General features: G+C 40.7%; 99 protein-coding genes, 1 tRNA gene and 1 pseudogene (1 of these 101 running past the window's edge). 53 read left to right on the top strand and 48 right to left on the bottom strand.

Annotated features, from left to right (window positions below; translation table 11 throughout):
* Positions 1 to 760, top strand: the 3' portion of a protein-coding gene (locus H5180_RS10455) for a DUF2339 domain-containing protein (protein ID WP_182758185.1). Its footprint begins 1892 nt before the window's first position; 760 of the gene's 2652 nt are visible here — the last part of the coding sequence; its start codon lies off the left edge, out of view; it ends in the stop codon at positions 758 to 760.
* A gap of 104 nt (positions 761 to 864) precedes the next feature.
* Here H5180_RS10455 and H5180_RS10450 read toward each other — a convergent pair whose 3' ends face one another.
* The gene (locus H5180_RS10450) at positions 865 to 4305 is read right to left on the bottom strand and encodes a PAS-domain containing protein (protein WP_182758184.1); all 3441 of its coding nucleotides are present in this window, start codon (positions 4303 to 4305) and stop codon (positions 865 to 867) included.
* Between the two features lie 388 nt (positions 4306 to 4693).
* Between H5180_RS10450 and H5180_RS10445 the strand changes: the two genes are divergently transcribed.
* From H5180_RS10445 to H5180_RS10425, 5 genes are all read left to right on the top strand, one after another.
* Positions 4694 to 4957: a DUF4212 domain-containing protein gene (locus H5180_RS10445; RefSeq protein WP_145235321.1), complete on the top strand. Its 264-nt coding sequence runs from the start codon at positions 4694 to 4696 to the stop codon at positions 4955 to 4957.
* Positions 4958 to 4967: 10 nt separating this feature from the next.
* Positions 4968 to 6692 (top strand): sodium:solute symporter family protein, encoded by a 1725-nt coding sequence (locus H5180_RS10440; protein WP_145235323.1) that lies wholly within the window; start codon positions 4968 to 4970, stop codon positions 6690 to 6692.
* 119 nt (positions 6693 to 6811) lie between these two features.
* Complete coding sequence (locus tag H5180_RS10435; protein WP_182731516.1) at positions 6812 to 8650, top strand: DUF294 nucleotidyltransferase-like domain-containing protein; 1839 nt, start codon at positions 6812 to 6814, stop codon at positions 8648 to 8650.
* A 35-nt stretch (positions 8651 to 8685) separates the two neighbouring features.
* On the top strand, positions 8686 to 9309 hold the full coding sequence (locus H5180_RS10430; RefSeq protein WP_145235327.1) for a 3'-5' exonuclease: 624 nt from the start codon (positions 8686 to 8688) through the stop codon (positions 9307 to 9309).
* A 202-nt stretch (positions 9310 to 9511) separates the two neighbouring features.
* On the top strand, positions 9512 to 9772 hold the full coding sequence (locus tag H5180_RS10425) for a hypothetical protein (protein WP_145235329.1): 261 nt from the start codon (positions 9512 to 9514) through the stop codon (positions 9770 to 9772).
* Between the two features lie 48 nt (positions 9773 to 9820).
* On the opposite strand, the gene H5180_RS10420 is transcribed toward H5180_RS10425, so the two are convergent.
* The 9 genes from H5180_RS10420 to H5180_RS10380 all read right to left on the bottom strand — a co-directional run bounded on the left by H5180_RS10420 (position 9821) and on the right by H5180_RS10380 (position 19859).
* Positions 9821 to 10312 (bottom strand): PaaI family thioesterase, encoded by a 492-nt coding sequence (locus H5180_RS10420; protein ID WP_182758183.1) that lies wholly within the window; start codon positions 10310 to 10312, stop codon positions 9821 to 9823.
* Between the two features lie 23 nt (positions 10313 to 10335).
* A complete protein-coding gene (locus H5180_RS10415; protein ID WP_145235333.1) occupies positions 10336 to 11583 on the bottom strand; it encodes a phenylacetate--CoA ligase family protein in 1248 nt (415 codons plus the stop codon).
* 45 nt (positions 11584 to 11628) lie between these two features.
* Complete coding sequence (locus H5180_RS10410; RefSeq protein ID WP_145235336.1) at positions 11629 to 12450, bottom strand: ABC transporter ATP-binding protein; 822 nt, start codon at positions 12448 to 12450, stop codon at positions 11629 to 11631.
* A gap of 82 nt (positions 12451 to 12532) precedes the next feature.
* Complete coding sequence (locus tag H5180_RS10405) at positions 12533 to 13783, bottom strand: ABC transporter substrate-binding protein (RefSeq protein WP_145235338.1); 1251 nt, start codon at positions 13781 to 13783, stop codon at positions 12533 to 12535.
* A 95-nt stretch (positions 13784 to 13878) separates the two neighbouring features.
* A complete protein-coding gene (locus tag H5180_RS10400) occupies positions 13879 to 14952 on the bottom strand; it encodes a branched-chain amino acid ABC transporter permease (protein WP_145235340.1) in 1074 nt (357 codons plus the stop codon).
* Positions 14953 to 15020: 68 nt separating this feature from the next.
* Positions 15021 to 15914, bottom strand: a complete 894-nt coding sequence (locus H5180_RS10395; RefSeq protein WP_145235342.1) for a branched-chain amino acid ABC transporter permease — start codon at positions 15912 to 15914, stop codon at positions 15021 to 15023.
* Positions 15911 to 17872: a long-chain fatty acid--CoA ligase gene (locus H5180_RS10390; protein ID WP_145235344.1), complete on the bottom strand. Its 1962-nt coding sequence runs from the start codon at positions 17870 to 17872 to the stop codon at positions 15911 to 15913. Before H5180_RS10390 ends, H5180_RS10395 begins: the two co-directional genes overlap by 4 nt.
* Positions 17872 to 18678 carry an ABC transporter ATP-binding protein gene (locus H5180_RS10385; protein ID WP_182717177.1) on the bottom strand — a complete coding sequence of 269 codons (807 nt, stop codon included), beginning with the start codon at positions 18676 to 18678 and terminating at the stop codon, positions 17872 to 17874. The genes H5180_RS10390 and H5180_RS10385 overlap by 1 nt, the downstream gene beginning before the upstream one ends.
* Positions 18679 to 18818: 140 nt before the next feature.
* Positions 18819 to 19859: a DcaP family trimeric outer membrane transporter gene (locus H5180_RS10380; RefSeq protein ID WP_145235348.1), complete on the bottom strand. Its 1041-nt coding sequence runs from the start codon at positions 19857 to 19859 to the stop codon at positions 18819 to 18821.
* Positions 19860 to 20040: 181 nt separating this feature from the next.
* Between H5180_RS10380 and H5180_RS10375 the strand changes: the two genes are divergently transcribed.
* Positions 20041 to 23580, top strand: coding sequence for a PAS-domain containing protein (locus tag H5180_RS10375; protein ID WP_182758182.1), 3540 nt, complete (start codon positions 20041 to 20043; stop codon positions 23578 to 23580).
* On the opposite strand, the gene H5180_RS10370 is transcribed toward H5180_RS10375, so the two are convergent.
* Positions 23577 to 24239, bottom strand: coding sequence for a response regulator transcription factor (locus tag H5180_RS10370; protein ID WP_145235355.1), 663 nt, complete (start codon positions 24237 to 24239; stop codon positions 23577 to 23579). The genes H5180_RS10375 and H5180_RS10370 overlap by 4 nt on opposite strands.
* Before the next feature lie 646 nt (positions 24240 to 24885).
* Here H5180_RS10370 and epd point away from each other — a divergent pair.
* The 6 genes from epd to H5180_RS10340 all read left to right on the top strand — a co-directional run bounded on the left by epd (position 24886) and on the right by H5180_RS10340 (position 32217).
* A complete protein-coding gene (gene epd, locus H5180_RS10365; RefSeq protein WP_145235357.1) occupies positions 24886 to 25902 on the top strand; it encodes an erythrose-4-phosphate dehydrogenase in 1017 nt (338 codons plus the stop codon).
* Between the two features lie 69 nt (positions 25903 to 25971).
* Positions 25972 to 27147 (top strand): phosphoglycerate kinase, encoded by a 1176-nt coding sequence (locus H5180_RS10360; RefSeq protein ID WP_145235359.1) that lies wholly within the window; start codon positions 25972 to 25974, stop codon positions 27145 to 27147.
* A 230-nt stretch (positions 27148 to 27377) separates the two neighbouring features.
* Entirely contained in the window at positions 27378 to 28442 is a 1065-nt protein-coding gene (gene fba / locus H5180_RS10355) for a class II fructose-bisphosphate aldolase (RefSeq protein WP_145235361.1), read from the top strand.
* 625 nt (positions 28443 to 29067) lie between these two features.
* Complete coding sequence (phoB, locus tag H5180_RS10350; RefSeq protein ID WP_145235364.1) at positions 29068 to 29757, top strand: phosphate regulon transcriptional regulator PhoB; 690 nt, start codon at positions 29068 to 29070, stop codon at positions 29755 to 29757.
* 71 nt (positions 29758 to 29828) lie between these two features.
* Entirely contained in the window at positions 29829 to 31136 is a 1308-nt protein-coding gene (gene phoR / locus H5180_RS10345) for a phosphate regulon sensor histidine kinase PhoR (protein WP_145235366.1), read from the top strand.
* A gap of 112 nt (positions 31137 to 31248) precedes the next feature.
* Positions 31249 to 32217: a PstS family phosphate ABC transporter substrate-binding protein gene (locus H5180_RS10340; RefSeq protein WP_145235368.1), complete on the top strand. Its 969-nt coding sequence runs from the start codon at positions 31249 to 31251 to the stop codon at positions 32215 to 32217.
* Positions 32218 to 32294: 77 nt separating this feature from the next.
* Here the strand turns inward: H5180_RS10340 and mdoH are convergent, their stop codons facing one another.
* The 10 genes from mdoH to sfsA all read right to left on the bottom strand — a co-directional run bounded on the left by mdoH (position 32295) and on the right by sfsA (position 42745).
* Positions 32295 to 34256 (bottom strand): glucans biosynthesis glucosyltransferase MdoH, encoded by a 1962-nt coding sequence (gene mdoH, locus H5180_RS10335; protein ID WP_145235370.1) that lies wholly within the window; start codon positions 34254 to 34256, stop codon positions 32295 to 32297.
* Entirely contained in the window at positions 34228 to 35892 is a 1665-nt protein-coding gene (locus H5180_RS10330) for a glucan biosynthesis protein (RefSeq protein ID WP_259399563.1), read from the bottom strand. Before H5180_RS10330 ends, mdoH begins: the two co-directional genes overlap by 29 nt.
* A 336-nt stretch (positions 35893 to 36228) precedes the next feature.
* Positions 36229 to 36468 carry a hypothetical protein gene (locus tag H5180_RS10325; protein ID WP_145235371.1) on the bottom strand — a complete coding sequence of 80 codons (240 nt, stop codon included), beginning with the start codon at positions 36466 to 36468 and terminating at the stop codon, positions 36229 to 36231.
* A 17-nt stretch (positions 36469 to 36485) separates the two neighbouring features.
* A complete protein-coding gene (gene panC, locus H5180_RS10320; RefSeq protein ID WP_182739831.1) occupies positions 36486 to 37337 on the bottom strand; it encodes a pantoate--beta-alanine ligase in 852 nt (283 codons plus the stop codon).
* The gene (panB, locus tag H5180_RS10315; RefSeq protein WP_145235375.1) at positions 37337 to 38131 is read right to left on the bottom strand and encodes a 3-methyl-2-oxobutanoate hydroxymethyltransferase; all 795 of its coding nucleotides are present in this window, start codon (positions 38129 to 38131) and stop codon (positions 37337 to 37339) included. Before panB ends, panC begins: the two co-directional genes overlap by 1 nt.
* Positions 38132 to 38162: 31 nt before the next feature.
* On the bottom strand, positions 38163 to 38648 hold the full coding sequence (gene folK / locus H5180_RS10310) for a 2-amino-4-hydroxy-6-hydroxymethyldihydropteridine diphosphokinase (RefSeq protein WP_145235378.1): 486 nt from the start codon (positions 38646 to 38648) through the stop codon (positions 38163 to 38165).
* Between the two features lie 2 nt (positions 38649 to 38650).
* Positions 38651 to 40090 carry a polynucleotide adenylyltransferase PcnB gene (gene pcnB, locus H5180_RS10305; RefSeq protein ID WP_404936340.1) on the bottom strand — a complete coding sequence of 480 codons (1440 nt, stop codon included), beginning with the start codon at positions 40088 to 40090 and terminating at the stop codon, positions 38651 to 38653.
* 307 nt (positions 40091 to 40397) lie between these two features.
* Positions 40398 to 41342 carry a tRNA glutamyl-Q(34) synthetase GluQRS gene (gene gluQRS / locus H5180_RS10300; RefSeq protein ID WP_182758181.1) on the bottom strand — a complete coding sequence of 315 codons (945 nt, stop codon included), beginning with the start codon at positions 41340 to 41342 and terminating at the stop codon, positions 40398 to 40400.
* Between the two features lie 17 nt (positions 41343 to 41359).
* Positions 41360 to 41803, bottom strand: a complete 444-nt coding sequence (gene dksA / locus H5180_RS10295; protein ID WP_145235383.1) for an RNA polymerase-binding protein DksA — start codon at positions 41801 to 41803, stop codon at positions 41360 to 41362.
* 225 nt (positions 41804 to 42028) lie between these two features.
* Entirely contained in the window at positions 42029 to 42745 is a 717-nt protein-coding gene (gene sfsA / locus H5180_RS10290; protein ID WP_182758180.1) for a DNA/RNA nuclease SfsA, read from the bottom strand.
* Positions 42746 to 42835: 90 nt separating this feature from the next.
* Here sfsA and pepB point away from each other — a divergent pair, with 90 nt between their 5' ends.
* Both pepB and H5180_RS10280 read left to right on the top strand, forming a co-directional pair.
* Positions 42836 to 44131 (top strand): aminopeptidase PepB, encoded by a 1296-nt coding sequence (gene pepB / locus H5180_RS10285; protein WP_145235388.1) that lies wholly within the window; start codon positions 42836 to 42838, stop codon positions 44129 to 44131.
* A 234-nt stretch (positions 44132 to 44365) separates the two neighbouring features.
* On the top strand, positions 44366 to 44932 hold the full coding sequence (locus H5180_RS10280; RefSeq protein ID WP_145235390.1) for a phosphoribosyltransferase: 567 nt from the start codon (positions 44366 to 44368) through the stop codon (positions 44930 to 44932).
* 263 nt (positions 44933 to 45195) lie between these two features.
* Here H5180_RS10280 and H5180_RS10275 read toward each other — a convergent pair whose 3' ends face one another.
* Positions 45196 to 45852, bottom strand: a complete 657-nt coding sequence (locus H5180_RS10275; protein WP_145235393.1) for a Crp/Fnr family transcriptional regulator — start codon at positions 45850 to 45852, stop codon at positions 45196 to 45198.
* Positions 45853 to 46120: 268 nt separating this feature from the next.
* Between H5180_RS10275 and H5180_RS10270 the strand changes: the two genes are divergently transcribed.
* Entirely contained in the window at positions 46121 to 46348 is a 228-nt protein-coding gene (locus H5180_RS10270) for a YgjV family protein (protein WP_145235395.1), read from the top strand.
* A gap of 9 nt (positions 46349 to 46357) precedes the next feature.
* On the opposite strand, the gene H5180_RS10265 is transcribed toward H5180_RS10270, so the two are convergent.
* The 5 genes from H5180_RS10265 to H5180_RS10245 form a co-directional block, all read right to left on the bottom strand.
* Positions 46358 to 48022, bottom strand: a complete 1665-nt coding sequence (locus tag H5180_RS10265) for an amidohydrolase (RefSeq protein ID WP_182731800.1) — start codon at positions 48020 to 48022, stop codon at positions 46358 to 46360.
* A 120-nt stretch (positions 48023 to 48142) separates the two neighbouring features.
* Positions 48143 to 48379 carry an EF-hand domain-containing protein gene (locus tag H5180_RS10260; RefSeq protein WP_145235400.1) on the bottom strand — a complete coding sequence of 79 codons (237 nt, stop codon included), beginning with the start codon at positions 48377 to 48379 and terminating at the stop codon, positions 48143 to 48145.
* Between the two features lie 12 nt (positions 48380 to 48391).
* Entirely contained in the window at positions 48392 to 48628 is a 237-nt protein-coding gene (locus tag H5180_RS10255; protein ID WP_145235402.1) for an EF-hand domain-containing protein, read from the bottom strand.
* Positions 48629 to 48738: 110 nt separating this feature from the next.
* Entirely contained in the window at positions 48739 to 48966 is a 228-nt protein-coding gene (locus H5180_RS10250) for a hypothetical protein (protein ID WP_145235404.1), read from the bottom strand.
* 22 nt (positions 48967 to 48988) lie between these two features.
* The gene (locus H5180_RS10245; protein ID WP_182758179.1) at positions 48989 to 49216 is read right to left on the bottom strand and encodes an EF-hand domain-containing protein; all 228 of its coding nucleotides are present in this window, start codon (positions 49214 to 49216) and stop codon (positions 48989 to 48991) included.
* A gap of 315 nt (positions 49217 to 49531) precedes the next feature.
* Here H5180_RS10245 and H5180_RS10240 point away from each other — a divergent pair, with 315 nt between their 5' ends.
* Genes H5180_RS10240 through H5180_RS10225 form a run of 4 tightly spaced genes read left to right on the top strand, consistent with a single transcriptional unit; the run spans position 49532 to position 53406 of the window.
* Entirely contained in the window at positions 49532 to 51001 is a 1470-nt protein-coding gene (locus H5180_RS10240) for a HAMP domain-containing sensor histidine kinase (protein ID WP_182731803.1), read from the top strand.
* A 1-nt stretch (position 51002) separates the two neighbouring features.
* Positions 51003 to 51545 (top strand): hypothetical protein, encoded by a 543-nt coding sequence (locus H5180_RS10235; RefSeq protein ID WP_145235408.1) that lies wholly within the window; start codon positions 51003 to 51005, stop codon positions 51543 to 51545.
* A 2-nt stretch (positions 51546 to 51547) separates the two neighbouring features.
* Positions 51548 to 52897, top strand: coding sequence for a sigma 54-interacting transcriptional regulator (locus H5180_RS10230; protein WP_182758178.1), 1350 nt, complete (start codon positions 51548 to 51550; stop codon positions 52895 to 52897).
* Positions 52898 to 52905: 8 nt separating this feature from the next.
* Positions 52906 to 53406 (top strand): DUF1543 domain-containing protein, encoded by a 501-nt coding sequence (locus H5180_RS10225; protein ID WP_145235413.1) that lies wholly within the window; start codon positions 52906 to 52908, stop codon positions 53404 to 53406.
* A gap of 28 nt (positions 53407 to 53434) precedes the next feature.
* Here the strand turns inward: H5180_RS10225 and H5180_RS10220 are convergent, their stop codons facing one another.
* From H5180_RS10220 to pdsR, 4 genes are all read right to left on the bottom strand, one after another.
* Positions 53435 to 53668 (bottom strand): hypothetical protein, encoded by a 234-nt coding sequence (locus H5180_RS10220; RefSeq protein WP_145235415.1) that lies wholly within the window; start codon positions 53666 to 53668, stop codon positions 53435 to 53437.
* 50 nt (positions 53669 to 53718) lie between these two features.
* Positions 53719 to 53877 (bottom strand): hypothetical protein, encoded by a 159-nt coding sequence (locus H5180_RS10215; protein ID WP_179959192.1) that lies wholly within the window; start codon positions 53875 to 53877, stop codon positions 53719 to 53721.
* A gap of 102 nt (positions 53878 to 53979) precedes the next feature.
* Positions 53980 to 56112 carry a proteobacterial dedicated sortase system histidine kinase gene (pdsS, locus tag H5180_RS10210; protein ID WP_182758177.1) on the bottom strand — a complete coding sequence of 711 codons (2133 nt, stop codon included), beginning with the start codon at positions 56110 to 56112 and terminating at the stop codon, positions 53980 to 53982.
* Complete coding sequence (pdsR, locus tag H5180_RS10205; protein ID WP_145235419.1) at positions 56112 to 56801, bottom strand: proteobacterial dedicated sortase system response regulator; 690 nt, start codon at positions 56799 to 56801, stop codon at positions 56112 to 56114. Before pdsR ends, pdsS begins: the two co-directional genes overlap by 1 nt.
* 224 nt (positions 56802 to 57025) lie before the next feature.
* Between pdsR and pdsO the strand changes: the two genes are divergently transcribed.
* From pdsO to H5180_RS10190, 3 genes are read left to right on the top strand one after another with little or no spacing between them, the layout of a single operon-like run.
* On the top strand, positions 57026 to 57763 hold the full coding sequence (gene pdsO / locus H5180_RS10200) for a sortase-associated OmpA-like protein PdsO (RefSeq protein WP_145235421.1): 738 nt from the start codon (positions 57026 to 57028) through the stop codon (positions 57761 to 57763).
* A 39-nt stretch (positions 57764 to 57802) separates the two neighbouring features.
* Positions 57803 to 59824, top strand: a complete 2022-nt coding sequence (locus tag H5180_RS10195; protein ID WP_145235424.1) for a marine proteobacterial sortase target protein — start codon at positions 57803 to 57805, stop codon at positions 59822 to 59824.
* Entirely contained in the window at positions 59821 to 60417 is a 597-nt protein-coding gene (locus tag H5180_RS10190; protein ID WP_145235426.1) for a class GN sortase, read from the top strand. Before H5180_RS10195 ends, H5180_RS10190 begins: the two co-directional genes overlap by 4 nt.
* On the opposite strand, the gene H5180_RS10185 is transcribed toward H5180_RS10190, so the two are convergent.
* Positions 60309 to 61271, bottom strand: a complete 963-nt coding sequence (locus H5180_RS10185; protein ID WP_145235428.1) for a DMT family transporter — start codon at positions 61269 to 61271, stop codon at positions 60309 to 60311. The genes H5180_RS10190 and H5180_RS10185 overlap by 109 nt on opposite strands.
* Before the next feature lie 129 nt (positions 61272 to 61400).
* On the opposite strand from H5180_RS10185, the gene proB reads away from it, so the two are divergent.
* From proB to gltX, 3 genes are all read left to right on the top strand, one after another.
* The gene (proB, locus tag H5180_RS10180) at positions 61401 to 62504 is read left to right on the top strand and encodes a glutamate 5-kinase (protein ID WP_145235430.1); all 1104 of its coding nucleotides are present in this window, start codon (positions 61401 to 61403) and stop codon (positions 62502 to 62504) included.
* A 261-nt stretch (positions 62505 to 62765) separates the two neighbouring features.
* Positions 62766 to 63125: a glutathione S-transferase N-terminal domain-containing protein gene (locus H5180_RS10175; protein ID WP_145235432.1), complete on the top strand. Its 360-nt coding sequence runs from the start codon at positions 62766 to 62768 to the stop codon at positions 63123 to 63125.
* A 75-nt stretch (positions 63126 to 63200) separates the two neighbouring features.
* Entirely contained in the window at positions 63201 to 64685 is a 1485-nt protein-coding gene (gene gltX, locus H5180_RS10170) for a glutamate--tRNA ligase (protein WP_145235434.1), read from the top strand.
* Between the two features lie 255 nt (positions 64686 to 64940).
* Here gltX and H5180_RS10165 read toward each other — a convergent pair whose 3' ends face one another.
* The 7 genes from H5180_RS10165 to lptD all read right to left on the bottom strand — a co-directional run bounded on the left by H5180_RS10165 (position 64941) and on the right by lptD (position 73862).
* Complete coding sequence (locus tag H5180_RS10165; protein ID WP_182731791.1) at positions 64941 to 66956, bottom strand: methyl-accepting chemotaxis protein; 2016 nt, start codon at positions 66954 to 66956, stop codon at positions 64941 to 64943.
* Between the two features lie 133 nt (positions 66957 to 67089).
* A complete protein-coding gene (locus H5180_RS10160; protein ID WP_145235439.1) occupies positions 67090 to 67905 on the bottom strand; it encodes a symmetrical bis(5'-nucleosyl)-tetraphosphatase in 816 nt (271 codons plus the stop codon).
* A gap of 203 nt (positions 67906 to 68108) precedes the next feature.
* Positions 68109 to 68498 (bottom strand): Co2+/Mg2+ efflux protein ApaG, encoded by a 390-nt coding sequence (gene apaG / locus H5180_RS10155; RefSeq protein ID WP_145235442.1) that lies wholly within the window; start codon positions 68496 to 68498, stop codon positions 68109 to 68111.
* Positions 68482 to 69291 carry a 16S rRNA (adenine(1518)-N(6)/adenine(1519)-N(6))-dimethyltransferase RsmA gene (gene rsmA / locus H5180_RS10150; protein WP_145235444.1) on the bottom strand — a complete coding sequence of 270 codons (810 nt, stop codon included), beginning with the start codon at positions 69289 to 69291 and terminating at the stop codon, positions 68482 to 68484. The genes apaG and rsmA overlap by 17 nt, the downstream gene beginning before the upstream one ends.
* Positions 69288 to 70280 carry a 4-hydroxythreonine-4-phosphate dehydrogenase PdxA gene (pdxA, locus tag H5180_RS10145; protein WP_145235446.1) on the bottom strand — a complete coding sequence of 331 codons (993 nt, stop codon included), beginning with the start codon at positions 70278 to 70280 and terminating at the stop codon, positions 69288 to 69290. The genes rsmA and pdxA overlap by 4 nt, the downstream gene beginning before the upstream one ends.
* A 3-nt stretch (positions 70281 to 70283) precedes the next feature.
* Positions 70284 to 71579: a peptidylprolyl isomerase SurA gene (surA, locus tag H5180_RS10140; RefSeq protein WP_145235448.1), complete on the bottom strand. Its 1296-nt coding sequence runs from the start codon at positions 71577 to 71579 to the stop codon at positions 70284 to 70286.
* A 36-nt stretch (positions 71580 to 71615) separates the two neighbouring features.
* Positions 71616 to 73862, bottom strand: a complete 2247-nt coding sequence (gene lptD, locus H5180_RS10135; protein ID WP_145235450.1) for an LPS assembly protein LptD — start codon at positions 73860 to 73862, stop codon at positions 71616 to 71618.
* Between the two features lie 103 nt (positions 73863 to 73965).
* On the opposite strand from lptD, the gene H5180_RS10130 reads away from it, so the two are divergent.
* From H5180_RS10130 to djlA, 3 genes are read left to right on the top strand one after another with little or no spacing between them, the layout of a single operon-like run.
* Entirely contained in the window at positions 73966 to 74970 is a 1005-nt protein-coding gene (locus H5180_RS10130) for an aminoglycoside phosphotransferase family protein (protein ID WP_182758176.1), read from the top strand.
* Positions 74970 to 75641, top strand: a complete 672-nt coding sequence (murU, locus tag H5180_RS10125) for an N-acetylmuramate alpha-1-phosphate uridylyltransferase MurU (RefSeq protein WP_182758175.1) — start codon at positions 74970 to 74972, stop codon at positions 75639 to 75641. The genes H5180_RS10130 and murU overlap by 1 nt, the downstream gene beginning before the upstream one ends.
* Positions 75642 to 75664: 23 nt before the next feature.
* Complete coding sequence (djlA, locus tag H5180_RS10120; RefSeq protein WP_149982088.1) at positions 75665 to 76537, top strand: co-chaperone DjlA; 873 nt, start codon at positions 75665 to 75667, stop codon at positions 76535 to 76537.
* On the opposite strand, the gene H5180_RS10115 is transcribed toward djlA, so the two are convergent.
* Both H5180_RS10115 and rluA read right to left on the bottom strand, forming a co-directional pair.
* The gene (locus H5180_RS10115) at positions 76520 to 77449 is read right to left on the bottom strand and encodes a DUF3530 family protein (protein WP_145235458.1); all 930 of its coding nucleotides are present in this window, start codon (positions 77447 to 77449) and stop codon (positions 76520 to 76522) included. The two genes, djlA and H5180_RS10115, sit on opposite strands and share 18 nt — an antisense overlap.
* Before the next feature lie 76 nt (positions 77450 to 77525).
* Entirely contained in the window at positions 77526 to 78179 is a 654-nt protein-coding gene (gene rluA / locus H5180_RS10110) for a bifunctional tRNA pseudouridine(32) synthase/23S rRNA pseudouridine(746) synthase RluA (RefSeq protein ID WP_149982086.1), read from the bottom strand.
* A 925-nt stretch (positions 78180 to 79104) separates the two neighbouring features.
* Between rluA and H5180_RS10105 the strand changes: the two genes are divergently transcribed.
* The 4 genes from H5180_RS10105 to H5180_RS10090 all read left to right on the top strand — a co-directional run bounded on the left by H5180_RS10105 (position 79105) and on the right by H5180_RS10090 (position 83753).
* Positions 79105 to 80109 (top strand): Fe(3+) ABC transporter substrate-binding protein, encoded by a 1005-nt coding sequence (locus H5180_RS10105; protein WP_182758174.1) that lies wholly within the window; start codon positions 79105 to 79107, stop codon positions 80107 to 80109.
* Positions 80109 to 81740, top strand: coding sequence for an iron ABC transporter permease (locus tag H5180_RS10100; protein WP_145235464.1), 1632 nt, complete (start codon positions 80109 to 80111; stop codon positions 81738 to 81740). The genes H5180_RS10105 and H5180_RS10100 overlap by 1 nt, the downstream gene beginning before the upstream one ends.
* Entirely contained in the window at positions 81740 to 82789 is a 1050-nt protein-coding gene (locus tag H5180_RS10095; RefSeq protein WP_182758173.1) for an ABC transporter ATP-binding protein, read from the top strand. Before H5180_RS10100 ends, H5180_RS10095 begins: the two co-directional genes overlap by 1 nt.
* A gap of 64 nt (positions 82790 to 82853) precedes the next feature.
* Entirely contained in the window at positions 82854 to 83753 is a 900-nt protein-coding gene (locus H5180_RS10090; protein ID WP_145235468.1) for a Dyp-type peroxidase, read from the top strand.
* A 19-nt stretch (positions 83754 to 83772) separates the two neighbouring features.
* Here the strand turns inward: H5180_RS10090 and argR are convergent, their stop codons facing one another.
* Positions 83773 to 84240 (bottom strand): transcriptional regulator ArgR, encoded by a 468-nt coding sequence (gene argR, locus H5180_RS10085; protein ID WP_145235470.1) that lies wholly within the window; start codon positions 84238 to 84240, stop codon positions 83773 to 83775.
* 224 nt (positions 84241 to 84464) lie between these two features.
* On the opposite strand from argR, the gene mdh reads away from it, so the two are divergent.
* On the top strand, positions 84465 to 85400 hold the full coding sequence (gene mdh, locus H5180_RS10080) for a malate dehydrogenase (RefSeq protein WP_145235472.1): 936 nt from the start codon (positions 84465 to 84467) through the stop codon (positions 85398 to 85400).
* A gap of 80 nt (positions 85401 to 85480) precedes the next feature.
* Here mdh and ispB read toward each other — a convergent pair whose 3' ends face one another.
* The gene (gene ispB, locus H5180_RS10075; protein ID WP_145235474.1) at positions 85481 to 86452 is read right to left on the bottom strand and encodes an octaprenyl diphosphate synthase; all 972 of its coding nucleotides are present in this window, start codon (positions 86450 to 86452) and stop codon (positions 85481 to 85483) included.
* Positions 86453 to 86874: 422 nt separating this feature from the next.
* On the opposite strand from ispB, the gene rplU reads away from it, so the two are divergent.
* The 8 genes from rplU (at position 86875) to H5180_RS10035 (ending at position 94623) form a co-directional block, all read left to right on the top strand.
* Positions 86875 to 87186, top strand: coding sequence for a 50S ribosomal protein L21 (rplU, locus tag H5180_RS10070; RefSeq protein ID WP_006794538.1), 312 nt, complete (start codon positions 86875 to 86877; stop codon positions 87184 to 87186).
* Positions 87187 to 87202: 16 nt separating this feature from the next.
* Complete coding sequence (gene rpmA / locus H5180_RS10065; protein ID WP_064665557.1) at positions 87203 to 87460, top strand: 50S ribosomal protein L27; 258 nt, start codon at positions 87203 to 87205, stop codon at positions 87458 to 87460.
* A 141-nt stretch (positions 87461 to 87601) separates the two neighbouring features.
* Positions 87602 to 88756 carry an Obg family GTPase CgtA gene (gene cgtA / locus H5180_RS10060; RefSeq protein WP_145235477.1) on the top strand — a complete coding sequence of 385 codons (1155 nt, stop codon included), beginning with the start codon at positions 87602 to 87604 and terminating at the stop codon, positions 88754 to 88756.
* A 73-nt stretch (positions 88757 to 88829) separates the two neighbouring features.
* Positions 88830 to 89321 carry a type 3 dihydrofolate reductase gene (folA, locus tag H5180_RS10055; RefSeq protein WP_182758172.1) on the top strand — a complete coding sequence of 164 codons (492 nt, stop codon included), beginning with the start codon at positions 88830 to 88832 and terminating at the stop codon, positions 89319 to 89321.
* 79 nt (positions 89322 to 89400) lie between these two features.
* On the top strand, positions 89401 to 89778 hold the full coding sequence (locus H5180_RS10050; RefSeq protein ID WP_145235479.1) for a DUF3718 domain-containing protein: 378 nt from the start codon (positions 89401 to 89403) through the stop codon (positions 89776 to 89778).
* A 137-nt stretch (positions 89779 to 89915) separates the two neighbouring features.
* Positions 89916 to 90617, top strand: coding sequence for a DUF3581 family protein (locus tag H5180_RS10045; protein WP_182758171.1), 702 nt, complete (start codon positions 89916 to 89918; stop codon positions 90615 to 90617).
* A gap of 97 nt (positions 90618 to 90714) precedes the next feature.
* On the top strand, positions 90715 to 91962 hold the full coding sequence (locus H5180_RS10040; RefSeq protein ID WP_182758170.1) for a DEAD/DEAH box helicase: 1248 nt from the start codon (positions 90715 to 90717) through the stop codon (positions 91960 to 91962).
* A gap of 168 nt (positions 91963 to 92130) precedes the next feature.
* Positions 92131 to 94623, top strand: coding sequence for a type I restriction enzyme HsdR N-terminal domain-containing protein (locus H5180_RS10035; RefSeq protein WP_182758169.1), 2493 nt, complete (start codon positions 92131 to 92133; stop codon positions 94621 to 94623).
* A gap of 345 nt (positions 94624 to 94968) precedes the next feature.
* Here H5180_RS10035 and H5180_RS10030 read toward each other — a convergent pair whose 3' ends face one another.
* Entirely contained in the window at positions 94969 to 95925 is a 957-nt protein-coding gene (locus tag H5180_RS10030; protein WP_145235486.1) for a methylenetetrahydrofolate reductase, read from the bottom strand.
* 247 nt (positions 95926 to 96172) lie between these two features.
* On the opposite strand from H5180_RS10030, the gene H5180_RS10025 reads away from it, so the two are divergent.
* Positions 96173 to 99058, top strand: a complete 2886-nt coding sequence (locus H5180_RS10025; protein WP_182758168.1) for a pitrilysin family protein — start codon at positions 96173 to 96175, stop codon at positions 99056 to 99058.
* Between the two features lie 164 nt (positions 99059 to 99222).
* Here H5180_RS10025 and H5180_RS10020 read toward each other — a convergent pair whose 3' ends face one another.
* Together H5180_RS10020 and H5180_RS10015 are read right to left on the bottom strand one after the other, a co-directional pair.
* Entirely contained in the window at positions 99223 to 99543 is a 321-nt protein-coding gene (locus tag H5180_RS10020) for a helix-turn-helix domain-containing protein (protein ID WP_182758167.1), read from the bottom strand.
* 2 nt (positions 99544 to 99545) lie between these two features.
* Complete coding sequence (locus tag H5180_RS10015; RefSeq protein WP_182717228.1) at positions 99546 to 99938, bottom strand: hypothetical protein; 393 nt, start codon at positions 99936 to 99938, stop codon at positions 99546 to 99548.
* Positions 99939 to 100276: 338 nt separating this feature from the next.
* On the opposite strand from H5180_RS10015, the gene cysE reads away from it, so the two are divergent.
* Together cysE and H5180_RS10005 are read left to right on the top strand one after the other, a co-directional pair.
* Positions 100277 to 101095 (top strand): serine O-acetyltransferase, encoded by an 819-nt coding sequence (cysE, locus tag H5180_RS10010; protein WP_145235490.1) that lies wholly within the window; start codon positions 100277 to 100279, stop codon positions 101093 to 101095.
* Between the two features lie 25 nt (positions 101096 to 101120).
* Complete coding sequence (locus H5180_RS10005) at positions 101121 to 101792, top strand: hypothetical protein (RefSeq protein WP_182734706.1); 672 nt, start codon at positions 101121 to 101123, stop codon at positions 101790 to 101792.
* A gap of 6 nt (positions 101793 to 101798) precedes the next feature.
* Here H5180_RS10005 and xseA read toward each other — a convergent pair whose 3' ends face one another.
* A complete protein-coding gene (gene xseA / locus H5180_RS10000; RefSeq protein WP_145235494.1) occupies positions 101799 to 103133 on the bottom strand; it encodes an exodeoxyribonuclease VII large subunit in 1335 nt (444 codons plus the stop codon).
* A 135-nt stretch (positions 103134 to 103268) separates the two neighbouring features.
* Here xseA and guaB point away from each other — a divergent pair, with 135 nt between their 5' ends.
* From guaB to rimI, 6 genes and pseudogenes are all read left to right on the top strand, one after another.
* Positions 103269 to 104738 carry an IMP dehydrogenase gene (guaB, locus tag H5180_RS09995; RefSeq protein ID WP_149982073.1) on the top strand — a complete coding sequence of 490 codons (1470 nt, stop codon included), beginning with the start codon at positions 103269 to 103271 and terminating at the stop codon, positions 104736 to 104738.
* A 103-nt stretch (positions 104739 to 104841) separates the two neighbouring features.
* The gene (gene guaA, locus H5180_RS09990) at positions 104842 to 106419 is read left to right on the top strand and encodes a glutamine-hydrolyzing GMP synthase (protein WP_145235498.1); all 1578 of its coding nucleotides are present in this window, start codon (positions 104842 to 104844) and stop codon (positions 106417 to 106419) included.
* 420 nt (positions 106420 to 106839) lie between these two features.
* A pseudogene (locus H5180_RS23820) lies at positions 106840 to 107456 on the top strand (MATE family efflux transporter).
* Between the two features lie 479 nt (positions 107457 to 107935).
* A tRNA-Trp gene (locus tag H5180_RS09980) sits at positions 107936 to 108012 on the top strand.
* A 65-nt stretch (positions 108013 to 108077) separates the two neighbouring features.
* Complete coding sequence (locus H5180_RS09975) at positions 108078 to 108386, top strand: hypothetical protein (protein WP_145235500.1); 309 nt, start codon at positions 108078 to 108080, stop codon at positions 108384 to 108386.
* Entirely contained in the window at positions 108373 to 108834 is a 462-nt protein-coding gene (rimI, locus tag H5180_RS09970; protein WP_182717138.1) for a ribosomal protein S18-alanine N-acetyltransferase, read from the top strand. The genes H5180_RS09975 and rimI overlap by 14 nt, the downstream gene beginning before the upstream one ends.
* On the opposite strand, the gene H5180_RS09965 is transcribed toward rimI, so the two are convergent.
* Positions 108820 to 111501, bottom strand: a complete 2682-nt coding sequence (locus H5180_RS09965; RefSeq protein ID WP_182739807.1) for a hybrid sensor histidine kinase/response regulator — start codon at positions 111499 to 111501, stop codon at positions 108820 to 108822. The genes rimI and H5180_RS09965 overlap by 15 nt on opposite strands.
* A 262-nt stretch (positions 111502 to 111763) precedes the next feature.
* Between H5180_RS09965 and prfC the strand changes: the two genes are divergently transcribed.
* Together prfC and argS are read left to right on the top strand one after the other, a co-directional pair.
* Positions 111764 to 113347, top strand: coding sequence for a peptide chain release factor 3 (gene prfC / locus H5180_RS09960; RefSeq protein WP_145235504.1), 1584 nt, complete (start codon positions 111764 to 111766; stop codon positions 113345 to 113347).
* Positions 113348 to 113402: 55 nt separating this feature from the next.
* Positions 113403 to 115145, top strand: coding sequence for an arginine--tRNA ligase (gene argS / locus H5180_RS09955; RefSeq protein ID WP_182758166.1), 1743 nt, complete (start codon positions 113403 to 113405; stop codon positions 115143 to 115145).
* Positions 115146 to 115343 lie beyond the last annotated feature (198 nt).

The following is a 115343-nucleotide window of genomic DNA, read 5'->3' as shown; positions in this document are numbered from 1 at the left end:
TTGGCTCGAAGGGGCTGCATTACATTGCTTAGCATTATTTATCACCACCGAGACCAGCTATCAACTAGTCGGGCATTATCCACAGCTTACTTCTTTAAGCTTTTATGAGCAGGTATTACTCAGTTGTAATTGGTTAGCACTTGGCTGCGTTTATTTGCATCGGTCACGCAGCGCAGGGCAACTGGGTAAACTTTATCGCATTGCAGGGCTTGCACTTGCGGGACTCGCTGGCTTGTTGTTGATAAGTACAGCATTATATGAAAATCCACTATTTATACGCCTTTACGTTGGTGAAATGCCATTATTTAATTGGCTGTTATTAACCTGGCTCGTACCAAGTATTCTTACACTGTGGTTGGCTAAATTAGTTAAACCACTTAATGCTAAGTTTAGTCAAATAGTACTGGGTGCATCAGGCTTATTAGCAGTGTTAGCTATCAACACATTGATCCGTCAATATTGGCAAGGCGGGTTCATTTATCTTGATAAAGCGACCAGTGACGCCGAGCTATACAGCTATTCGATCATTTGGTTACTACTTGGCGCGTTGGTGGTCATTACCGGGCATTTAAAACAACAGTTGCTACTACAAAAAGTCGGCTTAGGCATTCTCGGCGCGGTTATCGTGAAGGTATTCTTAATTGATATGGCAAGCCTGACCGGCTTGCTCAAAGCTGTATCATTTATTGGTTTAGGCCTGTCGCTCGTTGGCCTAAGCTGGCTGTTTCAAAAGCTCAGGAGTAAAGCACCAGCGGGGTAATTTAACTCAAGCAGTACACCCAATAAGATTGTTGGGTGTACTTAGTTATGTTGTTTAACGCCAATCTGTTCTAACCTTTTGCCTAGCACCTAGCACCTTTCCCTTCACGTACTATGGTTTAGCAGTGCTTTTAGTTTCCCTGGCTTGATTGGTTTAGACAAGTAATGAATATCAGCGGCTTTAGTCGCTTGTTTTAGCTCTACGTCGCGTACTGCGGTGATTAAAATTGCCGGTACGTTGGTTTGCCAAATTTCCCGCAGGGCTTTAATTAATGTAATACCATCGTGTTCATGGCCTAACTGATAATCCATTAATATCACATCCGGTGCGCTGTGTTCATTTGCGTATGCGAGTACGCCTTCAACTTGATCAAACAACTGATAATTAGCTTGCCACTTTTGTAATAAACTGGCCATGGCGTTTAGGTTTTCAGGGTCGTCATCAACGGCAACGATATTCATTGCAGAGCGCTCTTCAAACAAGCTATTGGTAACGTGTTTTTGCTGAACAAATTGGCTTTCGCCATAAGGGACTTCAATACTAAAGCAGCTACCTCTTTGCGGAGTTGAGCGCACATCTAAGCGAATCGACAGTAAATCTACCATACGCTTTACTACGCTAAGGCCAAGGCCAACGCCTTTATTGTCAGAGGCCTCTACGCGGTAGAAGTCGTTAAATATTTTTGCTTGCTCTACCTCGCTAATGCCAGGGCCGGTGTCCCACACTTCAATGCGCAGGTGATGTTTGCGTTTACGACACGCTACTAATACTTTGCCCGTATTGGTGTATTTAACTGCATTTGATACTAAGTTCTGCACAATTCGCCGTAGATAGGTGATATCACTGTGGACAATATGCTGTCCGCTGCGCACTGTGAGCTTGAGGCCTTTTTCGCTTGTTAAAATGGCGTATTCATTACGCAGTGGTGCGAGGATATCATCAATACTAAAGTGGCGAGGGGTGGGGGTCATCGCACCTTGTTCAAGTTTGGCAATTTCTAATAGGGCTGACATTAAATGCACTGTTGAATCGAGGCTGGCACCGAGCTTTTCGAAGTTATTGATATTATTATCAGCGAGGGATTTTTCATCTATCGCAGCAAGGTATAAACGGGCGGCGTTGAGCGGTTGCAAAATATCGTGACTTGCTAAAGCTAAAAAGCGGGTTTTACTGTCATTGGCTTGCTCTGCTTCTCGTTTTGCTAAAGTGAGTGCTTGCTCTGTTTGTACGCGGCTTTCTATTTGTGCTTCGAGATCTTTATTGATAGTTCGAATTTCTTGGGTACGCGCTTCAATACGATTTTCCAAATCCATATTCACTTCTTCAAGTGCATTTTGTGTGGCAATGTGAGTGGTAATATCTGAAAAGCTAGTAACAAAGCCGCCATCAGGCAGTGGGTTACCGGTCATTTCGTACACTAGGCCGTTACGACGGTGACGGATAAAGTGATGCGAACTACCATTTTTTAAATGTTGTACGCGCTTTTCTACTTGGCGTTCTATTTCACCAGGGCCACATTCGCCGCGCTCCGCATTGTAACGAATAATTTGCTCAATCGGTTGACCTACTTCTAAAAATCCTTCGGGGTAATTAAACATCTCTGCGTAGCGCTTATTCCACGCAACAAGATTAAGCTCTTTATCAACAACTGAAATACCATGACTGAGATTCTCTAAAGAGGTGAACAACAGGTTTTGGTTAAACTGTAGTGCTTGCGTTGTTTCATCAAAAAAGTTAACCACTTCTTCAAATGCCATTCGCTTGCCCGACGCTACAGTGTGGATCAAAGCTTGCGCTGAAGAGGCGCCTAATACACCGGTCAAGGCGCGTTCGCAGTAAGCTATAAACTCAGGATCGGGGTGAGTGTTATTTTCTCCTAGTTGGTGAGTCAGTGAAAAATGCGTCAATACTTGTTGGCTACGCTGGACTCCTAAAAAGGTTTGTAACAGTACTTTAAAATCGTATACCGTGGCTTTCACGTTTTTGTTTAAACGTCTTGCAAGTACTGCTTGCTCCTTGGGATTAACGAATGCTGCTGCTTGAATTTTATCAATTAACCGCTCATCAGCTCCCAGTGAAAAACTAATATAACAGCCAATATTGGCAAATAAAGCGATCAGTGTGCCGCGGGTAATAAGGGTTTGTTGTAGTTCGGTGTCAAGTGTATTACCTGCATCTAAAATAGGTAACATTAGAAATAATATCCAACAAATTAACCCCGCTAATAAACCAGCATAAACACCGTAGGCATGGCCTTTGCGCCAGTATAGGCCGCCCACAATGGCGGGTAATAATTGCGTTACCAAAGAAAATGCAACTAACCCCATGCTGGCTAGTGCTTTGCCATGACCAAACCATTGCTGATAAAAATACGATAAGATCAAAATACCGGCGATGGTAAAACGCCTTACCAGTAATATTTGTGGCTTATAACTGCTGGTGATCAGGTTGCGTTTGAATTTACGTCGCAGCATTAGCGGTAATACCACATCGTTTGAGATCATGGTACTCAGGGTTAAAGTGGCAACCACAATCATCGCAGTCGCTGCGGATATTCCGCCAATAAATACAAAGGTGGTAAGTAATACATTGTCATTCATTAATGGCAGCGCCAATACAAAACTATCAGGGGAGAAGCTATTGCCGATCTGTGGATGAATAGCTGCGGTGGCTATTGGTAAAATCATTGCTGCCGTCAGTAGTAAATAAAGTGGAAATGCCCAACGAGCGGTAAATAGGTGACGTTTGTCTTGGTTATCAACCACTGTAACGTGAAATTGTCTTGGCAAACAGATGATTGCAGCAGCGGCCATCAGTGATTGACCAATAAAGTTAAAGCTTAAAAAGTTAAAGTTATTCCAATGTTGCCATAAAGATTCTTTTATTTGTTCTTCATTAGCACTGGGTAAATTATACAAGGTGTACACTGCCAAAGCCGCTACTGCTACTAATGCCAGTAGTTTGATCATTGATTCAAATGCGACTGCCAACATTAATCCTGAACGGTATTCGGTTACATCAACTTTACGGGTGCCAAAAAATATTGCGAACATAGCCATGATCAGGGTGGCAGAAAGCGCGACCATTGATCCCGATATTTTATTGTCACTTTGCAGTAGTAAGAAGCTATTGCTCAGTGCTTTTAATTGCAAGGCGATATAAGGAATGGTTGCTAGTAGCGCAATCATAGTCACCATAATGGCAGTGGTTTGACGTTTGCCATAACGGGCAGAGATAAAATCGGCAATGGTGGTGATATTTTGTTTTTTACTCACCAGTACCAGTTTGCGCAAAAATCCTTGTCCGAAAAAAAACAATAGTGCAGGGCCAAGTAGAATGGGTAAATAGCTCCAACTACTGGTAGCCGCAGTACCAACAGAGCCGTAATAAGTCCACGAAGTACAGTAAATACCCAGCGAAAAGGAGTAAACAAAAGGGTGATGGCTAATTCGTTTTGCCAGCGGTGTGGTTTTATCGCCCCAGTTTGCTAGCCAAAACAATATGCCAATGTACGCTAAAGCGACAAAAATTAGTGCAGCAGTCATGTTTTTATTCAATTTTTATTATGTTATTGCACACCATACCAGAAGTTTTCACTATTTTGAGCTGTCAATTTTTGTGAGTATTCTTAAAATAAACATATTTATTTGATATATATAAGGAATTTAATGTTTTGTTGATATATTAGACTAATGTCGCAAGTGTGCAATATAGCTTAGGTGAATAGTTAAAATCACCGAGTGGAAATACTTAACATTATGATAAAAAACGCTTTTTACTTTTTTGTAACAAGCGCCGCATTGCAGTTTACGTAAACGTTAATCTGTTGTTACGACTATGGTCTCAATTCAATATTGTTCAGGCATTGCTAAGTTTATAACCGAGAATAAATCGAACACATCACTTTTTACAGATGTTAAAGAGGAAATAAAAATGGCTTTTAAAGATGAAGAACAAGCAAAAGCTTATTGGGCGGAAAACATTTCACTGCTGTTTAAATTATTAGCAGTTTGGTTTGTCGTGTCGTTTGGCTTTGGCATAATACTGGTTGATGTACTTAATGAAGTGCGTTTTTTTGGGTTTAAACTTGGCTTCTGGTTCTCCCAGCAAGGCGCGATTTACACCTTTGTTGCTTTGATTTTTGTGTACGTTTTCAAAATGAATACGTTAGATAAAAAATACGGCGTAGACGAATAGGAGCTAAGCAATGGATGTTCAAACACTCACGTTTATAATTGTCGGGTTGAGCTTCGCGCTTTATATCGGCATTGCAATTTGGGCCCGAGCTGGTTCAACAAAAGAGTTTTATGTAGCAGGTGGTGGGGTTCCGCCTCTGGCTAATGGTATGGCAACAGCCGCAGACTGGATGAGTGCAGCGTCATTTATTTCAATGGCGGGTATCATCTCTTTTGCAGGGTATGATGGCGGCGTTTACTTAATGGGGTGGACAGGTGGCTATGTACTACTTGCTATGTGTTTAGCACCTTACTTACGTAAATTCGGCAAGTTTACTGTGCCAGACTTTATCGGCGACCGTTACTATTCACGCACCGCGCGTTTAGTGGCAATCTTATGTGCCATCTTCATTTGTTTTACATACATTGCAGGGCAAATGCGCGGTGTAGGGGTTGTATTCTCACGTTTCTTAGAAGTTGAAATTGAAACTGGCGTTTACATTGGTATGGTTATCGTATTCTTTTATGCGGTACTCGGTGGTATGAAGGGTATTACTTATACCCAAGTAGCGCAGTATTGTGTATTGGTGTTTGCTTACCTTGTTCCTGCCATCTTTATCTCTATGATGATGACGGGTCACTTCTTCCCACAAACAGGCTTTGGCGCTACATTAATTGGCAGCGATGGTGTATACGTACTTGATAAACTGGACGGTTTAAGTGCCGAACTTGGTTTTGCACAATACACTGAAGGCTCTAAGAGCATGATTGATGTGTTTGCTATTACTGGTGCCTTAATGGTGGGTACTGCGGGTCTTCCGCATGTAATTGTACGCTTTTTCACTGTACCTCGCGTTAAAGATACGCGTATTTCAGCAGCATGGACTTTAGTATTCATTGCGATAGTTTACACAACCGCGCCAGCCGTTGCGGCATTTGCCCGCGTAAACATGATTGATACCATAAATGGTAAAGACGGAAGTGGTACTGAATACGCTGAAGCACCAGTATGGGTAAAAAATTGGGAAAGAACGGGCTTAATCACTTTTAATGATAAAAATGGTGATGGCAAAATGTTCTACACAGCAGGTAAGATCAGTGATCCAAATAGCGCTAACGAAGTTAACGTTGACCGCGACATCATGGTACTTGCTAACCCTGAAATTGCTAACTTACCAGCATGGGTCGTGGCACTTGTGGCCGCCGGTGGTATTGCTGCTGCATTATCAACAACCGCAGGCTTATTATTAGTTATTTCGACTTCGGTATCGCATGATTTGCTTAAGCGGACCTTAAAACCAGACATTAGCGATAAACAAGAGTTACTCGCAGCGAGGTTGGCAGCCATGGTTGCGATTGTTATCTCCGCTTACTTTGGTATTAATCCGCCTGGATTCGTGGCGTCGGTAGTGGCATTTGCATTCGGCTTGGCCGCAGCAAGTTTCTTCCCGGCGATCATTATGGGTATTTTCTCTAAGAAGATGAATAAAGAAGGTGCGGTTCTAGGTATGGTTACAGGTATTACCTTTACTGCAGCATATATCATCTTCTTCAAGTTTATCAGCCCAGAACTAAATAGCCCTGAGCATTGGTTCTTAGGTATTTCACCGGAAGGTATTGGTTTAGTAGGTATGATTATCAATTTCTCAGTTGCAGCAATCGTACTTAAATTTACTGCCGATACACCGCTTGAAATTCAAGAAATGGTTGAAAGCATTCGTAATCCTAAAGGTTCTAGTGAAGCTCACGCTCACTAATAACGCTGATACTCTATTAATTAATATTGATAGATCCAAAAGCCCGACTTAAGTCGGGCTTTTTATTTACCGTTGATAGCAGTACAGTGATTGTACGATTGTTTTTTGCGAGTAGACAAATGAATAATGAGCAACAGGAAGTAGCCCAGTTTGTGCTAGCACAAACTCCTTTTAGTCACCTTAATAGCAGTGCTACGGATTATTTTGTAAAGCACCTAGATGTTATTTATCTGACTCGTGAAAACCAAACACAATGGCTGCAATCAGAATCACCTAAACTGTTTTTAATTCGTTCTGGTTTGTATGACTTAGTGGATGCTAAAGGTGATGTGATCACACGGTTAGCGCAAGGAGAGTATTTTGGTTTTCCTTCGTTATTAACCGGAGAAGCAATTCAAAATCATTTAGCAGTGCAAAAAGAGGGCATTGTTTATATGCTCAACCAAGATGCTTTCGACTACTTGCGCCGTGAATATAAAACGTTTGAGCAGTATTTTGTGCGCGCGCATGCAAATCGGCTGCTTTCTTCACATTATAAAAGCCAAAACGATAGTTGGTCTGAACGTAAAATATCTGAACTGATGTCACGTAAAGCGGTCACATTATCGCCCGATGCAAGTATTCGTCAAGCAGCTAAAAAAATGAAAGAGCACGGCGTGTCTTCGATTATGGTGACAGAATTTGAACGCTTAGTTGGTGTGGTTACAGATCGCGATTTACGTAACCGAGTATTGGCAGATGAAATCGATCCCAAACAAGCGGTTAGCATTATCATGAGTGTCAAACCCAAGTTTATTTTTGAAAATAACCGTGTTTTTTCAGCTCTGCATTTAATGCTCAAACATAACATTCATCATTTACCAGTGTTGGATGAACACCATAAAGCGTTGGGTATGATCACCAGCACAGACTTATTACGTCAGCAAAAGAGCGACCCCGTACAATTGATTGGCCGTATTTATAAAGCTCGCAGTGTCGCCGATTTAAAGCGTTATGCGGCAGAAGTACCAGAATTACTGCGTAGTTTTTCTCATAATATTGATGATATATCTTTAATAGGTAAATTACTCAGTGGCTTAACTGATGCGTTAACCTCACGACTAATATATTTATTCCAAGAAGATAACGGTGCCGCTCCTACTAGCTTTAGTTTTATTTGTTTTGGCTCTCAAGCGCGTGAAGAGCAAACCTTACATTCTGATCAAGATAACGGCTTATTACTACCTGATGACTTAAGCGAGCAACATCAAGATTACTATCGCCGCATGGGGGAGTTTGTTTGCGAACAGTTGGTTGAGTGCGGTATTAAACGCTGCCCAGGTAATATTATGGCAAGCAGCGAATTATGCAGAATGAGTATATCGGATTGGTGTGAGCGCTTTTTTAACTGGATCAAAAGCCCGACACCTGAAGCAATGCTCAACTGTAAAATATTTTTTGATTTACGTTTTATTGAAGGCTCAACGGCACTTTACACTGCATTTTGTGAGCAACTAACCCGAATTTCTCGCAACGAATTATTTTACGCCGCAATGGCAACGGATATTAAATCGAATTCTGTGCCGATAGGGTTATTTAATCAATTCAAGTTAGAAAAAGATGCTAAGCAACATAGATACATTGATTTGAAAAAGCGTGGTGTGGTTATCATCAATGACATTGTGCGCTTGTATGCGTTAAAAGCAGGGATCCGCAGAGCAAACACCCAAGAGCGCTTAGATGCATTGCTGAAACACTCATTGTTAAGTAATCACGATGTATATAATTTGAAAGACTGCTGGCGATTTTTAACTCAATTACGTTTACGTACACAAATAAATGAAGAAGGACTACCGAGTAACTGTATTAATCCAGATAGGTTAAACTCGCTAGAGCGCCATCAATTAAAAGAAGCGTTTTATTTACTCAAGCTCGCACAACAAGCTGCGGCATTTAAGTTTGCTCGTGGAAGTTTATAAATATGTGTTTTGCTATGAATAAGGTGACAAGCTAAGTGGTTAAACGTTGGTTGAGTCGTTATTTAGCACGTAAGCGATTACTTGCTCAAAACGCACTAGTACAGCGCTATATAGTGATTGATTTAGAGTTGACTGGACTGGATCCAAAACTGCATGAAATCGTCTCGATTGCGTGGGTGTTGATAGAAAAGCAATGCATTAAATTGAGCCAAGCTCAGCACGCCATAAATAAAGAAGTGCTGCGCCTTGAGCAAAGTCCTGTTTATCATGGAATTGCCCAGCAAGATGTCGCTAATGGAAAAAGCTTAGCGGCTATTTTAGCTAAGCTAAGCGCTCATTTTTCGGATGCTATTTTGGTGTTTCATAATGCTACTTTAGATTGGGGATTTTTAAAGCAGGCATTTCAAGCACATAATATTGATGTGCAGCCTTTATTGATTATTGATACTTTTCAGATTGAAAAAAAGCGCCTGCACCAACAAGGCCATGAAATAGGCTTAGACGATTTAACTCTCAGTGCCTGCAGGGCGCGGTATGAGCTACCTCATTATGGTTGCCATCATGCACTTACCGATGCCATGGCTACCGCAGAATTACTGTTAGCACAATGCCATCAAATTAGCCGTGGCAATGAACTAAAGTTGGCTGAGTTGGTTTAAACCTAACGCTGATTAATTACACTCTACCGTTCTCATTATTATTAATATATATCCTAGCTGAACAACTGTTTTAATTGTTAACTATATCGCGCCGTAAGTATTAATTTTTATTCTTAAAAACAGGCTTTTATCGTAATCTTTTTAGGTACTTTATTTGCTATTGTAGAGCACTAACATTTACTTTCTCGTTTGGTTTTTATCTATGAAAAATAATTTACTGCCATCTTTAGCTGGCGTTTTAGTGAGCTTGTTCGCCGTATGGTGGTTACATGGGTTTTTATTGGTTGACCGCTGTTTAGATAGTGGTGGGGCTATTAATCATAAAACAAACTTATGCGTGGGCGCAAACGAGCAAATAATAGAACTTGCTACACCGTCAGGTATGTTAGTTATTTATGGTGTGGTGATTATGGCTTTGTCGCTATCAGTCAGTGTACTGCTGAAAAAGCTAGGTAAGCGCTAAGTTTTGAATTGAAGAGCGAACACGGCAGTTCGCTCTTAACTTTGAATGCTAACTGATAAAGCTCGCTGGCATTTTCACAGCAATTACGCTGCCTTTAACACAGATCACGTTGTTCGCTGATAGCGTGATGTCGACAATCACTTTGTTGGGTTTTACTTCAATGAAGCTACCTATTAGCTGCAGCTCTACCCCCATTGGAGTCGGCGCTAAAAAGTTAACATTTAAAGCCCCTGTAACAAAACGAAATGCAGGTTGAGTCCCCATATCTCGCTCTGCATATCGATAAGCTATAGCAGCGGCACTGCCTGTACCATGGCAGTCAATCAGGGACGCAAGCAGCCCACCATAAACAAAGCCAGGGATTGCTGTATGGCAAGGTTGCGGCGTAAAGTGGGCGATAGTTTTATCGATATTGCCTTGATTTTGCTCATCCTGATACCAATAACTTTTTAATTGGTGACCCTGCTCATTGTTTTTGCCACAGCCATAACAATGGCTGAGCTCATCGGGGTAATAATCTTGAAAGGCTATATTGTTCATTAAAACTCCTAGTTCTAATTGGGTTATCCGATGACTCGTTGATCATCAATCACTTTGCCATCATCAGCTAAGCTGCCTAGCTCGACCAACTCAACACTGCCATTTAATTTTGTGTATTGTTTTAAGTTATCTAGCAATAATCCGGTGAGTTCCAGTTTAGTTAGCTCTGATTGGTCTTGATCGTATTCACACAATAGCTGCATTTTGTCTTGATGATCTTGTAGCTTGACCACTAAGCGCATTTTCTTTATCCCCTTAACACTGAGCCTAATTCGCTCTATTTGTTGAGGATGAACAAACATACCTTTTATTTTCGTGGTTTGATCGGCTCTACCTAACCAACCTTGAATGCGCATGTTAGTCCGACCACACGCACTTTGCCCTGGCTTGATAGCCGATAAGTCACCGGTTGCAAAACGGATTAACGGATAATCAGTATTGAAACTTGTAATAACCACTTCACCAATCTCACCATCTGCGACTGGAGTGAGGCTGCCTGGGCGCACAATTTCGACAATTAAATCTTCAGCGATAATTAACCCATCGTCAGCAATGGTTTCATAGCCAATTAAGCCTACATCGGCACTTGCGTAAGCCTGTAAGGTGTTGATACCTTGTTGTTTAAATAACTCGCGCAGTTCATGAGATAATGCTTCTCCAGTCACCAGTGCTTTTTTGAGGCTGCTAACGTCACGTTTAGTTGCCTGCGCTTTATCCAGTAATATTTTTAAAAAAGAGGGAGTGCCACAATAACCTTGCGGGTGTAAATCTTCTATTACGTCAAGTTGTTGATCTGTTTGCCCTGGGCCTGCGGGTATAACCACACAGCCACACGCACGCGCCCCTGAATCAAGAATAAAACCGCCAGGAGTCAAATGGTATGACAAACAATTTTGTACTAACTCACCTGCTCTAAACCCCGCAGCATAAAAGGCTTGGCCCATTCGCCACCAATCTTGCTGGCAATTTTCAGGGTCATAAATAGGCCCCGGTGATTGAAAAATTCGATTTATATGGCCACTTTTAGATGCGAGACCGCCAAGCGGAGGCTGTTGCTTTTGTATGTCTAAAAGGTCAGATTTTCTGGTGATCGGCAAAGTCGCTAGTTGTGAGCGAGTAGTGATATTCGTGGCATCAATGTTCGCTAATATAGCCTGATAATAGGGGCTGTTATTTTTTGCATAGGTAATAAAGTCAGCTAAACGGGACAATAAATTTTGTTCTCTGGTTTCAGAGTGTTGATGTTCATTGGCATGATAAAAATGGCTCATAATAGCTCCAGTAACATAGAAAAAGTAGAGAGATAGATAGGTTGATTACAACCAGCGTTTGCGACGTTTATATGACTTAAGATCTTTAAAGCTTTTACGTTCTTCGTTACCTCCACCGAGGTAAAACTCTTTTACATCTTCGTTGTTTAAAAGCTGCTCTTGTGTGCCATCTAATACAACTTTCCCTGATTCAATGATGTAACCATAATTAGCCGCTCTCAGTGCATAGTTGGCATTTTGTTCTACCAACAGCATAGTAATACCTTGATCTTGGTTAATCTTTTTTATGATTCCGAACACTTCTTTAACCAATAATGGCGATAACCCCATCGATGGCTCATCGAGGCAAATCATCTTTGGACGTGCCATTAATGCACGGCCAATTGCCAGCATTTGTTGTTCGCCACCTGATAAATACCCAGCTAAGCCTGTGCGTTCTTTTAAGCGAGGGAAATAGTGGTACACCATTTCAATGTCTTGATTTATTTGTGCGTCTTTGCGGGTAAAGGCGCCGAGTTTTAAGTTTTCTAGAGAGGTCATATCTTCGATGATACGACGCCCTTCCATAACCTGAAACAATCCACTGCGCACCACATCTTCGGCATTTTTATTGTCTATTCGTTCGCCCATAAAGGTAATGTCGCCTTTAGTGACTTCGCCATTTTCAGTTTTTAATAAGCCAGAAATGGCTTTTAAGGTGGTTGATTTTCCTGCGCCATTTGGCCCAAGTAGGGTGACTATTTCACCCTCTGGCACATCTAAACTAACACCACGTAAAACTTGGATGACTTCATCGTAAACAACTTCAATATTGTTAACGCTTAGAATTGGTGATGCAGGTTGTATTTTTATAGCTGCTTGTGACATAGCTAACTCCTTGAAAAATTAATAATTTATCAGCGGATGAAAATAACGAGATGCTTCATCCGCTGCTATGTTTAACGAGCTATTAAAAACCTAACCACGCATCACGGCGCTCAATGGTTACCAGTGATAACTCTTCAACGACGACATTGCCTTCGTTATAGTTGCCTTTGTAAATGTAAACTTGGTTAGTGCCACGGTGATCTTGTTCACTCCAGTTGCCCGCAAGGCATACGCCTTCAAGTCCTGCTGGTACCCAATCTTTACGGGCATACATGGCTTTTTTAATATTTTCACCGGTTATTCCGCCGTTATCTTTTGCCCATTCCATAGCCTCTTTCATAAAGAATGTTGAGCACACGCCACGAATGTAATGATGAACACGCTCTTCTTGGCCTGAAGGGTCTGATTGTTTTGAAATCTCCCTAACGAGTTTCATGCCAGGTACTTGATCAGTCCAAAACGGCGTCATAGCTGGAAATACATAATCTTTAATGCCTTCGCCCGCAGCTTGGAATATTTTTTTATCGCCCCCCCATATATTCGACATAAACTGAATATCGGTACCAACGGTGTTACATGATTTAACTAAAGACAATACTGAACCACCTAGATTGCCTATATATCCGTAATTTGAGCCTGAGCTTTTTAAGCTTAAACATTGCGCTTTAAAATCACCTGGTTTCATCGAAATAACAACCGCAGGTTGTACATCAAAGCCTAATTCGGTGGCGTACTCTGCACAGGCTTCTTTCGGTGCATTAGGGAAGGGGTGATTTGCACCAATATGAGTAAACTTAGGTTTGCCTTTGCCCCCCTTTTTTTGCCAGTCCTCAGCTGCCCACTGGACTAAACCGCGGCACGCATCTGAATAGGATGCGCCGTAAAAAAAGTTATAAGGAGCTGGTTTCTTTGTATGTGGGTTTTTACCCATAGGATCCGTTAAGTGGCCAGAGTAAGACGCTGAAAATACTGGTAGTTTATCTTTGGCTACAAATGAGATCAGTGCTTCGGTATCAGCGGTGCCCCAGCCTTGCATGGCAACCATGTTTTTACGCGAATGCCACTTTTTATAAGCGGCAATCGCTTGCGGCACTTTGTAAGCGTAATCAATTGTTTCATATTCGAGTTTAGTGCCATTGATGCCACCATTTTCGTTAATGTAAGCTAGGGAATCACGCACGCCGTCAGCGTAATTTTTACCAACAAAAGCTGTCGGGCCACTCATATCAGCTAGATGACCAACAAAGACTGAGTCTTCAGCGAATGTTTGTTGACTGGTGCACAGCGCGCTTACTATTAATAGAGACGTTAATTTTGCCTTATGATTGTGCATAACTATTTCCTTTTTTTTTTATGGCTAGATTGCCAATTATTTACGCATTAATGATGCTCATGTGTGTTGTATATGCTTAAGTTAGTGTCTATTGATTAGTAAGAGAACGGGTAAAACTTCCAATAGTTTTTAATTTGTGCCCAGCGGTGTGCCATGCCTTGCGGCTCAAAAATAAGGAATAAGATAATCACTAAGCCAATGGCCATTTCTTTGATATAGGCCAGGCCATCAACCACCATAGGAATATTGCCCCAGTCGGTCATCTTCATTAAACCAACGCCGCTTTCGAGCACTTCAGGTAAAAACACCATAAATACCACACCCATTAAGGTGCCTTTAATTGAACCCAAGCCGCCGATGATGATCATGGCTAAAAATTGAATCGACATAAATAAGGTGAAGCCTTCGGCAGAAACATAGCCTAAGTAATGGGCATATAAGGCACCGCCAATACCGGCATAAAAAGACGATATACCAAAAGAGAGTAAGCGATATTTATTGAGCTTGATGCCCATGATCTCAGCTGATAGATAATGGTCACGTACTGCAACAAAGGCGCGACCATCACGACTGCGCATCAGATTACAGCCCCAAATATACATAATAATTAAGGCTGCTAAGGCGATATAAAAGAAGCTTTCATCGCTATTAAAAACAAAGCCAAATATACTAATTGGGTCGGCAGATGAGCCGGCAGAACCACCAGAAAACCAGTCAGCACGGGCAAAGAAGTCTTCTAAAATAAACTGCGCAGCCAGTGTGGCTATAGCTAAGTACAAGCCTTTAATTCTTGAGGCCGGTAAACCAAACATCATGCCTACAGCCATTGTTAAAAAACCAGCCAGTGGAATACACAGCAATACAGGAATACCAAAGGAGATATTGAGCCATGCTGATGCAAAAGCACCAAAGCCAAAAAATGCGCCATGACCTAATGAAATTTGTCCGGTGTAACCGACCAAAATATTGAGCCCTAGTGCGGCTATCCCTAAATATGAAATTTGAATAAATAGGGTTAGGTAATATGCATCGACTAAGTATGGCGCTGCACATAATAGGGCAATTGCGAAAATTGCCACATTTTTGATGGTTGTTGTTTCAAAAATTGTATTATCTTGTTTATAACTGGTGCGGAAATCGCCGCAGGGTCTCATGGTTAAACTCGACATAATAAACTCCTAAAATTTACCTTTATCTGCACTTGTTAGGCGCTATTGATGCACCTAAATCGGCTTGTTTAAATACGTTCAATATCTTTTGTGCCGAACAAACCGTATGGTTTGAACCAAAGGATGACGAGCAACACGTAAAATGGTGCGATGTCATACATATTGCCAACATGGAGATATTGGCTGTCGAAAAACTCAGCGACATTCTCTAATACACCAATGATCAAACCACCGACAATAGCGCCGATGATAGAATCTAAACCGCCAAGAATAACTGCAGGGAAAACTTTGATGCCAATTAATGACAGTGAATTTGAAACCCCGTTTACCATGCCAATAACAATTCCAGCTGTGGCTGAAACCGTAGCAGCAATACCCCAGCTCATAGCAAAAACTTGTTTTACCGAAATACCTAAGCTTTGTGCAATCTGTTGATCAAAGGCTGTGGCTCGCATTGCTAAACCGTATTTTGAATGTTTAAAGAATAGATAGAAGGCAACCATAATTATTAAGGCGATTACGGTGCTCATTAAGTAAGCGGCTTCAATGTTCAAGCCAAATATTTGGATGCTATTAGTGGTAAATACTTGCGGGTAACTTTGCGCTGAAACACCAAAAATCCATTTCATCAAGGCTTGAAAAAAGATTGATAAGCCAATGGTGATCATGATCACTGAGATAATAGGTTCACCTATCATCGGGCGTAAAACAATCATTTGCAGCAGCACACCAAAGATTGCCATAAAGGCCATTGTCAGTAAAAAGCCCACTACAAAAGGCAGCTCTAAATAAATCAGTACTGCCCAGCATACCCAGGCACCCACTAATAAAAACTCACCTTGGGCAAAGTTTACAATTTGCGTTGATTTGTACACTAATACAAAGCACATCCCAACGACGCCATAGAGTAAGCCGACAATTAAACCATTGACGATTAGTTGAATTAGCAATTCAAAATTCATGAGACTCTCCGTGTTATGTTGATAGTGTTATCAGCAGCCGTGCAGGCTGTTTCGATCAGCGAAGTGACTTTAAGCTGGGTTTGAATACGGGTTTTAGTACCATCTTGAAATACCACCATGGTATCAATATCAACATTTTCCTTGTTGTCATAAATGGATGAAATAATGTCGCCATATTTATCCGCAATAACACTACGGCGAACTTTACGGGTTCGTGTTAATTCGCCATCATCGGCATCAAGTTCTTTGTAAAGTAATAAAAATTTATGGATTTTTTGTGATTCAGGAAGTGACTCATTGACGCGCATTATTTCTTCGCCAATTTTTTCGTACACTTCAGGCAGGGTTGATAAGTTGGTGTAGTTGGTAAACGACAGCCCTTGTTGCTCAGCCCATTTCGCAACAATACTAAAACGAATACAAATGATGGCTGATAGATAAGGCTTTGCTTTACCTAAAATAACGGCTTCGCCAATAAATGAAGAAAACTTAAGTTTGTTTTCTATATATTGAGGAGAATATTGTGCGCCGTCGCTGGTGCAAGCGAGATCTTTGATCCGATCAATCACCACTAAATGGCCAGACGGTTTAAAGTAACCGGCATCACCTGTTTGCATCCAGCCGTCAATCACGTCTTCATCATAGGCTTGTTGATTATTAAGGTAGCCACTAAACATTCCGACTGTTTTAGCAATAACTTCGCCAATACCGGCTTTATCGGGATTAATGACTTTAATTTGTGCATTATCAAACGCGACGCCAACACTGTCGTAGTCAACATCGGCTTCATGATGGATGGTGTAAGCTCCGCACATTTCTGTTTGGCCGTAGAGTTGGCGTAAAGGCACACCAATGGTTTGGAAAAACTTAAAGGTGTCAGGCCCCATCGCAGCTCCGCCGGTGGCAGCCGATTTTAAGAATGAAAAACCGAGTCGATCACGAAGTGCTTTTAGCAGTAGAATTTCAGCTAGCCATGATTTTTTGCCTGTTACTTGGCTTTGCTCAGCCAGCTTCATGGCAAAATTAAATAGCTTTCTTTTAAAAGGTGTTGAATCCATCATACGGGTTTGTACGTCAGCTAAAATGCCTTCCCATACCCGTGGTGCTAATAGTACAAAGCTGGGGCCAATTTCTCGTAGGTCAGCCATGAGTGTTTCTTGTTCTTCAACAAAATTTACAATTTGACGGGCGATCAGTGCTTGGCCAATTGCATAGACTTGCTCCATGATCCAAGGTAAGGGCAATACAGATACATAGTTGTCGCCAGCTTGACGCGGGTCAGCACGTAAATATGAACTACAGTGCTTAATAAAATTGCCACCATTGAGTAGGGCAATTTTGGGTTTTGATGTGGTACCTGAAGTGGTGCAGTAAATAGCAATGTCGTCAGGGGCTGAGGCATCTATCATGGCTTGATAACGATCAGGGTATGCTTGTTCGAGTTCTTGGCCCAGTGTGTATAGGGTATTGATATCTATAAGTCGCGAGTCGTTGTATTTGCGCATACCTCTTGGGTCGCAATAAACAATGAATTTTACTTGCTCTATGCCATCACCTAAATCAAGTAATTTATCGCATTGCTCTTCGTTTTCAGCAATCACAACGGTTGCGCCACTGCTAGCGAGTAAATAGATTACTTCGTCATGCATTGAATCTTGATAAATACCTAATGAATGGCAACGTAAAGCGTGAGCAGCAATTTCGCCCCATATCCATTCTGGGCGGTTATCACCAAGTAAGGCAATGGTATCATCTGTATTCACGCCTTTGTTACTCAACGCGAGCGACAACCACTTTACTTTATTGTTATATTCGGCCCAGCTGAACTCGTTCCAAATACCAAACTCTTTTTCTCGCATCGCCACCATATCAGGCCAATGCGTGGCATTGTGTTGTAGAATTTTGGGGAAGGTATTCAGTTCACCCATCTCAAAATCTTGATTGATTTGGCTAGTCATTAACTTACCTCCTCTAAGGTGGCTGGCTCTGCGTCGTCTTCAAGACCAAGGTAGGCACGTTTAACATAGGGGTCAGCCATGACTTCGTGTGGTAAACCAGAAATTAATTTTTTACCAAAATCCAGCACCATAACTTCATGAGAAATATCCATTACAACTCCCATATCATGTTCAATCATAACGACCGTAATACCGAATTCTTCATTTAAATCGAGGATGTATCTGGCCATGTCTTCTTTTTCTTCCAGATTCATTCCAGCCATTGGTTCGTCAAGTAAAATCAGTTTTGGGTTTAGAGCCATTGCACGAGCTAATTCAACGCGTTTACGAAGCCCGTAAGACAAGGTGCCAGCGATGGATTTTCTGATATGAGAGATCTCAAGGAAGTCGATCACTTCTTCTACTTTTCTTCGGTGAGCGAGTTCTTCTTTTTGCGCCCCAGAAGCCCAATATAACGGCCCTGTTAACCAATTGTTTTTTAATAAGTGATGGCGACCAACCATAATATTATCGAGCACTGACATATGGCCAAATAAGGCTAAGTTTTGAAAAGTACGGCCCATACCTAAGTCTGCGCGGTCATTGGGTTTTAAGTGGGTAACATCTTGATCTGCAAAGGTGATTTTTCCACTGTTAGGTTGATAGCGGCCAGAAATGCAATTGAGCATTGATGTTTTACCAGCCCCATTTGGGCCAATAATTGAAAATACAGAGCCTTTAGTCACCGAAAAACTAACATCTGTTAAGGCTTTAACACCACCAAAGGCTAGCGATATTTGCTCTATATTGAGTATCGATGTTGTCATACTCATACTCCTAAATTTAACTGAGAATAAAAATGAATAACGAATGCGTTGAAAAATAAGAGGGGGTGAACCCTCTTTAAAATGTATTAACGGTTGGGGTCGTTATTACACACAACAAACATTAGAAAGTGTTCTGTCAGCTAGAGGATGTATCTCATTGTGGCTTGTAGGTAATTTGAATCTTTATCTAACTCATCAATTGAAAAGTTACCGACTTCAATACCCACTTCGAGTTCTTTAGTTAAGTTTTGAAAGAGGTTTATACCCCATTGCGTACGCTCACGATTGGATACATCACCATCAACTTTGCCGTACAGCACGCTTGAACGCAGTGAATCATTCCAAAAATGACGATAGGCAACTAATACAGAGGTAATATCTTCAACTTCTTCACCATAGAGATCTTTAACAGCCGCAGCCCCTACATAGCGGCCTAAATCACCTTTATGAATTTGTAGGCGTAAGTCATCTTTTCCTGTTGTTTTAATTCGTGCCGCAACAGATGCGCCAAAGGCGCTTTCAGTGTTACCTGATAAGGTATGTAATTGCCGTGCTAAGCCAGAAATAGAGACATTGCCCCAATCACCTTTGATGTTATAGCGTGCGATTAAATCAGGAATATTATCGTTTGCGGTATCGCCCCCCCAGCTCTCAGGATTTTCAATGGATACTTGGAAGTTGCCCATGTTATAACGTACTTGTCCTTGACGAATAAATACTAGACCTGTTGTTGCGCCAGCAAAATCGGCAGTTTCAGGAATTGCGCTAGTATTCATAAAGGTTGACCAAGTTTGGCCAACAGTGAGATCTTTGTAGTTTATAAAAGCATGTCGGATGCGCGGGTTAGCTGAGTTAGAGACAATTTCATTACCGCCGCCGCCCCAAAAATCCATTTCGATGAAGCCTGTTATCTCGCCGTGTTGGTATTTAGTATTGAAACGGGTTTCGTTAGCAAAGATACGAAACTGGGATGCGTCTTCTTCTAAAGCAATGCCATCACCAATCCAGTAATCACGATAGGCAATGTCACCGTCAACGTATCGTGCATCAATTTTAATGTAGCCACCGAAGGTTAATTTATCGTTTTCAGTTATGTTGATCTCGTAGCCTGCCAGTGCGGATGTACTGGCAGTAAGAAAAGCAGATGTAAGCAGTAATTTTTTATATTGTGTGTTGAACATCGACCAAATTCCTTTGTTATTATGTGTGATTCATACTAGGTGAGTCGAAAAAATCAACAATTGTAAATAAGGGCTAGTACCTTGCGCTTAGTCCTTTAGTCCAATGTTATATGCTGTGTTTTACGGGCAAAGTAAGCATTGAAAATAATAATAAATACAATTTGATACAAAGAAGAGCGCGATGTTTTCTAATTGGTTGTTGGTTAGTGTAAGTATTGGTTACATTAGTTTGTTATTTCTAATTGCCCACCTTGGGGGCAAGTATCGACATAAGCTAGTTGCCAAACAGCATGCTATTATTTATGCCTTATCATTAGGGGTTTACTGTACGTCTTGGGGGTTTCTAGGTACTTCAGCGCAGGCGGCAAATAGCTCTTTTTCTTATATTTCGGTTTATTTAGCCCCTATTTTATTATTTATATTTGCTTGGCCTTTTATTCAGCGGATCATAAAAACCTGCCTCAAACTCAAAAGTACTTCCATTGCTGATTTACTTTCGGCTCGGTTTGGTAAATCACAAAGCTTAGCCTTGTTGGTAACGTTAGTGGCCATGATTGGCACCTTGCCTTATATTGCTTTGCAGCTTAAAGCGATTGTTTACTCTTATAAAATTTTACAGCAAAGCCAAGATTTTCCGATTTGGCAATTAGGTTTAATCGTTAGCCTGATTTTAGCTGGATTCACCATTATCTTTGGCATTCGAACTATCGATGTAACAGAGCGTCATCCCGGCGTCATGATAGCGATTGCCTTTGAATCGTTAGTTAAACTGATCGCTTTTTTACTTGTTGGCTTATTTGTATCATTTGTTATTTATGATTCCCCCGCTGATATTTGGCAAAAGTCACAAGATTACGTGTCCTTATCGCAGCAGTTTGAAAGCTATAACCTAGTAGGTATGGTGGGTTTATTGATCATCGTTATGTCGGCTTTTTTATGTTTACCAAGGCAATTTCAAGTTATGTTTGTTGAGATTAAAGAACAAAAAACCAGTAATTTAGCGCGCTGGTTATTACCTCTTTATATTTTGGTATTCGCTTTTTTTGCAGGTCCCATAGGCCTTGCTGGCACATTAAATTATGGCCAGTCTTTAGACCCTGATGCTTATGTTTTATTTTTGCCCGCCTACAACGGCCAACAGTGGCTGTCGTTATTTGCGTTTTTAGGGGCGGTTTCTGCGGCAAGTTCAATGGTGATTGTATCGACCATTGCATTGAGTACTATGCTCAGTAACGAAATTGTTTTTCCGTTAATTTTTAAATTAGCGCCTCGTAAGCACCATGACTTTTTACACTTTCAATCCCGATTATTATTGATCCGTAAAATCTTAGTCGTTGTAGTTATTGCGCTTAGTTATTGTATGTTATTAGTTTCTCCACCTGATACGCTGGCATCACTTGGTGAGGTTGCGTTTGGCGCGATTGCGCAAATAGGGCCTGCATTGGTTGCTGCTTTTTTTTGGCGAAGAGCGACTCAAAAGGGCGTTTTTTGGGGCATGTTTTGTGGTTTCTCTATTTGGGCACTGTTTAATTTATTACCACAGCTTGGGTTTTATGCACACCCGTTAAGCAATACAAATTGGCCTGCTACAACGGTGGCTACCTTGTTTGGCTTGGCTATTAACCTTATTGTGCTGTTTATTGTTTCACAGCTTACTCGGCAAAATATTCGCGAAGAAATGCAGAGTAAATATTTCTATGAAACCGATAATAAACAAGATTCACATCTGCCTAAACAACCAAAAATAGATCGTCAGGAACTCGAGCTGTTAATTGCTCGCTTTATTGGTCAAGACAAAGCAGCCGAGTGCTTTGCTGAATTTAATCAATCACATAAAATTAAAAAGCATAAAACCTATAATGAGGCTTTATTACTGCATGCAGAGCAGACATTAGCGAGTGTAATGGGCTCGGCATCAGCCAAATTGGTGATTTCTTTTGCTTTGGCTGGGCGTGATATCGCATTTGATCAAGTTGCTAAAATTGTTGAGGATAACTCTACTCAACAACTTGAATTTAGTCGTTCAGTATTGCAAGGAGCGATTGAAAATACCAGTGAAGGGATCTCTGTGATAGATGCTAATTTGAATTTAGTAGCATGGAATAAGCAGTATCTAGATATTTTTAATTACCCTAAAAATTTAATCTATATTGGTTGCCCAATTAGCCAGTTGATCCGCTTCAACCTTAGCAATCAAAATCGCTATATACATAATATTGAGGGGCAGGTTAATAAACGTCTTGAGTACTTAAAAGCCGGTAGTAAGCATAAATCAGAGCGAAAGTTAGCCAATGGTAAGGTGCTGTTAATTGAAGGGAACCCAATACCTGGTGGAGGATTTGTGATGATTTTCTCAGATATTACGGAGTTTCGCCGAGCAGAAAATTATTTAAAAGAAGAAAACACCGATCTTGAAAGTCGTGTTCTTGCGCGCACGACAGAATTAGAACTAGCAAACTTAGAGCTTGAAAAAGCCAATCGAGAACTCGCTGATGCAAGGTTAAAAGCAGAGCAGGCTCATTTGAAAAAGAGTCAATATTTAAGAGCCTGTAGTCATGATCTTTTGCAACCATTGTCGGCTGCTCGGTTGTTTTCTTCTGCGGTATGTTTGAGCCCTAGAGTGTCAATACAAGAGCGTGAGCAAATTAAGAAAATTGATAATTCGTTAGAGATAGCAAATAACCTATTACTTGATTTAAATGAAATTGCGCGGATTGAAAGTGGCAATATCATCCCTGTTTTCAATGACATTGCACTGGAGCGGGTATTTAGTATGTTGCATTCGGAGTTTTCTGCCTTGAGTAAAGATTATCAAATTGATTTTCGCTGTCACTCAAGTCAATTATTTATCCGCACAGATCTAACTTTGCTAACGCGGATTGTGCAAAACTTTTTAAGTAATGCATTTCGCTATGCAAATAAAGGTAAAGTATTGCTGGGTTGTCGTCGTAAGGGCAATTACTTAAGTATTCAAGTGATTGATAACGGACCTGGCATCCCCGAAGATAAGCAGCAAGAAGTATTTGAACAATTTACACAATTATCGACGCAATTGATTGGCCCTAAAGGCTTGGGGTTGGGTTTAAATATTGCACAAAGCCTGGCTAATATTCTTGAGCATAAGGTTGGCTTGGTATCAGAGCCTGAGCATGGCTGCTTGTTTAGCGTTGAAGTACCGATTGTAAACCGTGTACAGCAAACAAAGCCGACACTTGCCCCTAAGAATATGACTTTGCAAGGAGTTGGGGTGCTATGTATTGATAACGAAAAAGATGTTATTGCAGGTATGACCGAGCTTTTAACAGCCTGGAAATGTCGTGTATTTACCGCGACAACCGCAGCCGAGGCGTCTGCACTTTATAAAACACATGAAGATGAAATTGATATTCTCTTAGTTGATTATCAACTTAGTGCTGAACCAATGTTCCCCGCTAACCCTTTGCATATTGTAACAGTAGACTACTCTGAGCGACAGGAGCAAAAGCCTCACTCGGAGCATCTTGATGGCTGTAATGGCATTGAATTAATCAAGCGTATTCGAGCAATCAGCCAGTATCCATTACCTGCGATTTTAATCACCGCAACAACTGATGAGTTAGTGCAAGTACAGGCAAAGCAAGCCGATATTGGCTATTTGCGGAAAATCATCAAGCCCGTCGCATTACGGGCGTTGATGAGTGCTTTATTAACTAAACAGCTAGAAAAAAATTATAATAGTTAATGGCGATGAAAAGGTGAAAGTGATGCTTGTGCCAGTTGCTGCTCGTTTAATAAAATCACGGCTTGAGTTCGACTTTTTACCCCAAGTTTTAAGTATATTGTGCTGGCATGGCTTTTGATTGTAGATTCAGACAAGCTAAGTTCGTAGGCGATTTGTTTATTTAACAAACCATCGGCAAACATGTGTAATATTTTATGCTGTTGGGGCGTTAATGTTGCTAACTTTTCTGCTTGCTGTTGCTCTGGCGTATTTTTATTGTGATCATCGGTGGGTGTCCATAGTTTGCCTTGTAGCACATCTTCTATTGCTTTTATCATCTCAGGGACGGGAGTTGATTTAGGTATAAAGCCTGCTGCACCCAGGCTCATCGCTTTGCGTATGGTATCAGGCTCTTCAAAACCTGATACTACAATCACCCCTATTTCAGGATACAGCTCACGTATATTACTCAGCGTATTAAAACCCTGTGCACCCGGAATATCAAGATCGAGTAAGATCAGATCAACATCTGTGGTGTTTGCTAATTTGTGCTCTAATTCGGGAATTGTTTCGGCTTCAAGTAGGCAAGCATTATTAAAGCTTGATTCCAGCATAAGTAATAGTGCTTGTCGAAACAGCGGGTGATCATCTGCAATTAAGATTTTTGTGTGTGTTGTCATTTTATTTCTAACCTAATGTTTAGATTAATGATCTTTTAGTTTCATCAATTGTTTTTTGATTGAATAGTGTTCGTTGTCTTGAATAAAGTAACGCTATTATAAAATAATTCAATAATAATAAACCTAAATAGCATAAATTGACTAAAATTCACTCGTGAAAATGAACCTATAAGCGCTGTTTTATTCTATGTTATGAGTAGATATCAGGAAGAAAGGAGAGGGAGTAAACATTTATTTAATCTTGCCTTTTATATTCAGATTAAAGGTCGATTACCAAAATTGCAGCATCAAAAGCGGGCTTAACACATTTATTTAACTTTCCCTCTTATAATCAAGACAAAGGTCGATTACCAAAATTGCAGCATCAAAAGCGGGCTTAACACATTTATTTAACTTTCCCTCTTATAATCAAGACAAAGGTCGATTACCAAAATTGCAGCATCAAAAGCAGGCTTATAACATTTATTTAACTTTCCCTCTTATAATCAAGACAAAGGTCGATTACCAAAATTGCAGCATCAAAAGCAGGCTTAAAACATTTATTTAACTTTCCCTCTTATAATCAAGACAAAGGTCGATTACAATACGCGCATCTAAAAGGCAGGTTGCCTTTATCTGCAAGCAACTAGAGTGGATTTTCTTCTTCATGGCAATCAAACTTGCAATCAATGGTTTTGGTCGAATTGGTCGAAATATTGTTCGCGCTCTTTATGAATCGGGCTTAAGCGACGAGATCAAAATTGTTGCGATTAATGAACTTGCTGATCCTCAAGGGATCGCTCATCTTCTTAAATATGATACGTCTCATGGCCGTTTTGCGTTTCCAGTTACTTTAGGTGAAGACACCTTATCGGTAGCGGGCGATACAATTGCTTTATTTGCAGAACAAAACCCGCGTGAATTACCTTGGCAGTTACTTGATGTTGATGTGGTTTTAGAATGTACTGGTGTGTATCACTCTCGTGAACATGCGCAATTACATCTTGATGCTGGCGCAAAGAAAGTCTTATTTTCTCAGCCCGCAGATGCGGATGTTGATGCCACTATTGTTTATGGTATCAATGATGATGAACTACTCGCTGAGCATACGATTGTCTCTAATGGATCATGTACCACAAACTGTATAGTACCGGTGATTAAAGTACTTGATGATGCCTTTGGTATAGAATCAGGGGCGATTACGACTATTCATGCGTCGATGAATGATCAGCAAGTAATTGATGCTTATCATCATGATTTACGTCGTACCCGCGCTGCGAGTCAGTCGATTATTCCCGTTGATACTAAATTAGCTCGCGGTATTGAGCGTATTTTACCTAAGTTCCATGGCCGCTTTGAAGCTATTTCGGTGCGAGTACCTACTATCAATGTTACTGCGATGGATTTGAGTGTGACTGTCAACGCCGATGTTGATTTAAAAGCGGTAAATAAGGTATTAAAAGCAGCAGCGAGAGACCGCCTAGAAGGTATTTTAAGTTATACCGAAGAGCCATTGGTCTCGGTTGATTTTAATCATGACCCACATTCTTGTATTATAGATGGCACACAGACACGAGTCAGTCATAAACGACTGATAAAGTTGTTAGTGTGGTGTGATAATGAGTGGGGGTTTGCTAATAGAATGCTCGATACAGCACGAGTGATGATGGCAGCAAGTAATTAATATAAAAGTTCAAACCTAAAAATAAAACCTATATATTTCAAGTCAGTATCGTTAACTAAGGAGAAGTCCATGTCGGTCATAAATATGGCGGATTTAGATTTAAACGGCAAACGCGTGTTAATTCGTGAAGATTTAAATGTACCAGTAAAAGCAGGTAAAGTGACCTCAGATGCACGTATTCGTGCTGCATTACCGAGTATTAAATTAGCCCTTGAAAAAGGCGCTAAAGTAATGGTTATGTCACACCTAGGCCGCCCTACGGAAGGGGAATATGATGAAGCGTTTTCTTTAGCGCCAGTTGTTGATTACCTTAATGAAGCACTTGAACAAAATGTACGTCTTGAAAAAGATTACTTAAATGGCGTTGAAATTGCTGATAATGAAGTGGTCGTTTTTGAAAACGTACGCTTTAATGTTGGCGAAAGCAAAGATGACGAAGCGTTATCTAAAAAGCTTGCTGCATTATGTGATGTGTATGTAATGGATGCATTTGGTACCGCCCATCGTGCTCAAGCGTCTACCCATGGCGTTGGTTTATTTGCAGATGTTGCTTGTGCAGGCCCACTATTGGCGGCTGAATTAGAGGCATTAGGTAAAGCACTTGATAACCCCGCTCGTCCATTAGTGGCGATTGTGGGCGGCTCTAAAGTATCAACTAAACTAACAGTACTTGATTCACTTTCAACGATTGTTGATCAATTAGTCACTGGTGGCGGTATTGCAAATACCTTTATTGCTGCGGCAGGCTACCCGGTTGGTAAGTCATTATACGAAGCTGACCTAATTGATGAAGCAAATAAGCTAAGTGCGGCTGCTAAAAGTAATAATGGTGAAATACCAGTACCTACTGATGTGGTTGTTGGCAATGAGTTTTCAGAATCAGCCGTTGCAACATTAAAAGATGTTAGCGAAGTAACAGACACAGATATGATTTTTGATATTGGCCCAGATACAGCGAGCAAACTTGCAAAAATTATTGCTAATGCAGGTACTGTTGTATGGAATGGTCCAGTAGGTGTATTTGAATTTGACCAGTTTGGTAATGGCACCCGTGCTATTGCTCAAGCAATCGCTAATTCAAATGCGTTCTCAATAGCTGGTGGCGGTGATACGTTAGCAGCGATTGATAAATACGGCATTGCCGATAAAATTTCGTATATTTCAACTGGCGGTGGTGCTTTCCTTGAGTTTTTAGAAGGGAAAAAATTACCAGCAGTTGCTATGCTTGAACAACGCGCTAAGTAATTAGCGTTTACTCAATGTAGTTAGCAATTGTTAGTTTAGGCTGCTAACTACACTGAGTATGATCAGATATTAAATACCTCTCACCCTTATTTAATAGCTGGTTTTGTATGACGGTAAATTTGGCAAGAGCCAATACTATCGAGGTGCAGTGATTGCACCGAACTCAACTATTCCGTTCGAACTAGGTAGTTTTGCGCGTGCGCAGCTATCGACAATTTGGAGAATACCAAATGGCTTTAATCAGTATGCGACAACTTCTTGATCATGCAGCTGAACATGGTTATGGCGTACCAGCATTTAACGTTAATAACCAAGAGCAGATCCGCGCTATTATGATGGCGGCTGACAAAACTAACAGCCCAGTAATTGTACAAGGTTCAGCTGGCGCTCGTGCCTATGCTGGTGCCCCATTTATACGTCATATGATTTTAGCTGCGATTGAAGAGTGGCCACATATTCCAGTGGTAATGCATCAAGATCACGGTACCTCACCTGGCGTTTGCCAACGTTCAATTCAATTAGGTTTTTCATCAGTGATGATGGATGGCTCGTTAATGAGCGATGGTAAAACACCATCATCATATGAGTATAACGTTGATGTAACGCGTAAAACTGTTGAACTTGCACACTCTTGTGGTGTGTCTGTTGAAGGCGAGTTAGGTGTGCTAGGCTCACTTGAAACTGGCGAAGCTGGCGAAGAAGATGGCGTTGGTGCTGAAGGTAAACTAACCACAGACCAAATGCTAACCGATCCAGAAGAAGCGGCCGATTTTGTAAGTAAAACCCATGTTGATGCCTTAGCGATTGCGTGTGGTACTTCACACGGCGCGTATAAATTTACACGTCCGCCAACGGATGATATTTTGGCGATTGATCGTATTAAAGCGATCCACGCACGTATTCCTAACACTCACTTAGTTATGCACGGTTCGTCATCAGTGCCGCAAGAATGGCTTGAGATCATCAACCAATATGGTGGTGAGATCCCAGAAACCTATGGTGTGCCAGTTGAGCAGATCGTTGAGGGAATTAAGTTTGGTGTGCGTAAAGTAAATATCGATACAGACTTACGATTAGCATCTACAGGGGCTATTCGTCGCCATCTTGCGCTTAATCCAGCAAACTTTGATCCACGTAAGTATTTAGCTGAAGCGACAAAAGCAATGACTGAGATCTGTGTTGCACGTTATGAGTCATTTGGTACAGCGGGTCAAGCAGGTAAGATCAAACCAATCTCACTTGATGAGATGCACCTTAAATATTTAACGGGTGAATTAGATCCGAAAATTAAATAATTTAATTTATTAAGTTATAAAACAGCCAGTAGTGTTAAAGCTACTGGCTTTTTTATACCTGATCGTAAAAGATCATTATTTTACCAAGCAGGGGCTTTGGGATCATTGCTTTACTAACTGTGCTTTGTTGGGATCAGATTTTTACTAAGGATCAGCTTGATTGGCAGAGGTTTTGTTATAAAAATAGCCATTTCAAAGCTTTGTTGTATAAATGATCAACAACTTATGGCTTTGGCTAGGTAAAACACTGATCCCAGATCTAACTCGGTTGGTAAACGAATGATCCCTGAAATGAAACTTGGTAGGATTTTGATCTCTGTTAATGATCGCCGATGTTAATAGGCGTTTTAATTGAGTTAGAGTGTGAAGATGCTTTCGTGGCTTACATCGTGATACTGTATAGTTGATTATTGAAAGGGGAATTTAATACAAAGTAGTAATGTAGCAATTATAAAGTATGATTTTTAAATGTGAAATTTGATAATGTATGCTAATTTTGTACCTTAAACGGGTTTATTTTGCATTTTTTACCCCGCATTTCGATTTACACGTTACACTTTCATAAAAATGTCATACTTAGTCATAATAATGAAAACTAGTTCGATAACGAAAGAGATAAATTGGAATGTCACGTAAAGTACTTGTCGTCGATGACGAAGCACCGATCAGAGAGATGCTGGTTTTTGTATTAGAGCAAAATGGTTTTCAAGCAATTGAAGCGGAAGATTACGATTCAGCCATTGCAGCGATGGTAGAGCCTTATCCAGATATGGTGTTATTAGATTGGATGCTACCAGGTGGTAGTGGAATTCAAATTGCTAAAAAGTTTAAGCAAAGTGAATATACTCGCCAAATTCCTATTATTATGCTGACTGCTCGCGGCGAAGAAGAAGATAAAGTTCGCGGTCTTGAAGTCGGTGCTGATGATTATGTTACTAAACCATTTTCACCAAAAGAATTAATGGCGCGTATTAAAGCCGTTATTCGTCGTGTGTCGCCTACTTCATTGGAAGAAGCGATTGATGTACATGGTTTACGTCTTGATCCTATTTCACACCGTGTTACCTCTGAAGGTAGCGAGTTGGATATGGGACCGACAGAATTTCGCTTATTGCATTTCTTTATGACTCATCCTGAACGTGTTTATAGCCGTGAACAGCTACTAGATAACGTATGGGGGACTAATGTCTATGTTGAAGATAGAACCGTAGACGTGCATATTCGTCGCTTACGCAAAGCGATTGCACCGCTTGGTCATGACCGTTTAGTACAAACTGTACGTGGTGCAGGCTATCGTTTTTCCAGTAAATTATAAGAGTCATGGAGATGACCAAGCCAATAACTAATTTTGGCTTAAATTTACTTACTCTAAGGTAAAGTGAGTGTATGTATCGAGTTGTTAATAAGCAGGCGTTAGCAAAGCGTCTGTTTATCTATTTCCTACCTTTATTATTAATTGGCGTGCTTATTGGTGCGCCATTTTTGCTTTTATTTTTAGGATCTTTTTCACTGCTTGTTTGGCATTATCATCAACTCTATCGGCTCAGTGATTGGCTATTGAATCAACGTAGTTTTAATCCACCTGAAGGCGAGGGGGCATGGGAGCAAGTATTTGAAGGGATCTACCATTTACAACATCGCAACCGTAAAAAACGTAATGAATTAGCTGATTTGATCCGTCGTTTTCGCGATGGCGCAGAAGCAGTGCCTGATGCGGTTATTGTTCTACAACGTGATTTAAGTATTGTTTGGTGTAATCAACTAGCTTTAAAAGTGCTTGGATTACAGTGGCCAGCGGATCATGGTCAACGGCTTGACAACCTTATTCGCGATCCTAAATTTGCGAAATATATGCAAACGGAATTGTTTGATGAAGCATTAGAACTTGAAAATGGTCACAGTGTTGAGCAAGTTTTAGAGTTTCGGGTAATGCCATATGCCAGCTCACAATTAATGGTTGTTGTGCGTGATGTCACGCGACTGAAGCAACTTGAGCAAATGCGCAAAGACTTTGTGGCCAATGTATCTCATGAGCTACGTACGCCATTAACCGTTGTTACAGGTTACTTAGAAATGTTTGATGGCGATATGGTGCCACCACCGGCAATGTGGAATAAAGCACAAGGTACTATGCTTGAACAGTGTAAACGCATGGATAGCTTGGTAAATCAGCTATTGTCGTTATCACGTATTGAAGGCGCTCGACGTCAAGATAATGATAAAGCCATCAATGTACCGCAGTTACTTAGCTATATTAGGACTGAAGCACAATCATTGAATCAAGACAAAGGGCATGAGTTGATATTTGATATTGATGCTAACGTCGATATAAAAGGCGCTGAAGAGGAGCTGCGCAGTGCCTTCTCTAATTTAGTGTTTAATGCCATTCATTACACCAAGGCGGGCGGTAAAATAACCGTAAGCTGGCAGCTAAAAGATAATCAAGCGTACTTTTCAGTGGTTGATAATGGCGATGGTATTGCACCAGAGCATATTAATCGTTTAACTGAGCGTTTTTATCGGGTTGATAAAGCGCGTAGTCGTACCACCGGTGGCTCAGGGCTGGGTTTAGCCATCACCAAACATGTATTAACTCGTCACGATAGCCAATTGATAATTAAAAGTAAATTAGGCGAAGGATCATGTTTTTCGTTTGCTTTTAGTCGTGAAAAAACAGTGCTATTAAATAATTGAGCCAAAAAGCCCAAAGTCATAAAAGTGTCATTTTAGAGTAATCTAACTGTCATCTATTCTCTTTAGAGTAGACGACAGTTAAGAAATAGACGAACAAAATCGGAGCAACCTAATGAGATTTAAAAACCTAGTAGCCGCAATGGGTGTGGCAGTAACAACATTTGTATCTGCACAAGCAATGGCAGTAGATACAGTTATTCCTGAGTATCAAAAAACCAGTGGTATTTCAGGTAATTTTTCATCTGTGGGCTCTGATACTTTAGCCAACATGATGACCTTTTGGGCTGAAGAATATAAACGTATTTACCCAAATGTGAACATCCAAATTCAAGCGGCTGGTTCATCTACTGCGCCACCGGCATTGACAGAAGGCACAGCAAACTTTGGCCCGATGAGCCGCAGAATGAAATCAAAAGAAATCGAAGCGTTTGAAAAACGTTACGGTTATAAACCTACTGAAGTACGTGTAGCGATTGATGCATTGGCAGTATTTGTTCATAAAGACAATCCAATTGAAGGTTTACGTATCGACCAAATCGATGCGATTTTCTCTTCAACTCGTAAATGTGGTGCTGATGCAGATGTGACTCGTTGGAGTGATGTAGGTTTAACGGGGAATTGGGCTGCAAAAGACATTCAGCTTTATGGCCGTAATTCTGTATCTGGTACTTACGGATACTTTAAAAACAAAGCGCTATGTAAAGGAGACTTCCGTAACAACGTGAACGAGCAACCAGGTTCAGCATCGGTAGTGCAATCAATTTCTTCATCAGTGAATGCAATTGGTTACTCAGGTATCGGTTATAAAACATCAGGCGTACGTACTGTACCACTGGCGAAAAAAGGCGATAACTTTGTTGATGCAACACTTGAAAATGTAGCAACAGGTAAATACCCACTGTCGCGCTTTTTATATGTTTATGTGAATAAACACCCGAATAAACCGCTTGCACCTATTGAAGCAGAGTTCTTAAAAATGGTGTTATCACAAGATGGCCAAAAAATTGTAGAGAAAGATGGTTATGTACCACTTTCTGGCAAGATGGCAATGGGCGAACTTAAGAAGCTAGGTCTTCTTTAAACTTAACGCCAACTATGAATTAATAAAAAACCGCGCAATGTAAATTGCGCGGTTTTTTTATATCAACTAAGTTCAGGTTAGTTAAATAGTTTCTTTTTGAGCTGTTGATGGGCATTTAAAACGCGTTTACGTTTACTTAAACCTTGGCGCTTAAAGCTCTGAATTGGCATTACGCTAGGTTGCTCTTGCCCCAATGTAGGGATTGTAAAGTTAGCAACATCATCATTCGGTAATGCTATTTCTTGCTCATGTACACGTAAGGCTGCAAGGGTGTCGTTATTATCAACTTCACTCGGGCAAATAAATATGCCCATTTTACGTAATTTAACGCCTAAGCCTATGCTACTTGAATATCGTACAATTGGGGCTGCTAAGATCAATCCAACTAAAATCGGCGATAACCACCAAAAGAATACAGGCGTAAAGTAATAAGCAATACCGCCCCAAGCTAAGGCGATTAAGGTTGATAGTAATGTGTAACCTATCGCTTCTTGCCACGGAACCATGCGGCCTGATCGAGGCTGGGCGTCCCACGTTACTTTTTTACCTAAAAATACACACACCACAAAGTAGCTATGAAAAACCATCATCAGCGGGGCGATAATAATGGCAAACACGGTTTCAATGATTGAGCCTAAAATTAATTTAAATGAGCCGCCAAATTGTTTATTACGATGGATCAGTGTGACAATAATCCCCATTAATTTCGGTAATAATAACAACACAATTGTGACAAAAAGCAACGAGTTAATTAATTCTGTTTTTGCTATTTGCCAAGTCGGAAATAATTGATACGCCTGATTAAAATAGACATTACTGTTTAGTGCACGGGTGACCGCATCTATGGTACTTAGCACTAACATTGATAACCAAATTAATGATGAAATATATGCCGTTGCACCTAATAAAAAGTGCAGCTTGCTGATTATTTTTAAACCCGACGCAGGTAACAAACCTAAATGTTGAATGTTGCCTTGCACCCAACGCCTGTCGCGAATAGCGTAATCTAAAATATTACTCGGTACTTCTTCGTAGCTACCTTGTATATCACTGAGTAATAATACATCCCAGCCAGAACGATGCAGTAATGATGCTTCGACAAAGTCATGACTTAAAATTTCGCCGCCGAAAGGGGCATTTCCTTTGAGCACCGGTAAACCGCAGCAATCAATAAACGCTTTAACCCGAATGACGGCATTGTGGCCCCAGTAATTAGCGTGATTAGTCTGCCAAAAAGCTGAACCGGTTGCTAGCATTGGACTATAAAGTACTGACGCAAACTGTAGAAAGCGACCAAAGAAGGTATCTTGCCTAACAGGGATCGGAATCGTTTGAATAAGCCCAGCTTGTGGATTGTTGATCATGCTGCTGGTGAGCTCAAGCATACACTGGCCCGTCATGATGCTATCTGCATCAAGTACAATCATGTGCTCGTATTTACTGCCCCAACGCTCGCAAAAGTCAGTTAAGTTACCTACTTTACGGTGTTTGTTATCTTCACGGCGGCGGTAAAAAGTTTGTTTGGCAAAATCACCTAGGCGTTCGGTCAAGGCATGCCACGCTTTTAGCTCATTGTTAGCTATTTCTTTATCTTGTGTATCACTTAATAAGTAGAAATCAAAATGCGCAAATTGGCCTGTTTTTATCAGTGAACGTAAGCTCACTTCAAAACCTGCGATAACTCGCTGCGTATCTTCATTGTAGATAGGCATAACGACAGCAGTTCTGGTTTTACTCAATGCTTGCTGATCAATTTCGATTGCTTTTTGGCGCGTCAGTGTCAGCGGGTCAATTCTAAATAATTGTAAAATAAATCCCATACAGCCACTGCAAAATGCGGTCACAATCCAAGTGAAGGTAATTGAAAACAGCGCAAGTAATGCATACTCAAGCGGGGTCATGCCATTTGAATTTAAAATATCAAACATGATCCACATACCATAAGCTGAGATGGCTAACACTAACAGTGAAAAAAGCCATACACGAGTCTTTTTAAAAGGCATTGTACTGTTACTCGACGTCATTTGGATACCAGACATAACTCCATACCTCACTAACTTCTTTGTCACGTAGTGTTAATGATAAGCGCATGTCTACAGGCTTACCGCCCTCTGGCGCGACTTTAAAAGCAACACGCCATCCTTCATTATTTGGTAATTGTTGAACTGTTTTATCGCTTATTTCACCTGAATTTAGGGTCAAATTAGCAAGCAATTTTAGTTTGGCTGACAAGTTGTTAATATTGTCACCAGTGAAGTCAACCGTAAATTGGCGATGACTTTTTGGTGGTGGATTTTCTTCACCGGGTAATGCAGCACTGCCAATGCGAGTGCGTAAAACTCGGGCTTTATCTTGGCTTGCAAGCGCCGCGTTAAATGTTGACAATTTATAACTAAAACTAAGTGTTTCACCTGCTTTAAGTGGTTGCTCTGGTACCCAATAGCTAACGATATTGTCATTGGTCTCGGTATCAGTCGGTATTTCTACTAACTCAACTCGACCATTTCCCCATTGTCCTTGTGGTTCAATCCACAGGCTTGGGCGGGCATGATAATGTGCCTCAGTATCGAGATAGTTATTAAACTCACGGTCGCGCTGTGCTAGTCCAAAACCTTTTGGATTGTCATAACCAAATGATGTTACACTAAGCTGTTTAGGGTTATTTAGCGGACGCCACACCCATTTATTGTCTTGTGATTGCATTAGTAAACCATCAGAGTCATGTACTTCTGGTCGGTAATCATCAAAGAATTTAGTGCTATTTTCGCCGTGGTAAAACATGCTTGTAAGCGGTGCTATACCTAGTTTTTTGATATCTTTGCGGGCGAATATTTGCATTTTAGTTGTTACTTCAGTTGCTGTTGATGGACTGATCTCAAAACGATATGCGCCAGTAACAGAAGGGCTATCAAGTAATGCATATAGCACAATATGTGTGTCTTCAGGTTTTGGCTTAACTAACCAAAACTCTTTAAATACTGGAAACTCTTCACCAGAGCTGAGTGCTGTATCAATCGCTAGGCCACGTGCTGAAATACCATACACTTGATCAGGGCCCACTATGCGAAAATATGAAGCGCCTTGAAATACAGCAACTTCATCTTTGTAGTCGTTATTGTTTAGAGGAAAGTGTAATCTAAAACCGGCATGCCCCAACTGAGTGGTGCCTAAAGCCGCGGTAATTTCCTGCTCAAGTGGTGCTGCGGTGCCATCATAGCAGTAGTAATCAGTTTTAAATGGTAGATTTTTTACCTTCGCATCAGCATCAACTGTGTTAATCGCGATAGGGTTTTTATAGAGAAAACCTGGATGGAATAACTGTACCTCATATAAACTTTCATCTTTCCAGATCGCATGATCTTGACGAAAACGAATCGCTCGATAGTCCTGATAATTAATATTATTTAACGCATCAACAGCAATTACGGGAGCTGCTACGTAGTCTTTGGCAGCCAGTTGTTTGGCTCTAGCTGTTACCACCGCAAATAATTTTTCGGAAGGGATTGTAAGCAAAGTTGGCTGTGTAGTTGGTACAGCATCAGCAGTATCCGCATCAGATTTTGTTATTGGTTGTTCTGCCGCACTGACATTACATGCACACAAGGCTAATAATGCACCTAATAATACCCTCGTTTTAAATGATGGATACAGAGCTGCCCGCGTTATCGTTTCCATGAGGTTTTTTCCTTTAGCCGTTATCTGGTTAATTTTAAAATGCTTTAGTTAGTTGAATTCAAGTTTGCAAAAAACGAACCTAAAATAAACTTATATATTTCAATGACTTTATATTTACTAGTATCGTAGAGGGTGTACTTTCTTTGTATAAACTGAAAATAATTACACGCAATGTATGACTACTTATTACTAATGTCAGTAGATATTACTAGAGTAAACCTTGCTATAAGGTGAATGGCAGAAAAATCACGATGGTTGGATGTAGAAAGTTTGCCTAAAGTAGGCGCTGGGAGGGAGGAAACTTGCCAATCATGATAATTGGCAAGTTAACATTAGTTATTGCACATTACCTAATGCTTGGGCATTTGCTTTGCATTGGTTATAGGCTTCAATACATTTAGTATTACATACTTTATATACCATGCCTTCGCCGGTGCTTTGCTGTTCGCAGTTCACTTCACATTGATAATTCTGTTGTGCGCATTGCTGCATTTCTGGATTTTCTATTTGGTTTTGACACCCAGCTAATATGCCTATACACAGCGAAATGCTTGATAATTTTAATAATGAATTCATGCTTATCCCAATTATTTTTATGTAATATCAACGAGCAGATTGTCTATTAGCCTTACTGGCCCTAAGAAGGCTGCCGCCAAAATCACTAGTTGACTATCATTGAGTGTAGCTTTTTTTAAGGTATCGCGCTGAGCTATTTCAAAGTAGTCAATTTTGAGCCCTGCTTGCTCTAGTTGCTGCTTTGCTTGTCGGCATATGTCGTCAAAATCACGCTGCCCCGAGTTTAACTGTTCTGCGCTCCAATTAAGGGTTTTAAATAGCACTGTCGCTGTTTCTTTTTGAGCTTCTGATAAGTAGCCATTGCGAGAGCTCATAGCTAACCCAGACACTTCACGGCTGGTTGCAACGCCAATAATTTCTACTGGAATTGACAGGTCATGAGCCATGGTTTTAATCACTTGCAACTGTTGATAGTCTTTTTCACCAAAGCAAGCATAGTCAGGTTGTACTAAGTTAAATAATTTAGTAACCACCGTTGCTACACCGCGAAAATGACCTGGACGTGATCCGCCGCAATAACCCATTGATATATTTGGCACATCGACAAAGCTTTGCGCATCTAAACCGTTAGGGTAAATGGCTTCCACACTTGGGGTAAATACAATATCAGTACCAAGCTCTGCCAGTCCTTGTTTATCCGCAATGAGGGTGCGCGGGTAGTTATCAAGATCTTCGTTGACACCAAATTGCATTGGGTTTACAAAAATACTAACCACGACTTTATCAGCCATGTTTTTGGCTTTCTCAACGAGTGAAAAATGCCCTTGATGTAGATTACCCATAGTTGGCACTAGTGCTACACTAAGCCCTGCTTGGCGCCATGCTTTAATTTGACTACGTAATGATTTTATTTCAGTGATCGACTGCATTATTTAAACTCATGTTCCGTGCTTGGAAAAGCACCACTTTTAACGTCGCTACAATATTTTTTAACCGCATCCGGCATATTGCCTGTTTCGAGTAAAAAGTTTTTAGAAAATTTAGGGATGTAACCTGCTGAAATGCCAACTAAGTCATGCATGACTAGAATTTGGCCATCAGTTTGATTACCTGCACCAATACCAATGGTAGGAATATTAACCGCGTCAGTAATTAATTTGGCAAGTTCAGATGGAATACATTCAAGAACCAGCATTTGTGCGCCTGCCGCGGCAAGCGCCTGAGCATCGCTAATCATTTTTTGTGCTTGTTGTTCACTACGGCCTTGGATTTTAAAACCACCAAACACATGTACTGATTGCGGTGTTAAGCCTAAATGTCCACATACCGGTATACCTTGTTGAGTCAGCGCAACAACTGAGTCATACAGCCATTCGCCCCCCTCAAGTTTGACCATGTTAGCGCCAGCTCGCATTAATTCTGCTGCATTTTTACAGCTCTCGGCTGGGTTTGAGTAGGTCATAAATGGCATATCTGCAATGACGAATAAATCACGGCTCCCGGCGCGTACGCTGCGAGTATGATATGCAATATCTTGATTGGTGACAGCCAGTGTATCGTCGCCACCTTGTAACACCATGCCTAACGAATCACCGACTAAAATAACGTCTACGCCGTTATCATGAAATAACTTTGCAAAGCTGGCATCGTAGGCCGTTAATGCCGTGATTTTTTGTTGGTCTGCTTTCATTTTATTAAGCGTAGAAACGGTTATTTTAGACATAGTATCCTCGTAGGCAACGGCCTGAAATTAATTACAGAGGTAATTGTTGTAATTCGTTTAGTGCCAAATTAGTGCTAATACTGTGAAGTAATATACCATTTGGCAGCGTAATATTTGGGGCTATTTCAAGTAGCGGGTAAACCACAAACTCGCGTTCAGTTAGACCATAATGTGGCACAATTAAACGCTCGCTATTAATGACTTGATCACCAAATAATAAAATATCAATATCTAAGGTGCGCGGCCCCCAGCGCTGTGCTTTTCGTACTCGACCGTGTTCAAGTTCTATCTGTTGTGTTAAATCAAGCAACTGCTCAGGTAATAGCGTGGTTTTTAGCGCCGCAACAGCGTTAACGTAGTCAGGTTGATCTTGCGGGCCCATCGGTTTACTCGCGTAATAATGCGATACACCAATAAACTCGCAATCAGCCAATGCACGCAGTGCTGCAACAGCATGATCTAGCTGAGTACGAGGGGCGTTTAAATTAGCCCCTAAACCAAGGTAGACGGTTTCCATGATCATTCAGCCGCTGGTTTTGGGCTGCGGCGGCGAGTACGACGACGGCCTTTTGTTGCGCCTTGCGTACCTAACGCTTTAACTAGCTCTTTTTGACCATTGATGTCTTGTTTTAAATAGTCAGTCCACCAGTTAACTAATTGCTGATGCTGTTTTTCACCGGCCTGTACGCGCAAAAGTAAAAAGTCATACGCAGCTTTAAAGCGTGGTTGCTGTGTCAGGCGATATGCACGTTGTCCTGAGCGTTTATCTAAGCGGTGTTGAATATGCCAGATATCACGAGCGCCAAGGGTAAAGCGTTTTGGTACGGCGATATGTTGGGCATTATCACTGAGTACTTTGTTCATACCTTGAGCGAAAGCATCGTATTCAGATAGTTGCTCTTGTTCTTGCAGTGCTTTAGTGATCTGCAATAATGGGAACCATAACAATGCAGCAAAAATAAATGCTGGAGTTACTTTTTTCTCCGCATTAATACGCTCATCTGTATTACGGAACATCTGTTGAATTAAAGCGAATTCTAAGCCATCAGGATTACTATCTAAAATACTATCAAGGGCTGGGAATAATGATTTGAAAAGGCCATATTTACGTAGCATTAAAAAGTTTGCTTCGGCCTTGCCATTTAAAAACAGTTTCAGTGTTTCTTCAAATAACCGCGCTGCAGGGATATTATCTAACAGGCTTGCTAATTCATTTAATGGTTGCTCGGTTGCCGGTGCAATCGACATATCGAGTTTGGTTGCAAAGCGAACTGCGCGCAGCATACGTACAGGATCTTCGCGGTAACGGGTTGCTGGATCACCAATCATCTCGATTTGTCGAGCGTTAATAGCTGCTAAGCCATTAGCATAATCATGGATTGAAAAATCATTAATTGAATAATATAACGCATTGATTGAAAAATCGCGGCGTTCAGCATCTTCTTCAATACTACCAAAAACGTTATCGCGCAGCAGTTGTCCTTGGTCACTAGATTGGCTAATTTGGTTTTTATCTTCAGGCGCTTCGTGATGACCTCGCATGGTGGCCACTTCGATTATTTCACGACCAAAAACAATGTGTGCTAAACGAAAGCGACGGCCAATTAAGCGGCAATTACGAAATAGCTTTTTAACCTGATCAGGAGTGGCATTGGTGACCACATCAAAATCTTTTGGTTGTTGACCTAACAAAATATCACGAATGCAACCACCAACAAGGTAGGCATCAAAGCCTCCGTCTTTCAGGCGATATAATACCTTGATTGCATTTGGGCTAAATTGTTTGCGAGAAATACCATGCTCATTGCGTCCAACTATTAAAGGCTGCGCAGAGACTTGGGTATGTTCGGCTGTTACAGAGGCGGTTGGGCCAATAATTTGCCGACAAAATTGAAAAAGCTTGGAAATAATAATCTGTCTCCTACAGAATTCGGTTATTTGATGGACGCCATCAAAAATCAAACCAAGTATAGCCTCACTTTACTATTAACTGCACATGTGTTGCGTTTACTTGGTAATACCTATGGTATTAGAGTCTTGTTTATTCTAGTCAGTTAAACAGTCATTGCTAGGGTTAAAATTTTCTAGCATAACGATGCTGGAAATTATTATCCTGTTATTGGGCTACTTGACTGCTGAATCGTGTACAACCTTAACGCAATTGGTATTAATTAAATGAATTGCACATTTAAGGTGGGCTATCATATACCAGCACAGCTTAAAAATTAAGTTGAAGGCCTTAAAATTAGCCTTTTTTAGTGAATTTTTATTTGTTTAAATGCGTAAAGGCGGTTGTATGACTGTGTGGGTTTTGCGAAATTTGAATTTGTGTCATTTTAGGGACGTTTTGCAAGCTGTAATTGTCGACTGCCCAAGCTAGCATTTGCTCGATATTTAGTTCAAGTAATTCATCTTTGGGCGCCAACCCTAAAAATTCGAATGCACTCAGCAAAGCCGGTTTGGGGTTACTTTTGCTAATAGCTGGGGCATAGTTTTGTTTTGATAATTTAAAATCTGGTTTAGCAACGGCTAATGGTAAATGTGCGTAATGGGGCGCGGTGGCAGCTAATTGTTTAAATAAACTCAATTGGCGTGCGGTTGGTTCAAGCAAGTCTGCGCCGCGTACGACATGAGTGATACCTTGGGCAATATCGTCTGCGACCACCACTAGTTGATAAGCAAATAGCCCATCACTGCGCTTTATTAAGTAATCTTCGTGGGCGAGATCATGAGCTACATTTACCTTACCTTGAATGAGATCATGGTATTGGCATGTAGCATGTTGCTGAATTAACCGCAGTGCGCTGCTGTTCTGACTATACTTTAAATGACGACATTGGCCTTGATAAATACCGCCAAGCGCTTTAATTTCTTTGCGCGAGCAGTGGCAAGCATAAATTAGCTGCTGGTTATTTAGGTTATTAATGGTATGCGCATACAAGTCATGGCGTTGAGTTTGATAGACTACGTCTTCATCCCAGTACAAACCATAGGCTTCTAAGGTATTGAGAATATCCTTAGCGGCGCCGTCTATAACACGTGTGGTGTCGATATCTTCAATACGGACTAACCAAGTACCTTGGTTGCTTTTCGCGTCAAGGTAGCTGCCCACAGCCGCCACAAGAGAACCAAAATGAAGTGGTCCAGAAGGTGACGGCGCAAAGCGACCGCGATAGTTGCGCATAGGCGCAGTAACGGCTGTGGTAGACATTGATTAATTACTAGTAATTAACCACGTCCAGATTGTTTTTCTTTGATTTCCGCAAGCGTTTTACAGTCTACGCATAAGTCAGCTGTAGGACGTGCTTCTAAACGGCGGATACCAATTTCAATCCCGCACGAGTCACAAAAACCAAAATCATCTTCTTTGATTAATTGGATCGTTTTTTCAATTTTTTTGATCAGTTTACGTTCACGGTCACGAGTACGAAGTTCTAAAGAGAACTCTTCTTCTTGTGCTGCGCGGTCAACTGGATCAGGGAAGTTAGCTGCTTCGTCTTGCATATGCGATTTAGTACGGTCAACTTCATTGCGTAAATCGTTGCGCCATGCTTCCAAAATAGTTTTGAAATGAGTGCGTTGTGCATCATTCATATACTCTTCGCCCGGCTTTTCCTGGTATGGTTCTAATCCGGCCTGAGCCAATAACCCTAATTTTTTTTGGTCTGGCATAACTTTCTCCTAAATCCTTAATATAATGCCCAGCATGAGCCGGCGGCTATAAATAACAGAATCCTATGGCCTAGGCAAATTTATTTTTCATTAATTAGTCTTACTTAAACCGCATCAATAAAATTAAAAAAGGTACGATAAGTGGTTTTTACACCGATTACTTTTAAATAAGTGCTTAAAAACTTGCCTTGTTATATGGGCGAAAACCTTAAAAACAAGTCGCTTTTAATTAAAAGTAAGCTTTTCTGTTAGTGTAATTTCAGCGCTCGAAATATCGGCTTTATAAGCAACTACTTCGACACCTTTAGTTATTGCTAAATCAACTAGTTGGGCGTACTTTTCGTCAATGTGGCGTGCCGCACTAACTTGCTTAATCCCTTGATGTAATACAGCAAACAGCAGCACTGCACGGTGGCCTTGTGCAACCATTTCAATTAATTCACGAATATGTTTTTGACCGCGAAGAGTTTCGGCATCAGGGAAGTAACCTTGGCCACTTTGTGGATCATTTTGACTGAGTAAAGTGACAGATTTTACTTCTACATAGCAGTCTGGGCGTTGGGGAGCTGTCAGTAAAAAATCGATACGGCTATTTTCATCACCATATTTAACCTCTGGCTGTATTTTAGTGTAGCCGCTAAGCTCGTTGATTACCGCTGCATGAAGTGCTTCTGCAACGATTTTATTCGCGATTGCCGTATTGACACAGATCAGATGGCCAAACTGGTTTTGTGTCAATTCTAATGAATGAGGATATTTTCTTTTTTGATTGCTACTGGTGGAATAAAAGGCTGCAAAGTCAGGCTCCGCGCAACCAGTCATTTTACCTGTGTTGGCACAATGGGCGGTAAACTCTGAGCCATCGCTAAGGCGTAAATCGGCTAAAAAACGTTTGTAGCGTTTGATTAAAGTAGCGTGTTGGAGTGGCGTTGTATATTTCATTATTTTAGTTATTTGGTCTCAAGCAGTTGGGAAGTTGTTGTGGCTATAGTAAACTCATTGTCACTATTTTAGCGCAAAGAGTATTCTAACATGTCTGAAAAATTTGTTGTTCAATTAAGCGAGCAGGGTGCTGCATCGCATTGGGGCGAAACCGCCACGTTATCTTTTAATGAGCACGGTGCAACGGTTCATTTATCTGAACAAGAAACATTAGTAAATGTACAAAAAGCCGCGCGCAGTATTGCCAATCAAGGCGTTAAAAATGTCGTGCTAGCTGGTGATTGCTGGTGTACAGAAACACAGTGGGCTTTTTATCAAGGGTTTGTATCGCCTAAGTCATTACACGGTGTTGAATTTGCTGAAAATGCTAAAACAGATAGCCAAGAGCTTGCTTCATTACTTCGTTCTGCTACTTGGGCGCGTGAAATGATCAATGGCACGGCGGATGATATCTTCCCTGAAAGTTTAGCTGGTAAAGCTGCTGAATTTATTCAATCACTAGCTCCTGAACACGTGAGCTATCAAATCATCAAAGGTGATGCGCTACTTGAGCAGCAGTGGATTGGTATCCATGCTGTTGGTCGCGGTAGTGAGCGCCCGCCTGTATTACTTGCTCTTGATTACAATCCAACTGGCGATGAAAATGCGCCTGTAGATGCAGCGCTTGTTGGTAAGGGGATTACTTTTGACTCTGGCGGTTATTCAATTAAAGCCAGCGAAGGTATGTTAGGTATGAAGTGCGACATGGGCGGTGCTGCAACGGTTACCGCAGGTTTGGCATTGGCTATTAGTCGCGGTATTAATAAACGAATTAAACTGTTTTTATGCTGTGCTGAGAACCTTATTTCAGGCCATGCATATAAGCTGGGTGATATCCTTACCTATAAAAACGGCACGACAGTTGAGATTGTTAACACTGACGCTGAAGGACGCTTAGTACTTGCTGATGGCTTAATGGCTGCAGCTGAAACCGGTGCACCTTTAATTATTGATGCGGCGACACTAACAGGCGCTGCGCTAGTTGCTGTTGGTCAAGAGTACAATGCCTTATTTGGACTTGATAAAGAGTTTGTACGTGAAGTTGAAGGCTTTGCTGGGCAAGAAATGGAAGGCGCGTGGCCACTTCCACTTGAAAAGTGGCATCAACAAAACTGTCCTTCACCATACGCTGATACAGCTAACAGCCGTGCCCAAAAAGGCGGTGGTTATGGTGGCGCATCAAATGCTGCTGGTTTCTTGTCACGTTTTGTACCAAACGACGGCAAAGGCTGGGTGCATATGGATTTAGCGGCAGCGTTTAATATGGGTAGCACGAGTCAATGGGCTGCGGGCGCGACAACAGTCGGGATGCGCACGGTTGCACGTACTTTACTAGAAAAAGCGTAATCTTAAATATGTTTAAAAAAGCGCCGTTTTAGGCGCTTTTTTGTTGGCTATAAAAATGTAATTACAAACAGAAACAAGCTTTTTTAGTTTATTTGCGCTAAAATCTCGCTCCACTTTTGCATTTCAAGTGATTAAGGTTTGAAGTTATATTTCTTATATTAAAAGCGCTGCTTTTATTTAAGTCGTATTCATAAACTATACTTGAATGATCAACTCACACTGGGAATTCTAATTATGTCAGATAAGTGCTACATCACAGCGCAACAATTGCTTGAAGATTCATTTCGCGTTGCGGCGCAAGTATACCAAGATGGTTTTCGTCCTGATTTTATTATTGGTATTTGGCGTGGGGGTGCCCCAATTGGGATTGCAGTGCAAGAGTATTATGATTATAAGGGCATAGAGACAGATCATATCGCGGTGCGAACTTCATCGTATTACGGTATTAATAAGCAATCTAAAGAAATTAAAGTACATGGCCTACACTACATTATTGAAAATGCTAACGCAGGTGACTCGTTATTGATTGTTGATGATGTATTTGACTCAGGGCGTAGTATTTTTGCACTGAAAGAAAAGCTTTCGGAATTGATGCGTTTAAACTTACCTAAAGATATCCGCATTGCATGCCCGTATTACAAACCAAAAAATTCTAAAGTTGATATGAAACCTGACTACTACATTCATGAATCAGAAGAGTGGTTAGTATTCCCGCATGAACTATCGGGTTTAACACCTGATGAGATCATCGCTGGTAAGACAGATTTAGTAAAAATACACGATATTTTATTAGCAAAATAAATCTATCGAGTAAAAATAAAAAAGGCCTTAATTAGGGTCTGTTGACCTTTGTGGATTGAAATTTGTTCAATCTAGGGGCGATTTAATCGCGGCGCGAGATTTGTAACCTAGTGGGCTAAGTAAAAATCGAGCAAAGCTTCCGCGTCCTGCTCACGCCCCTTACTTACATCCATGTAAGTAACAAAGAGTTAATCGCCCCTAGGCCTTTTTATCTTTTATAATCAGAAGATATTGCAGTAATGCTAAATTACTTAAATTAGCAACTATAGCTGCGAAAAACTATCCACGTAATCGCTAAGTTTATCTAAATCAACCGCTTTGAGTCCATCATTTGAGCGTGCAACTAAACCTCTTTCTACCAGTTCCGATACTACGCGGCGATAGGCTCGCTCTGTGGTGGCAAAACGCTCAGCTTCAGCATTTACCGTTGGGTATGCGCGCAGCAGGGTTGGGTTATTATTTTCGGCACGTAATAAACAGTCTTTGGCGATATTGTAACCCAATGGCAACAATAGTTTATCTAAATTAATTTTTTGGTTTTCTTGAAACTTAGCGGCAATAGTTTGTGCTGTGTATAAACTCAGCTCTGGCTTTTCAAGTAACAGGGCACGCCAGTGCTTTAGTTCTATTAGGTTGTAGCTAACGTCACTGAAGCAGGTAACTGTATAAATGCAGGGGTTATTGTTTAGCGCTTCAATTTCACCAATTAAGGTGTTGTTGCAATCAAGTTGGCCCAGCAGTAAGCGGCGGCCATTACCGACATCATAACTAAACGATACGGTGCCGCTTCTGACTAACACTAATTTTGTAAGAGGTTGATCTTGGTGGATCAGTACTTCTTTTTTAGATTGTTGATAACGGCTGCCAGCAAAGGTTAGTAGCTGGTCGACGAGATAACTAGAAAAATGATATTGAAACATCAACAATGCCCTTCGGACAATTGTCCTATTTATTACATCTTAATGACGTTAGCATTAAGATTCTAAGAATTTACGCTAACTTACTAGCTTAGTTAACTCGGTTAATTAAGCTTAATACCTGATATCCCGTGTAATGATTATTAAAGTGTGCTTTTAGCAGCTTTGGGTTTTTAGTAAGTTAGCTTTTTTATACTATTGCTATATTGTGGAATAACTTTGCCTAAACTACAACATTTGCAATGCTAACCTAAAGTACCGGAGAGAACAAATGAGTTGGGAATATTTGGGGTATTTTGCCTCAGCTTTACTTATTGCCTCTTTAACTATGAGTGATGTGAGCAAACTTCGTTGGTTTAACCTTGCCGGTTGTATTGCTTTCACAGCCTACGGTATTGCGATTGCTGCATGGCCTGTGGCTATCACTAATGGTTTGCTAACCTTCGTAAATATTTATCATTTAATTAAGCTCAAACGTCAACAACAAAAACCGCAATAATAGCGTGGTTTATTGCGCCTTACTCTGGTTATCAATTTGCGCTTTTTGGTAGCGTAATTCACCGCCAATCCATGTTTGATTTACGACAATGGTAAAAATTTCTTGTACTGGCACTTTAAAATAGTCTTTGTCGATTAAAATAAAGTCAGCCCACTTTCCTTGCTCTAAACTACCTAATTTAAATTCTTGATGTGCGGCATACGCAGCACCTAACGTGAATGCTCTGAGTGCATCTTCTCTGCTCAGTGCTTCAGTGACTCGCCAGCCATTAGCGGGTAATTGATTGTGATCTTGGCGAGTAATTGCTGAATACAAACCGTCAAAGGGGTTGGCCAGTTCAACTGGATAATCTGAGCCTGCAGCTACTACTGAGCCTTGCTTTAAAAACGTTTGCCATGCATATGCACCTTGTAATTGTGTATCGCTAAGGCGCTGCTCTGCCATATGCATATCAGAAGTTGCATGCACCGGTTGCATTGATGGAATGATTTTAAGTGCTTTGAAGCGAGGAATATCTGCTGGATCAACTATCTGTGCGTGCTCTATACGGTTACGTAGTAAAATCCCGCCGGTTTTTTTAAATACATTTTGATAGGCATCTAACACAATATGATTTGCTTTATCACCGATGGCATGGGTATTGGCGCTAAAACCATGGTTAAAGCTCAATGTGTACAGCTGTTCTAATTTTTGTTGAGTTTCGAGCATTAAACCTTGGTGATTCTTTCTATCTGCATAATCGGCCAGTAGTGCGGCGCCACGGCTTCCTAACGCACCATCAGCATATATTTTTACACTACGAATAGACATGAAATCGTTAAGATCTTTATAGCGACCGGCTCTGAGCATATCTTCAAGGGACGGATCTGTTGCACTTAGCATTGCAACAATGCGCAGCGGTAAGGTGCCTTGTTCAGCTCTTTGCTTGTAAACTTGCCATGTTTGTTTATCAATCCCAGCATCGTGGGTTGAGGTTATACCTAAGCTGAGCAGATGTTGACCAGCTTGATTTAAGGCATTATTTACGTCTTGATCAGATGGCGTAGGAATATGTGCAGTAATTAAACTTTCGGCCTTATCGACAAAAATACCGCTAGGTTGACCTGCTTGGTTGCGAATAATTTCACCACCTGCTGGTGACTGTACTGTGGGTGTTAATTTGGCTAACTCCATCGCTTTGCTATTAACCCAAATCGCGTGGCTATCGACACGAGAAAGCACCACCGGAACATCTTTGACAACTTTATCTAAGTCAGCAGCAGTAGGAAATTGCTTATTAGGCCACAGTTCTTGATTCCAACCGCGGCCAATAATCCAGCCCCGGTTATTTTTAGCAAATACAGCAAGCTTTTTTTGTATTTCTGCAATCGACGTACTGCCACGTAAATCGAGTTGCGCTAAATTATTACCAAGTCCAATCACATGACCGTGGGCGTCAATTAAACCAGGTAATAAGGTTTGTTGCTCGGCATCAAATACTGCAGCATTAGGGAAACTCGCTTTTAGTTTATCGTCTCCTACTTTTACTACTTTGCCATCTTTAATAACCAGTGTAGAAAATTGCTGTAATTGGCCACTGTAAGTTGGAGTGTAACCATTAGCATTGTAGATCACCGTGGTATCAGCTAGCACAGGTAAAGATAAAGTGATTAAACAGGCGAGTAAGCATTTCATTGTTAGAATTCTTTTTCTGCTTTTGTTAGTTAAACAGTAACAGAGAATACTGAGTCTGCAAATTAAATATAATAAATTATTTATCGTTGTGCATTTCAACTATGCTGATGAATTAGCTATTCATTTATTTGCATATAGAGTAAATTCAGACAGTGATAATCTACCATCTTTATCGCGGTCATAGTTTTTAAAACGAGACCACAGGGCAGGATCTTTTGCTGACTCTGAACGCGTGATAAGACCGTCGTTATCGCGGTCTAAGTTTTTGAATTGTTCTGCTATATTATCAGTTGTTGCAAAACTGCAACAGCTACTGACAAATAACAAACTTAGTCCCAGTTGTGTACAAAATTTCATTGGGGAAACTCGTTAATCTAGATTATTAGTTAAAAAACGCTTAAATTCAGATAGGGAAATTTTATTGTCTTGGTTTTTGTCCCAACGTTTAAAGTTACTCAACAATTGTGGTTGTGGTTCAAGCTCATTATGCGTTAAATAGCCATCTTTATTGCTATCTAAATGATCAAAACGTTGTTTTACATCCAGTGCCATTGCGCTAAAACTAGTGGCTAGCGACACACTTAATATTATTAATATGATTTTCATTATTTACATCCTACCAACAAAAAGAATAAAGCATTTGCCATAATTTAAATCCCAACATTAAATCCGTTTACACATTCCCTCCGGGATTATGGCAAATACTTTAAAGCCTTTTAAAATTTAAACTTTGCGAACTCTTGCTCAGATAATTGCTCGTCGTTATTATCATCAAGATCAGTAAACTGCTTTAATAGCGTGTTGTTTTGCTTGGCTTCAAGTAATGAAATTTGTCCGTCAGAGTCGGTATCTAATTGCGCAAACTTAACATTTAATTGTGATGCTAAAACAGTGGCGCTAATGACTAAAAACATCAGTGAAAAAGCGGCGATAAGTTGTTTCATAGCAGTGTTTCCTTTGGGAAATTTATTGCAAAAATTGTTTAAACTCAGCAAATGAAATTTGACCATTTTGATCTTTGTCAATTTGCTCAAAACTTTCGTGTAATACCGCATCTTCAGATGCTTCTGCTTCACTCAATGTGCCATTACTGTCTTTATCAAGTTCTGCGAAGGTGGCCTCGACATCAATGGCAAAGCTGTTAAAGCTAAGCAGTAGGCTGGTGCATAAGCACAGCGGTGTTAATATTTTCATATTATTTCCTTATAAACAGTCGTTGATACGGATATTACAAGAACGATGCCAATTTTTTTATTGTATAAATATCAGTGGTTTAATTTTTTGGCATGATAATAAGTGGGAAAAAATGACCGAGCAGTGTGTCTTTTTTGCAACAACTTTTAACGGGTATTCATTAAGTTTTTAAAAAACAGTTGGTTAAGTTGTTTCAATTTAGCGTCAGTCGCTTTATATAGCGCTACACAGTTCGCCTTATTCATTATTCTTATTGATTCAGCTAGTGTATAAGTAACACCTTCCATAATCAGACTTTTAACTAAAGGAGTGGCGATAGTGGCCTCATTCGCTAAAAAGTACAGTGCATTACTTAGTTGGCGACCCAATTTAATAGGCCAGTTTTTGTTTAGTACTTTGTTATCGCTGCTGCCATTATCACTGGTAGTGATTGTATTTTTAAATGCGCTGAATAAACAGCTAGCAGTAACTCAGCAAATCGTCAGTGAAAATTATCAAATTACCAAGTCATTTAATAACCTTAAGCAAGACCTCAATAGCTTAGAGCGCGCAACGCGACAAAACTGGGTGCTGAAAAGCGAATCACTCGATGAATTGATTGTTGATAAGTGGCAATCATCACTACAAAGCATTGATGAACTAACTTTTATAAGTTCTACGGGGGAGTATATTAAGCAATGGCAGCAACTCGCACAGGTATTGCAATTAGCGCATACTCAACTCGTTACTGAAGGACAACAAGATGCGCAATTGTTTATTCCTGTGAGTGAATTAATTGCGCGTCAAACGGTGTGGCTAAGAGATCAAAATGAGCTGCAAATAACTAAAAATCAGCAACAGTTAAAAGCTTTGCAAAGCTCATTTATCAATTGGTTAATAGCACTTATCCCATTAACTTTACTAGTAGGTGGTGGTTTTTTATGGCGTATAAGTGGTCGCTTAAAAGGATTAACGTCGGTTATTGATAAGCTTGGGCAAGGTCATTGGCAACAAAAAATAGCTGTACAAGGCTCTGCTGAGTTGGTTGAACTAGGAAATAAATTACAATGGGTGCAAGAGCAGTTGCATCAATTAGAGCAACAAAAAGATACTTTTTTACGCCATGTTACCCATGAATTGAAAACTCCATTAGCGTCAATGGTTGAGGGTACTGACTTACTCGCCGATGAAATCGTTGGGCCAATTAACAAAGAGCAGCAAGCGGTGTTGGCGTTAATTACCCAGAGCATGGTGCGTTTGCGCGCTATGATCGATAGTTTACTTAGTTACAATGCGATTCGCAGCAGCAAAGAAGACTTAAGTGAGCTGGAATTCTCGCAATTAATAACCAAGATAAACAGCCATTTTGAACATCGTTTAGTGGCGCGTAAGCAAAGCTTATGTTGGCATTGTGAGTTACCCGAGCAACCACTGGAAATTGCTGCAGAGCTTGTTGAAATGATCTTAATTCAGTTGATCTCTAATGGCTTAAAGTTTTCACCAGCAGGACAGGCGGTCAATATTGCTCTGTCATTAGCTGGTCGTACTTTGACTATGAGCGTTAGCGATCAAGGCACCGGTATTAAAGAGCAAGAGAAATCACATATATTCAGTGCCTTTTATCAAGGTAAGAATGCTAAAGATATAACCGCTCAAGGTAGTGGCTTAGGGCTTACCATTGTAAAAGAGTCTGTTGAGCAATTGATGGGTACTTTACACGTTGAGCATAATGAGCCACAAGGCTGTCGTTTTATAATTCAAATCCCAATCATCCCTCCAACCAATAAAAACCAAGGAGTTAATTAGCATGGGCGTGCGTTTAAATGCCATTTTAGTGGTTTGCATTACAACCTTAGGGCTCGCAGGGTGTGAGTTAACTGAGCAGCCAGTAAATAAAAGCAACCCTGAAGCTGAACAAGCGGGTAAGGTGACTACACCACAAGGGGATAGTTTACCAAATCCGAAACCTAGGCCGAAAACCGATCCTATGTATGCACCTGCCGAAACGGTCATTGGTTGGCATGCAAAGTCGTGCGGTGGTTTTCAAGTGGCAGCGAGTAAAACGGTTTATATTGGTGCTAAAGAGCTTCAGAATTATTTTGATTTTAGTTGCAAAAATAATGTATTAGCACCGGAAAAAGTATTAACGCAGCTGCTAAAACTGGATCAAGCTTATTATTGGCCAGATGATATAAAACAGTATTTATGGCTGCAAAAACAACAAATAAAACAGCAGATCAACGCTAAAAAACAGCAGCAAGCGCTGAATAATAAAATGCAAGAAACCCTGTCATCACTGGCAGCCATCGAGCAGCAACTATTACTACGCGAAGAAACTAAGGAGCAGTAATTATGTCAACAGAGCAAAACCAAGGCGCGCGAATTTTACTGGTCGATGATGATGCAAGTTTATTAAAACTATTGGCTATTCGCATAGAATCTAAAGGCTATAAAGTGACTACCTGCGAAAGCGGTATCGCTGCGCTACAGTTATTAAAAAATAATGTGTTTGATGCTGTGGTTACAGACTTACGCATGGATGAAATGGATGGTATGGCATTACACCGTCAGTTACAAAATCGCTACCCAGCGCTGCCAGTGTTGATGATGACAGCTCATGGGTCTATTCCTGATGCTGTTGAAGCGACGAAGCAAGGTATTTTTGCCTTTATTACTAAACCGGTAGATAAAGATGAGTTATTTGATAGTTTAGCAAAAGCGATTGAAATTCATGGTCTCAGTGCCGATGAAAGCGCATCAAACAGCAATATAGTGACCCGCAGTGGTGCTATGCTGCATTTACTTGAGCAAGTTAAATTACTAGGTCCGACTCAGGTCAATGTGCTGATCTCGGGGGCCAGTGGTACAGGTAAAGAGTTACTAGCTAATGCTATTCATCAACATAGCCATGTTAGTGAAGGTCCGTTTGTCGCAATAAACTGTGGTGCGGTACCGGGTGAATTACTCGAATCAGAACTATTCGGTCACAAAAAAGGGGCTTTTACGGGCGCGATTAAAGACCACCAAGGGCTATTTCAGCAAGCGCAAGGCGGTACTTTATTTTTAGATGAAATCGGTGATATGCCACTTAATTTACAAGTTAAGTTACTGCGCGTATTACAAGAAAAAACTATTCGCCCTGTGGGCTTTGAAGAAGAAATTCCAATTGATGTGCGGATTGTATCAGCAACTCATAAAAACTTGCCTGATGCGATTGCTAATCAGCAATTTCGCGAAGATTTATACTATCGCTTAAATGTTGTGAATCTTAAATTGCCACCACTGTGTGAGCGCAGAGAAGACGTTAGTTTATTAGCACAGTATTTTAGCGCTACCATTGCTAAACGTATGGATCAAAAAGAAAAGCGTTTCGCCAATGATGCGATGCATGCATTAGTACGTCACGATTGGCCGGGTAATATTCGCCAGTTACAAAATGTAGTAGAGCAGGTTGTCGCACTTACCCCAGGTGAAGTAATATCAGCACAGCTGGTTGAAAGTGCGCTTAATAGTAATACCAACAATGTTGAGCCGCTTTCACTTAACGATGCTAAAAAAGAATTTGAGCGTGATTATGTGATTAATGCTTTAAAGATGGCTGGCGGTAACGTGGCTGAAGGGGCAAAACTAGCTAAGCGTAATCGCTCAGATTTTTATAAGTTGATCAAAAAACACAACATTGACGTTGATACTATTTGTTAGGAGAGAAAATGCAGTTATTTATGGTGTATTTAGGTGGGCGTATTCAGGGCTGCCATATTGAAATGCATGATGTTCGTTTTGTTGTTGGGGAATCGATTGAACAAACTTACTCAAAATTAAAAGCGCAGTGGGTCGGTGATAAAAGTAGCGTGCACATGGACAGCTATATGGCGGTAAATCACATTGATGGCTTTGCAGTAACCGTGGTTGATGAACCCGTGGCCCAATCGCAGCAGTTATACTTTGTAAATTTAGGAGCGTATCGTGCTGATAGCTTAGCTGAGCAGCATGACTTTGCGTTATATGTAGCAAGTAGTAGCGACGAAGCTAAACAAAGAGCAAAAGAGGATTTACTAGCTGGTTTAAGTCATATTCATAAAGATGACTTACATGATGTAGATGATTGCTTTGCAATTGACTTGCTCGACAGTCAATTACATATCAAGCTAACCCCGAGCGAGCAATCTCAAGCGATTAAGCCCGATTGGTTTGGTTACCATATATTATAAATAATCAAGAGAGTGTGTAGTGCAAGCGTTAGCCGTTATCACTTTGTTCTGCACGCTCTTTGTCTTCACTGTTACTGGCAATTTTAAAAGCGATAATCACTAAGCCAAACATAGCAAAAGGTAACGCAGCAAGCATATACTCGGTAACATTGCTATCTTGGAAGCTGGCTTGTAGTAAAAAATGCCCAGCAATACACAGTAAAATAACAATTAGTAAGATCGGTAATAAAATAAGTTCTTTTTTAGCAGAATGAGTTTTCATTATTAGGCAGTACTTTTACAAGGTGCGCCATTGTAATGAGCAAACCGCTTTTAGGTCAAACAACTAGGCTGATAAATTACTTTTGATTGTGTTATGTCATGTTTTTCAGTATCAGAGTTAGGTTCGCTACTGTTTAACTCATCACTATCTTCATAGCTGTATAAATCAAAAATAAAATCAATTTCTTCACGTTTCAGTATCGCTTGCATATTGCCTCCTATCTTATCAACTTAGTTAAGTAGTAAGCATATGTCTGCGCGACTGAATTGTAAGTGAACATTAACCGTACAAAATGTGTATAAATGTAATCCTTAATTATTATTAATAGGCAGTCGAACGGTAAAAGTCACACCATCAGCTTGTTGATTATTAGCCGCGCTAACTGTGCCTTTATGGTATTCACATACCAAACGTACTATATAAAGCCCTAAACCCAAGTGTGGTTGCTGCTGCAGTTGTTGACTACGTACCGACACCATTGAATCAAAAATATGCTCTGTTAATCCCTCGGGTAAAAGTGGACCTAGATTACTGACACATAACAGGGCTTCATTATCATGTTGATCAAGGCTGACACTTATAGCGCTATCTTCAACACTAAACTCTAAGGCATTATTGATTAGTTTATCTAGCAACTGAGCAATAAACTCAGGCGCGCCGCTAAGTAGTAATGGTTGCGGACAAATATTAAGGCTAAATTGTTGCTTTGCATAGGTTAGCTGGTAGCCTTGCATACAACCATTGATCACATTTCGCAAATCAAATGGTTCAGCTTCAGCGCTTTGAATACTTTGCTCAAGGCGAGTTGCTTCGCTCATGGTGGTGATTATTTTACCTAAACGCTCGACCCCTTCACTGGCACGATCAAGGTATTTTTGGCTCAGCTCACTTTGTGGCTGCATTTGTAAGTTTTCAAGGGAACTACGTACGACCGCAACGGGTGTTCTGAGTTCGTGAGATAATCGTGACGACATGGTTTCTAAATAGTTAGTGTAACCACCTAAGCGACTTACAATATTTGCAAAACTGCGAGATAAATCGCCAATTTCATCGTTTGAATCGCTGTAATTAATAGTGCCAGTTACTCGCCCTTGAGCATCAATGGCTTGCTCTGCGGTATCTCTTAAGCGACGAATACGACTGGATATCCTTGATGCAAAAAAGAATAACGTTACTGTGCCTATTAGCATCACTGCTAAAATCACATTAAATAGTTTCTCTAACGATTTGTTGCGTAATGTGCGAACACCATTGGTAGTCTCTTCGGCCACTACAGCACCAATGACCTTATCTTGGATCCAAATAGGATATGCGGCTGATAAAATAACCGCTTTGTTATCTGGAGTGAGTCGCCAAGACGATGCTGGTGTGCCACTGAGTGCTTTACCTATATGTGTGCCTTGCATTGCTGCGACATCGTGCAATGTATCTAAAAATTCATTTTCAGGGCGGGTAAGTACTTTATAGTAAAGTGGATGTAAGTAGTTTTTCTCAAATCGTTGCCACCAGGTTTTTGCTGGCTGGTCGTTAAGCCCATCAGCCCAAACGCCGTCGGCATGATGAATTGATCCCGACTGTGCTAACACGCGGTGATGATTATCAACCACCCAAATTCGGCTGCCGCTGTGACCCATACCTTTTAATATACGATTTATTTCAGGGGAGGGCACCAGCACTGAGCCAATATCATTGGGGTTTTGTAAGTTTGAAGTCGACATAGTCTGTGGCTCAGGCTTGCCTTGATCCCAATCTTCAATCGCAAAGCCGAGCTTATTGCCAAGCATAGTTAGCGGAAACCGCAACTCTATGTTGTAGCCAGTCTCTGTACTGACAAAATAGCCTTGAATTTTTGTTATTGGGGTTTTGCTTTGTGCGTCAAATGCGTTGATCCAGCCATCTTGGCGAGCGGCAACAATATAGTGCTTAAATTCCCCTTGTGGGTTTTTTAACATGATCTGTAAGTGATCATTACGGGTTAAACTTAGGGTGTTTTTAGCGCGATAAACCACCGAGTCATCGGTAACTTTAAATACTGCATATAAAAAGTTTTCATATTTACCAACCATATGCTCAAACGATAAGTCCTCAAGCTGATGGTCTGGTTTATTAGTTTGTAAATAGCGCTCGTCGTAATGCCAAAAAAGACTTTGATAAGGCTGCCAGTCCGACAGTTTGCCATCAAGTTGAATGGGGTTACTAAGGTTATAGGCGTAGAGATCACGGCCTTTTATAACCTGATCTAAAAAATTGGTTTGCGAGTCAAATAATGCTGGGCGCTCATGCAGGGCCGTGGCGAGTGCTCGAGTAGTGCCGACTAAGGTTTTTTCTTGACCTTGGCGCAGAAATTTTTCCATTTCCCACACGTATTCATAGCCAAGCCAAGGCAGTAAAAATAAAAAACACGACAGCAATATAAATTTACTGCGCAAACCAAAACGCAGCATTACACTTGCTCCCAGCGATAACCCATACCGTACACGGTATCTATACAATCAAAGTCAGTATCTAAAGCGATAAATTTTTTGCGAATACGTTTAACATGAGAAGTGATAGTGCTGTCATCAACGTAAATCTTTGCATCACTCATTAGTTCGTTACGGCTTTTTACATGCCCAGGGCGCTGTGCCAGTGAATGCAGCATCCAAAATTCAGTTACGGTTAAATCGACTATTTGCTGCTGCCAAAATACTTGCATGCGTTTAGTATCAAGCGTGAGCGGGCCGCGATTGAGTAAAGCATTTTGATCAGCGGGTTGCTCGAGTGCTTCCATACGTCGAAACAGTGCACCGATACGAGCCGCCAAATGCGCCATGCTGATATCTTTAGTGAGATAGTCATCAGCGCCCATGCGTAGGCCACACACAGTATCTATTTCGCTGTCGCGGGCGGTTAAAAAAATAATCGGCAAGGTTTTAGAAAGCGAACGCAGAGTTTGGCATAGTAAGAAACCGCCATCAATTTCATGACCTAAACCAATATCGACAATCGCTAAGTCTGGTAGTGCGTCATTAAAAGCATGCTCTGCACTTTGACGGTTGCTATAGCCGCTGACCAGATAACCCTGCGCGCTGAGCATTTCCATGTAATTTTCGCGGATCGCGGGTTCGTCTTCAATAATTGCAATCTTCTTCATTTACAGCACCTTCTTATATTCTAGTTGCACTATACCTAATTTTTTTGCTTTCGCACTGGCGAAAAAGCAATTGCCTTTTTTTTGCCACAATTGCTCAGCAGTTTGCCTTTTTTGCTCCCCTTTGTTGCCACTTGAGCTTGCTTTAATGGCGTTATACCAAATCGGGCAGCTACCAACCCATGAGTTGCCAACTATTAAGTAATTAAGCAAAAAAGGATTACACCATGAAAAAAATGATTATCGCCTGCACTGTCGCTACTATTTTTGCAGCACCTAACTTAGCCCACGCTGACACAGTTGCAGTTAAAGCAAAAGAAACTCATAAAGAAACGGTGATAGGTTTAAGTACGGGGGCAATTGTTGGCGGTATTGTTGGCGGCCCAATTGGTGCCTTTGTTGGTGCATTTGCCGGAGGCTTGATTGGCGAGCAAGAAGTGGCAGAAGATAAAATTGCCGAGCAACAACGAGCTTTAGTTGTGCTGCAAGATAAAACCGATGATTACCAGCATGTACTTGCTCAAAATACGCAAATGAGTGAGCAGCTCGATAAGCTTGAGAGTAATAACGAACGCCTTGCATTAGCCAAAATGCACAACCTAATGGCAATGACCATTCAATTTAAAACCGGTTCAAGTGAGATTGCCCCGCACTTTGCCAGCCAACTTGATCAACTAGTGAATTTACTTCAAAGCCAGCCAGACTTGCAGCTGGATTTAAATGGCTTTGCCGATCAACGTGGTGATGAGCTCGCTAACTTAGCGCTTTCAAAACAGCGAGTCGCAAATGTACAAAGCTACTTAATAAAGCAAGGTATTAGCCATACCCGCTTAACGACTACCGCATTTGGTGAGCAACAAACTGTGGCAGATAGCGATAATTATGAAGAAAACATGTTTGACCGCCGTGTAACGTTAACAACTCGTCCAAGCACGCAGCCGTATAACCAAACCGCGAGTAACTAATCGCCATTTTGCCAAGTAGCCGCCAAGGGAGTGATTTTTATGTTGAGTAAACCAAGCAAAGTGCTGACCCGTAGCCATTTATGGTTACGGGGAAGCCTTTTTACCTTCATCGCGTTTGTTAGCTGTGCGAGTAACGCCAGCACATCGCCAGAACTAACTATGTTCGACAGCAATGGTGCAAAGGCAGCGCCTGGCGTTATCTTAAAAAGTGATGCCACCATGACAGTCACCGGATTGATAAACCATGTCTTGGTAACTCAACATTATCGCAATGAAAACCCGTTTGCTGTTAATGCACGCTATGTCTTTCCGCTGCCAGAGGAAAGTGCGGTGCATGCTATGACTATGCACATTGGTGAGCGAGTGATCAAAGGTGAAATTGATAAAAAAGCACAAGCCGAGCTGCGCTTTCAACAGGCGCAACAAGCGGGTAAACAAGCCGCTTTAGTGCGCCAGCAGCGTGCAAACATGTTTGTCACTAATGTGGCAAACATCGGCCCCGGCGAAGAAGTGCAAATAGAGCTGCAATATCAAGAAGTGATTGATTATCGCAGTGGTACATTTGCACTACGATTTCCAACCACGATAACGCCGCGTTACCATCCGATTAATGGGGTATTAAATGAAACAGCAGAGGATATGATTGACTCGCAGAGTAATGAGTTATCATCAGCGAGTATTGCTGCCACCGGTTGGATAGCACCGATTTACATGGCCACTAAAAATGCAGGCGCGGTTCAAGGCGAGTTTAAGCTAACGGTTAATATTGATGTTGGCCTAGAGCTGGTGGATATTCAGTCTAAATATCATCGTATTAATACCGAAAATCTGGCATTTGGTCAGTATCAAGTTACTTTAAATGAACAACGTGCCGTGAAGCGTGATTTTTTACTGGAGTTTAAACCGCTGCAAAAAGAGCAAGCGCAAGCCGCATTTTTTACTGAGCAGCTCAGTAATGGTGAACGTTATGGATTATTAATGTTGCTGCCGCCGGATGATCATTTTACGCAGACTCAGCGTCTAGCAAGAGAAATAATTTTTGTAGTCGACACTTCCGGCTCTATGCACGGACAGTCAATGGAGCAAGCCAAAAGTGCACTTCATTATGCGTTATCGTTACTTGATAGTAACGACAGCTTTAATATTGTCGGCTTTGACGATCAAATTATGCCTATGAGCGATAAACCTGTGCCGGCTAATGATTTTAATTTACGCCGTGCTGAGCGCTTTGTATATAATTTACAAGCTGATGGCGGCACTGATATTAAAGGGGCATTAGATGGTGTACTAGATGCTCGTGAGCATCTAGGGTATGTGCGTCAAGTGGTATTTTTAACCGATGGCAGTGTCAGTAATGAAGATGCATTGTTTAAACATATTAGTGCGCAACTAGGTGATAGTCGTTTGTTTACGATTGGTATCGGTAGTGCGCCTAATAGTTACTTTATGCGTCGAGCTGCAGATGTTGGACGCGGAACGTTTACTTATATTGGCAGCAGTAGTGACGTGCAACCAAAAATGCAGCAACTATTTGATAAGTTAGCTCATCCTGCAATTACTCAACTTGCGCTTAGCAGTGATTTGGCAAATCAAGCTCTTGAATATTGGCCATCGCCGTTACCCGACCTGTATTTTTCAGAGCCGGTGATGGTTGCTATAAAGCTTGATAATAATGCCGGCGTTACTTTAGCGGGGCAAACGGCGCAAGGGCCGTTGTCGATAAAGTTAAATACACAACAAGGGCGACCGGCCCATGGAATTGCAAGGTTGTGGGCACGGCAAAAAATTAAATCATTATTACTTTATAACGAGCAAGAGCAGGTTAAAGCACAGGTTGAGAGTCTAGCGCTTGAACATCAATTACTTAGTCCGTTTACCGCCTTTGTAGCGATTGAACAGACACCATCGAGCACTGTTGCTGAGCAGAATGTGCAAGTGGCTAATCAACGACCTCAGGGTCTAGCAATGAGTTTGCCACAAACTGATGGGCAAAGCAGACTACATATTTTACTCGGTTGCATGCTGTTGGCTGGATTTGCAGTGTTGAGACTGAAAAAATGAAAGCAGTGATTGGCGCTATATTGTTGATTGTTGGCTTGGCGTTGCTTGGTCATGGTAGTTATATGCAAGCTAAAGCGTGGCTGGCACAACACCTTATAGAGCAGGCTTGGCAAGTGGCACTGACAACGCCAGAGCAACAAGTTAAACCCTGGTTCTATGCTGATAGTTATGTAACTGCACAACTGAATTGGCCAAGCCAAAAGCAAACCTTAACAATATTAGCAGGAGCCAGTGGCCGTAACTTAGCGTTTGCCCCGAGTCACTTTTTAGCTAGTGCAGAGCTAGGCTCTGAGCAAGCAGGCGTGTTAATTGCTGGACATAATGACACTCACTTTGCTTTCTTACAAAAAGTGAATGTAGGTGAGCAATTTAGCTTACAAACGCAAAATGGCCAAATTGATCGCTATCGAGTGCGTGGGATTGCGGTTATTCATCAGTCCCAGTACGATTTTTTAGCGCATAAAGGCTTGTATTTATTAACCTGTTATCCGTTTGACTCTTTAGCCTCCGGGACTGAATTACGATTATTAGTCTCTGCCGATAAATTGCCATCACCTGCATCGGTATTATCTATGTCTACTACCAATTCTTGATGACGCTGACTTATCATTACACCTACAAATACCACGCCAATGCTGAGCCATTGGCTAAGAGAAAGCACTTCTCCCAAGATAATTGCTGATAATATTAGGGTGAAAATCGGTATTAAATTTGAATAGGCTGCGGCAGTGAGCACCGACACCTTACTAATTGCGTAATTATACAAACCATAGCCGCCTAAGGTGACGCAAGAGCCTAAATATAAAATACTTAATAATGCGCCAAGGTCGTGTTGATTTTCACTGGGTAAATCAATAAACAGTAAAAATGGCGCAAAGAACAGACTACCGCTAAAACCTTGCAGTGCAATTAAGGTTAATGGTGAGTAGCGAGCAACTAAATGTTTAACTGAAATAGTATAAAATGCAGCGCAGACCATTGCCATTAACTCCAAAAAGTTACCCAGCAATGGATTGGGAGCCTGCTCTGAGCTTGGCGACATTAAAGTTAATAAGATACTGCCGCCAATACAAAAAGTGAAACCAATAACAATGGCCTTACTAATGTACTCTTTGAGCATAAAAAACGCTAAAAGTGCTACGATAATCGGTAAGCACGATACAATAACTCCCGCTTGAGAAGCTGAAGTATATTCCATCGCATGGCCTTCAAATAAAAAATACAAACAGGGCTCAGCCAGCGACATCCCCACCAGATATTTCCAGTCACCTTGATGATATTTAAAGCGAATAACGTAACGCCATAAGCACAATGCCATGACTAAGGTGGTTAACATGCGTAAAAAAATCACCAGTGCAGGGTCATAAATGGCGATCGCGTATTTCAGCGCGATAAAAGAACTGCCCCATAAAAAGGTGGCGATTATTAAACATAAACTGGCTGGCATGAAGGTCGCTTTAAAGTGAATTAAAACACGATCCTAGCACGTCAGCACCGTGATTGAATATTTTTAACTTGTTCAAAAATCGATAACTGGTATAAATAAATCCTTCAATATTTTTGTGTAGTAAAAAGCATGCAAAGGGCACAGGTAATAGTGGTTAAGCTGGGAACGAGTGTACTCACTGGTGGAACCGATAAACTCGACAAAGCACACATGGTTGAATTAGTTCGCCAATGTTGTGAATTAAAAAAGCAAGGTCATCAAGTTGTGCTGGTATCAAGTGGCGCGGTGGCTGCTGGCCGAGAGCAACTATTAAAACCCTGCGGTCGTTCTTTGATTGATAAACAGATGCTTGCCGCGATTGGTCAAGGTCAGCTTATCCACATTTGGCAAAGCTTATTTGCTTTATATGGCGTCAATGTAGGGCAAATGCTACTGACTCGCGCTGACGTTGATGACCGAGAACGCTACCTCAATGCCCGCGATACTTTAACTGCATTATTAAGTTATGACGTGGTGCCAATCATTAATGAAAATGATGCGGTCGCAACTGCTGAAATTAAAGTAGGTGATAACGACAACCTCTCAGCACTGGTCGCTATATTAGCTAATGCCGACAAATTATTATTACTAACCGACCAAGAAGGTTTATTTACCAGTGATCCACGTACTGATGTTAATGCGCAATTAATTGACGAAGTGGCACATATTGATGATGAGTTACGCCAGCTTGCTGGTGGCAGTGGAACTAGTCTAGGCACGGGTGGTATGGCAACGAAATTGCAAGCCGCTGATATCGCTCGTCGAGCCGGGGTGGAAGTGATTATAGCCAAAGGTGCTGGTAAAAATGTGATCCTTAATTGTATGAGCGAACAGTTACCAGGAACACGCTTTGTAAAGCTAACAGCGCCAAGAGATGGCCGTAAAAAATGGCTGTTAGCTGGACCTAAAAGTAGTGGCCAAATAGTGATTGATGATGGCGCAGTAAATGCTTTACAGCAACAAGGCGCTAGTTTATTAGCCAAAGGCGTACGCGGTGTGCGCGGGCAGTTTGAACGTGGCGATTTGATTGATTTAGTCACCAGTGATCAACAATTAGTGGCCCGTGGGTTAGTACGTTTTAGTAAAGCTGAAACCGATACTATTAAAGGTTGTCATTCAAGTGAAATTACAAAGTTGCTAGCTTTTGATTGCGGTAGTGAAGTGATCCATCGAGATGATTTGGTGTTGTTTTAGATTATCAAGCTACTACATTGTAAAACATTAAAGTCATCCCTTGAGGATATAAATGAATAGTTTAATAATACAGCAAGACTCAAGCTTTTATTCTTTGATGCCGGCCTTTTCACTGCGGTATTGAGTTTTGCTTTATATTTTTAAAATAACGTGGATTGCTTTACCTTTTAGGAGATGGATTCGCGTTCTTTGATGCTATTTTAGCTTTATATTTTGTGCTAAAATCTGTGCCCTTAAATTGTTGTAAACAGGGCCCAGTTGATGAAATTAGTTCGTTGGTTATTAGGTAGTTTGATCTTATTTTTTGATTTTGTTTTTACACCACGTAGTAAAAAACGTCCTGCGGGAGAGCAAGCTCAGCTTGATCAACTCACTGCACAATTTAAACTATATCAATTCAAAGCTTGCCCATTCTGCGTAAAAGTGCGCCGTGCAATTAAACGCGAAGGGTTAAAAGTTGAAACGCGCGACGCGAAAAGTAATGAACAGTATCGTCAAGAATTGCTCGAACAAGGCGGAAAAATAAAAGTACCGTGTCTACGTATCGAAAAAGATAACCAAGTCACTTGGTTATATGAATCAAACGATATCATTGCTTACTTAAATAAAGCTGCAGCTTAATATTCATTTTTCAAGCGCATTTGCTGTGTTAGCATTTAGCGCATATTTTATTGTCCATTGAAAGAGAACATAACCATGACAATTCGTACACGTGTTGCGCCGTCACCAACTGGTGACCCGCATCTTGGTACCGCTTATATCGCCTTATTTAATTACTGTTTTGCTAAGCAGCAAGGTGGCGAATTTGTACTTCGTATTGAAGACACAGACCAAGTACGTAGCACACCAGAATCAGAGCAAGCGATTATGGATAGTCTTCGTTGGTTAGGGCTTGAATGGGATCATGGTCCTGATGTCGGTGGTGAGTTTGGTCCTTATCGTCAATCAGAGCGTAGCGATTTATATAAAAAATATGCACATCAGTTAGTTGATGATGGCAAAGCATTTTATTGTTTTGCAACCAGCGAAGAGCTGGACCAAATGCGTGAAGAGCAAATGGCTGAAGGCCTGCGTCCTAAATACGATGGTCGTGGTTTAAACCTTACGGATGACGAAATTAAAGCCAACTTAGCTGCCGGTAAGCCTTACGTTATACGTATGAATATTCCAAGCGAAGGTACCTTTAAATTTAACGATTACTTACGTGGTGAAATTGAGATCCCGTGGGAAAACGTTGATATGCAAGTGTTACTTAAAGCCGATGGTTTCCCAACTTACTTTTTAGCTAACGTGGTTGATGACCACCATATGGAAATTAGCCATATTTTCCGTGGTGAGGAGTGGATCAACTCTGCGCCTAAGCTGCTAAAATTATATGAAGATTTTGGTTGGCAAGCGCCGGTGCTTGGTCACTTACCACTATTACGTAATCCAGATAAGTCAAAGCTATCTAAGCGTAAAAATCCAACTTCTATTAATTACTATAAAGAAATGGGGTACTTACCTGAAGCGGTACTTAACTACCTTGGACGCATGGGCTGGTCAATGCCGGATGAGCGTGAAAAGTTCACGCTTGCTGAAATGATTGAACATTTTGATATGAAGCGTGTATCTCTCGGTGGCCCAGTATTTGACGTTGATAAACTAAGCTGGTTAAACGGCATGTGGATCCGCGAAAACTTCAGCAACGAAGAGCTAATTCAGCGCTTTGTAGATTGGAAGTTTAATGGGGCAATGCTTGCTAAAGTATTACCAGAGGCGAAAGCCCGCATTAATACCCTATCAGATATGGTTGATTTAGCCGGTCATTTTGTCGGTGGTATTCCAACTTACGACCCTGCGTTACTGACCGCTGGTAAAGCCGATGAAGATGTAATTCGCCAAGCTTTACAGTTCTTTATCTGGGAGCTTGAGGGCTTACGAAGCTGGGAGAAATCAGCAATATTTGCTATAGCTAAAGCGGTGTCTACTTTCCATGAGCTGAAGATTAAAGACTTTTTAGAGCCGATATTTGTCGCTATTACTGGCAAAACGTCTTCAACATCAGTACTTGATGCAATGGAAATATTAGGCTCAGATCTATCGCGCGCACGTTTACGTGTAGCACTTGCGCATTTAGGTATCTCTAAAAAGCAAGCGAAGAATATTGAGCGTGCGTATCGCGAGTATCCTGCTGCATAGGTAAAGTAATCTAGCTAAGCTTGATGATCATTAAAAGCCGAACTTTATTAACGTGGAGTTCGGCTTTTTTGTGGAAAAATAATGGAGTATTGCCAACAAGCAAAGCTAGTGTGTGGACGATGAAATTATAACAGTTGGCTGTTCTCACGCAATTTGTTAGCTCAGCAGTGAAAAGTGGGGTATCGGTGGTTTATTTTTCGAAAAAAAAGCCGTGTTTTAAATCAACACGGCTTTGTTGTTTTAATTTGCTTTGCCCTAGACTTTGAACTCATCTACAGACAAGCGTAACTCTTCGGCAAGTTTAGCGACCTCAGAGCTTGATATATTAGTCTGATTAGCTCCTTCAGCGGTTTGTTCAGCAATGGCTACGATAGACTCAAGGCGCTCGCTAATCTCTTGTGAGACTTGTTGTTGCTCTTGTGCTGCTGTCGATATTTCTTCACTCACATCATGTGCTAAAGCAACCGCTGAGGTGATTGAATCCAGTGCTGCGTTGGCTAGGTCTGATTGTTCAACACAAGAATCAGCTTGTTGCTTGCCTTTAGACATTGCAGTTACGGCTGCTTCCGCGCCTGTTTGCAATGATTCGATCATGGCTTGAATTTCTTGAGTCGAGGCTTGTGTTTTACTAGCCAATGAACGAACCTCATCAGCAACAACGGCAAAACCACGACCTTGTTCACCAGCACGTGCTGCTTCAATAGCTGCATTAAGTGCTAGTAAGTTAGTTTGATCCGCGATACCACGAATAACATCAAGAATACTACCAATTGAGGCGCTATCTTGATGAAGCTTATTAATGACTAGTGAGGCTGATTCAACTTCACGAGCTAGCTGCTCAATGGTCGATTTATTCTGGCTAGAAATACCCTTAACACGCTCAGCTTCTTTATCGGCATTTTTGATTTCTTTAAGTGCCTGTTGTGCGCTATTGCTTACTGTTTGTGAGGTACTGCTCATTTCCGTTGTCGCTGTTGCAGCTTGTTCTACCTGTGCTTGTTGATTACGAATTGCTTGACTTGATTCACCGGTGATAGCAGACGTTTCTTCTGAGGCCGCAGCAAGTTGTGTGGAACGAGATATAATACCTTGGATCAAGCTGCGTAAGCTGGCTATAAGTGTATTACAGCTACGCGATAGTTCACCAAATTCATCTTTAGCTGTATCGTCTAGACGTTGTGTCATGTCGCCACTAGCAACAATATCAAGAATGCGGTTTACTTCTGCAAGCGGTTTAATAATGCGGTTAACCGTTATATAAGCTACGATTATGGCTAACAAAGTTGCGCTGATCATACCAACCCAGGTCCATAAATTAGCTGAATCTACGTCGGTCCTAACTTCTTTTTGCAATTCAAAAGCAACATTACTAGCTTGAGAAACTAATTCATTAAGTTGTTTTATTGCAGTTGCCGTAGCTTGCTCTGCCTCTGTAAGTTCCTTTTCAGTCATTGCGATTACATCAATTAAACGCTTTTTGTTAGCTGAAATACTATTGTTGCCGAGAATGTTATCGCGAAGAGAGACGAAGTAATTGTTTAGATCGTTATATAAACCAGGCTCTGCTGCTTCAACAACCGGTTTTAGTAGCTTTAAGCTACGCTCAATCTCCTCTAAATAATAAAGCTGCTCATTTTTGACGATATCTAAGGTATTTTGGGTTTTAACTGTCAGCATGTCAGTGCTGTTGGTGACTAAAGACAAAAAGTTATTTTCTAATTTATTAGCCGCTTGATAGGCTCTGCTATCACTGCTTTCTAAACCATCAATATCGATAATATCCAAAACCACAGAATTAGCATCTTCCGCTGCAAGCTCTATCGTTTCTAATTGTGCTCGTAATGATTTATTGAGTTCTAATTGGGTTTTTTTATCTTTTAATAAATCTTCTACTAATTTAATAAAGCTTTTGTAAGTTCGCTCAACGTTTTGACTATTTTGATTTAGTTGATCGTTGTCACGTACAACGAGTTTTAACTGTGAATAAGCTTTATCAAAGCGTTGTTTTTGTTCGAACACCAACTTTTCAATTGGCGCAAGCTCTGCTGCTGAAGAGGTATAAAAACTAGCTTGGGCGGCTTTACTCATCAGGATAAACTCAACCTGTAGTTCTGAGCTTTGTTCTAATGCCGGCAATGATAATTGATTTACTTGCTGTGCTGAATTATTAATATTTGCGATTCTGAACAGTGAATTACCCCCAATTAAAAGAAGTAATAAGGTGATACAAATAAAACCACCCCAAATACGTTGGCTGACAGTTAAGTTCATATAAAAATTCCATAAAGAGAGTAGCAATTAGACTTTATCGGCTTTATTGCGGATAAGTTAAGTAATTAAATTCAATTACTTTTAACATTCGTTACTATAAATCTAACAGAAGATGATTAATTTTTCAGTTAAATTAGATGAAATCAGTAGAATTAGCGCTAAAGTATTGCTTATTTTTTAACTCCATCAAGCTCAGCTTCCCACCCCATACACAGCCTGTATCCAAAGCATGGATATTTGCATGATTAGTTACGCCCTCAAGAGCAGCCCAATGTCCAAATACAATATGCTGTTTAAAAGTTGTAAATTTTGGGTGCTCAAACCAAGGCATCATTGCAGTAGCGTTAGTAATACTACCTTTATAGCTTAACTCTAATTGTTCATCAAGGGTTAAAAATCGCATTCTGGTAAAGTAGTTAACAATATAACGAAATCGCTCAAACTCATTGAGTTGCTCACTCCAAAGGCCTGGGTGCTGCTCATACATATGTTTGAAAAAATCGCGCGCATTCTCACCTTGATAGCAGGATTCAGCAAATTGAGCATGTTGCAGAGCCTGCTCAATGGACCATGCGGGGTTGAGGCCGGCGTGGCTAATAAATACCTGTTCTGTTTCAAGCCATAGAGCCAATGGTTGCTGCTTTAGCATGGCTATATAAGCAGGTAGTTTTGCTGAACCAAGCAGGGCGGTGAGCTTGTCTTTTGGATTAGCGGGTTTATCTAACATATAATTGGCAATCAGATGTAAGTCATGATTACCTAAGGTAACGGTGATACTATCTTGATGTGTATATAAATAATCTAGGCAGGCAAGAGAGTCGGGGCCGCGGGCGACAATGTCGCCCACTAAATAAAGGTGGTCTTTACTTGGGTTGAAGTCAACTTGCAGCAACAAAGCTTGAAATTCTTTATAACAACCTTGTAGATCACCTATCGCATAATTTGCCATTATTTAACCTAAATTCGGGAGAATAAATCTATCTCCTGTGGCTATTTTCAACGCTAACTGCGTTGAATCTACTTGCAATAGGCCAGCTATTGACGCGTAAATTCGCCTTGTTATCTCTGAAAATCTCCGACAGGACAGCTTAAAGGCTAGTTATATCATTAAATCAATGCGTTAATAAATATCTTAACCCGATTTCAGGTTATTTAATGTAAAATATTAGGCAGTGATAAACGAAAAACATTAATAGGTGCATCAAACTCTGTACCGAACTCATTCTTCAAGGTGTAATAACCTTGCATCGTTCCTACGGGAGTATCTAGCACTGCACCACTGGTATATTTATAGCTTTCACCAGGACCAATAGTTGGTTTTTCACCGACGACGCCTTCACCTTGTACTTCGATTTCTTTACCATTTGCATCAGTGATCAACCAATAGCGGCTAATTAACTTTGCGCTGCATAGACTGTGATTTTTAATGGTAACGGAATAAGCAAATACATATTTATCAAGTTCAGGTTGTGATTGACCCTCAACATAAAATGTTTCTACCGATACTTTGATGGGTGAGCCCAAATTACTGCTTGTTGTCATAAATCCAATTAGCTATATCAATAAATTGTTGTAACGAAAGGCTTTCAGCACGCAACGTGATATCTATACCAATGCTAGTTAATTCATCTGCGGTGAGTAAATTAGCTAAGCTGTTGCGCAGTGTTTTGCGGCGCTGATTAAAGGCCTCTAAACACACAGTGTTAAGAATTTTAGTACTTTTTGCTGTACGTTGCTCTGGCTTTTTCGGTATTAAACGAATAACGGCAGAATCAACTTTCGGTGCTGGTTTAAAACACTCTGGTGGTACTTCGATGACAGGCATTGCATTACAGTAATACTGTGTCATTACGCTCAAGCGACCAAATGTTTTACTACCAGGTCCTGCTACCATGCGTTTCACCACTTCTTTTTGTAGCATAAAGTGCATATGCTCAATGTTGTCGGCAAACTCAAATAAATGGAACAGCAATGGTGTTGAAATATTGTATGGTAAATTACCAAACACTTTTAGTTTGTTGCGGTCAGCTTTGATCAAACTTGAAAAATCAAATTTCATCGCATCACCTTGATGCACAGTAAGCTTAGGCCCTAAAAATGGGTGCTCAGTTAAGCGCTGGGCTAAATCTTTATCTAGTTCAACAACCGTTAAGTGGCCACTTAGCTCACTTACCGGTTCAGTGATAGCACCTAGACCAGGACCGATTTCAACTAAATTATCTTCAGGTTTAGGATCAATCGCGGTGACGATTTTATCGATGATCATCTCATCACATAAAAAGTTTTGCCCAAAACGTTTGCGGGCGCGGTGTCCTAAATGTACTTTATCTGTCATTGATTTTGTGCTTTTTCATGGGCGAGCTTAATTGCTTCGCGGATCGCTAATTCAAAACTACCTACATCAGCATCACCAGTACCTGCTAAATCGAGCGCCGTACCGTGATCAACTGAGGTGCGTATAAACGGCAAACCAAGGGTGATATTAACTGATTTGCCAAAACCTTTGTATTTTAGCACAGGTAAACCTTGATCGTGATACATTGCAAGCACTGCATCAGCTTGTGATAGATATTTGTCTTGGAACAAGGTGTCAGCAGGCAATGGCCCGATTAAATTCATACCTTCACTATTTAGCTGTTCAATGGTTGGGGTGATGGTGTCAATCTCTTCACGCCCTAAATGGCCATCTTCACCCGCATGAGGGTTAAGCCCACAGACTAAAATACGTGGTTTTTCGATACCAAATTTAGTTTGTAAATCATGGTTTAAAATACCTGCAACTTTACTTAAACGCTCACTTGTAATAGCACGTGATACATAAGCCAGTGGGATGTGCGTGGTCACTAGTGCAACTCTTAAGCCTTCAGTAGCTAATAACATCACCACATCAGGGGTGTTTGATTGCTGGGCAAAGTATTCGGTATGGCCACTAAATGAAATGCCAGCTTTATTGATAATACCTTTATTAACAGGACCAGTTACAACGGCTGCAAACGTACCATTCATATTCTTTTCGCACGCGATACGCAAGGTATCGAGTACGTATTGACCGTTGGCATCATTTAACACACCCATCTCAACGTCGGCACCTAAATCAACTTGGTGCAGATAGACACTCCCTGCAGGGGCGATTACAGCTGGTGCATTTTCATCAAATGGAATTAAATTGATTGTTAAACCAAGCTGTTTGGCTCGCTGTTGTAATAATTGCTTATCAGCAATCACAACCAGCTGCGCAGGCCAATCATGCTGTGCAAGTTGCAACAGTAAATCTGGGCCGATCCCGGCAGGTTCGCCGGGAGTAATTGCAATACGTAGGATCATTGGTTATTCATCAATTGGGAAAATTTCAACATGGGCTTGCTCACGCATTTCTTGCTGCCAGTTAAAGCTTTCTTCTTTAAATTTACGATTAAAGAGCATGCCGTGAGCACGGTTACGTTTAGCTAGTTCGGTTTTATCAGCTATACGTTTGTCTAATAGCTGCACTATATGCCAACCAAATGTGGTTCTAAACGGGTCACTGATCTCATTTTTATCAAGTGATAGTAGGGCATCTCTAAACTGTGGCGCATAGGTCGTAGGATCTGTCCAATCGTACTCTCCACCTTTAAGTGCAGAGCCTGGATCTTCTGAATACTCTTTAGCAAGTTCACCAAAGTCAGCAGTCCCAGCACGTAAATCTTTAGCAAAGCCATTAAGCATATTGCGGGCTTTTTCTTCGCTTAAGATGATTGACGGCTTGATTAAGATATGGCGAGAGCGCACTTCGGTTGTTTCAACAACCTGGCGACCACGAATGTCTTGAACTTTAATAATATGAAAACCAGCGCCTGAACGAAGCGGGCCTATAATGGCATCTTTTTTGGTGCCCTTAACTGCTTCAGCAAAGAGTGATGGCATTTCATTAATGCTCATCCAGCCTAATTGACCACCTTCAAGTGCTTTTGAACCACTTGATGATGAAATGGCGATACGTTTAAATTCTTTCCCGTCTTGTAAAAACTCAATAACTTTATCTGCGCGAGTTTTTGCGCTAGCAATTTCATCCGCAGTGGCATTATTTGGAATATCAACGAGGATATGGCCAATGTCATACTCTTCCGTATTTTGACCTTGGCTTTCCATTATTTTTAAGAGATTATCAACTTCTTGTGGGCTAATATAAATACGACGGTCTACGTTTGCGCGCATTACTTGTTGAGTTGTGATCTCTTTACGAATTTCTTCACGATAAGATTGGAAACTCTCGCCTGATGATTCAATAGTACGGCGTAGGTCTGCGATTGTTCCGCCTTGCTCTTTCGCCATACCAACCAAAGTTTGGTCCAGTTGGCTATCAGAGATTTCTAACCCCATACGCTCAGCTAATTGCATCATCAACGCTTGATTTACTAAACGCTCCATTGCTTGAATACGTAGCGTATCATCCGAAGGTAATTCTTGTCCTTGCTCTTTGGCTTGGGTTTTTACGCGGTTAACAATAGTGTTTACTTCACTTTGTAAAATAACCCCTTGGTTTACAATACCAACCACCTTATCTATTTCAACAGGGGCTGCGAAAGCGCTTTGGCATAAACCAAGCGTCAAAAATGCTGATGCTAATAATTTTTTTAAATTCATACTTTTTCTAATACTCTTGCTAATAGTACGGTGATACTAGTTATTAAGAAAATACGGTCTACGATAGCCAAAAATACCTTGTTGTAATAATTTTTGTGCATCATAACGGCTTTTACTACCTAACCCTTTTAAGACAATATTAAATCCAATACTTGAATCAAAAGTGGCTTGTTCTTGGCCTATCGCTTGATTTAAATCAGTTGCGATTTGGCGACGGGCGGTAACTTGAAAGGCCCAACAGCATGATTCATATTGCAATCCGCTGAACACCTCGACACTACGACCGTTTTCTAAATCACGGTGATAGCTACTTACAAACTGCCATTGATCACTGAGCGGAATGCTAGTAAAAAAGCCAACTTGTTCGATTGTATTGCCTGAGACATCATTTGCATAGCGATGGTTCAATTGAACGAGTTGATTATCGTCACCTTTATAATCTAAGGTCACATTTGACTGGATAATCTGTTTACCATCGGTGTCATATTGAATTCCGCCTGATAAATACCAGCGGCGGTGCCAATGTAACATGGTTTGTGCGGCAAACAAGGCATTATAGTTGGTATCTGAGTTTAACCCTTGCGATGTTGGCTTGGCTGAGTCACTTAAATAAAATATTTGACCAGCACTAAAATTAAACAACTCTTCACTTTTATTATTAAATAAACGCGTGGTTGCACCTAATGTAAATTGATTTGCTGCGGCTATACGATCCACACTTGAAAAACGACTATCACGGAATAAACCAAAAAAATCATCTTGTAATTTTGTTGTATCGTATAAACCTATATTGGATTGATCTTTATTCGGTGTATACAAATACTGCAGTTGTGGCTCTAAGGTTTGAATACCATCATCAGCGAAGATAGTGGTTTCACGCTCAAAGTTTAATTGGCTGTATAAACGCACTTTAGGCAAAGTACGCGATACTGATTTAGCATAATCAGTATTTGCCAAATCACCTTCTTGCTTATAGTTAGTGTGCAATACGCTAAATTCAGATAAAAACGACCATGCATGCTCTTGGTAGCCGTAGCTTGCTTTTGGTTCGATGTGTAAACGAGTTGCCTTTTCAATAACTTGAGTGTCATTTGTAAAGTGGCTCAGTTCACCGTCTAGGGTAAGTTCAATATCCTGAAAACTAAATGGTGCTGTTTGCGAAAAGCTAATTTGTGGCCACGCCGCATACGATTCAACATGATCACCGAGCACTTCAAAGTTTTGTACTTTTATATCTGTACGCCAAGTATCACCTAAGTGTGATAACGAGCCAGTACGGTACAGTTGGGTGTCAGTACGTGTTGCGTAATTAGAACCCAAATCAGTGAGATAGTTATCATCGCTGACGTTGGTTATATCAACATTAGCACGCCAATTTTCGGCAAAATAACTTTGTTGTTGCCAGTGAAATAGAAAGCGCTCTTTGAGTTCTGGTTCGGAGTCGTCTTTGTCAAGGTATTCAAGTGCTACGAGACCTTCATTGCTATCACTCAAATAACGAAATTCGGTTTGCAGCTGCAAGCCTTTTTTAGACATATAGCGTGGTGTAATCGTGGCATCAAAGTTTGGTGCAATATTCCAATAATATGGAGTAACTGTTTCTACGCCGTAGCGATCTGAACTGGAAATATTGGGTGTTAATAAGCCCGACTTTCTGCGATTATCAATTGGGAAAGTGAAATAGGGTAAATAAAGTACAGGCGTATCCATAATACGCAATACCATATCATGGGTTTCGCCCCAGCCTTCATCACTGGATAATAAAATTTGTTCAGCTTGAATTGCCCACACGGGCGTATCGCTTGGACAGGTAGTAAAGCTTGCGTTCAGCAGATCTAAGCCAGACTTATTAATAGTGAGCTTTTCCGCTCCGCCGTGTGCTTGTTGATCCGTCAGCTTATAATCGGCACCAAGTAGGCTGATTTCAGAACTATTTAAATCAGCATTAAGACCTGAGCTATTTACTTCACTGATAGTGTCACGGTAAGTAATAGGGCCAGTTGCATTAAGTAACCCACGCTGTTTGTCAATTAGCGCACTTTGTGCGGACAAACTCATAGTAAGGGTGTTAATATCAACATTACCGGTAAATTCTGCGCTTTGGGTGCCAAGCAGTTCAATATCATCTGAACGGATATCGATCATGCCTAAGTCAAGGCCAGCAAGCGGTTGCCAAGCTCTGGTTTGCATTGAATTGCCACAAAAGTTGTGTGTCAGTTCAGTTTCGGCGAACGATGGTGCGCTGATCACACTTAGCATCATCATGCCCCAGGTTTTGCTCATTTATTAACCTTAATATGCTGTCGTTGGATGTAAGAATGACATAATAAAGGAAAACAATGGCAAATACAGTAATTGACTTAGTGAAAAATAGATATCTTGTAAAATGAATCGTTATAAAAGTTTACAGCAGTTTTTAAATCCGCACTTCGAAGATGAAGTATACCAGCTAGCTGCGATCACCGGAGACGCCAGCTTTCGTCGTTATTTCCGTCTAAATCGCGGTCAAGATAGCTATATAGTTATGGACTCAGATCCAGCTAAGCTCGATAACACTCCTTATATAGAACTCAACAAAGTTTTTTCTGAGCATGGTTTCAAACTACCAAAAATATTACATGCTGATGAAAAGCAAGGGTTCTTCTTATTAAGCGATTTAGGCAACACACATCTTGCTGATATGCTAGATGGTAAAGAACGTATTAATCACTATAAACACCTTATAAAACTTAGTGCACAATGGGCAAAAATGCCGCCTGTTGAGCACATGAAAGATTTTGATCGGGCATTTTTAGAATTAGAACTAAGTATTTTTTTAGAATGGTTGGTAGAGGGATTTTTAGAGCTAGAAGTTACTGCTGCAGAACGTACTTTATGGCAAACGAGCTGTGAGTTATTAATTGAAAATATACTCGCGCAACCTAGCGTCACCGTACACCGTGATTTTCATAGCCGTAATATTATGCACAGTGAACAGCAATGGGCAATTATTGACTATCAAGATGCCGTGCAAGGCCCGGTATGCTATGACCTGGTATCGTTACTGCGTGATTGTTATTTTAAACTTCCTCACGATGAACTTGAATACTTACTTGAGCATGCATTTGCTGAGTTTGAGCAACAGGGCTTGCTCAGTAACATCAGCTTTGCAACCTTTAAACAATGGTTTGATTTAACCGGTATTCAACGCCATTTAAAAGCGGCGGGTATTTTTTGCCGGTTAAATTTACGCGATGGTAAACTCGGTTATATGGATAATGTATTACCGACACTGCGCTACATTAGTGATGTGGCGCAAGATCATTCATCGTTGGTGGAGCTGGGTAAATGGATCAGCAGTAAGATTATTCCTGCTACCTTAGTCGCACTTAATAAAGTGCCAACTAAATAATGAAAGCGATGATTTTAGCCGCGGGTCGCGGTCAGCGAATGATGCCACTTACCGCAGAATTACCTAAACCTATGTTAAAGGTGCAAGGAAAACCATTAATCGAGCATCATATTGAGCGACTAAAAACAGCAGGGATCACTGATTTTATTATTAACCTTGCTTGGCAAGGAGATAAGATCCGTGCTTACTTTGGCGATGGTAGCCGGCTTGGTGTACATATTGAGTATAGCCAAGAGCCTGAGCAGGGATTAGAAACTGCAGGTGGTATTATTCAAGCCTTACCTTTGCTTGGTGAGCAATTTATTGTTATTAATGGCGATATATTTACCGACTATGATGTTAGTTCATTACTGCATATTCACTTAGATGCGGGCGAGGCACATATTGTGTTGGTTGAAAATCCAGCCCACAACCCAAATGGTGACTTTACGTTGCGTCATCTAAGCGCAGATAGCCCCAAGTATACATTTTCTGGTATTAGTCGCTTTCATCAGCAATTTTTTGCAGGAATTACAGCGGGTACTCATCGCTTAGGGCCATTATTAAAAAGTAAATTGGCTGAGCATGTTGTCTCTACGGAGCTGTACATAGGTAACTGGGACGATATCGGAACTCCAGAACGATTAGCTCAATTGAATGAGTTGTTGATAGAGCAACAACTCATTAAGTAATTCACATATAATAGGAGCGCCTCATGTGGGGTAAAATTTTAGGTGCCTGCTTTGGCTTTATGTTTGGGCGTATTATAGGCTTATTTATAGGCTTATACCTGGGCCATATGTTTGACAAGAGTTTAAAGCAGAACTTTGATAAAGCCGGCGGCTTTTCAAGCTTATTTAAAGGCGATGATGATATTAATCAGCGCCAAGCGTTATTTTTTACCAGCTGTTTTGGAGTAATGGGGCACATTGCTAAGTCAAATGGCCGCGTAAGCGAAACCCACATCCGTGCTGCCAGTTTATTTATGGATGAAATGGGACTCACTGGTGATGATCGCAAAGAGGCACAAGATGCATTTAAAGCGGGAAAAGACGCTGATTTTTCATTAAAAGAAACTGTTTTCGATTTTAAAGAGCGTTTTGCTCGTCGCCATGATTTATTACAACTGTTTTTAGAAATTCAAATCCAAATGGCGTTTTCTGATGGGGTGTTAGCTGCGCAAGAAAAGGAGCTACTCCAAGAGGTAAGTAAGTTATTAGGGATCTCTAAAACTCACTTTGCATTTGTACTTAAACGTTACCAAGCTGAATTTTCATTTCGTCAGCAACAACAACGCTATCAACAGCAGCAACAACGTCAACAAGGGCAAAGCAGTAGTTATCGTGAAGGCTCAGGGCATCATGTACCGCCAAATAGTGGCATGAGCCGTACTCAAGCTCTGGCTTTGCTGGGGCTAAATAATGAGGCGAGTGAACGAGAAGTAAAAGTAGCGTACCGTAAATTAATGGCGCAGCACCATCCTGATAAATTAGTTTCTCAAGGTTTACCTAAACATATGATGGAACTGGCAGTCAAGAAAAGCCAAGATATTCAAGCCGCTTACGAATATTTAAAAAAGGCGGCGTAAAAACCCGTCTACTTCTTTGGTCAAGCGCTCATGTTGCTCAGGCTCAGAGCGCAAACCAAACAGCTCACGTTGGCGGTAATCATATTTACTGTGACGTTTAACCCAGCGTTTTCTATCCGCCACACTCAGCAGTAAGTCTGGGTTATCTATGTTGTAGTAAATATCCAATAACGGCGGGCTAATAGTCGATATAATCGCGTTAAGTTGTTGGTTACGTCTACTGTTTGGTAAATAACTGCTAAGGCTGACAAATGCATCTATGTTGGTATTTGGATATTCGCCATAGTGTTCGAGCAATACTCCAGCAGAGGCACCTTGTGCAATAACAACAATTTTTCCATCTTCATCCAATGCACTTTGATACAACGCATTAAAGCGTGCAATTAAGTTGAGTTTATAATTATCTATTATCGCATTGCTTATATGAGCGATAGCATCAACATGTACAACAGGAGTAGCTGTGTCAGCTGATGGTTCGCCATTGTCTAAACTTGTAGTTTGCTTAGCCGCTGCAGGTTCAGTTGTTTCACTTGCATCCGCAGATGGCGCTGCTTGCCAATCAATATCGGGTACCGTCATAGCAATTGTGGCATAGCCTAAATCGTTAAGTTGCGTACGTAAAAAGTTGAGCCCGTTGTTATTGGTAGGTAAGTGTTGCCAATCAGGGATAATCAACACCACACCGCGCTGCTGGGCACTCATGTGTTGGCGATATAAACTTAAAAACTCAGTATCACCGGCAAGTAGCGGTTTTAGTTCATCTTGCGGCATTAAGCGTGATAAATCATTACTGCTGATTGTTGACCATGGTGTGGGTGCAATAAAGTCGGCTGCTTGGGCTGGCATGGCCAAGAAAGTCGCGTAAACCAAACTAATTAATTGCCATACTTTAAACTGTTTGCCGATAGCCATATAAACCACCACGATGAATCAATAAGTTGTTATCGGCGTGTACAGCAAAAAGTTTAGTGTGATTTTAAGCTCGTAATTAAAACTCTGGCTCAGCTTCAAAAGTCATAATTTGTGCTGTTCCCGGGTGAGTGAGCTGTAGCATTTGTGCGTGCAATTGCAAGCGCGGGGCAGCAGCCAGGGCATCAGGGTGAGCATAGAGCCTATCGCCTAAAATAGGGTGCCCCAATGACAACATATGCACACGTAATTGATGTGAGCGTCCGGTAATAGGGGTAAGTTCCACACGAGTGGCGTGCAACTCATGCTCCAGTACAGTGTAATGAGTTAAAGAGGGCTTCCCCTTGTCATGATCAACCATTTGCTTAGGGCGGTTTGGCCAATCACAGATCAGTGGCAAATTGACTGATCCCGTTAATGGCTCTAATTTACCGTACACTCGTGCAATATAGCGCTTTGCAGTTTGGCGTTCTTGAAACTGCATACTTAAATGACGATGAGCCGCTTTATGCATTGCTAAACAAATAATTCCAGAGGTTGCCATATCTAAGCGGTGAACTATTTTTGCCGTAGGAAAAACACGGTTAACGCGAGCTATCAAACAATCGGCGTGTTTAGGATCTTTTCCCGGCACAGTCAAAAGTTCACTGGGCTTGTTGACGATCAGTAAATCATCATCTTGAAATAAAATGGTTAAATACGGATCTAATGGAGGATTGTAGTTAATTAACACGGCCGACCTCAATGATTTATGAGCGCGCTATTTTAGAGAAGTCATCGCTTATACACAATCAATAACGTATTAGATTAGACGCGAGAGTATTAATGAGCGAGTTAATTGGCAAGTAGTCGTTAAGCAAAGGGTATTTTTGGGCAAAAGAAAAGCGCGAACTATCGCTAGTCGCGCTTGCGGAATCTTCTAATTTTCTGCATCCTGCAATTGAACTTAATCAACTCCTAAACTTTACTAATCCATGTGATCACACTGTTACTTATTCGTTCTGCGTGATATAGGCTATCCGTGCCTCTGTCCTATGTGCTTCCTTTTGATCCTTTTTGATAATCTCTATTACCGGTCCTTTACGCATCGTCCTGATGCTATCCCTTAGTTAACAGTTCCATTGTGATACCCTTTAGGGCCTGTCCATCTGTCCGCTTTTATAACATCCTGTCTAACAACTCTCTTGCGAGCCCTGTTGTTATTCCTTTTCGCATCATCTTGACGCTGTCCGTGTATTTACTATCCTTAGTGCTACTCATCCTGAGCCTGTCCGTGAATCCATTTTTTCCTAACGTAACCTTTAATTCGAGGTTTATGAGTAATCATTCCTTGTCCGTTTACTCATTTAAGCGTCACTGCTTAACCGATGAAGTAAGTATAGAGAGTATCTGCAAACAAAATAGGCTAAAAACAGTAACGAAAATACAGTCATTATTTTGAAATTTTATAATAGTTATTATATTTCATGTGGTTAGTTTGTTTTTAGACTTTTTTTATGATGTTTTATACTCAATAGCTGTCATAACCGTGAGATATATCGCACAAGTGATTTCCATTATGGGCATGGTCATCATTGATTAAGATTTAATAAGTGCACTTTTTCAAGGAGCAAGTTATCATTACATGATAATAGTTATTATTTAGTTGGAAGCGATTTATGAAAAAGACATTAGCAGCTTTAGTTGGCTTAGTGTTAACAACCCCTGTGTTTGCAGATGAAGCAGTAAATATTTACTCTTTTCGACAACCGTTTTTAATTCAGCCAATATTAGATGATTTTACTAAGCAAACAGGCATTAAAACAAATGTGGTGTTTGCTAAAAAAGGATTAATAGAGCGTGTTAAGCGTGAAGGAAAGCATAGCCAAGCTGATTTAGTCTTAACCTCTAATTTTAGTGATTTAGTGCAGCTAGATGAATTAGATTTAACCCAAACAATTAATAGTGAAACCGTTAATAGTAATGTACCGGCTAAGTTTCGTGATGTTGAAGGACAATGGGTTGCATTAACTAAGCGGGTGCGTAACGTTTATTCATCAAAAGAGCGCATAGGTGCATTAGCGCATTTAAGCTATGAAGAATTAGCCGATCCTAAATACAAAGGCAAAATTTGCACCCGTTCGGGTAAGCACCCATATAATTTAGGCTTGGTCGCTTCAATGATTGCACACCATGGTGAAGCAGAAACTAAAAAATGGCTTGAAGGTGTGAAAGCAAATTTAGTTCGTAAACCTCAAGGTAATGACCGCGGGCAAGTAAAGGCAGTAAAAGAAGGCTTATGTGATTTAGCGATCGGTAATAGTTATTACTTTGGTAAGATGATGGAAGATCCCGAGCAAAAACCATGGGCTGATGCCGTACATATTAACTTTCCGAATCAAGATAACAGAGGCTCACATATTAACGTATCTGGTGTAGTTATGACCAAGTACGCTAAAAATCCTGAAAATGCCTTGAAACTAATCGAGTTTATGACCGACAATATGGCGCAAAATATGTACGCTTCGGTCAATATGGAATATCCAGTAAGACTGGGCGTTGAATTATCAAGCTTGGTAGCATCATGGGGTAGCTTTAAGGAAGATAGCTTAGCGCTTGATGAAATTAGCAAATATCGTCCTTTAGCACTTAAGCTAATTGATGAGGTGAAGTTCGACCTTTAATGAGTTTAAAATTTTCACTGTCGCGATGGCAGTTATTCGCGTGGGTTATTGGCATAGTGTTGATAACCCCATTGTGTTTTTTATTGTTCGAATCACTACAAGGCGATTCTGACGTATTTAGCCACCTCTGGGATACCGTGCTATGGGATTATACCCGCAATACACTGTTACTTATTTTGGGTGTTGGCGTTGTCAGTTGTATTATTGCCCTTCCGCTTGGCTGGTTAACCGCTTATTGTGATTTTCCCGGCCGTAAACAGTTTGAGTGGGCGCTTATGCTGCCCCTTGCGATGCCGACCTATATTATTGCTTACGTTTACACTGATCTGTTTGATTATGCCGGTCCGGTGCAAATAGGGTTACGCGAATGGTTTGGTTGGCAATCACCTAATGATTATTGGTTTTTTGATATTCGTACTTTATCTGGTGCGATTATTATGATTGCCTTAGTGCTTTATCCTTATTTGTATTTGATTTTTAAAACTGCATTACGCGAACAGTCATTTAAATTGGTGCAGGCGAGTCAGTTGATGGGATTATCACCTAAGCAGAGCTTTTTCAAAGTTAGTTTACCACTTGCTCGAGGGGCGATTGTGGCTGGACTGACGCTGATCAGTATGGAAGCAATGGCTGACTTTGCAACCGTTAATTATTTTGCGGTAAGTACTTTAACTACAGCGGTTTATGATACTTGGTTAGGGTATTATTCGTTAACAGCTGCGGCTAAAATTTCAGGTATTATGTTACTTATATTGTTTTTAGCGTTAACGATGGAGCGTTTTAGTCGTCGTAATCAAGCTGTATTTGAGCGCCAACCAAGCGTCAACAGTGATGCGCTATATAACTTAACGGGCAAAAGTGCATGGCTGGCAACTATCTTTTGTATTGCAGTGTTATTTTTTGCCTTTATATTACCTGTCGCTGTGTTAATGGGTTATGCCATTTCATATTTCGGACAAGCATGGAATAGCGTATTTTTTCTCTATGCATGGCAAAGCTTTAAAGTCGCGGCCATCGTGAGCATTATCACCATTATTTTGAGTCTGTTAGTGGTATTTTATCAGCGCATTGCTAAGCAGCAATATCCACTTGTACCTGGGCGATTAGCCAGTACAGGTTATGCGTTACCTGGAACAGTACTCGCTATTGCAGTGTTGTTACCATTGACCTTGTTAGACGATAAATTAAATACTTGGTTAGAGCCAATAGGTATTACACCGGGGCTATTATTGAGCGGTACTTTGTTTGCAATTATATTTGCATATGTGGTGCGCTTTTACGCTATAGCTCATGGTGCAATTGAAGCTAGTTTTATGCGGATAAGCCCATCGCTTGATATGGCGAGTCAATCAATGGGGAAAAGCCAAGGCCAAACTCTACGCAAAGTACATATCCCGTTATTACGTCGTGGTATTTTAACCGCAGGATTGTTGGTATTCATTGAATGCATGAAAGAATTACCTACCGCATTGTTATTAAGGCCATTTAATTTTGAAACCTTAGCGACTCATGTGTTTCAGTATGTCAGTGATGAGCAGTTAGAGCTGGCGTCTATTTCAGCGTTAGCAATTGTTTTGGTGGGGTTAATTCCTTTATACTTTATTAATCGCTCGATGGAGCAACGCAGTTAATGAGCAGTTTAGTATTAGAAAATTTATCGTATCAATACAACGGCACATCCGTGATTGAGCACTTAGATTTAACTGTCGCACAAGATGAAATAGTGTGTTTACTCGGTGCTAGTGGCTGTGGAAAAACCACCACATTAAAAGCTATTGCTGGGCTGATTAAAGCAAAGCAAGGAAAAGTATTTATTGATAGTAAGTTAGTCAGTGATGAGCATACTTTTTTAGCGCCAGAGTATCGAAATATTGGCATGATGTTTCAAGATTATGCGCTATTTCCACATTTAACTGTGGCTGATAATATTGCCTTTGGCTTAACCAAGATGACAAAAGCGGATAAGTTAAAGCGCGTTGCTGAAATGCTTGAGTTAGTGCATTTAATTAATTGTGCAGAACGTTTCCCGCATCAGTTATCTGGGGGTCAGCAGCAGCGAGTGGCAATTGCTAGGGCACTGGCTTATAAACCTAGTTTATTGTTATTAGATGAACCGTTTTCCAATATTGATACGCAAGTACGGTTTGAGTTAATTGCAGATATTCGTCGTATTATTAAAACCCAGCAAGTATCAGCTGTATTTGTTACTCATTCAAAAGAAGAGGCATTTGCGTTTGCTGATACATTAGCGGTAATGCACTGTGGGAAAATTGCTCAACAAGGTACGTCTGAGCAGCTATTTAGTGCTCCAAGCTCAAAGGTAGTTGCAGAATTTCTTGGTCAGGGCATATACTTAGATGCAGAAGTATTAACAGCAACTGAATATCATACTGCTTTCGGATGTGTTGAGTCATTAGTTACGCATCGTCATGTTAAGCAAGTTGGGAAACTTTATGTTCGCCCACACCATCTTGAGTTAATACCTTTTCAATCACAAGGCTGTAGTGCAAATACGGTGACTATTTTAAACAGTCGTTTTGTTGGTTCGCATTTTGTGTATAAGGTTATGGTTGATGGACAAGAAATTGAAGTTGCTGCTCAGTTGGGCCACTCATTTTTAGCAAATGAACAGGTGACAATAAAAATAACACCACACACGGTTAACTTTTTCGCAGATTAAGTGCTTTAGTATTTTTAATTTCATTAAAAACGCCGTGTATGAGATTTTGAGTTAAGGAAATACCATGGCGCAAGCGCAATCTGGAATTTGTGCTGAGGCAAACTTGCACGGTTTACATTTGTTTTTTAATGTATTTGATGGCCACGATGAGTCATTACGCAAAAAGTTAAAATACGTTAGCGCTATCCAAGATGAGTTTTCTGATCAGTTTTCTGAATCGATGCTCTCCAGCCTAGTTGCAGTGGGGGCACAGTATTGGCCGCACATTCTGCCTGAATTTCTGCCTAGTGAATTACAGAGCTTTCCTAATATTCCTCATAATGATCATATTATGGGGGCTCAGCCTTTTGATTTATTTGTCCAAATTCGTTCCGATAGGGAAGATGTAAACCATTTATTTGCTTTGCAAATTCTTAAGTTATTTGCCCCCGATGTTGAATTGGTTGAGCAAGTGCGAAACTTTCGATTTTTAGATGGTCGCGATTTTAATGGTTTTATACTCGGTGGTGACACTCCTCATGGTCGCCAAAAGCGCATCACAGCGTTAATCAATAAACCCAACCATTTTGAAGATCAAGGCAGTTACGTACATATACAGCGCTATAAGCATGACTTAAGTGTGTGGCAAAATTTACCTCTGAGTGAGCAAGAGCAAATAATGGGACGCACTCGCTTAGATAATACCTTGATTATGCCTGCGACTGAGAATAGTCATGCTGTACGCACTGAGTTAAAAGATGAGCAAGGGCAACCACTGCAATTAAATCAAAACATGCCTTATGGTGACGTTTACGAACAGGGTATATTAGCGATTAGTTATGCAGCACAGGGAAATGCATTTGAGCAAGTATTACGAAGTCGATTAGGTGATGCCGATTGCTACGATCATTGGCTTGATTTTACTCAAGCCGATATGGGTTCTGCGTTTTTTGCCCCATCAATTAACTTTTTAAAGCAGCTGTAAAAAGTTTGAATCGGTAGATTTATACCGTATCAAATAAAATACGCACACGTTCAAGAGTTACATCAATTTCAGATACTTTAGCTGGAGCGATAAAAATAGTATCGTCACCAGCAATGGTACCTAGTACGCCATCTGCTTTACCTAATGAATCTAATAGTCGAGCAATTAATTGTGCAGCTCCTGGGCTGGTTCGAATAATGATCATCATTTCGTTATGCATTATATCAATCACTAACTGACGTAATGGGCTTTTCGCTGTAGGTACGCCCATTTCAGCAGGCAAACAATAGACCATTTCTTGTTTGGCATTACGAGTGCGTACCGCGCCAAACTTGCTTAACATCCGCGACACCTTACTTTGACTAATATTATCAAAGCCTTGCTCTTTTAGGGCGTCAACAATCTCACCTTGTGAACCAAAGTTTTCTTCTTTTAAAAGTGCCTTAAAGGCCTTTACTAATGCTTCTTGTTTATCTTGTGGTTGCATATTATAGGTTCTTATTCATAAGTGATGCGCTAATTGTACACAATGTTGCATACTTATGCAGTAGTTGTTTGCTTTTGCGATGGATTTTAGTGCTGTAAACCAGCAAGTTTACAACTATGGTCTAAATTATATGTGAAATAAGCAGGATAAATTTGTCTTTAGTCGTTAATTTCATTATCTTTAGAGCCACAAATATTTCCTACCTCAAATTACGGAGAATTCCAATGAAAGTTGCTGTATTAGGTGCTGCTGGCGGTATCGGCCAAGCGTTGTCTTTATTATTAAAAACAGGCTTACCAGCTGGTTCTGAATTATCACTTTATGATGTTGCTCCAGTTGTTCCTGGTGTTGCTGTTGATCTTTCTCATATCCCAACTGACGTTAAAGTTGCAGGCTTTGGTGTTGATGCACTAGATCAAGCGTTAACTGGTTGTGATATCGTTCTTATCCCTGCTGGTATGCCACGTAAGCCTGGTATGGACCGCGCTGATTTATTTAATGTTAATGCTGGTATTATCAAAACATTAGCAGAAGGTATTGTTGCTAACTGTCCAAAAGCATTAGTGGGTATTATCACTAACCCAGTAAATGGCACTGTGCCAATTGTTGCGGAAGTATTCAAAAAAGCAGGTACTTACGACGCGAAACGTGTTTTCGGTATTACCACTCTTGATGTGATCCGTTCAGAAGCATTTGTAGCTGAGCTTAAAGGTGTTGACGTTGCAACTGTGAAAGTACCAGTAATTGGTGGTCACTCAGGCACAACAATCCTTCCGTTACTATCTCAAGTTGAAGGCGTTACTTTCACTGATGAAGAAGTTGCTGCACTTACTCCACGTATCCAAAATGCAGGTACTGAAGTAGTAAATGCAAAAGCGGGCGGTGGTTCTGCAACATTATCAATGGGCGCTGCTGCTGCACGTTTTTGTATGTCTTTAGTTAAAGGCTTACAAGGTGAAGACGTTGTAGATTACGCTTACGTTGCTGTTGAAAATGGCGATGCTGCATACTTTGCACACCCAGTACGTTTAGGTAAAAACGGCGTAGAAGAAATTCTTTCTTACGGTGAACTAAGCGCATTTGAAGAGCAAGCTAAAAACGACATGCTTGATACGCTGAAAAAAGACATCCAAGAAGGTGTTGATTTCATCAACGCTTAATTGCTAAGTCGATTGATACAAAAAAGCCTGCATTTGCAGGCTTTTTTATGCTCGAAGGATTTTTATACATTAGGTGTTTATTAGTGATTACGATCAACGGCAATACGAGCCAAGCTAACGAGTGCTTCTTTATACGGTGATTCATCTAATACAGATAAACACGCAATCGCTTTATCAGCTTCTTCGTTGGCTTTATTCATCGTAAACTCAAGTGCTTTGGTTTCATTGAGGGCACTTAGAATAGCTTCTAAGTGGTCCATACCATTACTGTGCTCAATGGCATCACGGATCAACTGTACTTGCTCAGCATTACCGTGGCGCATAGCATAAAGTAGTGGCAGGGTAGGTTTGCCTTCGGCCAGATCATCACCGATGTTTTTACCTAACTGCTCAGCATCAGCATTGTAATCAAGTACGTCATCCACCAATTGAAAAGCGGTTCCTAAATGCATACCATAAAGATTAAGCGCTTGCAGCGTAGAGTCGTCTTTTTCGGTAATAATCGCAGCAAGGCCTGTTGCAGCTTCAAATAATTTAGCTGTTTTAGAATAAATTACCTGCATGTAGCTATCTTCGGTGGTATCAGGGTCGTTACAGTTCATTAATTGCAGCACTTCACCTTCCGCAATCACGTTGGTTGCATCAGCGAGTATTTGCATAACTTGCATTTTACCAATACCAACCATCAGCTGAAATGAGCGGGTGTAGATAAAGTCACCAACAAGTACGCTGGCTGCATTACCAAACTCAGCATTTGCTGTCGGTGTTCCTCTGCGTAAATTTGATTCATCAACGACATCATCATGCAGTAATGTAGCTGTGTGAATAAATTCAACAATAGTTGCTAAAGTAACATGATCTTTGCCTTCATAGCCAAGTGCTTTAGCCGCTAAAATAGCCAACATAGGGCGAACACGCTTGCCGCCGCTGTTTACTATATATAAGCCTAGTTGATTGACTAATGCTACATCAGAGCGCATTTGCGCGTAAATTAGTTGATTGACGTCATTCATATCGTTTTCGATTAACGCCTGGATAGCTTTTATATCCATTGATCTCCGAGCCAATTTTAATGGGTATACGGGGCTGATTGTACAACAAAAAACAGCTTTGCTCGACAGTTTGTGACGATTCGCTGAAAAAACACGGTTAAGCAGCTTAATTTAGCCTTAATTTGGAAAGATAACTTTTTTATTTGAGAAAATTTACGTTAATTCAACATGGTTGTTTTTTATTCTTAGTGCGTGTTTGTTCGTGGTGTAATTTATTTGTCATGAAACGCTAAAAAGGCTTGGCATAATGCCAATTTAATATAAAATAGGTGAAAATATTGAATCGCCTTCAATGCAGCTATTTTTTATTCATTTAATTAATAAAACAGGCTTGCTAGTTTTTGCACATTAGCGTAAACTTCGCGCCCTATTGAATAATATTTTAGTTGCGTCGATTTGAGGGCGCACAGACGGAGTTAATTATGTACGCGGTTTTCCAAAGTGGTGGTAAACAGCACCGTGTGACTGAAGGTCAAACAATTCGTCTTGAGAAATTAGACGTTGAGACTGGTGCAGCAGTTGAATTTGATTCAGTACTTTTAGTTGCTGATGGTGAGAAAATCGAGATCGGTGTACCGTTCGTAAACGGTGGTAAAATAACAGCTGAGGTTGTTTCACATGGTCGCGGTGAGAAGATTAAGGTTGTTAAATTTAGACGCCGTAAGCATTCTCGTAAGCAAATGGGCCATCGTCAATGGTTCACAGAAGTTAAAATCACTGGCATTAGCGCTTAATTAGAGGTACTTAGAAATGGCACATAAAAAAGCAGCTGGTAGTACTCGTAACGGTCGCGATTCAGAAAGCAAACGCCTTGGTGTTAAGCGTTTTGGTGGCGAATCAGTTCTAGCGGGTAGCATCATTGTTCGTCAACGTGGAACTAAATTCCATGCTGGCACAAACGTAGGTATCGGTAAAGACCACACTATCTTCGCAAAAGCAGATGGTAAAGTTCAGTTTGAACAAAAAGGTCCTTTAAACCGTAAATACGTAAGCATCGTATCTGAGTAATCAGAATCGGTTCTTAAAAAACCCCGCCTTTGCGGGGTTTTTTGTTTTGAAAATAAATATATACCTAAGCCAAGCCTGCAATCAGCTTGGCTTAGGTATATAATAGTGAAATTAACAAGCCAATCCCTAAAGTGAGTAATCATGAAGTTTGTAGATGAAGTAGAAATTCGCGCAGAAGCTGGAGACGGTGGCAGCGGCATCGTATCTTTCCGTCGTGAAAAATATGTCCCAGATGGTGGACCAGACGGCGGTGACGGTGGAGATGGTGGTAGTGTTTATCTACAAGCTGATGAAAACTTAAATACCCTAATCGATTATCAGTTTGAGCGTTTTCATAGAGCTGAACGTGGTACTAATGGCCGCAGTCGTAACTGTACCGGTAAAAAGGCTGATGACTTATATGTGATGGTGCCTGTAGGTACTCGGATCATGGATGTTGATACCCAAGAAGGTCTTGGTGATTTAACTCAACATGGTCAAAGAATTTTGGTTGCAAAAGGCGGTTTCCACGGCTTGGGGAATGCGCGTTTTAAATCAAGTACTAACCGAGCGCCTCGTCAAAAAACATTAGGCACACCGGGTGAAGTACGTAACCTTAAACTAGAGCTATTATTATTAGCTGATGTTGGTTTATTAGGTTTGCCAAATGCAGGTAAGTCTACTTTTATTCGTAGTGTATCGGCAGCGAAACCAAAAGTAGCTGATTACCCATTTACTACGCTGATTCCAAATTTAGGTGTGGTACGTCCAGAAGCAAATAAATCATTTGTTATTGCAGATATTCCAGGGTTAATTGAAGGTGCCTCTGATGGCGCTGGCTTGGGTATTCGCTTCTTGAAACATTTAGAGCGTTGCCGTGTATTACTGCATATTATCGATGTTATGCCTGCCGATGGTTCAAACCCAGTAGATAATGCATTTGCGATCATCAATGAGTTGCATCAGTACAGCCCGAAGCTGGCTGAAAAACCACGTTGGTTAGTCTTTAATAAAATAGACTTATTGCCTGAAGATGAAGCTCAGGAGCTATGTGAGCAAATCGCTGAAGAGTTAGGCGAGACTGAAAATATTTATCATATTTCTGCAATTAATAAGCTAAATACTCAGCCATTAATTCATAACATCATGACGCTACTTGATAGCATGCCAAAAGAAAAGTTTGTACCAGTTGAAGATGAAGAAGTTGAATTCAAATGGGATACTTATCATAAAGATGCCACTAAGAAGAATGATGACGACGACTGGGATAGTTGGGATGATGACGATTATGACGTTGAAGTTGTCTATGAGCGTTAGACTAAAGTAAAATATTTTAAAAGGAGCTGGTGCTCCTTTTTCTTTTTATAATAAAAAAGTATTGGGTTTTAATGTGAAAATTTCAATGATTGCAGCTATGGCTAAAAATAGAGTGATTGGCCAAGATAATGATATGCCATGGCATTTACCTGCTGATTTACAGCATTTTAAAGCGGTTACAATGAATAAGCCCGTGATCATGGGACGTAAAACATTTGAGTCAATTGGTCGCCCTTTACCTGGTCGACGCAACATCGTTATTAGCCGAAATACAGACTATACTGCAGTTGGGGTTGATGTAGTAACATCTCCTGAAGCCGCAATTTCATTGCTGTGTGAGTCTGATGAGGTAATGGTGATTGGTGGCGGGAATATATATCAACAATTTTTAAAAAGTGCCGATACACTTTATTTAACGTTTATTGACCTTGATGTTGTAGGGGATACTCAGTTCCCTGATTATGAACAATCAGCAAACTGGCAAGTTGTAGAAGAGCTGTATAATCAACCTGACGATAAAAACATTTATGGTTATAAATTCGTCACATTGGATAAAGTTAAGTAACATTATTGCGGTTAAGCTTATAGGTTGATACAATATTAAACAACTAAGGTAGTTATAAAGTATTACACAAGGGTATAAAATGATTAAATTATCAACACTCGTTATTGCTGCAGCTGTTATTTCTGGTTCTGTTGCTTTTAGCGCGCCAGTTAAAGCGGATGATCAGTTAGCTGTTTCAATCTGTGAATACATAGCTGCGGATGATAAAAACCGTCTACGTGATAAATTAAAAAGCTCACGTGTGAAAATTCGTAATATTTATGATGCAGTACAATGTAATGGTCTTAACTTGCTACGCCATGCGGTTGCCAGTAATGCAGTTGATACTGGTGAATACATTGTGAAAAACTTATCTAAAAGCTCTTTAGAAGATGGAGCTGACATAGCATGGGCCGAAGCAAATGGTCATGGCGGTTCTGCATTAATACCAGCTATTAAAGAACGTGCTGGTTTATAAGTTATAATAAATTATTAAAAAAGCCGCGATATCGCGGCTCTTTTGTATTTGAAACAAAAGTTTAACAGATTCGACCTCTATTGTATTTTTATCTGGTAGAATAGGCAGGTTATAAGCAGTTTAAGCAGTGAACAACTATGTTAAGTCCTTTTTATCAGCAACATGCTGATCATATCTCTATATCGCGTGAGCAAGGCTGTCGTTTCGCAAAATGTGTTGCCGATGATTACAACCCACTACACGATAAAGATGCAAAGAAATTTTGTGTCCCTGGAGATTTACTATTTTCATTGGTATTGAGCCGTTATGGTATCAGTGAAAAAATGGAATTTACCTTCGCAGGCATGGTTGATGAGAATACTAAACTCACCTTCCCTGAGGGCGCCGATGAGTTTGATATTACCAGCGGCGAAAAAGTCATGCTAAAGGTAAAACGTGAAGGTAACACCAGTCAGTGTCAAACACTCACCGACAGTCTAATAAAAAATTACGTTGAGTTTTCTGGCACAACTTTCCCGCATGTTATTATTCCACTGATGGGCAAGCAAGATGTGATGATCAACCCAGCTCGTCCTATGGTTATCTATGAGTCAATGTTAATTAACCTTGATACTTTAGATATTCATGCGCCTACTTTAGAGTTTGCTGAGCCGAGTTTTGAATATATGGGTAAACGTGGCAAAATTACTTTGCGTTTTAACTTGTTAGAAAATGGCGTAAAAGTCGGCTGTGGTGAAAAGCACATGTTGGTATCAGGTATTCAACAATATTGCCAAGATACGGTGGATGATCTAATTACGTTCTATAACCAACGAAAAGAAACCCTCAAACCAGCTTGAACATTTAGCAAGCTTAGAAAGGCGCTGCAAAGCGCCTTTTTTGTTATTCGCTTTGGGCGTACAATAGCGCCATTATTTGTTACACAAAGCTAAACTTATGTCTGCGACTACTTTCTCTGAGTTAAAACTCGATCCTGTACTGCTTAATGCACTTGAACAAAATGAATATCATACCCCTACGGCGATACAGCTAAAAACTATTCCGCTGATTTTAGCTGGTCATGATGTTATGGGGAGTGCACAAACAGGAACAGGTAAAACAGCTGCTTTTGTATTACCTCTGTTACATAAATTACTTAATACACCAAGTAAAGATGAGCCGGGTACTGCTAGAGTACTTATTTTGACACCAACTCGAGAGCTTGCTCAGCAAGTCTTCGCTAGCTTTGAGAAATACGCGCAAGGTACTGATATTAAAGGTGCACTCGCTTATGGTGGTGCCAGTATTGGCCCGCAAATTAAAGCCATGAAAGATGCACAAGTTGTAGTGGCAACGCCAGGGCGATTACTTGATCATATAATCAAAGGCAGCATTAAGCTATCAAGTGTTGATTCACTGGTGTTTGATGAAGCCGATCGCATGCTTGATATGGGCTTTATTGACGAAATTAAACGTATATTGCGCCATGTTCCCAGTGATCGTCAGACCTTACTATTTTCAGCGACCTTTGACGATAGTGTATTTGAGCTCAGTAAAAAGTTATTAAAAGATCCAAAACTTGTTGAAGTCAATAAACGTAATTCTGCGGCTGTAGAAGTTGAGCAAATCATTTACGCGGTTGATGAAGACCGTAAACGTGAGCTTGTCTCGCACATGATTGGCATGAAAAACTGGCGCCAAGTACTGATCTTTACTCGCACAAAGCAAATGGCCGATCAACTCGCCAAAGAAATGTGTAAAGATGGCTTAAAAACACAGTCAATTCATGGTGATAAATCTCAAGGTGCACGTGATAGAGCACTGCAAGATTTTAAAGAAGGTACCACTCGTGTGCTAGTGGCAACCGATGTTGCAGCTCGAGGTCTAGACATAGTCTCGTTAAAGTATGTGATTAATTTTGAATTACCTTATATAGCTGAAGATTATGTCCACCGTATTGGCCGCACAGGGCGCGCTGGCGAGCAAGGCTTAGCGATGTCATTAGTCAGCCTTGACGAGCAGTGGTTACTTGAAGAAATTGAAGTGTTGCTTGATACTCGTCTAACGCCGCAGTGGTTAGCTGGCTATGAACCGGATCCCAATAAAAAGCCAAAAGATAATCGTAAAAATACCAGTAAGTCGCGCAAAGAGCGTGATAAAAAGCGTATTACAGGACAAAGAGCACCCAACAGACGGCGTAAATAGAAGCTTTCAGTTTTTAGCTATCAGTTGTCAGAAAAATGATCTGACCTCACTAAAGTAGACACGGGGTTTTAATTGGTGTGAGCCAAATCAGCCCTAACAAAGTGCTGTTAGGCTATTACTGCATATCTCTTGATTTTGCATTTATCAAATATAAGGATTACAGAATAAATGAATACTAGTTTTGGTGACCATTTCGATGAAATGAACAAGCTCATCACTGATGTAGATAGCAGAGACAAGAATGAAGCTGAAACTAGGCATAAGATTATTGACTTTGTTCTACACTATTTCCTTTCTTGGCCTAAAAACCGTGTTGCAGTAGAAGAATATATCAGCCCTGGATTTGCAGATTACATTTTAAAAAAAGAAAATGGGGAAGATCAGTTATTCCTTGAAGCTAAGAAAGAAGGGATATTTTTCGACTTACCTATAGCTCATAATACAGATGAAACTCATTGCTATATTTCAATAAAGAAATTATTGAGTGATATAAATATAAAATCTGCTATGCAACAAGTACGAACATATTGTTTTGATACTGGCTGTGAGTATGGTTGCATTACGAATGGGCATGAGTGGATATTTTTTAAAACATTTGAAAAAGGGAAGCGTTGGGAAGATCTGAAAGCATTTGTGGTGAGATCATTATCATTTTTTGTCAATGATTATACTAAAGCCATTAACACATTATCCTTCACAGCTATTTTTTATAATTCATCGCTTTCACCTTTGTTGTCAAGTACGCAACCTAAAGATAGAAGTATATTTTATCCAAAAGATAAGATTCTATCTTATGCTCATCCCATTAATGCAAATAGATTAGCTCCTACTCTAAGACCAATTGCCAATCATTATTTTGGGGTAATTTCAGATGATGATACTGATTTTATGGATAAATGTTATGTATCACAACGTGAATACAAAACTACGTTTGATGGCATTCATAGCTTAATACAAGACTCTTTAAGTCCGTACTTTAAAGAGTATGGTGTTTCACAACTTGACGATACAGGTAAAGGAGGAAAGCTAGGTGGCCGTTTAACTAAAAACCTTAAAAAAGGTAGAAAAGGTGAGGTATTAGTCCTTTTTGGTGGTAAAGGTGCTGGTAAGTCGACTTTTATTAAACGATTGTTGCATCATACCCCACCTAGGTGGTTAAAAGATCACTCTGTAATATCAATAGTCGACTTATTAAAAATCCCCGAGAATAAAGAGGTTATAAGGGCTCATATTTGGAAAAAACTTGTTGAAACTTTAGATACGGATAATATTTTAAACTCAGATCGCGACATAGTTATCGAAAAATTATTTGATGATCGTTATCAAATCTCGTTAAAGCAGGATTTAAGTGGCTTGCAAGTTAATTCTGAAATATTCAATTTAAAATTGAATCAGCTAATCTCAGATTGGAAAAAAGACCATTTATACTGTGCTACTAGGTTAGTCAACTACTGGGGAGAGCAAGGCAAAGGTACAATAGTTGTTGTTGATAATACAGACCAATACTCTACAGATATTCAGGATTTTTGTTTTACTTCAGCGCAAGAAATATCAAACGAACTTGCTTGTGTGTCTCTGATATCAATGAGAGAAGAACGATTCTATGACTCAAAAATACATGGAGTTTTGGATGCCTTCCAAAACTCTGGTTTTCATATCAGCTCGCCCAGTCCAGCTGAAGTTTTTAAGAAAAGGCTTTCTTATACTATTTCATTACTTGCCGACTCGAATCGGAGAGAAATGATAATTGGTGATGTTGATAGTGCATTTGTTCAAGATTGTCAGGTTTATTTAAAAATACTCTCTAAGGAATTTGAAAATCAAGCATCACCTTTAACTAACTTTATAAGTGCCTGTGCTCATGGTGATACAAGGTTATCCCTAGACTTATTTAGGAGCTTCTTATTGTCTGGCTATACCAATGTCGATGAGATGATCGCTGTTGGTCGATGGAATTTTCAAATTCATCAAGTATTAAAACCAGTAATGATTCCAACTAGGTACTTTTATGATGAACAGCTGAGTGATATTCCTAATATTTATCAACTACGTTCTAACAGGCATTCATCTCATTTCACAGCATTACGTATTCTAAGGAAACTATCTAAAGGAACTGATAGTTCATCACCTTCATATCACTCTATAGCGATATTGAAGTCATATTTTTCTGAAACTTTTAATATGATTGATGACTTTGAAAAAAATGTGGACTCACTCCTAAAGCATGGTTTTGTTGAATCAAATAATAGACTTGATGAATTTTCAAATAATGTTGATAGCATAAAAATAACTAACTACGGCCTTTATATGAGCAATGAACTCGCTCACTATTTCACCTACTTAGACTTGATTTGTACTGATACAGGTTTGTTTACGGAAAAGACTTGTAATTACCTCACAGAAGCAGCTAGAAAAGAATATAGTTTATTTAATCGAGGTGAAAGTTTAGACCGTGTTAAAGTTAGGCTGGAGCGTGTGGAAGAGTTCATTAAGTATCTGGAACTCGAAGAGTACAGGGAAAAGTCAACTTTTAATTTAGATATGCCTCTAAATGAGATGTTCAGCTATAAAGCCATGAAAGAATTTGATGTAGAAAAAACAAGAGTATTAAAAAGCGCTATGAAGCAAAAAAGTAAAAAAGCAAATGGTAGGAAACGGTAAGAAATAACCTAATCGGGTAGCCGGAGGTCTCTAACCTCCAGCCCCCACACCACCCATCATGCGCTTTTGATTAACAGGAAGCGCAATGTTAATTCCTTTTGTTTTTGAGCTGCGACAAGGGACTTCGTTTTCAAGCGTCTACTTTTGGTGCTGGTGATATCACATGCTCTGGCAAGTCGGGCCTAGAATATGTATTACTCTTAAGCGCAGCGTCTCTTAACCTCTTTGTGAATAATTCACTAAGTTTTTTTGCACAAAGAGAAGGAAACGAAGCTAACTACTTGAGCTGGCTTATTCTATGCCGCTTATCATTATTGCCCGAAGCCCGAAGCCCGAAGCCCGAACCTAAGCTATTTGCTTCTCAGCTAGGTTCAGCTCCATTGTCGCTTTTAATAAGCGGTAAAGATTAATAGATGCATCAATTTCTTCTTTACGGTTGGTTAAACTTTCAATATTTAACCCCAGTGGCACGTCTAAATGCGCGCAACTTCTTAGTATTAAATCTAAGTTTTCACGGCAAATACGTACAGATTCACTCAGTGGGTTTTGCGAATCAAGCATCCGCCATTTAGTTGCATCAGGTACGGAAATTCCTAACCATTGCATAAACTCTAAGGTTTTTTCACTGCCGCAGGGTGTAAAGGTTAGAATAATACGTTTAGGTTCGATACCTTGAGCTTTACAGCTGCGCGCATAACTGGTGATCAAATCCACGGTTGCTTGCGCGTTATACACAGCTTGTGAGATAAAAAATTTACAGCCTTGCGTGGTTTTTTCAAGTAAGCGTTCATGTTCATTACGTTTACTTGCGTGGCGCTCGGCAATGGTAACGCCTCCTAAAAAGAAGTCTTGAGGCTGTTCGCTTAAGACTTTATAAGCATCAGGCAGGCTTAATTTAATATCCCCGTCAGATGATGGACTACCGACTAATACTAGGTTTTTTAAATTAAACTGGTTTTTAGTTTCGCTTAACCACTGTTTAAATTCGGCCACACCGCGCTGTGCAACACTTTTATAAGTGATCACTTCTTGATGCGATAAATTACGTAGTAAGTTACTGTATTCTCGAGGATCTACTGTTTGCTTGAACGGAAAAGGGCGAGGCATCTCAGTGCGACTACTTTCATCTTGAATGTCATAAATAATCACGCCATCGTATTCAATTTCATGCAAACGAGCTAAGAGCTTTTGGGCGATAATTTCAAGCTGCGCTTTATCAGTACCAATACGTGGTGGGGTGGTACCAATTAAGTACACACCCTGATTGGTGTCTTCAATTTTCTCTTGTAGTGATAAAGCCATAATCCTCATTCCAGCTAAGTTAGTGTCTATGGCAAATAATATAGCAGCCATTTAGACGTCTAGATAGATTTTTTTAGTGAAACTTTTTCAACGAAGGTGAGTTTTATTCATGTTGCTCTGAATGAAGAGTTCTCTGATACACAACTGTTTACATAATTTATTACCTCAGGGGTCTTATATTGACTTGCTTTGTTGCATAATCGGATGACTAAAAACAAGAAATTTATTCAACTAACAAGGGATAGCAATGAAATTTAAATTATTAGCAACGAGCCTTGCGGTAACGCTTGCACTGGGCGGCTGTGCAAATACCAGCGTCTCAAACATGGTCAAAGAGGTTGAGATTGAACAGTCAACGGTTGGCAGTAGTAATGATCGGGTGTTCTCACAAGATTATTTATTAGAAGAGCTTGATAATGGTTTACGCGTTATGGTGGTGAAAACTGATTACCCTGATGTGGTATCACTACAAATTCCAGTGTCTGTCGGTTCTCGTAATGAAGTCGAAGCAGGTAAAACCGGTTTTGCACACTTTTTTGAACACATGATGTTTAAAGGCTCTGAAAAATATCCGCAAGATGTGTATTCTGATATTCTAAAAAATTCTGGGGTTGATAATCGCGCTTATACAACCAATGATTACACTAACTATCACTTAAACTTTTCAAAGCAACATCTTGATAAAGTACTTGAAATTGAAGCGGATATTTTTCAAAACCTGACTTATTCAGAAGAGCAATTTCGTACCGAAGCATTAACAGTTAAAGGCGAATACCTTAAAAATAATGCCAGCCCGGTTCGTAAGTTACTTTCTGCAGTACGTAATGAAGCATTCGAAAAACATACTTATAAACATACCACAATGGGCTTTTTTGAAGATATTGAAGCCATGCCGGATCAAATGGCATACGGTAAAGAGTTTTTTGCTAAGTTTTATAAACCTGAATATGTGTCATTAGTGATTGTAGGCGATGTTGATCCAGCTGAAACTATGGCTATGGTTAAAAAACACTGGGGCCAATGGCAAAAAGGCGATTTCGTTGCTGATATTCCAACCGAACCAAAACAGCAAGCGGCGAAATATATACATGAGCAAAACGAAGGCTTACCAGGGCATTGGTTATTAGTATCTTATAAAGGCACAGCCTGGCAGCCAAAACAAAAAGACAGAGCCGCGCTTGATTTACTGTCACAGCTTTATTTTTCAACCAACTCAGAGCTTTACCAAGAGTTAGTGGTTGATAAACAAATTGCTAGCCAAATGTTTAGCTATAACCCTGATACCAAAGATCCCGGCTTATTACATGTTTTTGTGAAAGTTGAAAATGAGGCTGATTTAGCGGTTGCTCGTGATGCAATTAATAGCACCTACGCCAAAGCTCGCACTGAGTTGGTTGATAGCCAAAAGCTAGCTGATTTAAAATCCAATCTTAAATACAGCTTTATTAACGGCCTAGACTCATCACAAGCTATAGGTTCAACCCTTGCCAGTTATATGCATTTTGAGCGCGATCCAGAAGTCGTCAATCAGTTATATGCAACGGCAGATAGCATCACCGCGCAAGATATTAAAGACATTGCTAATAAGTATTTTGTAGACAGTGGTCGTACTACTGTGACTATGTCTGCACTGGATAAAGTGGCTGGCTTTGAACAAGAAGTGGACTTAAACACTCTCGTTGCTAGCAAGCAAACTGTGCAACAGCGTCATTTTAAAGTGCTAGATAAAACCAATAGTTCGCCATTGATTGATATTAACTGGTTATTCCATACCGGTGCTGCGGCTGATCCTAAAGGTCAAAAAGGCGTAGCTGCACTCACTGCGGCCATGCTTGCTCAAGGTGGTTCACAGGCGAAGAGCTACAACGACATTAAACAGGCACTTTATCCATTGGCAGGTAGCTTTGGTTATCAGATAGATAAAGAAATGATTTCGCTACAAGGGCGTGTCCATAAAGATAACGCTGCACAATGGTATGCACTGGTTAGTGAGCAGTTACTAAATCCTGGCTTTAGAGAAGATGACTTTAAACGCCTTAAGAAAGAGCTCATCGACGGTATAAAATCTGGCCTAAAAGCCTCAAATGACGAAGAGCTAGGTAAAGAAGTGCTTTATCATAAGCTGTATCAAGGTCACCCATATGAGAGCTATAACTACGGTGATCTATCTGATTTAGAAGCATTAACACTTGATGACGTGAAAGCGTTTTATGCGAAAGAATTTACTCAAGCTAAACTGACTGTCGGTTTAATTGGCGCAGTACCTGAATCACTTAAAGCAACCATGTTTAGCGATTTAAGTGCTTTGCCTAAAGGTCAGCAAAGTCGTTTATCGATTCCTGATGCACCAGCGCTAAAAGGTCATCACGCTACAATTGTAGAAAAATCAGCGCAATCGACTGCGGTATCGTTTGGCTTCCCAATTGATACCATTCGTAGTAGTGAAGACTGGACGGCACTGTGGTTAGTTCGCTCATACTTTGGCGAGCACCGCAGTTCAAACTCATATCTTTATGAGCGCATTCGTCAAACCCGCGGTATGAACTACGGCGATTACGCATATATTGAGTATTTCCCACGAGGTATGTTCCAGACTAAGCCTGATGCAAACTTAGGCCGCTCTGAGCAAATATTTCAAGTATGGCTTCGCCCGCTGCGCTCGAACAATGACGCTCATTTTGCAACGCGTACCGCTTTATTTGAACTTGATAAGCTAATCAAAAATGGCATGACAGAAAAAGACTTTGACGCAACGCGTAACTTCTTAATTAACTTTGTGCCGCAAATGGTAGCAAGCCAAAACCGTCAATTAGGGTATGCGCTAGATAGTGAGTTTTACAACACCGATACTTTCGTAAAGTATGTAACGAGCAAGCTTGAAAAACTGACAGTAGCTGATGTAAATCGTGTCATAAAAGAGAACTTACAAACGGATGATATTCAGTATGTGTTTATCACCGGCGACGGAAAAGATATGCAAAAGCGCCTAGCGTCAGAGCAAACATCCCCTATGGTATATAATGCAGAGAAACCAGCTGAATTAGTTGCTGAGGATAAAGTAATCGCTAATTACAAACTGGCAATACCAGCGAAAAATATTGAAGTACTTGCTGTAGATAAGGTGTTTGAATAACGAGCATTTAAATAACTAAGAAGCTTAATTTAGATGCCCCAAATTTGGGGCATTTTTATAACATTGCGCCAATTTTTACACCTAATCCAAAAAGTATAATTGCACTGACGATAAGCACTAAGGTGATGTGTCCTCGCGATTCCTTTGACATAATTTAAATCTCCTTATTTCATAATTAAAAACACGGTGAACATGCCAAGCGCAAAGCTGGCAATGGACGACAGCGCTAAAATTGTTGTGATACTTTGCGTATTTAAAGTGTGTGTCTGAGCAACTGAAACTGTATTTTCCTCAAGTTTTATTAACTCACCTTGACGTACTTCTAACACTGCACACAAGGCCATGGTGGTTTCTTTAGACGCTGCACCTTCTTTTTCTACCCGTTGAATAGTTCGTAAACTTACGTCACAGGCATCTGCAAGCTGTTGTTGAGTCCAATCAAGCTTTTGCCTTAATGCTTTTATAGTTTTGGGGTTTAATTGCATGATTATTTCCCCAAAGCTAATGTTGAAATAATATACCCAACAGTAAAACCAACAACAAAACATCCAGCAATAAAAAGAGCTGATTTTTTAGGGTTACTAAATAAAGTTGTTTGCTCTAAGCTTTTAACTAACTTTTTATTTTTAAACAGTGAGCACTCAAGCCTACCAGTTAAAATATTGTGCATTTCAAACTTAACATTAAAAGTATTACCTGATAGTTCAAATTGGTGTTTACTTGTGACATTAATACTTCGCTTTTCACTAACTAGCTCATCATTAATATAGACTTCTTCCTTACCGGTGAAGTAACTGCCAAAGCAGGCTATTTGATCGTCGCCATCTTGAAAGTAAAATTTATAGCCAAGTTTCTTTGTATTGAGTATGTCATTGTTCATCATCGTATTCCTTATTAAGTTGATGATGCTAATTTAGCGTTTATTATTATTTTTTACGCCGTCAGCTTTACGCCAGTTGTTATTTTGTCATATGACAGTATAACTGTCATTGATGTTTAGTTATTGAATTTTAAAGTTTTATATTTTTTATGGCTACACGTTAATTTTATCTACTGTCGTAACTCATTATGTAAAACTATAATGAGATTATTAAAGAATGATTTTGAAATTTAGTTATATCTAATAACTAGAACAAATAACCGCAGCGTTAACACATCTGACTTGAAATCCGTTAAACTGCATAAAAGCTTATCTTCGTATTAATCTAAGGCCGTCCTATGCGTCATGAAATTTGGCAACAGCTCCGCACCGAAGCAAAAGAAGTCGTTACCCGTGAACCTCTATTAGCAAGTCATGTGTATTCATGCATTTTAAATCATGAGTGTTTAGGGTCTGCGTTGAGTTTTATCGTTGCCAATAAGTTATCTGATGCTGTGGTATCTGCATTTACTATCCGGGAGTTATTTGATCAGGCTTTTGTTGAATGTGATCGAATGCTTACTCATGTTGCCCATGATATAAAAGCCGTTAAAGATCGTGATCCCGCTGCCGATACATATTTAACTGTGATATTAAATTTAAAAGGTTTCCATGCAATTCAAGCACATCGACTCGCCCATTGCTTATGGTTACAAAACCGTAAAGAGCTCGCTCGCTTTATTCAAAGCCGTACCTCAGAAGTATTTGGCGTTGATATCCATCCTGCTTGTAAAGTCGGCCATGGTATTATGTTTGACCATGCAACTGGTATAGTGATTGGTGAAACAGCTGTTATTGAAGATAACGTCTCTATTTTACAATCAGTTACTCTAGGTGGTACTGGTAATGAAAAAGGCGATCGTCATCCGAAAATTCGCGCCGGTGTTTTAATTGGTGCTGGGGCTAAAGTGCTCGGCAATATTGAGGTCGGCGAGGGCGCCCGAATTGGCGCAGGCTCAGTGGTACTGAGCGCCGTACCACCACACACCACGGTTGTAGGCGTACCAGCTAAAATTGTTGGTAAACCAAATTGCCCCTGTCCAGCGAAAAGTATGAATCAGAATTTTTTAGAGGTTGATGAGCCGCAAAACGAATCACACACCAGTGCAATGCTCTAAGTAAAAAACTTAAAAGGAATTAAGTATGAGTAAAAATGATCCATTTTCGCTGTTGTTAGCATTTATCACAGGTGTTGTTCTAACGTGGAGTTATTTTGCGTTGAGCTCTGACGAAGCAGCTCCTGTGACTACAACACAAACACAGGTACTTGAACAAGAAGTCAAAATAATGCCTGCCAGTACCGTAGCTGCAGAGCTAGATACAGTATCCCAGTCTCAACAAGTGACTGATATTACCTCGTCTGCCCAAGATACATCAGCGCAAACAACGGATGAACAAACGCTTGAGCAACAAGTGCAACAGCTCAAGCGTGAGTTACTGCAACAGCAAAAATTAGTAAAAGCTTACGAACAACAATTACAAGCACCGTCCGATTTTGAACAAGCTTTGCTAGACAAGTTTACTGAGCAAAGTCGCAATGAAGAGTGGGCTTATCGTACCGAGACTGCTATGAAAGACTTTTTACAGATTGCTGATCTTGGCATCACCCCTGAATTAGTTAGTGCGCAGTGTAAAAGTTCGGTATGTAAATTTGAACTTGCAGCGCCAAAGGATGTAGATGATTTTGATCATACCCAATGGCGCGAACTCAACGATAAGTTGGTACAACAAGACTTTTGGCAGCAATTTAAAGTCAGTACTTCAAAATCAAGCGATCGCGATTTTTCATTATTATTAAGTACTGAGTCAGAATAACGAGCCTCAGCTGACACGAGCTTGAATCACGCCATCAGCAAGCTCGGTTACAATTAAATCACCTTGAGTTACTTGCTTAATAGACTTAATCACTTGCCCTTGCTCATTTTTAGTGATGCTATAACCACGAGCGAGTACATTGAGCGGACTTACAGATTCTAATCGGCTAGCCTGCATTGCGAGGGTATTTTGGGCACTGTGTAATTGTTGCTGCATGGTTTGTGTTAAACGCCCTTGCAGTTGCTGTAATTGATGACTTGCCTGAGTAATTTTGCGATCTGGTGAGCGCTGCATTAGTCGCGGCGTTAGATTATTTAAGCGGCGCTCATATTGATAGAGCCGATTTTGTATCGCCTGCTGTAATGCTACTGTCAATTCATCTAAACGTTGCGCTTGTTGATTTAACTGATTACGCGGATGACATAATGTTAAACGGTGCTCAAGTGCTGTTGCAACGCTTTGCTTTGCAGATAACTGATGTTTAAACGCATTGGCTAAGCGATTTAATTGTTGTTGGATTTGATTATAAAGTTCGCTGCTATTGGGGCTAACAAGCTCTGCAGCCGCGCTTGGCGTTGCGGCGCGCACATCGGCAACATAATCGCTAATGGTGGTATCAATTTCATGACCGACAGCACTGATAATTGGTAGGTTACTGGCAAAAATAGCGCGTGCCAGTAGCTCATGGTTAAAGCACCATAAATCTTCTAGTGATCCACCACCGCGGCCTAAAATAATTACATCAACTTCATTGCGGGCATTAGCAATATTGATTTTATCAATTAATTGTAGGTGCGCGTCTTTACCTTGCACCATAGCAGGGTAGATCACGACTTCAAGTTGTGGCGCTCGACGCTTAAGTACCGTTAAAATATCTTTGATAGCCGCCCCTGTGGCTGATGTAATAACACCAACACGATGCACAACCCCAGGCAATGGTTGTTTATGGGCGGAGCTAAATAAACCTTCGGCGGCTAAGCGCATTTTTAATTCATCAAACTGTTGCTTTAGTTGCCCTTCGCCAGCAGCTTCCATGTGTTCAACAATCAGCTGATAGTCACCACGCGGTTCATACAGCGATACTCGGGCTCGAACTGTCACTTGTGCGCCATTTTCAGGGCGATAGCGTTGGCCTCGATTGTTGCCTCGCCACATCGCCGCTTTTACTTGAGCGCGATCATCTTTGAGCGTGAAATACCAATGACCAGAGGCTGGTGTAATGAAATTTGATATTTCGCCGGTTAAATTTAACGATGCGAATCCTTGTTCGAGTACGGTTCTTATTTCTCTATTTAACCTAGAAACGGTATAAATCGTTTGCTGCTGGGATGTTACGGCCATAAAGCGACTCTAAAAAGCGATGATGGGGGTATTTTATCATAAATAATTGTGAAATCTTATTTACTCGTGCCCACAACGCTGATAAAATTTGGCCGCAATTCCTTAAACAAGATCCACATGTGAGAAGTTGCCAAAATGCTTAGAATTGCTAAAGAAGCTCTTACCTTTGATGACGTACTTTTAGTACCCGGTCATTCTACTGTTTTGCCACACACGGCAAACATTTCAACTCGCTTAACGCGTGGTATCAAACTTAACTTGCCGCTAGTTTCAGCATCTATGGATACTGTTACCGAAGCACGCTTAGCGATTGCGCTAGCGCAAGAGGGCGGTTTAGGTTTTATCCACAAAAACATGACAATTGAAGAACAAGCCAAAAACGTACGTAAAGTTAAAACGTATGAAGCGGGTATTGTTTCTTTCCCTGTTACTGTGACAGCGGATTTAACCATTGCAGATGCAATTGTACTTGCTGAAGAAAAAGGCTTTTCAGGTTTTCCGGTAACGGACGCTGAAAACGGCCTTGTTGGTATTGTTACCAGCCGCGATATGCGTTTCGAAACCAAGCTTGAGCAACCGGTTTCAACAGTGATGACTAAAAAAGAAAAGTTAGTCACTGTAAAAGAAGGTGCAGCGCGTGATGAAATCTTAGGATTAATGCACGAACACCGTATCGAAAAAATCCTTGTTGTTGATGATGCGTTTAAATTAAAAGGCATGATCACAGTAAAAGATTATCAAAAAGCACAAGACAAACCACATGCATGTAAAGATGAACAAGGTCGTTTACGTGTAGGTGCTGCCGTTGGTGTAGGTCCAGGTACTGATGAGCGTATTGCTGCATTAGTCGAAGCGGGCGTTGATGTATTACTAATTGATACCTCACATGGTCATTCTCAAGGTGTTATCGACCGTGTTGCACAAACTCGTCAAACTTACCCTGAACTACAAATTGTAGCTGGCAATGTGGCAACAGCTGAAGGTGCGATTGCGCTTGCCGACGCCGGTGTTGATGCAGTTAAAGTAGGAATTGGCCCAGGTTCAATCTGTACTACGCGTATTGTTACTGGTTGTGGTGTACCACAAATCACAGCTATCTCTGATGCTGTTGATGGCCTAAAAGGTCGTGACATTCCAGTGATTGCTGATGGTGGTATTCGTTTCTCAGGTGATATTGTAAAAGCACTTGTTGCTGGTGCATCATGTGTGATGGTTGGCTCAATGCTAGCGGGTACTGAAGAAGCGCCTGGTGAAGTCGAGCTTTACCAAGGCCGTTACTACAAGTCATACCGTGGTATGGGCTCGCTTGGTGCGATGAACCAAAAAGAAGGTTCATCAGATCGCTATTTCCAAAAATCAAATCAAGCAGACAAGCTTGTGCCAGAAGGGATTGAAGGTCGTGTGGCTTATAAAGGTCCAATCGCGACAATCATTCACCAACAAGTTGGCGGCCTGCGCAGCGCAATGGGTTTAACCGGTTGTGCCACGATTGAAGAATTAAACACTAAACCTCAGTTTGTACGTGTTACTTCAGCAGGTATGGGTGAGTCACATGTTCATGATGTGCAAATCACCAAAGAAGCACCTAACTACCGCTTAGGTTAATAGCTTCAAATCTATTAAAATTACTGGGCTAGCTTCGCTAGCCCTTATTTATTATAGTCATTCAGGTAACCTGAGTGCTAGTTCTTGACTAACGAGACCCTCAATGAGCAAAGACATTCACGATTCACGAATTCTTATTTTAGACTTTGGTTCGCAATACACGCAATTGATCGCCCGCCGTGTGCGAGAAATTGGTGTTTACTGTGAACTGTGGGCATGGGACGTAACGGAAGAGCAGATCCGTGAGTTCAATCCACAAGGTATCATTCTATCTGGTGGCCCTGAGTCAACAACCTTAGAAAACAGCCCGCGTGCCCCTGAGTATGTATTCAATGCAGGCGTACCTGTACTTGGTATTTGTTACGGCATGCAAACAATGGCTACTCAGCTTGGCGGTAGCGTTCATAGCTCTGATAAGAAAGAGTTTGGTTACGCGCAAGTTGAAAAAGTCGGTAACTGTGCATTATTTGATGCCATTGAAGACAGCATTACCGATGGCGGTGAAGGCATTTTAGACGTGTGGATGAGCCATGGTGATAAAGTAATGGAAATTCCAGATACTTTCAAAACTACTGCTAAAACATCTACTTGCCCACATGCGGCAATGTCTAACGAAGAAAAGCGTTTTTACGGCGTACAATTCCACCCAGAAGTAACCCACACCCATCAAGGCCAACGTTTACTAGAACGCTTTGCGATTGATATTTGTGGTTGTGAAAAACTGTGGACTGCAGCAAAAATCATTGATGACGCCATAGAGCGCATTAAAGATACTGTGGGTGATGACGAAGTAATCTTAGGTTTATCTGGTGGTGTTGATTCATCAGTGGTGGCTATGCTTATTCACCGCGCGATTGGCGACCGTTTAACCTGTGTATTTGTTGATAACGGTTTACTGCGTTTAAACGAAGGTCAGCAAGTAATGGATATGTTTGGCAATAAGTTTGGCCTAAACATTATCAAAGTGGATGCCGAAGAATTATTCTTAGCGGATCTTGCTGGTAAATCAGACCCAGAAGACAAGCGTAAAGCGATTGGCCATACATTTATTAAGGTATTTGATAGCGAATCTAAAAAGCTTAAAAATGCAAAATGGTTAGGTCAAGGTACTATCTATCCAGATGTTATCGAGTCAGCAGCGTCTGCAACTGGTAAAGCGCATGTGATCAAGTCTCACCATAATGTGGGCGGCTTACCAGATGACATGGAAATGGGCTTAGTTGAGCCACTGCGTGAATTATTTAAAGATGAAGTACGTAAAATTGGTTTAGAGCTAGGTTTACCGTATGACATGCTTTACCGTCACCCGTTCCCTGGGCCTGGTCTAGGTGTGCGTGTACTTGGCGAAATCAAAAAAGAGTACTGTGACTTATTACGCCGTGCTGACGCTATCTTCATTGAAGAGCTTCACAAAGCAGAGCTTTACCATAAAGTAAGCCAAGCATTCACGGTATTCTTACCGGTTAAGTCGGTAGGGGTTATGGGTGATGCACGTAAGTACGATTGGGTTGTTTCACTTCGTTGTGTAGAAACTATCGACTTTATGACTGCACGTTGGTCACATTTACCGTATGAGTTCTTAGGTCTGGTTTCAAACCGCATCATTAATGAAATCGACGGTATCTCACGCGTTGTTTACGATATTTCAGGAAAACCACCTGCGACTATTGAGTGGGAATAATTTTTAGGCCTGAAACGTCTGGCACTAACAGGCATTAAATCTTAATTAAGTCCGCGTAATTGCGGACTTTTTTTGTTCGGAACATCACTGAAAAAATGCTCTGACACTTTGTTCTATAAGTCAAAATATGGCCCAGCCTTGATTCTGCGTTACCAATTCACAAATCAAATAATAACTGTCTAAATCAAAATGATCTGGGCTTAGGGCATTTTCGCGGTTTTCTCCTGAGCGGTTACATAGTACGAACTGACGATATTGTTGTAGTTGCGAAAGAGTCAACACATCTTCTTTAGCGAGAGGGTGCTTTTTACCGATATACGTTACTTTACGTCGTCAAAAGCTAAAACCAAGCTATCGGTTAAACAACTTGATAAGACCATCGCCACTCGTATCGTGCAATTAGGGTCGTCAAACTTAGTGATGTTTATCTACTTCAGCTTCGTCATGGCGTTCCATAACATGCAATTTATGGCCTACGGAGACACCACGCAGTTAGCCGCATTCGCGATTGTTGGCTACTTAGCGAGCTGTTATTACTTCTTCGCTGAAGGCTTAGTCAGCGGCTTGCAGCCACCAGTGAGTTACTACTTAGGCGCCAAGCAATACAAACGCATTAGCGAAACCGTAAAACTGGCTTTTCTGTTACCGTTGGGTCCGGTATAGCTTTGGTAATACTGTTTAACATTTTTCCAGAAATCTTTATCAGCATCTTTACCACAGGCAATGATGCATTACTTGAAGCAAGCAAAAACGGTATTCGTTTACACTTAATGGCATTGTTTTTAGATGGCTTCTTATTCATGGCGTCCATCTACTTCGTCGCCGTTGGTAAAAGCGGACAAGCCCTGTTTGTTTCCGTCGGCAATATGTTGATACAGTTTCCTTTCCTATTCATCTTGCCGAAATACCTAGGTATCGATGGTGTTTGGTTAGCCGTCCCTTTATCTAACATTGCCTTCGCATTGATCGTACTGCCGATGCTATTAAGCAACCTGAAAGGTTTTATGTACATGCATAAACAACAAAGTTTCGTTTAAAAAACAATAAGAACAAAATAGTAAGGATATTTTTATATCGACGAGCGTTAAATAACTTTGGGGCAAAAGCGAGTTATGTGTTTTAACAACAAGAGTCTGCACCACTTACTATGACTTGATATGTAGCTGGTCGCTCATGTTTTGATACGCTTTAAAAGTGGACAACAAGTTGAGTATAAAAAGTGAATAGAATTGAACTTAACCGCGCTTACTACTGAAAAGAAGCATGGGCTTCGTTGTGATATGGCCGAATCCTCAGTCTGGGCCAAAGCTGAACTAAAGCGTCGACGAGTAGCAAAAAGTAAAAAATGCTGAGCATGGATATATATGAAGGCTTATCCTAGTTTAGGTAAGTAATTATAAAAACGGCGAATTAGTTGGCTAATTCGCCGTTTTGTTTATTTAAAAAGCAGTTAAACTAAAAGAGTGATTTTTTTCTTTACCTTTAGCGAAACTTCTCTATAATTCGTCGTCATTGCAGGGGCGTAGTTCCAATTGGTAGAACAGCGGTCTCCAAAACCGATGGTTGGGAGTTCGAGTCTCTCCGCCCCTGCCACTTCTTCTTTACATAGCCTTGATTACTTCTTATATTGTTCCAGTGTTTAAATCTACTGAGTTTTTATGCATCCACGATACGCAGCTATTTTTGGTATAGAAAACCTCGAACTAAATCAGCATTTCCGATTACAGCCAGTCGCTGAACAACGTTCTGATGCACCAAGTGCAGCGCCGCAGGTAAATATAGAGCTAAGTACAACGCTATTGGCTGATTTAAATCGCGCTATTGCGCCATTAAAAATTAGCCAAGTAGTGCAAAGCGATAAGCTTGCATGGCATGATGGTCAATTGAGCTTACCAACCCAGCAGCTTAATGCTGATAATAAACGCGCGCTATGGGCGCTGATGAGCACACACCTTGATAACCTTTGAATCTGTTACTGAATTATCCATTGATGCGCTGATGCGTGTTGAGAACGCGTGTCACACTCATCCGTGGACAGTAAACACTATGCAATCATGTCTCGCTGGGCGTTACTTTAATTTAGCTGCGTTTAATGAGCAGCAAATTATTGGTTTTTATATCGGTGAAAAAGCAGGGCCTGACTTTACTTTAATGGATATCTGCGTGGCACCTGATTTTCAGGGGCAGGGGATTGCCAAACAATTGCTTGCAGCGTTTATTGAATACGGCGAAAAGCATCACGCTGAAAACTTATTTTTAGAAGTACGTGAAACCAATACTCGTGCCATCGCCTTATATGAGCAGGCAGGCTTTAGTGAAATGTCGGTACGTAAAAATTACTACCCAAGTAGTGACCCATCAAAAAATGGCCATGAAGATGCTATCTTAATGGGAATGACATTACTTTTTGGTTAATGACTGTTCTTGTTGCAAGGTATATTTTATCGCTTCAATTAAGCTCAGTGCCAAATAATCACGGCGGTTGTGATCACGGCCACGTAAATTATCTTCAAGTGTGGCCGCCGCATGGTGAATATTACTAAAACCAAAACAACCAGCACTGCCTTTTAAACTATGGGCCAGTGCTCTGAGCTGCTCCCACTCACCATTATTGTATAGCTGCGTAACGTCGGTTAAATAACCTGGCAGTTTTAAGCGATAGTTGTCGTTGATCTGTTGAAATTTATCGCTGTTTAGCAAGCTATCCCATTTATTTTGGCTGTCTTTTTCAATATTTAAATAGCTAACAAGCACACTTTCTAAGGCATCTTTATCGATAGGCTTAGCCAGTGCTTCGTCGCAACCGGCTTGCAAATAGGTGTTTACGTCATCTTTCATTACATTCGCGGTAAGTGCAATGATCGGCCCATCGTAGGCTGCATGGCGGAGCATTTGTGTGGCTTCTAAGCCGCCCATTACCGGCATTTGCATGTCCATAATGATTAATTGATAGTCATTCACCAGCGCCATTTCAACAGCTTCTGCACCATTGTTGGCTATATCAGGCTCAAGCCCCCATGTTTGCAGTAATAACTTGATTAGTACTTGGTTGTCAGGGTTATCCTCGGCGACTAATATATTGGCATCAAAGCTATTTTCTGCGAATGAAAGCTGTAAGTCCTTAGCGGGAGTTAATTGGCTTAACTCAGTCAGCATTGGCACTGTTTGTTGTTTATCAGCAGGTAAGTTACAGGCAATTTGCACGCAGAAACAGCTTCCTTGGCCTGGCGTGCTTGTTACATAAACATCACCACCGAGCAATTGTGCTAAATTTTTAGAAATACATAAGCCTAAGCCAGTGCCGCCAAAGCGTCGTGTTGTTGTTGTATCAGCTTGTTCAAAAGGCTTGAATACCCGCTCAACTTCTCGCTCTGACATGCCAATACCGCTATCTTTAATGGCAAATTCTATGAGTTGTAAATCACTGTTATAGGTAATATCTAATTCAATTAAACCTTGCTCGGTAAACTTCACTGCATTGCTGGCAATATTAATGAGAATTTGCTTTAAACGAGTGCTATCACTATTAATTATGCGCGGTAATGGTAAGTGAAAATTGATATTGCAGTTAAGTTTTTTCTCTTGTGATAAAGGACGAATAATCGAATCAATATCATGAACTAACTGCACAATATCTAGCGGTTCTTTTTCAACTGCTAATTTTTCGGCTTCGATTTTCGACAAGTCTAAAATATTATTGATGAGTTCAAGTAAGTGTTTAGAGTTACGTAATATAGTATTTAGGTGCCAAGCGTCGCCGGTTGTATTTTGGCTGTGTAATAGCTGCTCAGTAAAGCCCATGATAGCGGTTAGTGGTGTACGTATCTCATGACTCATATTGGCTAAAAAGCGGCTTTTTAATTGGTTCGCTTGTTCCGCTTGGGCAATGGCCACCTCGAGTTGACTATTCATGGTTTCAAGTGCTTTGGTACGGCTTTCGACTTTATCTTCTAAGTGATGTTTATATTCTTCAAGTTCGTCTTGATAATGACGAATTTGGTTCACCATGTGATTAAAATCATTAAATAATACCCCCACCTCATCATTATTATGGGCAGGCAAATATACCGACAAATCGCCGTCTCCTACTCGATGGCTGGCTGCCCCAAGTAACTCAATTGGGTTAAGTAGTAAATTACGTACCACAATAAAAATCAGCATCGGCAGGGTGATCACTGAAATAATCACAATCAAGGCGGTGATCAAACTGATCGCTTTGCCGGATTGATACAGTAAGGCTTTGGGGATGGTCGAGACATAATAATAACCGCCGCTCATTTGGATGGCGTAAATCATCCGTTCAACTTTATCAATACTCGATAACTCTATGGTTGAGAGCTTACCTAGATCGGCTAAGTCGTGAATTTGTTGCAGCTCATATTCGCTAATATATTGACCGCGCTTATTGTAGTCTGAGCTAAATAATATTTTGCCATTGCTGGTCAGTAATAAATTTAAGGTATTGTTATAGGGCGCTTCTAAAATGCTGGTATTTAAAATCGATGGCTCAACATGCAACACAATAAACCCTAGTTGTTGCGGGCGTTTAAGGTAGTAATCAGCACTGTAAATACGTTGAATAAAATATAAGCTGGTAGTGCCATCTTGTTTTTGCACCATAAACTGTTGTTGGCGTAAGTTACTTTGTAAAACTTGTGAGAAAAATGGATAGCTGGTTGGAGCGGTATTTAAATTACTGGAGTAATAGGCGTCGCTTTGACCATCCGGAGAGACTAAATTTACGCTAACAATATCGGGGTAAGCTTCTGAATAGCTTGCAAATACATCCATTAGTGCGCCTAGGCGACGGGTGTAATTGCCGTTATCGCGTAAGTCATCTGCTAAAAAGTCACTTAGTACAGGGGAGGCCGAGAGTAACTTTGTAGTAGAGTGAAATGAATCGATGTAATTGAACATTTTTTGTTGTTGCTGTTCAACAAAACGGCTAACAATGAGCTCGGCTTGTTTTTGTGTGGAGCTGGTAACGTTGGTGAGAGTAAAGCCACCTAAAAACAATAACGGTAAAATCACCAAAGGCGTGATATACCATAATAATCTTATACTTAACTTACTTGTTCTCATACCCAAACAAAATATCCTCCATGTAATCTATCAATAGTATGCGTTAGCGTAAAATTACACAAGTTTAGTGCGTTCGCTGCAGCAAACGGGTTGAGCTGATTTTAAACCAAGTTATCGGCTAATTACTTGCAATCGTTGCTTTTTTGGCTAAGACAAACAAGGTATAATGTGACTAATTCTATTTTATATTTACAGTGCGTAGCGAAGACCTGTGCTTAGGTTTGTTTTTGGTTGCGCCTTGTTATGACTTAAAGCGGCTTACATGTCTAATTTATTAAACGAAATCAATACGCGACGCACGTTCGCGATCATCTCGCATCCGGATGCTGGTAAAACTACCATCACCGAAAAAGTACTGTTGTTCGGACAAGCTATTCAAAAAGCGGGTACCGTTAAAGGCCGTGGCTCTAATCAACATGCCAAGTCTGACTGGATGGAAATGGAAAAAGAGCGTGGTATCTCGGTCACGACCTCTGTTATGCAATTCCCATACAATAAAGCGCTAGTAAACTTACTTGATACCCCAGGACATGAAGATTTCTCTGAAGATACTTATCGTACCTTAACTGCGGTCGATTCATGTTTGATGGTGATCGATGCGGCTAAAGGTGTTGAAGATCGTACTCGTAAATTAATGGAAGTAACGCGCTTACGTACCACGCCAATTGTCACATTTATGAATAAATGTGACCGCGATATTCGTGATCCGATGGAGTTGTTAGACGAAGTTGAAACAGAGCTAAATATAGCTTGTGCACCGATCACATGGCCAATTGGCTGCGGTAAAGAGTTTAAAGGTGTTTATCATATTCACCGCGGGGAGACCTTGTTATACAAAACCGGCCAAGGTCATACTATTCAAGAAGTACGCAGCATTAAAGGGCTTGATAATCCTGAGCTTGATGCAGCGATCGGCGATGAGCTTGCTGGGCAACTGCGTGAAGAGTTAGAACTTGTTATTGGTGCATCGCACGAATTTGATTTAGAGCTATTTTTAGCGGGTGAGTTATCACCAGTGTACTTTGGTACTGCGCTTGGTAACTTTGGTGTTGATCATGTGCTTGATGGCCTAACTGAGTGGGCACCAACGCCATTACCGCGTGAAACAGAAGACCGTACTGTTGTTGCAACAGAAGAGAACTTCACTGGCTTCGTATTTAAAATTCAAGCGAATATGGACCCTAAGCACCGTGACCGTATTGCGTTTATGCGTATTGTGTCGGGTAAATACAGCCAAGGCATGAAAATGAACCATGTGCGTATAGGTAAACAAGTCAGTATTTCTGATGCGGTAACCTTTATGGCGGGTGATCGTGAGCGTGCAGGTGATGCTTTTGCAGGTGATATTATTGGTTTACATAACCACGGTACGATCCAGATAGGTGATACCTTCACACAAGGTGAAAAGCTTAAATTTACTGGTATTCCAAACTTTGCGCCGGAATTATTCCGCCGCATTCGTCTGCGTGATCCACTTAAGCAAAAGCAATTATTAAAAGGCTTGGTGCAGCTCTCTGAAGAAGGTGCTGTACAAGTATTTAGACCGCTTATTAATAACGACTTAATTGTAGGCGCGGTTGGTATATTGCAGTTTGATGTGGTTGTAGCGCGTTTGAAAGCAGAATATAACGTAGATGCTTTATACGAAAGCGTAAATGTAAATACCGCACGTTGGGTAAGTTCGACTGACGTTAAAAAGTTTGAAGATTTTAAACGTAAGTGCGAAAGCAACTTAGCGCTTGATGGCGGCGATAATTTAACTTACATAGCGCCGAGTCGTGTAAATCTTAACTTATCAATTGAGCGCTATCCAGAAGTGACATTTAACCACACGCGTGAAAATTAGACTCCAATTTTAATTTAAAGCTCGCCAACGCGGGCTGGTAAAGGTAATAAATTACATGAATATTCGTACCCTACTAATTGAAAGAGCCATCGCAGCCATGACTGGCGCTGGCTTACCAGCAGATACTAATCCTGCGGTAACACAGAGTACCCGACCACAATTTGGTGACTACCAAATTAATGGTGCAATGGGCGCTGCTAAAAAAATGAAAAGCAACCCGCGAGAGCTTGCACAACAAATTATTGATCACTTAGATGTAAGTGATATCGCAGACAAAACAGAAATTGCCGGCCCTGGTTTTATCAATATTCACCTAAAACCTGAGTTTTTAGCGCAAAGCTTAAAAGCGGCAAACCAAGATGCAAAGCTGGCTGTTGCTGAGCATGCACAACCGCAAAAAGTAGTGGTTGATTACTCATCACCTAATCTTGCTAAAGAAATGCACGTTGGGCATTTACGTTCAACGATCATTGGCGATGCAGTAGTACGCGCACTGGAGTTTCGTGGCGATACGGTTATTCGTCAAAACCATATGGGCGATTGGGGCACGCAATTTGGTATGCTGATTGCGCATCTGGAAGATCAAATCAGCCAAGGTGTTGATTTAGATTCTGTGGCACTTGCTGATCTCGAAACCTTCTACCGCGACGCTAAAAAGCGTTTTGATGATGAAGAAGGTTTTGCAGATAAAGCGCGTGATTACGTAGTAAAACTACAAGGTGGCGACGCGCATTGTGAAAAACTATGGAAGTTGTTTATCGCAACCTCGGTAAAGCATTCTGAAGAAGTATACAAACGCTTAAATGTAACGCTTACACCAGACGACATCATGGCTGAAAGTGCTTATAACAGTGAACTGAACAATATCATTAAGTTATTACGAGATAAGAATATTGCCGTTGAGTCACAAGGCGCACAGGTGGTGTTTTTAGATGAGCTGGCAAATAAAGATGGTGAGCCATCAGTGTTTATCGTGCAAAAGTCAGGTGGCGGTTTCTTATACGCAACCACCGATTTAGCCGCCTGTGATTACCGTTCAAACAAGTTAGGCGCAGCCCGCATTTTAATTTTTGTTGATGCGCGTCAAAGCCTACACTTCAATCAAGTAGAGCTTACTGCACGTAAAGCCGGTTTACTACGCGATGAAACTAGCTACGAATTTTGCCCATTTGGCACCATGATGGGTGAAGACGGCAAACCATTTAAAACGCGTACAGGTGGCACGGTAAAACTTGCTGATTTACTTGAAGAGTCAATCACTCGAGCTGCTGCTAAGCTTGCTGAGCGTGAGTCTGACTTAACTGATGAAGAGCGCAGTGAAATTGCCCGTAAAGTAGGTATTGGCGCAGTTAAATATGCAGACCTTTCTAAGCACCGAACCAGTGATTACATTTTCAACTGGGACAGTATGCTTAGCTTTGAAGGGGCAACAGCACCTTACTTACAATATGCTTATACTCGTGTACGCAGTATTTTCCGTAAATCAGGCGTAGACGCAGCAAGTTTAAACGCAGATGTCGCTATTGTTGAGCCGCAAGAAAAAACCCTTGCGCTTAAACTACTGCAATTAGAAGAAGTACTTGATCAAATGATCAGTGAGGCAACACCGCACGTATTATGTAGTTACCTATACGAGCTTGCCAGCCTATACATGACCTTCTACGAAGCTTGCCCAGTACTTAAAGAAGGCGTAGAGCCAAGTGTACGCGATAGCCGTTTAGTGTTGTGTAATTTGGTAGCGGATACGCTGCGCACAGGCTTAGATCTACTAGGCATCGAAGTCATGGAGCAAATGTAATCTGCTACGTGTAGTTAGCTTTAACTGCGTTAATGAGTTTATTTAGCCTAAGTCACATACAAAAGTGACAAGGTACTAGGATGAAGTAAGCCCTAGGTTCTAAGAATAGTTGACACACAGATAGTAGTTTATAAATTTTTGAAGAGCCTAGAACCTAGAACCTAGAACCTAGAACCTAGAACCTAGAACCTAGAACCT

The sequence above is a fragment of the Pseudoalteromonas sp. SR41-4 genome (genome assembly GCF_014163985.1).
GTDB lineage: Bacteria > Pseudomonadota > Gammaproteobacteria > Enterobacterales > Alteromonadaceae > Pseudoalteromonas > Pseudoalteromonas rhizosphaerae.
The sequence above is the reverse complement of the archived record's forward strand: the minus strand, read 5'-3'. Positions and strand labels throughout refer to the sequence as shown.

Excerpts from the sequence above, each read along its gene's own strand:
- H5180_RS10450 (WP_182758184.1), bottom strand. The coding sequence starts at position 4,305 with ATGACTGCTGCACTAATTTTTGTCGCTTTAGCGTACATTGGCATATTG.
- H5180_RS10445 (WP_145235321.1), top strand. The coding sequence starts at position 4,694 with ATGGCTTTTAAAGATGAAGAACAAGCAAAAGCTTATTGGGCGGAAAAC.
- H5180_RS10440 (WP_145235323.1), top strand. The coding sequence starts at position 4,968 with ATGGATGTTCAAACACTCACGTTTATAATTGTCGGGTTGAGCTTCGCG.
- H5180_RS10435 (WP_182731516.1), top strand. The coding sequence starts at position 6,812 with ATGAATAATGAGCAACAGGAAGTAGCCCAGTTTGTGCTAGCACAAACT.
- H5180_RS10425 (WP_145235329.1), top strand. The coding sequence starts at position 9,512 with ATGAAAAATAATTTACTGCCATCTTTAGCTGGCGTTTTAGTGAGCTTG.
- H5180_RS10420 (WP_182758183.1), bottom strand. The coding sequence starts at position 10,312 with ATGAACAATATAGCCTTTCAAGATTATTACCCCGATGAGCTCAGCCAT.
- H5180_RS10415 (WP_145235333.1), bottom strand. The coding sequence starts at position 11,583 with ATGAGCCATTTTTATCATGCCAATGAACATCAACACTCTGAAACCAGA.
- H5180_RS10410 (WP_145235336.1), bottom strand. The coding sequence starts at position 12,450 with ATGTCACAAGCAGCTATAAAAATACAACCTGCATCACCAATTCTAAGC.
- H5180_RS10405 (WP_145235338.1), bottom strand. The coding sequence starts at position 13,783 with ATGCACAATCATAAGGCAAAATTAACGTCTCTATTAATAGTAAGCGCG.
- H5180_RS10400 (WP_145235340.1), bottom strand. The coding sequence starts at position 14,952 with ATGTCGAGTTTAACCATGAGACCCTGCGGCGATTTCCGCACCAGTTAT.
- H5180_RS10395 (WP_145235342.1), bottom strand. The coding sequence starts at position 15,914 with ATGAATTTTGAATTGCTAATTCAACTAATCGTCAATGGTTTAATTGTC.
- H5180_RS10390 (WP_145235344.1), bottom strand. The coding sequence starts at position 17,872 with ATGACTAGCCAAATCAATCAAGATTTTGAGATGGGTGAACTGAATACC.
- H5180_RS10385 (WP_182717177.1), bottom strand. The coding sequence starts at position 18,678 with ATGACAACATCGATACTCAATATAGAGCAAATATCGCTAGCCTTTGGT.
- H5180_RS10380 (WP_145235348.1), bottom strand. The coding sequence starts at position 19,859 with ATGTTCAACACACAATATAAAAAATTACTGCTTACATCTGCTTTTCTT.
- H5180_RS10375 (WP_182758182.1), top strand. The coding sequence starts at position 20,041 with ATGTTTTCTAATTGGTTGTTGGTTAGTGTAAGTATTGGTTACATTAGT.
- H5180_RS10370 (WP_145235355.1), bottom strand. The coding sequence starts at position 24,239 with ATGACAACACACACAAAAATCTTAATTGCAGATGATCACCCGCTGTTT.
- epd (WP_145235357.1), top strand. The coding sequence starts at position 24,886 with ATGGCAATCAAACTTGCAATCAATGGTTTTGGTCGAATTGGTCGAAAT.
- H5180_RS10360 (WP_145235359.1), top strand. The coding sequence starts at position 25,972 with ATGTCGGTCATAAATATGGCGGATTTAGATTTAAACGGCAAACGCGTG.
- fba (WP_145235361.1), top strand. The coding sequence starts at position 27,378 with ATGGCTTTAATCAGTATGCGACAACTTCTTGATCATGCAGCTGAACAT.
- phoB (WP_145235364.1), top strand. The coding sequence starts at position 29,068 with ATGTCACGTAAAGTACTTGTCGTCGATGACGAAGCACCGATCAGAGAG.
- phoR (WP_145235366.1), top strand. The coding sequence starts at position 29,829 with ATGTATCGAGTTGTTAATAAGCAGGCGTTAGCAAAGCGTCTGTTTATC.
- H5180_RS10340 (WP_145235368.1), top strand. The coding sequence starts at position 31,249 with ATGAGATTTAAAAACCTAGTAGCCGCAATGGGTGTGGCAGTAACAACA.
- mdoH (WP_145235370.1), bottom strand. The coding sequence starts at position 34,256 with ATGTCTGGTATCCAAATGACGTCGAGTAACAGTACAATGCCTTTTAAA.
- H5180_RS10330 (WP_259399563.1), bottom strand. The coding sequence starts at position 35,892 with ATGGAAACGATAACGCGGGCAGCTCTGTATCCATCATTTAAAACGAGG.
- H5180_RS10325 (WP_145235371.1), bottom strand. The coding sequence starts at position 36,468 with ATGAATTCATTATTAAAATTATCAAGCATTTCGCTGTGTATAGGCATA.
- panC (WP_182739831.1), bottom strand. The coding sequence starts at position 37,337 with ATGCAGTCGATCACTGAAATAAAATCATTACGTAGTCAAATTAAAGCA.
- panB (WP_145235375.1), bottom strand. The coding sequence starts at position 38,131 with ATGTCTAAAATAACCGTTTCTACGCTTAATAAAATGAAAGCAGACCAA.
- folK (WP_145235378.1), bottom strand. The coding sequence starts at position 38,648 with ATGGAAACCGTCTACCTTGGTTTAGGGGCTAATTTAAACGCCCCTCGT.
- gluQRS (WP_182758181.1), bottom strand. The coding sequence starts at position 41,342 with ATGTCTACCACAGCCGTTACTGCGCCTATGCGCAACTATCGCGGTCGC.
- dksA (WP_145235383.1), bottom strand. The coding sequence starts at position 41,803 with ATGCCAGACCAAAAAAAATTAGGGTTATTGGCTCAGGCCGGATTAGAA.
- sfsA (WP_182758180.1), bottom strand. The coding sequence starts at position 42,745 with ATGAAATATACAACGCCACTCCAACACGCTACTTTAATCAAACGCTAC.
- pepB (WP_145235388.1), top strand. The coding sequence starts at position 42,836 with ATGTCTGAAAAATTTGTTGTTCAATTAAGCGAGCAGGGTGCTGCATCG.
- H5180_RS10280 (WP_145235390.1), top strand. The coding sequence starts at position 44,366 with ATGTCAGATAAGTGCTACATCACAGCGCAACAATTGCTTGAAGATTCA.
- H5180_RS10275 (WP_145235393.1), bottom strand. The coding sequence starts at position 45,852 with ATGTTTCAATATCATTTTTCTAGTTATCTCGTCGACCAGCTACTAACC.
- H5180_RS10270 (WP_145235395.1), top strand. The coding sequence starts at position 46,121 with ATGAGTTGGGAATATTTGGGGTATTTTGCCTCAGCTTTACTTATTGCC.
- H5180_RS10265 (WP_182731800.1), bottom strand. The coding sequence starts at position 48,022 with ATGAAATGCTTACTCGCCTGTTTAATCACTTTATCTTTACCTGTGCTA.
- H5180_RS10260 (WP_145235400.1), bottom strand. The coding sequence starts at position 48,379 with ATGAAATTTTGTACACAACTGGGACTAAGTTTGTTATTTGTCAGTAGC.
- H5180_RS10255 (WP_145235402.1), bottom strand. The coding sequence starts at position 48,628 with ATGAAAATCATATTAATAATATTAAGTGTGTCGCTAGCCACTAGTTTT.
- H5180_RS10250 (WP_145235404.1), bottom strand. The coding sequence starts at position 48,966 with ATGAAACAACTTATCGCCGCTTTTTCACTGATGTTTTTAGTCATTAGC.
- H5180_RS10245 (WP_182758179.1), bottom strand. The coding sequence starts at position 49,216 with ATGAAAATATTAACACCGCTGTGCTTATGCACCAGCCTACTGCTTAGC.
- H5180_RS10235 (WP_145235408.1), top strand. The coding sequence starts at position 51,003 with ATGGGCGTGCGTTTAAATGCCATTTTAGTGGTTTGCATTACAACCTTA.
- H5180_RS10230 (WP_182758178.1), top strand. The coding sequence starts at position 51,548 with ATGTCAACAGAGCAAAACCAAGGCGCGCGAATTTTACTGGTCGATGAT.
- H5180_RS10225 (WP_145235413.1), top strand. The coding sequence starts at position 52,906 with ATGCAGTTATTTATGGTGTATTTAGGTGGGCGTATTCAGGGCTGCCAT.
- H5180_RS10220 (WP_145235415.1), bottom strand. The coding sequence starts at position 53,668 with ATGAAAACTCATTCTGCTAAAAAAGAACTTATTTTATTACCGATCTTA.
- H5180_RS10215 (WP_179959192.1), bottom strand. The coding sequence starts at position 53,877 with ATGCAAGCGATACTGAAACGTGAAGAAATTGATTTTATTTTTGATTTA.
- pdsS (WP_182758177.1), bottom strand. The coding sequence starts at position 56,112 with ATGCTGCGTTTTGGTTTGCGCAGTAAATTTATATTGCTGTCGTGTTTT.
- pdsR (WP_145235419.1), bottom strand. The coding sequence starts at position 56,801 with ATGAAGAAGATTGCAATTATTGAAGACGAACCCGCGATCCGCGAAAAT.
- pdsO (WP_145235421.1), top strand. The coding sequence starts at position 57,026 with ATGAAAAAAATGATTATCGCCTGCACTGTCGCTACTATTTTTGCAGCA.
- H5180_RS10195 (WP_145235424.1), top strand. The coding sequence starts at position 57,803 with ATGTTGAGTAAACCAAGCAAAGTGCTGACCCGTAGCCATTTATGGTTA.
- H5180_RS10190 (WP_145235426.1), top strand. The coding sequence starts at position 59,821 with ATGAAAGCAGTGATTGGCGCTATATTGTTGATTGTTGGCTTGGCGTTG.
- H5180_RS10185 (WP_145235428.1), bottom strand. The coding sequence starts at position 61,271 with ATGCCAGCCAGTTTATGTTTAATAATCGCCACCTTTTTATGGGGCAGT.
- proB (WP_145235430.1), top strand. The coding sequence starts at position 61,401 with ATGCAAAGGGCACAGGTAATAGTGGTTAAGCTGGGAACGAGTGTACTC.
- H5180_RS10175 (WP_145235432.1), top strand. The coding sequence starts at position 62,766 with ATGAAATTAGTTCGTTGGTTATTAGGTAGTTTGATCTTATTTTTTGAT.
- gltX (WP_145235434.1), top strand. The coding sequence starts at position 63,201 with ATGACAATTCGTACACGTGTTGCGCCGTCACCAACTGGTGACCCGCAT.
- H5180_RS10165 (WP_182731791.1), bottom strand. The coding sequence starts at position 66,956 with ATGAACTTAACTGTCAGCCAACGTATTTGGGGTGGTTTTATTTGTATC.
- H5180_RS10160 (WP_145235439.1), bottom strand. The coding sequence starts at position 67,905 with ATGGCAAATTATGCGATAGGTGATCTACAAGGTTGTTATAAAGAATTT.
- apaG (WP_145235442.1), bottom strand. The coding sequence starts at position 68,498 with ATGACAACAAGCAGTAATTTGGGCTCACCCATCAAAGTATCGGTAGAA.
- rsmA (WP_145235444.1), bottom strand. The coding sequence starts at position 69,291 with ATGACAGATAAAGTACATTTAGGACACCGCGCCCGCAAACGTTTTGGG.
- pdxA (WP_145235446.1), bottom strand. The coding sequence starts at position 70,280 with ATGATCCTACGTATTGCAATTACTCCCGGCGAACCTGCCGGGATCGGC.
- surA (WP_145235448.1), bottom strand. The coding sequence starts at position 71,579 with ATGAATTTAAAAAAATTATTAGCATCAGCATTTTTGACGCTTGGTTTA.
- lptD (WP_145235450.1), bottom strand. The coding sequence starts at position 73,862 with ATGAGCAAAACCTGGGGCATGATGATGCTAAGTGTGATCAGCGCACCA.
- H5180_RS10130 (WP_182758176.1), top strand. The coding sequence starts at position 73,966 with ATGAATCGTTATAAAAGTTTACAGCAGTTTTTAAATCCGCACTTCGAA.
- murU (WP_182758175.1), top strand. The coding sequence starts at position 74,970 with ATGAAAGCGATGATTTTAGCCGCGGGTCGCGGTCAGCGAATGATGCCA.
- djlA (WP_149982088.1), top strand. The coding sequence starts at position 75,665 with ATGTGGGGTAAAATTTTAGGTGCCTGCTTTGGCTTTATGTTTGGGCGT.
- H5180_RS10115 (WP_145235458.1), bottom strand. The coding sequence starts at position 77,449 with ATGGCTATCGGCAAACAGTTTAAAGTATGGCAATTAATTAGTTTGGTT.
- H5180_RS10105 (WP_182758174.1), top strand. The coding sequence starts at position 79,105 with ATGAAAAAGACATTAGCAGCTTTAGTTGGCTTAGTGTTAACAACCCCT.
- H5180_RS10100 (WP_145235464.1), top strand. The coding sequence starts at position 80,109 with ATGAGTTTAAAATTTTCACTGTCGCGATGGCAGTTATTCGCGTGGGTT.
- H5180_RS10095 (WP_182758173.1), top strand. The coding sequence starts at position 81,740 with ATGAGCAGTTTAGTATTAGAAAATTTATCGTATCAATACAACGGCACA.
- H5180_RS10090 (WP_145235468.1), top strand. The coding sequence starts at position 82,854 with ATGGCGCAAGCGCAATCTGGAATTTGTGCTGAGGCAAACTTGCACGGT.
- argR (WP_145235470.1), bottom strand. The coding sequence starts at position 84,240 with ATGCAACCACAAGATAAACAAGAAGCATTAGTAAAGGCCTTTAAGGCA.
- mdh (WP_145235472.1), top strand. The coding sequence starts at position 84,465 with ATGAAAGTTGCTGTATTAGGTGCTGCTGGCGGTATCGGCCAAGCGTTG.
- ispB (WP_145235474.1), bottom strand. The coding sequence starts at position 86,452 with ATGGATATAAAAGCTATCCAGGCGTTAATCGAAAACGATATGAATGAC.
- rplU (WP_006794538.1), top strand. The coding sequence starts at position 86,875 with ATGTACGCGGTTTTCCAAAGTGGTGGTAAACAGCACCGTGTGACTGAA.
- rpmA (WP_064665557.1), top strand. The coding sequence starts at position 87,203 with ATGGCACATAAAAAAGCAGCTGGTAGTACTCGTAACGGTCGCGATTCA.
- cgtA (WP_145235477.1), top strand. The coding sequence starts at position 87,602 with ATGAAGTTTGTAGATGAAGTAGAAATTCGCGCAGAAGCTGGAGACGGT.
- H5180_RS10050 (WP_145235479.1), top strand. The coding sequence starts at position 89,401 with ATGATTAAATTATCAACACTCGTTATTGCTGCAGCTGTTATTTCTGGT.
- H5180_RS10045 (WP_182758171.1), top strand. The coding sequence starts at position 89,916 with ATGTTAAGTCCTTTTTATCAGCAACATGCTGATCATATCTCTATATCG.
- H5180_RS10040 (WP_182758170.1), top strand. The coding sequence starts at position 90,715 with ATGTCTGCGACTACTTTCTCTGAGTTAAAACTCGATCCTGTACTGCTT.
- H5180_RS10035 (WP_182758169.1), top strand. The coding sequence starts at position 92,131 with ATGAATACTAGTTTTGGTGACCATTTCGATGAAATGAACAAGCTCATC.
- H5180_RS10030 (WP_145235486.1), bottom strand. The coding sequence starts at position 95,925 with ATGGCTTTATCACTACAAGAGAAAATTGAAGACACCAATCAGGGTGTG.
- H5180_RS10025 (WP_182758168.1), top strand. The coding sequence starts at position 96,173 with ATGAAATTTAAATTATTAGCAACGAGCCTTGCGGTAACGCTTGCACTG.
- H5180_RS10020 (WP_182758167.1), bottom strand. The coding sequence starts at position 99,543 with ATGCAATTAAACCCCAAAACTATAAAAGCATTAAGGCAAAAGCTTGAT.
- H5180_RS10015 (WP_182717228.1), bottom strand. The coding sequence starts at position 99,938 with ATGAACAATGACATACTCAATACAAAGAAACTTGGCTATAAATTTTAC.
- cysE (WP_145235490.1), top strand. The coding sequence starts at position 100,277 with ATGCGTCATGAAATTTGGCAACAGCTCCGCACCGAAGCAAAAGAAGTC.
- H5180_RS10005 (WP_182734706.1), top strand. The coding sequence starts at position 101,121 with ATGAGTAAAAATGATCCATTTTCGCTGTTGTTAGCATTTATCACAGGT.
- xseA (WP_145235494.1), bottom strand. The coding sequence starts at position 103,133 with ATGGCCGTAACATCCCAGCAGCAAACGATTTATACCGTTTCTAGGTTA.
- guaB (WP_149982073.1), top strand. The coding sequence starts at position 103,269 with ATGCTTAGAATTGCTAAAGAAGCTCTTACCTTTGATGACGTACTTTTA.
- guaA (WP_145235498.1), top strand. The coding sequence starts at position 104,842 with ATGAGCAAAGACATTCACGATTCACGAATTCTTATTTTAGACTTTGGT.
- H5180_RS09975 (WP_145235500.1), top strand. The coding sequence starts at position 108,078 with ATGCATCCACGATACGCAGCTATTTTTGGTATAGAAAACCTCGAACTA.
- H5180_RS09965 (WP_182739807.1), bottom strand. The coding sequence starts at position 111,501 with ATGAGAACAAGTAAGTTAAGTATAAGATTATTATGGTATATCACGCCT.
- prfC (WP_145235504.1), top strand. The coding sequence starts at position 111,764 with ATGTCTAATTTATTAAACGAAATCAATACGCGACGCACGTTCGCGATC.
- argS (WP_182758166.1), top strand. The coding sequence starts at position 113,403 with ATGAATATTCGTACCCTACTAATTGAAAGAGCCATCGCAGCCATGACT.